Annotated in this window: 106 protein-coding genes (2 of these 106 running past the window's edge); 70 read left to right on the top strand and 36 right to left on the bottom strand. The window is 70.8% G+C overall.

The annotated features are described in order from the left end of the window. The 9 genes from FHS08_RS08605 to surE form a co-directional block, all read left to right on the top strand. Positions 1 to 390 carry the final stretch of an ABC transporter permease gene (locus FHS08_RS08605; RefSeq protein WP_167038020.1) on the top strand. It extends 534 nt beyond the left edge of the window, so the window shows 390 of its 924 coding nt (coding positions 535–924); its start codon lies beyond the left edge, outside the window; its stop codon occupies positions 388 to 390. Then, on the top strand, positions 387 to 1,178 hold the full coding sequence (locus FHS08_RS08610) for an ABC transporter permease (protein ID WP_167038023.1): 792 nt from the start codon (positions 387 to 389) through the stop codon (positions 1,176 to 1,178). The genes FHS08_RS08605 and FHS08_RS08610 overlap by 4 nt, the downstream gene beginning before the upstream one ends. 2 nt (positions 1,179 to 1,180) lie before the next feature. Then, positions 1,181 to 2,308 (top strand): ABC transporter ATP-binding protein, encoded by a 1,128-nt coding sequence (locus FHS08_RS08615; protein ID WP_167038026.1) that lies wholly within the window; start codon positions 1,181 to 1,183, stop codon positions 2,306 to 2,308. 96 nt (positions 2,309 to 2,404) lie between these two features. Then, positions 2,405 to 3,454: an NAD(P)-dependent oxidoreductase gene (locus FHS08_RS08620; protein ID WP_167038029.1), complete on the top strand. Its 1,050-nt coding sequence runs from the start codon at positions 2,405 to 2,407 to the stop codon at positions 3,452 to 3,454. 3 nt (positions 3,455 to 3,457) lie between these two features. Beyond that, on the top strand, positions 3,458 to 4,366 hold the full coding sequence (locus tag FHS08_RS08625; RefSeq protein WP_167038032.1) for an aldo/keto reductase: 909 nt from the start codon (positions 3,458 to 3,460) through the stop codon (positions 4,364 to 4,366). After that, positions 4,363 to 5,634, top strand: a complete 1,272-nt coding sequence (locus FHS08_RS08630; protein ID WP_167038035.1) for an MFS transporter — start codon at positions 4,363 to 4,365, stop codon at positions 5,632 to 5,634. Before FHS08_RS08625 ends, FHS08_RS08630 begins: the two co-directional genes overlap by 4 nt. Continuing rightward, entirely contained in the window at positions 5,631 to 6,206 is a 576-nt protein-coding gene (locus FHS08_RS08635) for a helix-turn-helix domain-containing protein (RefSeq protein WP_167038037.1), read from the top strand. The genes FHS08_RS08630 and FHS08_RS08635 overlap by 4 nt, the downstream gene beginning before the upstream one ends. Positions 6,207 to 6,351: 145 nt before the next feature. Then, a complete protein-coding gene (locus tag FHS08_RS08640) occupies positions 6,352 to 7,359 on the top strand; it encodes a 1-phosphofructokinase family hexose kinase (protein ID WP_167038040.1) in 1,008 nt (335 codons plus the stop codon). Then, positions 7,356 to 8,126, top strand: coding sequence for a 5'/3'-nucleotidase SurE (surE, locus tag FHS08_RS08645; protein ID WP_167038042.1), 771 nt, complete (start codon positions 7,356 to 7,358; stop codon positions 8,124 to 8,126). The genes FHS08_RS08640 and surE overlap by 4 nt, the downstream gene beginning before the upstream one ends. Here the strand turns inward: surE and FHS08_RS17145 are convergent. Then, positions 8,107 to 8,238 (bottom strand): hypothetical protein, encoded by a 132-nt coding sequence (locus tag FHS08_RS17145; protein ID WP_279587803.1) that lies wholly within the window; start codon positions 8,236 to 8,238, stop codon positions 8,107 to 8,109. The two genes, surE and FHS08_RS17145, sit on opposite strands and share 20 nt — an antisense overlap. 410 nt (positions 8,239 to 8,648) lie before the next feature. Here FHS08_RS17145 and FHS08_RS08650 point away from each other — a divergent pair, with 410 nt between their 5' ends. The 3 genes from FHS08_RS08650 to FHS08_RS08660 all read left to right on the top strand — a co-directional run bounded on the left by FHS08_RS08650 (position 8,649) and on the right by FHS08_RS08660 (position 9,659). Beyond that, a complete protein-coding gene (locus FHS08_RS08650) occupies positions 8,649 to 8,882 on the top strand; it encodes a hypothetical protein (RefSeq protein ID WP_167038045.1) in 234 nt (77 codons plus the stop codon). Positions 8,883 to 9,032: 150 nt separating this feature from the next. After that, complete coding sequence (locus tag FHS08_RS08655) at positions 9,033 to 9,182, top strand: hypothetical protein (RefSeq protein ID WP_243847264.1); 150 nt, start codon at positions 9,033 to 9,035, stop codon at positions 9,180 to 9,182. A gap of 87 nt (positions 9,183 to 9,269) precedes the next feature. Beyond that, positions 9,270 to 9,659 carry a hypothetical protein gene (locus FHS08_RS08660; RefSeq protein ID WP_167038048.1) on the top strand — a complete coding sequence of 130 codons (390 nt, stop codon included), beginning with the start codon at positions 9,270 to 9,272 and terminating at the stop codon, positions 9,657 to 9,659. Positions 9,660 to 9,794: 135 nt separating this feature from the next. Here FHS08_RS08660 and FHS08_RS08665 read toward each other — a convergent pair whose 3' ends face one another. After that, complete coding sequence (locus FHS08_RS08665; protein ID WP_167038051.1) at positions 9,795 to 10,304, bottom strand: methyltransferase family protein; 510 nt, start codon at positions 10,302 to 10,304, stop codon at positions 9,795 to 9,797. Positions 10,305 to 10,433: 129 nt separating this feature from the next. On the opposite strand from FHS08_RS08665, the gene FHS08_RS08670 reads away from it, so the two are divergent. After that, positions 10,434 to 11,477 carry a zinc metalloprotease gene (locus FHS08_RS08670; protein WP_167038054.1) on the top strand — a complete coding sequence of 348 codons (1,044 nt, stop codon included), beginning with the start codon at positions 10,434 to 10,436 and terminating at the stop codon, positions 11,475 to 11,477. A gap of 24 nt (positions 11,478 to 11,501) precedes the next feature. Here the strand turns inward: FHS08_RS08670 and FHS08_RS08675 are convergent, their stop codons facing one another. From FHS08_RS08675 to FHS08_RS08685, 3 genes are read right to left on the bottom strand one after another with little or no spacing between them, the layout of a single operon-like run. Further along, positions 11,502 to 13,484 carry a DNA/RNA non-specific endonuclease gene (locus FHS08_RS08675; RefSeq protein WP_167038057.1) on the bottom strand — a complete coding sequence of 661 codons (1,983 nt, stop codon included), beginning with the start codon at positions 13,482 to 13,484 and terminating at the stop codon, positions 11,502 to 11,504. After that, positions 13,481 to 16,582: an AAA family ATPase gene (locus FHS08_RS08680; protein ID WP_167038060.1), complete on the bottom strand. Its 3,102-nt coding sequence runs from the start codon at positions 16,580 to 16,582 to the stop codon at positions 13,481 to 13,483. The genes FHS08_RS08675 and FHS08_RS08680 overlap by 4 nt, the downstream gene beginning before the upstream one ends. After that, on the bottom strand, positions 16,582 to 18,333 hold the full coding sequence (locus FHS08_RS08685; RefSeq protein WP_167038062.1) for a trypsin-like serine peptidase: 1,752 nt from the start codon (positions 18,331 to 18,333) through the stop codon (positions 16,582 to 16,584). Before FHS08_RS08685 ends, FHS08_RS08680 begins: the two co-directional genes overlap by 1 nt. Before the next feature lie 190 nt (positions 18,334 to 18,523). Here FHS08_RS08685 and FHS08_RS08690 point away from each other — a divergent pair, with 190 nt between their 5' ends. The 5 genes from FHS08_RS08690 to FHS08_RS08710 are packed head-to-tail and all read left to right on the top strand — an operon-like array spanning position 18,524 to position 22,403. Then, positions 18,524 to 18,877 (top strand): helix-turn-helix transcriptional regulator, encoded by a 354-nt coding sequence (locus tag FHS08_RS08690; protein ID WP_167038064.1) that lies wholly within the window; start codon positions 18,524 to 18,526, stop codon positions 18,875 to 18,877. A gap of 1 nt (position 18,878) precedes the next feature. Continuing rightward, positions 18,879 to 19,247 carry a DUF1048 domain-containing protein gene (locus FHS08_RS08695; RefSeq protein WP_167038066.1) on the top strand — a complete coding sequence of 123 codons (369 nt, stop codon included), beginning with the start codon at positions 18,879 to 18,881 and terminating at the stop codon, positions 19,245 to 19,247. Then, positions 19,244 to 20,059 (top strand): ABC transporter ATP-binding protein, encoded by an 816-nt coding sequence (locus FHS08_RS08700; protein WP_167038068.1) that lies wholly within the window; start codon positions 19,244 to 19,246, stop codon positions 20,057 to 20,059. Before FHS08_RS08695 ends, FHS08_RS08700 begins: the two co-directional genes overlap by 4 nt. After that, positions 20,056 to 20,820 (top strand): ABC transporter permease, encoded by a 765-nt coding sequence (locus FHS08_RS08705; RefSeq protein WP_167038070.1) that lies wholly within the window; start codon positions 20,056 to 20,058, stop codon positions 20,818 to 20,820. Before FHS08_RS08700 ends, FHS08_RS08705 begins: the two co-directional genes overlap by 4 nt. Before the next feature lie 53 nt (positions 20,821 to 20,873). Then, positions 20,874 to 22,403: an alpha-N-arabinofuranosidase gene (locus FHS08_RS08710; protein WP_167038072.1), complete on the top strand. Its 1,530-nt coding sequence runs from the start codon at positions 20,874 to 20,876 to the stop codon at positions 22,401 to 22,403. 108 nt (positions 22,404 to 22,511) lie between these two features. Here FHS08_RS08710 and FHS08_RS08715 read toward each other — a convergent pair whose 3' ends face one another. After that, positions 22,512 to 23,477, bottom strand: coding sequence for a DNA topoisomerase IB (locus FHS08_RS08715; RefSeq protein ID WP_167038074.1), 966 nt, complete (start codon positions 23,475 to 23,477; stop codon positions 22,512 to 22,514). A 189-nt stretch (positions 23,478 to 23,666) separates the two neighbouring features. Here FHS08_RS08715 and FHS08_RS08720 point away from each other — a divergent pair, with 189 nt between their 5' ends. The 3 genes from FHS08_RS08720 (at position 23,667) to FHS08_RS08730 (ending at position 26,598) form a co-directional block, all read left to right on the top strand. After that, a complete protein-coding gene (locus tag FHS08_RS08720; RefSeq protein WP_167038076.1) occupies positions 23,667 to 25,004 on the top strand; it encodes an NRAMP family divalent metal transporter in 1,338 nt (445 codons plus the stop codon). A gap of 86 nt (positions 25,005 to 25,090) precedes the next feature. Next, positions 25,091 to 25,984, top strand: coding sequence for an SDR family oxidoreductase (locus FHS08_RS08725; RefSeq protein WP_167038079.1), 894 nt, complete (start codon positions 25,091 to 25,093; stop codon positions 25,982 to 25,984). Beyond that, on the top strand, positions 25,981 to 26,598 hold the full coding sequence (locus FHS08_RS08730) for a CinA family protein (RefSeq protein WP_341800368.1): 618 nt from the start codon (positions 25,981 to 25,983) through the stop codon (positions 26,596 to 26,598). The genes FHS08_RS08725 and FHS08_RS08730 overlap by 4 nt, the downstream gene beginning before the upstream one ends. A 44-nt stretch (positions 26,599 to 26,642) precedes the next feature. Here the strand turns inward: FHS08_RS08730 and FHS08_RS08735 are convergent, their stop codons facing one another. After that, positions 26,643 to 28,193 carry an FAD-dependent oxidoreductase gene (locus FHS08_RS08735; RefSeq protein ID WP_167038081.1) on the bottom strand — a complete coding sequence of 517 codons (1,551 nt, stop codon included), beginning with the start codon at positions 28,191 to 28,193 and terminating at the stop codon, positions 26,643 to 26,645. Positions 28,194 to 28,314: 121 nt separating this feature from the next. Between FHS08_RS08735 and FHS08_RS08740 the strand changes: the two genes are divergently transcribed. Continuing rightward, complete coding sequence (locus tag FHS08_RS08740) at positions 28,315 to 28,659, top strand: DUF2200 domain-containing protein (RefSeq protein ID WP_341800369.1); 345 nt, start codon at positions 28,315 to 28,317, stop codon at positions 28,657 to 28,659. A gap of 69 nt (positions 28,660 to 28,728) precedes the next feature. Further along, complete coding sequence (locus FHS08_RS08745) at positions 28,729 to 28,953, top strand: hypothetical protein (RefSeq protein ID WP_167038085.1); 225 nt, start codon at positions 28,729 to 28,731, stop codon at positions 28,951 to 28,953. 18 nt (positions 28,954 to 28,971) lie between these two features. On the opposite strand, the gene FHS08_RS08750 is transcribed toward FHS08_RS08745, so the two are convergent. The 6 genes from FHS08_RS08750 to FHS08_RS08775 all read right to left on the bottom strand — a co-directional run bounded on the left by FHS08_RS08750 (position 28,972) and on the right by FHS08_RS08775 (position 36,771). After that, positions 28,972 to 30,771: an ABC transporter ATP-binding protein gene (locus FHS08_RS08750; protein WP_167038087.1), complete on the bottom strand. Its 1,800-nt coding sequence runs from the start codon at positions 30,769 to 30,771 to the stop codon at positions 28,972 to 28,974. A 96-nt stretch (positions 30,772 to 30,867) separates the two neighbouring features. Beyond that, positions 30,868 to 32,268: a GH1 family beta-glucosidase gene (locus FHS08_RS08755; RefSeq protein ID WP_167038089.1), complete on the bottom strand. Its 1,401-nt coding sequence runs from the start codon at positions 32,266 to 32,268 to the stop codon at positions 30,868 to 30,870. Beyond that, positions 32,265 to 33,089, bottom strand: coding sequence for a carbohydrate ABC transporter permease (locus tag FHS08_RS08760; RefSeq protein WP_167038091.1), 825 nt, complete (start codon positions 33,087 to 33,089; stop codon positions 32,265 to 32,267). The genes FHS08_RS08755 and FHS08_RS08760 overlap by 4 nt, the downstream gene beginning before the upstream one ends. Further along, the gene (locus FHS08_RS08765) at positions 33,086 to 34,066 is read right to left on the bottom strand and encodes a carbohydrate ABC transporter permease (protein WP_167038093.1); all 981 of its coding nucleotides are present in this window, start codon (positions 34,064 to 34,066) and stop codon (positions 33,086 to 33,088) included. Before FHS08_RS08765 ends, FHS08_RS08760 begins: the two co-directional genes overlap by 4 nt. A 59-nt stretch (positions 34,067 to 34,125) precedes the next feature. Beyond that, positions 34,126 to 35,418 (bottom strand): ABC transporter substrate-binding protein, encoded by a 1,293-nt coding sequence (locus FHS08_RS08770; RefSeq protein ID WP_167038095.1) that lies wholly within the window; start codon positions 35,416 to 35,418, stop codon positions 34,126 to 34,128. Positions 35,419 to 35,529: 111 nt separating this feature from the next. After that, entirely contained in the window at positions 35,530 to 36,771 is a 1,242-nt protein-coding gene (locus FHS08_RS08775; RefSeq protein ID WP_170283217.1) for an ROK family protein, read from the bottom strand. Between the two features lie 94 nt (positions 36,772 to 36,865). Between FHS08_RS08775 and FHS08_RS08780 the strand changes: the two genes are divergently transcribed. The 7 genes from FHS08_RS08780 (at position 36,866) to FHS08_RS08810 (ending at position 47,899) form a co-directional block, all read left to right on the top strand. Further along, complete coding sequence (locus FHS08_RS08780) at positions 36,866 to 37,726, top strand: LacI family DNA-binding transcriptional regulator (RefSeq protein WP_208382245.1); 861 nt, start codon at positions 36,866 to 36,868, stop codon at positions 37,724 to 37,726. Between the two features lie 103 nt (positions 37,727 to 37,829). Further along, entirely contained in the window at positions 37,830 to 40,391 is a 2,562-nt protein-coding gene (locus tag FHS08_RS08785) for a glycoside hydrolase family 2 protein (protein ID WP_167038097.1), read from the top strand. Further along, positions 40,388 to 41,287 (top strand): ROK family protein, encoded by a 900-nt coding sequence (locus FHS08_RS08790; protein WP_167038099.1) that lies wholly within the window; start codon positions 40,388 to 40,390, stop codon positions 41,285 to 41,287. The genes FHS08_RS08785 and FHS08_RS08790 overlap by 4 nt, the downstream gene beginning before the upstream one ends. Positions 41,288 to 41,328: 41 nt before the next feature. Then, a complete protein-coding gene (locus FHS08_RS08795) occupies positions 41,329 to 44,856 on the top strand; it encodes a carbohydrate binding domain-containing protein (protein ID WP_167038101.1) in 3,528 nt (1,175 codons plus the stop codon). A gap of 69 nt (positions 44,857 to 44,925) precedes the next feature. Beyond that, positions 44,926 to 45,603, top strand: coding sequence for a ThuA domain-containing protein (locus FHS08_RS08800; protein ID WP_208382246.1), 678 nt, complete (start codon positions 44,926 to 44,928; stop codon positions 45,601 to 45,603). Further along, on the top strand, positions 45,579 to 46,556 hold the full coding sequence (locus FHS08_RS08805) for an aldo/keto reductase (RefSeq protein ID WP_167038103.1): 978 nt from the start codon (positions 45,579 to 45,581) through the stop codon (positions 46,554 to 46,556). Before FHS08_RS08800 ends, FHS08_RS08805 begins: the two co-directional genes overlap by 25 nt. A gap of 11 nt (positions 46,557 to 46,567) precedes the next feature. After that, on the top strand, positions 46,568 to 47,899 hold the full coding sequence (locus FHS08_RS08810) for a glycosyl hydrolase (protein WP_167038105.1): 1,332 nt from the start codon (positions 46,568 to 46,570) through the stop codon (positions 47,897 to 47,899). Between the two features lie 149 nt (positions 47,900 to 48,048). Here FHS08_RS08810 and FHS08_RS08815 read toward each other — a convergent pair whose 3' ends face one another. After that, on the bottom strand, positions 48,049 to 48,246 hold the full coding sequence (locus FHS08_RS08815) for a hypothetical protein (RefSeq protein WP_243847265.1): 198 nt from the start codon (positions 48,244 to 48,246) through the stop codon (positions 48,049 to 48,051). Positions 48,247 to 48,546: 300 nt separating this feature from the next. Between FHS08_RS08815 and FHS08_RS08820 the strand changes: the two genes are divergently transcribed. From FHS08_RS08820 to FHS08_RS08855, 8 genes are all read left to right on the top strand, one after another. Beyond that, positions 48,547 to 49,740, top strand: coding sequence for a glycosyltransferase (locus FHS08_RS08820; RefSeq protein ID WP_167038109.1), 1,194 nt, complete (start codon positions 48,547 to 48,549; stop codon positions 49,738 to 49,740). Between the two features lie 279 nt (positions 49,741 to 50,019). Further along, positions 50,020 to 51,399, top strand: a complete 1,380-nt coding sequence (locus tag FHS08_RS08825; RefSeq protein WP_167038111.1) for an ABC transporter substrate-binding protein — start codon at positions 50,020 to 50,022, stop codon at positions 51,397 to 51,399. 90 nt (positions 51,400 to 51,489) lie between these two features. Beyond that, positions 51,490 to 52,449, top strand: a complete 960-nt coding sequence (locus FHS08_RS08830) for a carbohydrate ABC transporter permease (RefSeq protein WP_167038113.1) — start codon at positions 51,490 to 51,492, stop codon at positions 52,447 to 52,449. Continuing rightward, positions 52,446 to 53,423: a carbohydrate ABC transporter permease gene (locus FHS08_RS08835; RefSeq protein ID WP_167038115.1), complete on the top strand. Its 978-nt coding sequence runs from the start codon at positions 52,446 to 52,448 to the stop codon at positions 53,421 to 53,423. Before FHS08_RS08830 ends, FHS08_RS08835 begins: the two co-directional genes overlap by 4 nt. Positions 53,424 to 53,434: 11 nt before the next feature. Further along, positions 53,435 to 54,310, top strand: coding sequence for an NAD-dependent epimerase/dehydratase family protein (locus tag FHS08_RS08840; RefSeq protein ID WP_243847266.1), 876 nt, complete (start codon positions 53,435 to 53,437; stop codon positions 54,308 to 54,310). Further along, on the top strand, positions 54,307 to 55,581 hold the full coding sequence (locus FHS08_RS08845; protein WP_167038119.1) for an enolase C-terminal domain-like protein: 1,275 nt from the start codon (positions 54,307 to 54,309) through the stop codon (positions 55,579 to 55,581). Before FHS08_RS08840 ends, FHS08_RS08845 begins: the two co-directional genes overlap by 4 nt. Then, a complete protein-coding gene (locus FHS08_RS08850) occupies positions 55,578 to 56,867 on the top strand; it encodes an ROK family protein (RefSeq protein WP_341800370.1) in 1,290 nt (429 codons plus the stop codon). Before FHS08_RS08845 ends, FHS08_RS08850 begins: the two co-directional genes overlap by 4 nt. Before the next feature lie 85 nt (positions 56,868 to 56,952). Next, a complete protein-coding gene (locus tag FHS08_RS08855; RefSeq protein WP_167038121.1) occupies positions 56,953 to 57,816 on the top strand; it encodes a hypothetical protein in 864 nt (287 codons plus the stop codon). Between the two features lie 91 nt (positions 57,817 to 57,907). On the opposite strand, the gene FHS08_RS08860 is transcribed toward FHS08_RS08855, so the two are convergent. Both FHS08_RS08860 and FHS08_RS08865 read right to left on the bottom strand, forming a co-directional pair. After that, complete coding sequence (locus tag FHS08_RS08860; RefSeq protein WP_167038123.1) at positions 57,908 to 59,029, bottom strand: Gfo/Idh/MocA family protein; 1,122 nt, start codon at positions 59,027 to 59,029, stop codon at positions 57,908 to 57,910. After that, positions 59,011 to 59,721, bottom strand: a complete 711-nt coding sequence (locus FHS08_RS08865) for a ThuA domain-containing protein (protein ID WP_167038125.1) — start codon at positions 59,719 to 59,721, stop codon at positions 59,011 to 59,013. The genes FHS08_RS08860 and FHS08_RS08865 overlap by 19 nt, the downstream gene beginning before the upstream one ends. Before the next feature lie 147 nt (positions 59,722 to 59,868). Here FHS08_RS08865 and FHS08_RS08870 point away from each other — a divergent pair, with 147 nt between their 5' ends. Further along, the gene (locus tag FHS08_RS08870) at positions 59,869 to 60,888 is read left to right on the top strand and encodes a LacI family DNA-binding transcriptional regulator (RefSeq protein WP_167038127.1); all 1,020 of its coding nucleotides are present in this window, start codon (positions 59,869 to 59,871) and stop codon (positions 60,886 to 60,888) included. A gap of 164 nt (positions 60,889 to 61,052) precedes the next feature. Here FHS08_RS08870 and helR read toward each other — a convergent pair whose 3' ends face one another. The 3 genes from helR to FHS08_RS08885 all read right to left on the bottom strand — a co-directional run bounded on the left by helR (position 61,053) and on the right by FHS08_RS08885 (position 65,335). Beyond that, on the bottom strand, positions 61,053 to 63,197 hold the full coding sequence (gene helR, locus FHS08_RS08875; RefSeq protein WP_167038129.1) for an RNA polymerase recycling motor ATPase HelR: 2,145 nt from the start codon (positions 63,195 to 63,197) through the stop codon (positions 61,053 to 61,055). 250 nt (positions 63,198 to 63,447) lie between these two features. After that, a complete protein-coding gene (locus tag FHS08_RS08880; RefSeq protein WP_167038131.1) occupies positions 63,448 to 64,194 on the bottom strand; it encodes an ANTAR domain-containing protein in 747 nt (248 codons plus the stop codon). A 40-nt stretch (positions 64,195 to 64,234) separates the two neighbouring features. After that, a complete protein-coding gene (locus FHS08_RS08885; protein ID WP_167038133.1) occupies positions 64,235 to 65,335 on the bottom strand; it encodes a fatty acid desaturase family protein in 1,101 nt (366 codons plus the stop codon). A 494-nt stretch (positions 65,336 to 65,829) separates the two neighbouring features. Between FHS08_RS08885 and FHS08_RS08890 the strand changes: the two genes are divergently transcribed. Continuing rightward, positions 65,830 to 66,033 (top strand): cold-shock protein, encoded by a 204-nt coding sequence (locus FHS08_RS08890; protein ID WP_167038135.1) that lies wholly within the window; start codon positions 65,830 to 65,832, stop codon positions 66,031 to 66,033. Positions 66,034 to 66,231: 198 nt separating this feature from the next. Then, positions 66,232 to 67,341 (top strand): fatty acid desaturase family protein, encoded by a 1,110-nt coding sequence (locus FHS08_RS08895; RefSeq protein WP_167038137.1) that lies wholly within the window; start codon positions 66,232 to 66,234, stop codon positions 67,339 to 67,341. 9 nt (positions 67,342 to 67,350) lie between these two features. Here FHS08_RS08895 and uxuA read toward each other — a convergent pair whose 3' ends face one another. The 4 genes from uxuA to FHS08_RS08915 form a co-directional block, all read right to left on the bottom strand. Continuing rightward, positions 67,351 to 68,559: a mannonate dehydratase gene (gene uxuA / locus FHS08_RS08900; protein WP_167038139.1), complete on the bottom strand. Its 1,209-nt coding sequence runs from the start codon at positions 68,557 to 68,559 to the stop codon at positions 67,351 to 67,353. Positions 68,560 to 68,644: 85 nt separating this feature from the next. Beyond that, positions 68,645 to 69,865, bottom strand: a complete 1,221-nt coding sequence (gene chrA, locus FHS08_RS08905; RefSeq protein ID WP_167038141.1) for a chromate efflux transporter — start codon at positions 69,863 to 69,865, stop codon at positions 68,645 to 68,647. Positions 69,866 to 69,901: 36 nt separating this feature from the next. Further along, the gene (locus FHS08_RS08910; protein ID WP_167038144.1) at positions 69,902 to 70,939 is read right to left on the bottom strand and encodes a hypothetical protein; all 1,038 of its coding nucleotides are present in this window, start codon (positions 70,937 to 70,939) and stop codon (positions 69,902 to 69,904) included. After that, positions 70,932 to 71,441 (bottom strand): sigma-70 family RNA polymerase sigma factor, encoded by a 510-nt coding sequence (locus tag FHS08_RS08915; protein ID WP_167038146.1) that lies wholly within the window; start codon positions 71,439 to 71,441, stop codon positions 70,932 to 70,934. The genes FHS08_RS08910 and FHS08_RS08915 overlap by 8 nt, the downstream gene beginning before the upstream one ends. A gap of 524 nt (positions 71,442 to 71,965) precedes the next feature. Here FHS08_RS08915 and FHS08_RS08920 point away from each other — a divergent pair. The 3 genes from FHS08_RS08920 to FHS08_RS08930 all read left to right on the top strand — a co-directional run bounded on the left by FHS08_RS08920 (position 71,966) and on the right by FHS08_RS08930 (position 76,542). Then, complete coding sequence (locus FHS08_RS08920) at positions 71,966 to 74,674, top strand: helix-turn-helix transcriptional regulator (protein ID WP_341800371.1); 2,709 nt, start codon at positions 71,966 to 71,968, stop codon at positions 74,672 to 74,674. A gap of 129 nt (positions 74,675 to 74,803) precedes the next feature. Beyond that, positions 74,804 to 75,628 (top strand): alpha/beta fold hydrolase, encoded by an 825-nt coding sequence (locus tag FHS08_RS08925; protein WP_167038149.1) that lies wholly within the window; start codon positions 74,804 to 74,806, stop codon positions 75,626 to 75,628. An 89-nt stretch (positions 75,629 to 75,717) separates the two neighbouring features. Then, the gene (locus tag FHS08_RS08930) at positions 75,718 to 76,542 is read left to right on the top strand and encodes an alpha/beta hydrolase (RefSeq protein WP_208382247.1); all 825 of its coding nucleotides are present in this window, start codon (positions 75,718 to 75,720) and stop codon (positions 76,540 to 76,542) included. A gap of 157 nt (positions 76,543 to 76,699) precedes the next feature. Here FHS08_RS08930 and FHS08_RS08935 read toward each other — a convergent pair whose 3' ends face one another. Next, positions 76,700 to 77,452: an IclR family transcriptional regulator domain-containing protein gene (locus FHS08_RS08935; protein WP_167038154.1), complete on the bottom strand. Its 753-nt coding sequence runs from the start codon at positions 77,450 to 77,452 to the stop codon at positions 76,700 to 76,702. A gap of 117 nt (positions 77,453 to 77,569) precedes the next feature. On the opposite strand from FHS08_RS08935, the gene pcaH reads away from it, so the two are divergent. The 18 genes from pcaH (at position 77,570) to FHS08_RS09025 (ending at position 93,631) form a co-directional block, all read left to right on the top strand. Beyond that, on the top strand, positions 77,570 to 78,391 hold the full coding sequence (gene pcaH / locus FHS08_RS08940) for a protocatechuate 3,4-dioxygenase subunit beta (RefSeq protein WP_167038156.1): 822 nt from the start codon (positions 77,570 to 77,572) through the stop codon (positions 78,389 to 78,391). Then, positions 78,391 to 78,951, top strand: a complete 561-nt coding sequence (gene pcaG / locus FHS08_RS08945) for a protocatechuate 3,4-dioxygenase subunit alpha (protein WP_167038158.1) — start codon at positions 78,391 to 78,393, stop codon at positions 78,949 to 78,951. Before pcaH ends, pcaG begins: the two co-directional genes overlap by 1 nt. Next, complete coding sequence (locus tag FHS08_RS08950) at positions 78,941 to 80,311, top strand: lyase family protein (RefSeq protein ID WP_167038160.1); 1,371 nt, start codon at positions 78,941 to 78,943, stop codon at positions 80,309 to 80,311. The genes pcaG and FHS08_RS08950 overlap by 11 nt, the downstream gene beginning before the upstream one ends. Next, positions 80,308 to 81,096: an alpha/beta fold hydrolase gene (locus FHS08_RS08955; RefSeq protein WP_167038163.1), complete on the top strand. Its 789-nt coding sequence runs from the start codon at positions 80,308 to 80,310 to the stop codon at positions 81,094 to 81,096. The genes FHS08_RS08950 and FHS08_RS08955 overlap by 4 nt, the downstream gene beginning before the upstream one ends. Beyond that, positions 81,093 to 81,488 carry a 4-carboxymuconolactone decarboxylase gene (gene pcaC / locus FHS08_RS08960; RefSeq protein ID WP_167038165.1) on the top strand — a complete coding sequence of 132 codons (396 nt, stop codon included), beginning with the start codon at positions 81,093 to 81,095 and terminating at the stop codon, positions 81,486 to 81,488. The genes FHS08_RS08955 and pcaC overlap by 4 nt, the downstream gene beginning before the upstream one ends. Positions 81,489 to 81,776: 288 nt before the next feature. Beyond that, positions 81,777 to 82,187 (top strand): cupin domain-containing protein, encoded by a 411-nt coding sequence (locus FHS08_RS08965; RefSeq protein WP_167038167.1) that lies wholly within the window; start codon positions 81,777 to 81,779, stop codon positions 82,185 to 82,187. Positions 82,188 to 82,406: 219 nt separating this feature from the next. Then, positions 82,407 to 83,588: an MFS transporter gene (locus tag FHS08_RS08970; RefSeq protein WP_167038169.1), complete on the top strand. Its 1,182-nt coding sequence runs from the start codon at positions 82,407 to 82,409 to the stop codon at positions 83,586 to 83,588. Between the two features lie 122 nt (positions 83,589 to 83,710). Continuing rightward, on the top strand, positions 83,711 to 84,940 hold the full coding sequence (locus FHS08_RS16905; RefSeq protein WP_167038171.1) for a CaiB/BaiF CoA transferase family protein: 1,230 nt from the start codon (positions 83,711 to 83,713) through the stop codon (positions 84,938 to 84,940). A 31-nt stretch (positions 84,941 to 84,971) separates the two neighbouring features. Further along, positions 84,972 to 85,694, top strand: coding sequence for an SDR family NAD(P)-dependent oxidoreductase (locus FHS08_RS08980; protein WP_167038173.1), 723 nt, complete (start codon positions 84,972 to 84,974; stop codon positions 85,692 to 85,694). Between the two features lie 45 nt (positions 85,695 to 85,739). Beyond that, on the top strand, positions 85,740 to 86,621 hold the full coding sequence (locus FHS08_RS08985; RefSeq protein WP_167038175.1) for a TIM barrel protein: 882 nt from the start codon (positions 85,740 to 85,742) through the stop codon (positions 86,619 to 86,621). Next, positions 86,596 to 87,426: a thioesterase family protein gene (locus FHS08_RS08990; protein ID WP_167038177.1), complete on the top strand. Its 831-nt coding sequence runs from the start codon at positions 86,596 to 86,598 to the stop codon at positions 87,424 to 87,426. Before FHS08_RS08985 ends, FHS08_RS08990 begins: the two co-directional genes overlap by 26 nt. 116 nt (positions 87,427 to 87,542) lie before the next feature. After that, entirely contained in the window at positions 87,543 to 88,010 is a 468-nt protein-coding gene (locus FHS08_RS08995) for an FAS1-like dehydratase domain-containing protein (RefSeq protein ID WP_167038179.1), read from the top strand. Further along, positions 88,007 to 88,501 carry a MaoC family dehydratase gene (locus tag FHS08_RS09000; protein ID WP_167038181.1) on the top strand — a complete coding sequence of 165 codons (495 nt, stop codon included), beginning with the start codon at positions 88,007 to 88,009 and terminating at the stop codon, positions 88,499 to 88,501. Before FHS08_RS08995 ends, FHS08_RS09000 begins: the two co-directional genes overlap by 4 nt. 87 nt (positions 88,502 to 88,588) lie before the next feature. After that, entirely contained in the window at positions 88,589 to 89,059 is a 471-nt protein-coding gene (locus FHS08_RS09005) for a hotdog family protein (protein ID WP_167038183.1), read from the top strand. After that, entirely contained in the window at positions 89,059 to 89,508 is a 450-nt protein-coding gene (locus tag FHS08_RS09010) for a MaoC family dehydratase (protein ID WP_167038185.1), read from the top strand. Before FHS08_RS09005 ends, FHS08_RS09010 begins: the two co-directional genes overlap by 1 nt. A gap of 41 nt (positions 89,509 to 89,549) precedes the next feature. Further along, complete coding sequence (locus FHS08_RS09015) at positions 89,550 to 90,599, top strand: ABC transporter substrate-binding protein (RefSeq protein WP_167038187.1); 1,050 nt, start codon at positions 89,550 to 89,552, stop codon at positions 90,597 to 90,599. 87 nt (positions 90,600 to 90,686) lie between these two features. Continuing rightward, positions 90,687 to 91,874, top strand: a complete 1,188-nt coding sequence (locus tag FHS08_RS09020; protein ID WP_167038189.1) for an ATP-binding cassette domain-containing protein — start codon at positions 90,687 to 90,689, stop codon at positions 91,872 to 91,874. Beyond that, positions 91,871 to 93,631 carry an ABC transporter permease gene (locus tag FHS08_RS09025; RefSeq protein ID WP_167038191.1) on the top strand — a complete coding sequence of 587 codons (1,761 nt, stop codon included), beginning with the start codon at positions 91,871 to 91,873 and terminating at the stop codon, positions 93,629 to 93,631. The genes FHS08_RS09020 and FHS08_RS09025 overlap by 4 nt, the downstream gene beginning before the upstream one ends. A 20-nt stretch (positions 93,632 to 93,651) precedes the next feature. Here the strand turns inward: FHS08_RS09025 and FHS08_RS09030 are convergent, their stop codons facing one another. Together FHS08_RS09030 and FHS08_RS09035 are read right to left on the bottom strand one after the other, a co-directional pair. After that, positions 93,652 to 94,659: a substrate-binding domain-containing protein gene (locus FHS08_RS09030; RefSeq protein WP_167038194.1), complete on the bottom strand. Its 1,008-nt coding sequence runs from the start codon at positions 94,657 to 94,659 to the stop codon at positions 93,652 to 93,654. Positions 94,660 to 94,738: 79 nt separating this feature from the next. After that, on the bottom strand, positions 94,739 to 95,755 hold the full coding sequence (locus FHS08_RS09035) for a Gfo/Idh/MocA family protein (protein ID WP_167038195.1): 1,017 nt from the start codon (positions 95,753 to 95,755) through the stop codon (positions 94,739 to 94,741). 95 nt (positions 95,756 to 95,850) lie between these two features. Between FHS08_RS09035 and FHS08_RS09040 the strand changes: the two genes are divergently transcribed. The 3 genes from FHS08_RS09040 to FHS08_RS09050 are packed head-to-tail and all read left to right on the top strand — an operon-like array spanning position 95,851 to position 98,862. After that, on the top strand, positions 95,851 to 96,765 hold the full coding sequence (locus FHS08_RS09040; protein WP_243847269.1) for an NAD(P)-dependent oxidoreductase: 915 nt from the start codon (positions 95,851 to 95,853) through the stop codon (positions 96,763 to 96,765). 58 nt (positions 96,766 to 96,823) lie between these two features. After that, positions 96,824 to 98,548 (top strand): dihydroxyacetone kinase family protein, encoded by a 1,725-nt coding sequence (locus FHS08_RS09045; RefSeq protein ID WP_167038199.1) that lies wholly within the window; start codon positions 96,824 to 96,826, stop codon positions 98,546 to 98,548. Then, positions 98,545 to 98,862, top strand: coding sequence for an antibiotic biosynthesis monooxygenase (locus tag FHS08_RS09050; protein WP_167038201.1), 318 nt, complete (start codon positions 98,545 to 98,547; stop codon positions 98,860 to 98,862). Before FHS08_RS09045 ends, FHS08_RS09050 begins: the two co-directional genes overlap by 4 nt. A 16-nt stretch (positions 98,863 to 98,878) precedes the next feature. Here FHS08_RS09050 and lhgO read toward each other — a convergent pair whose 3' ends face one another. From lhgO to FHS08_RS09065, 3 genes are all read right to left on the bottom strand, one after another. Continuing rightward, a complete protein-coding gene (gene lhgO / locus FHS08_RS09055) occupies positions 98,879 to 100,084 on the bottom strand; it encodes an L-2-hydroxyglutarate oxidase (protein WP_167038204.1) in 1,206 nt (401 codons plus the stop codon). Next, positions 100,081 to 101,529: an aldehyde dehydrogenase family protein gene (locus FHS08_RS09060; RefSeq protein WP_167038206.1), complete on the bottom strand. Its 1,449-nt coding sequence runs from the start codon at positions 101,527 to 101,529 to the stop codon at positions 100,081 to 100,083. Before FHS08_RS09060 ends, lhgO begins: the two co-directional genes overlap by 4 nt. 76 nt (positions 101,530 to 101,605) lie before the next feature. Further along, entirely contained in the window at positions 101,606 to 102,259 is a 654-nt protein-coding gene (locus FHS08_RS09065; RefSeq protein ID WP_167038208.1) for a GntR family transcriptional regulator, read from the bottom strand. 152 nt (positions 102,260 to 102,411) lie between these two features. On the opposite strand from FHS08_RS09065, the gene FHS08_RS09070 reads away from it, so the two are divergent. After that, on the top strand, positions 102,412 to 103,386 hold the full coding sequence (locus FHS08_RS09070; RefSeq protein WP_167038210.1) for a sugar-binding transcriptional regulator: 975 nt from the start codon (positions 102,412 to 102,414) through the stop codon (positions 103,384 to 103,386). Positions 103,387 to 103,512: 126 nt separating this feature from the next. On the opposite strand, the gene FHS08_RS09075 is transcribed toward FHS08_RS09070, so the two are convergent. After that, positions 103,513 to 104,310, bottom strand: coding sequence for an IclR family transcriptional regulator domain-containing protein (locus tag FHS08_RS09075; RefSeq protein ID WP_341800372.1), 798 nt, complete (start codon positions 104,308 to 104,310; stop codon positions 103,513 to 103,515). A 97-nt stretch (positions 104,311 to 104,407) separates the two neighbouring features. Here FHS08_RS09075 and FHS08_RS09080 point away from each other — a divergent pair, with 97 nt between their 5' ends. The 3 genes from FHS08_RS09080 to FHS08_RS09090 are packed head-to-tail and all read left to right on the top strand — an operon-like array spanning position 104,408 to position 106,985. Beyond that, positions 104,408 to 105,166, top strand: coding sequence for a 3-oxoacid CoA-transferase subunit A (locus tag FHS08_RS09080; protein ID WP_170283251.1), 759 nt, complete (start codon positions 104,408 to 104,410; stop codon positions 105,164 to 105,166). Next, the gene (locus tag FHS08_RS09085) at positions 105,163 to 105,813 is read left to right on the top strand and encodes a 3-oxoacid CoA-transferase subunit B (protein WP_167038216.1); all 651 of its coding nucleotides are present in this window, start codon (positions 105,163 to 105,165) and stop codon (positions 105,811 to 105,813) included. The genes FHS08_RS09080 and FHS08_RS09085 overlap by 4 nt, the downstream gene beginning before the upstream one ends. A gap of 2 nt (positions 105,814 to 105,815) precedes the next feature. Continuing rightward, entirely contained in the window at positions 105,816 to 106,985 is a 1,170-nt protein-coding gene (locus FHS08_RS09090) for a thiolase family protein (RefSeq protein WP_167038218.1), read from the top strand. Between the two features lie 38 nt (positions 106,986 to 107,023). Here the strand turns inward: FHS08_RS09090 and FHS08_RS09095 are convergent, their stop codons facing one another. From FHS08_RS09095 to FHS08_RS09120, 6 genes are all read right to left on the bottom strand, one after another. Beyond that, the gene (locus tag FHS08_RS09095) at positions 107,024 to 107,824 is read right to left on the bottom strand and encodes an HpcH/HpaI aldolase family protein (RefSeq protein ID WP_167038220.1); all 801 of its coding nucleotides are present in this window, start codon (positions 107,822 to 107,824) and stop codon (positions 107,024 to 107,026) included. Next, positions 107,809 to 108,594, bottom strand: coding sequence for a 2-oxo-hept-4-ene-1,7-dioate hydratase (hpaH, locus tag FHS08_RS09100; RefSeq protein WP_167038222.1), 786 nt, complete (start codon positions 108,592 to 108,594; stop codon positions 107,809 to 107,811). Before hpaH ends, FHS08_RS09095 begins: the two co-directional genes overlap by 16 nt. A gap of 133 nt (positions 108,595 to 108,727) precedes the next feature. Continuing rightward, complete coding sequence (hpaD, locus tag FHS08_RS09105; protein ID WP_167038224.1) at positions 108,728 to 109,873, bottom strand: 3,4-dihydroxyphenylacetate 2,3-dioxygenase; 1,146 nt, start codon at positions 109,871 to 109,873, stop codon at positions 108,728 to 108,730. A gap of 30 nt (positions 109,874 to 109,903) precedes the next feature. Next, entirely contained in the window at positions 109,904 to 111,457 is a 1,554-nt protein-coding gene (gene hpaE, locus FHS08_RS09110; protein WP_167038226.1) for a 5-carboxymethyl-2-hydroxymuconate semialdehyde dehydrogenase, read from the bottom strand. Positions 111,458 to 111,482: 25 nt separating this feature from the next. Next, a complete protein-coding gene (locus FHS08_RS09115; protein ID WP_167038228.1) occupies positions 111,483 to 112,166 on the bottom strand; it encodes a GntR family transcriptional regulator in 684 nt (227 codons plus the stop codon). Next, positions 112,163 to 113,704 carry a fumarylacetoacetate hydrolase family protein gene (locus tag FHS08_RS09120; protein WP_167038230.1) on the bottom strand — a complete coding sequence of 514 codons (1,542 nt, stop codon included), beginning with the start codon at positions 113,702 to 113,704 and terminating at the stop codon, positions 112,163 to 112,165. Before FHS08_RS09120 ends, FHS08_RS09115 begins: the two co-directional genes overlap by 4 nt. 134 nt (positions 113,705 to 113,838) lie before the next feature. On the opposite strand from FHS08_RS09120, the gene FHS08_RS09125 reads away from it, so the two are divergent. Then, positions 113,839 to 114,016: the beginning of an MFS transporter gene (locus FHS08_RS09125; RefSeq protein ID WP_167038232.1), read on the top strand. The gene runs 1,217 nt beyond the window's last position; the window shows 178 of its 1,395 coding nt (coding positions 1–178); it begins with the start codon at positions 113,839 to 113,841; its stop codon lies beyond the right edge, outside the window.

The following is a 114,016-nucleotide window of genomic DNA, read 5'->3' on the forward strand; positions in this document are numbered from 1 at the left end:
GTCCTCGCGCCCTACACGATCCTCACGATCTTCGCGCAGATCAGGGCCATCCCGTCCGAGCTCGAGGAGGCGGCGCAGGTGATGGGCGCGCGCCCGATCACGGTGTTCTGGCGGGTCGTCCTGCCGTTGACCCGGGCGGGTGCCGTCGCCGGAGGCGTGCTCGTGTTCGTGATGGCGCTGGGCTTCTACATCACGCCGCAGATCCTGGGCAACCAGCAGGACGTCTACATCGGAACCGCGATCGTGCAACAGGTCCAGGTGTTCCTCAGAACGGACGTCGGCGCCGCGCAATCGCTCGTGCTCCTGGCGATCGTCCTTCTCGTGCTCGGCGTCGCCGCCCGCTTCCTCGGCCTCTCGCGGGTCCTCGGCCTGGACAAGGCGAGCCGATGATCCGGCCCCGGATCGCGACGACGCTCGTCGCCGTGCTGCTCGCGCTCTTCTTCGTGTTCCCGACGGTCGTCGTGATCGCGAGCTCCTTCGGGAAGGGCCGGATCGTCGAGTTCCCCCCGCGCGGACTGACGTGGGACTGGTACGCGGAGATCTTCACGGATCGCGTCTGGACCGGCGCCTTCGCGAACAGCATGGTGGTCGGCATCCTCGCAGCCGCCATGGCGATGGCCGTCGGCACGGTGCTCGCGATCGCGGCATCGCGCACACGCATCCTTCCGCCGATGCTCGTGACCGGCGCCGCGATGATCCCGGTGATCGTGCCGGGCGTCGTGTTGAGCATCGGGGTGTACGTGATCGCGGTCCGTGTGGGGCTCACGGGCTCCGTCGTGGGGCTGGCGATCGCGCACGCTGCGATCGGCGTGCCCTTCGTGTTCATCAACGTGCTTGCGCGGCTTGCGGCACTCGATCGGCAGATCGAAGAGGCGGCCCAGGTGTGCGGCGCGGGCCAGGTGACGACATTGCGAACCGTCACGATCCCGATCGTGCTGCCCTCCGTCGTCATCGGGGGCGCACTGGCCTTCATCTCCTCGTGGGACGAGTTCATGGTCGCGCTGTTCATGAACTCGCCGACGTTCCGGACGATCCCCGTGGTCGTCTGGGGCGAGGTGCTCTCCGGCGCCGAGCCTTCCACCTCGGCGGCCTCCGCCGTCGTCACGCTGGTGTCGATCGTGATCCTCGGGCTGGCCGTCGGCCTGCCCAGAACTACCGAAAGGAAGCGTCCACAGTGAGCATGCGCCAGGCAGTCGCCGCCCGACCGGACATCCTCGATCTCGCCGTCGGCGGGGCATCCGTCGAACTCGCCGGGATCACCAAGGTCTACGGCGACTTCACCGCCGTCGACGACGTGTCCCTGAGCATCGAGCCCGGAATGTTCGTCACTCTGCTCGGGGCATCCGGATCGGGCAAGACCACGCTGCTGCGCACCATCGCCGGGTTCGTCGAGCCCACAGAGGGGGAGCTGCGGATCGACGGCGTCCCGATGAACCGGGTTCCCGTGCACCGGCGCGGCATCGGCATGGTCTTCCAGAGCTATGCGCTGTTCCCGCACCTCAACGTGTACAAGAACGTCGAGTTCCCCCTTGTGCGCGCCGGGGTGTCCAGACGCGATCGTCGCATCCGCATCGACGAGGCGCTCGCCGCCGTCCGGCTGACGGGATTCGAGCACAGGATGCCGCGTCAGCTCTCGGGAGGTCAGCAGCAGCGCGTCGCACTGGCGCGCGCCATCGTCGCACGCCCGCGACTGCTGCTCATGGACGAACCCCTCGGCGCGCTCGACAGGAACCTCCGCGAGTCGCTCCAGGTCGAGATCCGCCAGCTGAGCCGCAGCCTCGGCGTCACAGTGGTCAACGTCACGCATGACCAGGAGGAGGCCCTCACGATGAGCGATCGGATCGCACTGCTCGACACGGGCAGGCTCGTGCAGTTCGGCACGGCCGAAGACCTGTACCTGCGCCCGACCAGCGAGATCGCGGCCGCGTTCATCGGCGAGTCGAACATCTTCCGCGGCGTCGTGCGCGCCGACGGCAGCGGCACCGACGTGCTCGACGTCCCGGGCGGCGTCGTCTACGCACGCGGGAAGGCCGAGCGCGGCGCCGGCGCGACCGCGATCATCCGTCCCGGAGAGGTCAGCGCGCTGCCTGCGGGCACGGAGATCCCGACGGGCCAGAGCCTCGTGCACGCCACCGTGACCGACGTCATCTTCGCGGGCGAGTCCCGGCGCGTGATGCTGACGGGCCGCGCCGGCGACGAGCTCATCGCCCGCGTTCCCCTGGGCACACCGTTCGACCTCCGCCCCGGCGACGAGGCCGTGCTCACGTGGGACGCCTCGCAGTGCCGGTACCTGCCCGCAGAGCGCTGAGCGGACGGCCGCCGCATCCGCCCCCATCCCCCAGAAGCCCCATTCCCCACCCCGCGCTCGGAGAGTCCGTGCGCGTACCTCGAAGGAAAGAGAACAATGCCGAAGATCTTCGTCTCCCAGCCCGTGCCGGAGCCCGTGCTCGACTTCATGCGCGAGTACGCCGAGGTCGAGGTGTTCCCGTGGAAGCACCGCGAGATGACCGTCGCGGAGGTGGAGTCGGCGGTGCGCAAGGCCGACTACCTCTACTGCATGCACACCATCCCGATCACTCGGTCCGTCGTCGAGGCGAACCCCGACCTCCTCGGCTACGGGGTGGCCTTCCTTCGTGAGGACCTCCACGACATCGAGGCGATCGCGGAGTACGGCATCCCGACCCTGTTCGCCGCCGAGCCCACGCCCCCGGCGGATCCGTCGACGTGGGACGACAACGGCTGGGGCCTCAACCCGCGCGCGACGGCCGATCTCCTCGTGACCCACGTGCTCTCGGCCGCGTACCGCTTCGTCGAGTCCGACCGGTACTGCCGCGAGCGCCGGTTCTTCCAGGAGATGACGATGGACCTCATGGGCCAGGGATGCACCGGCAAGACCGTGGCGCTCTACGGCTTCGGCAAGGTCGCGCGTCAGGCGGCGAAGCGCTTCAAGGCGCTCGACATGCGGGTGATCTACACGAAGCGCACCCGTCTGAGCCCCGAGGAGGAGGCGGCGTACGGCGTGGAGTGGCGAGAGGACCCCGACGACCTGTTCCGCGAGGGCGACTACGTGTGCCTTCTCACGAACGCCGAGCCGGCCAACCTCAAGATGGTCACGGCTCGACACTTCGAGCTGATGAAGCCCACCGCCTACTTCTTCAATGTGTCGCGTGGGCGGCTCATCGACGAGGAGGCGCTGATCGCCGCGCTCCAGGACGGGAAGATCGCCGGGGCCGGGCTCGACGTCTTTCTCTCCGAGCCTCCCAAGGTGATCGAGCCCTACGTCCCGGAGGCGTTCGTCGCGATGCCCAACGTCTCGCTCACGCCCCACAACGGCGGCGCGACCTATCGTTCGCGCACCGCCCAGTGCATGGCCATCGCGAAGGCGATCGTCGACGACATCCAGCTGCGAGCGGCCGACGTGGAGCTCGCAGAGGCATCCTCCGAGCGAGTCTGAATCGTGCGGACTCGCGAGCTCGGCCCCCTCACCGTCAGCGAGATCGGCCTCGGCTGCAACAACTTCGGCCGACGGCTCGATGCGCAGGAGAGCGCTCGGGTGATCTCCGCCGCGCTCGACGTCGGCATCACGCTGTTCGACACGGCGGCGATGTACGGCGGCGGTCTGAGCGAGAGCTATCTCGGACGTGGGCTGGGCCGGGCTCGCGAGCACGTCGTCGTGGCGACCAAGTTCGGTCACGCGGGGCCGGATGCCTCCGCGGCGACCGTCGTCGCCTCATGCGAGGACAGTCTGCGACGGCTCGGGACGGATCGGATCGACCTCTTCCAGATCCACTTCCCCGACCCTGCGACGCCGCTCTCCGAGACGCTGGAGGCGCTCGCCGCTCTCGCGAGCGCGGGCAAGATCGCCCACGTCGGCTGTTCGAACTTCGACGTGGGCCTCCTGCGCGAACTCCACGAGCTGCGGCACATCGTCCCCGTCGTGAGCGTCCAGAACCAGCTGTCGCTGCTCGCGCGCGCCGACGAGGACGAGGTCCTGCCCTGGTGCGCTGCGAACGGGGTCGGCTATCTGCCGTACTTCCCGCTCGCAGGCGGGCTGCTCACCGGCAAGTACAGTCCCCACGGGGATGCGCCGACGGGCGCCCGCTGGACCGTGCAGAGCGGCGCGCGACGCGATGAGCTCATGACGGAGCGCAATCTCGAAGTCGTGGAGCGACTGCGCGGCTACTGCGACGAGAAGGGCCGCTCGCTCGTGGAGCTGTCCTTCTCGTGGCTGCTCTCGCGGACCGGGCTCTCGTCGGTCATCGCCGGGGCCACCTCGAGCGAGCAGGTGCACGCCAACGTGCGCTCGGCGGGCTGGCAGCTGACGGAGGAGGAGCTCGTCGAGATCGACGAGCTCACGGCGCTGTGACTCGGGCGACGACCGCCCGAGGCGGGCCCGCGACCATCGTCTTCATCGTCGCCTGCCAGAGCCTGCAGGCGCTGAGCGTGGGGGCGATCTCGCTCTTCCTGCCTCTCATCCGCAGCGATCTCGACATCACCTTCACCCAGTCCGGCGCGATCGCCGCGGTGTCGCTCGTCGTCTTCGCAGCCATGCAGATCCCTGCAGGGTGGCTCGCCGATCGATTCGGCGCCAAGCTGATGTTCTCATCCGGGCTCCTGGGCGTGCTCGCCATGACCTGCGCTCTCGCGGTCTTCGACTCGTACGGGCTGATTCTCGCCTCGCAGGCGGCGTCGGGCTTCTTCCGATCGCTCGTGTTCATCCCGGGGATGCTGCTCATCACGCACGAGTTCGCCGAGAACCGGCGGGCCACGGCCATGGGGCTCTACGTCGCGGGCGGGTTCTCGTCCAACGTCGTGCTCTCGACCGTGGCCCCGCTCCTCGTCGACACCTGGGGCTGGCGCGCCATCCTGCTCGTGTGCAGTGCGGGCGGCGTCCTGGTCGTGATGGCCTATATCCTCGTCGGCGGTCCCGGACCGCGAGCGAAGGGCGCCGGCTCCCTCCCCCTGCGGTCGCTCGTCGCGATGCTCCGGTCGCCGATCATGTGGGGAGCCGGGTGGCTCCAGATCGTCCGGTTCGGGCTGGCGAACGGGATGATCTTCTGGCTGCCGACGATCCTGGTCGACGATCACGGCATGACGCTGCGGGAGGCCGGTCTCGTCGTGGCGATGGCCGCGCTGCTGACCGCGCCCGCGAACGCCCTCGGCGGCTACGTGTCCGACCGCCTCCGCGCCCCGCTCACGCTCATCGCGGTCTCCCTCGTGGTGCTCGTCTCGTCGACGACCGTCGTCGCCCTGGTCCGGGATCCCGTGGCTCTGTGCGTCGCGATCGCCGTGCAGGCGGTCTTCGTCCAGGTGTACTTCGGTCCGCTCTTCGCGCTGCCGCCGCGCTTCCTCGGCGCAGAGACCGCAGCGCTGACGAACGGCTACTCCAACCTCATGGCCAACATCGGAGGGCTCTGCGCCGTGTGGGCGCTGGGTGCCGTCCGCGATGCCACCGGCTCCTTCACGTGGGGACTGCTCGGCTTGGCCGGGCTGGGCGCATCCGGTGTGGCGGTCGCCATTTCGCTGCGTCGTGGTTACCCTGATCCCCGACATGCAGATCGAGCGGACGCTCGCAGAGAGGGCGTCCGGGCTGTGGACCTTGATCGAAGCGTCGAGATTCGGAGGCCAGAATGAGGCCACTCCCCGTGGAGTCGACGTCGCCGCGCTCGGCGATCGGCGCCCGGCTCAGGGCGCTGCGCCAGTCGCGGCAGATGACGATCGAGCAGGTGGCGGAGAGCGCCGGAATCACGAAGAGCTTCCTCAGCAGAGTCGAGCGAGACATGACGTCGCCGAGCGTCACGTCGCTCGTCGCCATCTGCGACGTCCTCGACGCCGCGATCGGCGACCTCTTCGCGACGAGCGATGCGCAGCTGATCCGGGCAGAGGATGCTCCGCGCATCGACCTGAGCGGGATCGACACGCGCGAGCGTCTCGTCAGCCCTCGTCGCAACAGCCGCTTCCAGGTCATCAGATCGAGCGTCGACCCCGGTGGCAACGGCGGGGAAGACCTCTACACGATCAACGCGGACATCGAGCTGATGCACGTCATCTCGGGCAGCGTCATCGTGTGGTTCAGCGACCAGTCCCACCGGCTGGAGGTCGGGGACTCCATCACCTTCGACGGGCGAGAGCCGCACCAGTGGCGTTCGGAGGAGGGCGCGGAGCTGCTCTGGGTGATCATCCCGGCGGCGTGGGACGAGACCTGAGCGCATCCCCGGAGCTCTGCTCGATGTTCCAGCTGGAGCTGAGCCCGCCAGGGAGAGAGCACGACCGAAGGCCGGCATGTTCGCGGATCCTCGGCCGCGGCGCAAGCCCCGGTCCGCTCGCGGGGGCCCGTCGTATCGTCGAGCCATGAGCGACGTGACCGTCTTCGCGCCGTCACCCACGCTGACCGTGACGGTGGAGGACCACCCCTTCGGCGCAGAGATCCACGTCCACGCGGGCGGCCAAGGCGTGTGGCAGGCCCGCATGCTGCTTCGGCTGGGCCTGTCGGTGACGATGTGCTCGGTCCTGACGGGAGAGACCGGCCGGGTGCTGCGGCACCTCCTTCAGGACGAGGGCATCGCCGTCTCGGCGATCGACCGCGAGGGTCGCGGCTCGGCGTACGTGCACGACCGCCGAGCGGGGGAACGGGTCTCGATCGCCGACGAGGAAGGCGACCCCATCGGTCGGCACGATCTCGACGAGCTCTACGGGATGACGTTGAAGGAGGCGTTGGCCTCGCGCGTGGTGATCCTGAGCGGTCCATCCGGCGAGTCGGCGCTGCCGTCGGACACCTATCGAAGACTCGCCGCCGACCTCCGCGACACCGATGCGGCGGTCGTCGTGGACCTCGCAGGCGAGCGGCTCGCCGCCGCGATCGACGGCGGGGTCGACGTGCTCAAGGTCAGTCACGAGGAGCTGCTGCAGGACGGGCTCATCTCGAACGTGTCGACGCATGAGATCCTGCGGGCGATGAGGGCCCTGCGTGACCGGGGCGCCGCCGTCGTCGTGGTCACGAGGTCGTCGGATCCGCTCATCCTCCTCGACGAGAGCGGATTCCTCGAAGTGCGCCCCCCGCAGCTGCAGGTCGCAGACACGCATGGAGCCGGCGACTCCCTGGTGGCGGGGATGGCGGGGGGCATCGCGCGCGGCGACACGGCACGCGCCGCGGTCGAGCTCGGCGCCGCCGCCGGCGCGCTGAACATCACGCGCCATGGGCTGGGCTCCGGCGACCGCGAGGCGATCATCCGGCTGCGGGAGAAGGTGACGAGCCGACCCATCGCCGACGAGCAGTCCGCCGACATCGAGCAGCCTGTGACCGGTCGGGTCAGCCCCGACGGACTGGCGGCCCTCGCCGATCCGGAGGATGAGCGATGACCCGCGTCCTGGTCACCAACGACGACGGCATCGCCGCGCCCGGGCTGCACGTCCTCGCGCGCGCCGCGAAGGATGCCGGGCACGACGTCACGATCGCGGCCCCGACGGTGCAGTCCAGCGGATCGAGCGCGTCGATCATGGCCGAGGACCACGAAGGGCGCATCGCGGTCGAGCGGCGCGAACTGGACGGGCTGGCGGATGTCGCGGCGTTCGCGGTCCATGGCGGTCCGGGGCTGATCGCCATGATCGCGGCTCGCGGCGCCTTCGGCGATCCCGCCGACGTCGTGCTGTCGGGAGTCAACCACGGTGCGAACGTCGGTCGTGCCATCCTCCATTCCGGCACGGTCGGGGCCGCGCTCACGGGCGGTCTGAACGGAGCGTGGGGCATGGCCGTCTCGCTCGACGTCGGCATGCGCCCCGACCAGTTCCACTGGGATGCGGCGGCGGATGCCGCGATGCGGCTGCTGCCCGGGCTGCTGGCCAGTCCGCGCGCCACCGTCATCAACGTCAACGTCCCGAATGCGGCATCCAATCGCGGCTTCCGCGAGGCGACGCTCGCGCCGTTCGGCATCGTGCAGACGACGCTGACCGAGCGCGCCGAGCATCACATCCGTCTCGCCGTCGAGGACCTGCCCAAGACGCCTGCGCCGGGCACCGATGCCGCGTGCCTGGCGCAGGGGTGGGTCACCGTGACGGGCCTCGACCCCGTCTCGCACGTCCCGCTCGCGTTCCTGGGCCTGACGCGGATCACTGCCGAACAGTCCTGAGGCGCGCGACCCCCCGGCCTTCGAGGCGGCGCGGCACGGCGTTGCCCTCGCCGTCGTTCTTGAGGTAGGCGAGCACGCGATGACCGGAGCCCGCCCACTCGAGCATGGACATGGGTCCAGCTCCACCCGAGGTGGCGACGCGCACTTCCGTCACCGTCGTCGCTCAGCCCCTCTCACCACGCTGCCCGGACGCAGAGAGGACCGGTGGCACTCCGGCCCTCTCTGCGCAGCGGTTCGGCCGACGGTGTCTTCGACATCCTCAGCGAGCTTCTTCGCCGCGGTCTCGCCTGATCCGTCCGTTCGATGTCGCCACGACATCATGAGACCTCGGCGCGAGATGCGGCGGGAGGGGGTTGACTCAGGCGGGCGCGGGTCGTAGGCGGCCGCCGCGTCAGGCCTCGGCCCGTCGATCGCCCGCTGTCAACCCTCTCCAGGTCGCGCCGCCGCCGTGATCCCCTGTCCCCACCGAGAAGAAGCCGAGGGATGCCGTGCAGTCCCTCCACGATCAGAGACAGGTGGATCATGACCGACACATCACGCCCGGAAGACGATGACGCCCGCGCCGCCGCCGACGGCATCCCCGCCCCGGATCTCGGAGCGAGTTTCGACGAAGTGCAGCCGGAGACCCAGGGCGAGAGCCCGATCGACGCGGAGCTGGGAGGGGATGGGCAGGGCGACATCCTGGGCGAAGACGGATCCCGGTCGCCGAAGGACGACGACGCACCCGACGACCTCCGCGTCGAGGACCTCCCCTAGCGTCCGGGCCCGACGGAGGACGGACGACGAGGACGCGGCCGACATGCCGACCGACCGCAGGCGGCAGGATGGAAGGCCCGACGACGTCGTGCAGAGGCGGTGACGTGCATGGCCCTGCCGACTCGGGTCGCCGGTGCGTAGGGTGTGGGGATGCCCGACACCACATGCCACATGTCGATGTCCGTCCTGCTCGGCACCGGCGAGCGGATCTTCGACGGCTTCGAGTCGTTGGGGCTGGAACCCGTCGAGGTGCTGCACTCTCCGCTCGCGACGCACATCCGCTACCGCAGGACGAGCTGAGGTCTGCTCCCGGCGCCGGCTCCCGGTCGAGGCCGTCGAGTCGCGACGGTCGGCGCCCGCCCCGGCGGAAGGGGGGATACTTCACTCATGACACAGGGAACGGCGTACCAGCCCGGGGTGTGCAACATCGGCCCGGCCGAGATCCGCAGGCGTCGGGCATCCGGATACGTGGGACTCGCGGTCTCCGTGCTCTTTCTGGCGCTCGCCTTCGCCCTCGCGTGGCCGGCTCCGTGGCGGTTGCTCGTCGCGCTGCCGGCGTTCCTGTCGGCCCAGGGCTTCCTTCAGGCAGCGTTCCACTTCTGCGTCGGCTTCGCCTCGCGCGGCCTGTTCAACTTCGGCGAGCTCGGCCAGGAGGAGACCGTCCACGAGGCCGAGTTCCGCCGGAAGGACCAGCGCAAGGCGCTCCTGATCACGGCCCTGGCCTTCGCGATCGCCGCCGTCGTCGCGGTCATCGCGTTCCTCATCCCGCTGCCCTGATCCCTCTTCCCGCTGCCCTGAGGCGCGTCTGCTGAGGCAGCTGGAGGCGATTCGGGATGCCGCGTCCCGCCATCCCGGGCACCTTCGGTCTCGAGCCCCGGCTGCGGTGGCAGGAGTCCTGACGGGCCCGACCGCTCAGGCGCCTCGCTCCCAGGCGCGCAGCCGCGGAGTCCAGCGCCGCACGTTCCGTCGGTACTCGCGATACTCGTCGCCGTACTCGAGCTCGAGCGTCGGCTCCTCGTAGAACAGGACGAACAGCAGCACCGCCAGGAACACGAGGGCCGCGTAGAGCACGGTCCACCCGCTCCCGAACAGCAGCGCCTGCCCGAGGATGATGGCGAGCACCGCCTCGTACATCGGATTGCGCACGTGTCGGTACGGGCCGACGACGACGAGGCGGGCTGTCGGCGCCGGCGGCGCGGGCGTGCCGTCGGCGCGGGCGAACCGGACGAACGCGTCGAGCAGCAGGGCGACGCCGGCGAGGACGACGATCGCCGCCGCGATCGCGATCGGCCAGATCCAGCCGTCCGGCCACGGGATCCGCCATCCCGTGATGAGCCAGGGGACCAGCCCGGCCACGACTCCCGGCGCGAGCGCCAGGAAGACGATCGTCCCGGCCCACGCCCGCGCGCGCACGCGATCCATGTGCCGAGCGTAGCCGGAGGGGCGGCGGATGCCGGGTACTCCTCTTGACGAGTGCCCGAAGTGCGCTCACTGTGTACCCAGGGGATCGATATATCGGCAGCCCCGGCATGGGCGGGAAGTGGGTCGGCTGTGCAATCCGACGACGATCGTGAACTGGGCGAGGTCCTCGAGGACCTGCCCGACCCCGTGGTCGCAGCACTGGAAGTGCGCGACGCGTGGCGCAGAAGGCTCGCAGCCGGCACGGCCGGGCTCGAGTTCCTCGTGTCCGACCTGCAGAAGTGGCCGGTCGGCTCCGCGGTGCGGGTCGCGTTCCTCGACGGCGACTCCGCTCTCCACGCGGATGTCGCGGCGGCGACGCAGCAGATCTCCGACGCGATGAACCTCATCCTCGACTTCGGGTATGACGAAGACACGGGTTCCTTCCGGCGCTGGACGCCGAGCGACACGGTTCTGAAGGCCGAGATCCGTGTGAGCTTCGACATGGGCGGCTACTGGTCGCTCGTCGGCACCGACAGCACAGACGTGACGATCGATCCCTCCGGCGGACCCATCGGAGGGCTGCCGGGGCAGCGCAGCCTCAATCTGGGCGGGTACGCGGTCTCGAAGCCGCAGGGGTGGGAGGGGACCGTCCGGCACGAGTTCCTGCATGCGCTCGCATTCCAGCACGAGCACCAGAACTTCCGCGGTCCGTGCGAAGACGACTTCCGGTGGGACGACGACTCCGGATACGTCCCGACGAAGGATCCTCGGGGGGTGTTCGTGAAGGATGCCGCGGGTCGCGCGCCCGGGATCTACACGTATCTCGCCGGGCCGCCGAACAACTGGTCGAAGGCGAAGGTCGACCACAACCTGCGCACGGAGAACGATCCCGGTGCCGTCATGGGACCCTTCGACGCGGCATCCGTCATGCTCTATCGCTTCGCGTCGTTCTTCTACAAGACGAACCCGAGCGCGTGCGCCCCGACCGGACCGGGGCAGGAGCTGTCGGACGGCGACAAGCGCGGCCTGAGCCTCCTGTACCCCGACCTCGGCGACGCTTCCGTGTCTGAGCTGGTCGAACGGTCTGCGCGGGGGCTCGAGATCGTCGGCACGGAGGCGCCGGGAGAGGTCGTGTCGATCTACACGGATCGCCTCGTCGAACTGCTCGAGGCGCATTCCGCCGCCGGCGGGTGACGATCGAGCGGCCCCGCGGCCGGGTCAGAGCACGATCTGCGAGATGGCGTCGAGCGGCACGAAGACGGGCTCTCCCGCGTCGGCTGCTTCACTCGTCGCGAGCGCGGCGAGCGGATCGAACGGGACGTATCGCGAGAAGTCATAGCCCGTGACGGCGGCGAGATCGGCGATGGCGACCTGGAAGGTGCGGTACGCGCCGAGCTCGAACCCCTCGACCGCCTCCGTGCGCCCTCGCTCCTCGAGAAGATCTCGGATCATCTCTCCCTGGCTGAGCACGTAGGCGGTCGCATGGAGCGTCCCCTCGACCGCGCTCTCCATGACCACGAGCTTGAAGAACTCCCGAGGCGCGACGACCCCCGCCGCGATCTCGGGATCGTCGTCGCGCAGCACGGGACCGGTGAAGACGCACGCCGTGAAGCCGTGCGTCTTGGCGCTGTTGAGGATGTAGTCCTCGAGCCCCAGCCATTGCCGGGCGCCGGAGTTCAGGTCGCCGTGCTGCACCGCCGCGTTCGTGTAGTGGAACGTGTCGTCGTTCGCGCGCTGCGCGATCTCGCTCACGCCGGGGCCGCCGGCCGGCAGCGTGTCGTCCCAGTTCGGATCCTGCCTGCGGACCATGTGGCCGCGGTCGATGTCGGGGTGCGCGTAGTCGTTCTTGCCGAGCTGGATGTCGCGGGGGATACGTCCGTCGTGGAACCATCTGTCGCTGCCGCGTTTGATGGCCACGGGATGCCGTCCGTCGATGTTGACTGCCGTCATCCTCGGCTGCTTGCGACTACGCGAGAACTTCACGCCGAAGTGCGTGTAGCGCAGCTCGAAGGGCTGGCTCGCCGACTCGTCGCTCGGACGCGCCAGATCGCCCTCGACGTCGGCGGGCAGTCCCGGCCACGGCGCCGAGAGGTCGCCGCCGCCGAGGAAGGCGGGATCGTAGCCGGCGCGATCCGCGAGCTGGTCGGGGCCGTGCTGGCCGTCGCCCGCGGCCTCTGTCGCCCCCGCCACCGCCGCGATGTCCGCGACAGGGCGGGCGCCGGCCAGGAGCTGGCGCAGGGTCGACGCCCCCACGGCGCTGTTGAACTTCCCGTAGAGCCCCGAGAAGTGCAGGCCGACGACTCTGCCGTCCGACAGCCTGATGAGCGGTGAGCCCGACGCGCCGCCGAGGCTCGTGCAGTCGTGCTGCAGAGTGACACGCGGTCCGAGCGCCTGCGTGATCCTGCCGGGTGCGTACCGCTTCACGTTGTACAGCTGGCGGAAGTACCGCGCCATCGCGTCCTTGTCGTTGCGGTCGTCGTAGGCGGGGTATCCGACGAGGGCGACGACGTCGTCGAACGCGGCGTCGGTGTCGGCCAGCGGCAGTGGTGACGGCAGGTTCTGGCCCGTGATGCGCAGCAGCGCGACATCCGGAGCGGTCGTGTCGGCGAGATACGGGATGTCGACGACGTCGAACGGGGTGGCCTGCGAGGCGATGGCGCCGAACTCCTCGTTGAAGTCGAGCGATGCGCCGAACCGGATCTGCGAGGGGCCGCGCATGAACACGCCGTGCCCGTCGGCGGTGCGCCGGGCGACGAGGCTCGCGACATGGCGGTTGGTCACGACGATGCGATCGGCGCCGTCGGCCGCGATGACCCATCCCGTGCCGCCCCACGCCATCGTGAAGTTCGTGAACTCGACCCTGCCGACGGAGGGGATGAACTTCTCCGTCGCGCGGATGCGGGCATCCGTGCCCGGGGGGAAGTCGTCGAGGCTGTCGATCTCGTCGTCGCCGAACACGACCCTGTCGTTCTGGACCAGCAGCGGCGGACGCCCCACGAGCTGCACGATCGCCTCGAGGGCGCTGCCGCCGGGATCGATGCTCTCGAGCCGGTCGGCGACGTCCGCGTCGGCCCCTTCGCCGGGCGCGGGAACCCGGATGTCGGGGAGTCCCATCCGCTCGAGGAGGCCCCCGTCGATCCGTCTCTGGACGGCCGCCCGCAGCACCTCCGATTCGGCCAGTCGTTCTCGCGCGGTCTTCATGGTCGTACCTTTCCCTCGATGGCGGACAGCACGGCGATGGCCGGGACGAACGCGGCGGCCACGTCGTGGTCGAGCAGCGCCGCCGCAGCCTCCGCAGGAGCCTCTCCGCGCGTCTTGAGGTCGGCGGCGGGGTAGCGGCCGCGCACCTTCCGGACGATCTCCGACGCCTCGTCGTCGCTCGCCGCACCCGACCAGATCCGCACCTCGGCGAGGCAGTCCTCGCGCGAGCCGAGCTGTGCGATCCGGTCCGCGACCGATGCGTCGGGGCGGCGCGTCCACGTCGGCAGACCCGGCACGATCGGATAGGCCCAGTCGCCCGCGCACGTGCGGCGCCACCGCTCGGCACTGCGCGCGATGGCGCGCAGGTCGGGCGCCCGCAGCGCGAACGCGGCAGCGCCCATCCACTCCGAGAGCAGTCCCAGCGCCGCGAGGTTCTCCACGGATCCTTCGGCGGACGTCGCCGCGGCGAGCCTCCAGTCGCCCGCACCGGTCGGGGGCAGGCCGCCCGCGGCGCTGAGGGCCTGGTCGGTCCGAGCGAGATGGTCGCGGATCGCCGAGTCGGACGTGAGACCGAGGCGGGCCTGGATGACGGAGCTGTAGGGCGTCGCGCTCGCCAGCACCCGCGCTGCGCCCGCGGGCGTCGAGAGGTCGGGCAGCCGGGGCGTCGGCTGCGGTTCCTGCCTCTGCGCGGACGCGGGACCGGTGGACACCTGCGTCGAGAACCGGCCGGCCTGCATCGCGAGCGCGTCGAGCACCATCGGCGAGGGGGCACCGCTCTCCCAGGCGTTCGTGGCCGACCACACGCTGACGGCGGCGTCGACGGGGTCGGACATGCTCCACGAATCGCGCTCGCGCGGAGCATCCACGGCGAGGAGCGCGAATCCCAGCGCACCGTTGCCCAGCGTCCCGGTCAGCCCCCGCCGGCGCAGGTCGATCGCCATCTCGGCGAGCTCCGGCCGTGCGATGAACGCTCGCGCGAGCTCGCCGAAGCCGGACTCCGCCCACATCTCGAACTGCGCCAGGGTCGTGGTGGGCGGGCTGTCGCGGAAGCGGCCTGAGAAGTACCGGCGCGGATCGAACCCGTCGAGGGCTTCGGCCCATCGTCCCGCGCGCCAGAGGAACGACCGCGCGATGTCGGCCGCCGCCGATGCCGGATCGGGAGGGCTCTGGCCGAACGAGCGCTGATAGACGTACTCGGCCTCGCGGATGTCGGCGCGCTCGAGGATGGACTCGAGCTCTCTAGCGGCGCTCTCGTGGTCGATCGCGGCGACGGGAGCCTGCTCGCGGAACAGCGACGATCGGTCGCCTCGCGCGATGCGCACGACGTCGCGGGCGACGTCGGGCAGCTCGGCGAGCGTGTCGTCGTCGAACTGGTAGAGGATCTCGCGCGAGAGCGACGGCGGCTGTCCGCCGGAGCGCATCGCCTGGAGGTGATGGTATGCCGCCTCGAACGGAGCGAAGGGCTCTGTGCGATCGGCGAACCACCGCGCGGCCGCCCGGTTGAGGTGAGCCGTCTCGGACGGCCTGCCCGCGTCGTAGATGTTCTCGAGCAGGGTCTTGCGGATGTCCGATCGGTGGCGCACCCAGCCGGGCACGGCGTCGGGCTCGACGAGCCAGTGCTGCGTGGTCAGCGCCGCGAAGGCGGCCACGGCATCCGTCGCTGGCATGCCCTTCATCCCGACCTGCGGCGCCAGGACCTCGGCGATGAGGTCGGCGTTGATCCTGCGGACGATGAGGCCAGGCTGTGCGAGCGACCGGAGCGTGTCGTTGTCGATGCGCGACAGCAGGAAGCGGTACAGGTAGGCGGAGGCCAGCTCGCGACGCCCCGTGATGCCGTCGAGCACGTCGGGGCCCGACTCGCGCACGGCGAGGGCGCCGAGACGGAGGACGAGGGGGATCCCGTCCGACACCCCTCGGATGCGCGGATACACCGCCGGCTCGATGTCGAACCCGCCGAGCAGTCCGTCGGCGCTGTCGTCGTCGAGTCCTCCCAGCTCCACCCGTTCGGCGGTGCGCTCCGGGATGATGTCGAACGGCTCGCCCCGGCCGGCCGCGATGACCGCCAGCGGGCTCAGGCCGCGGTCGCACAGCTCGTCGAGGGTCTCGAACAGGCGGAGCGGGTGCGTCTCGCCCCGGCCCCGCAGCACCTCCACGGTGTCGAGGATGAGCAGGACCCGGCGGCCGGACGACGCGAGCGAATCCCCGAGCACACGCGCGAGCTCATCGGGGATGTGTGCGCGCGCGTCGCCGCCCTTGACGCTCGGGTTCGTTGCGGGCCCGGCACCCGCGGCGAGGAGGCGTGCGGTCCGCAGGGCCGCTGCATCCTCCCCGAGCTCTCGCGTGATCTGCCGCGTGATCTCCATCGTGAGGCCCACGCGATCCTGGATGTCGAGTCCGCCGCGATCGAAGTCGAGCCGCACGATGATCCACGGCGGGGCCTGTTCGGCGGCGCGCCGGGCCACCTCGTCGATGAACGTCGACTTCCCGATCCCCGGGAGGCCGTTGACGAACAGCGCCGTGACGGGGCGACGGGACCGGGGACGGCCGAGCCACGCCTCCGCGCGTGAGAGCTCGTCCTCGCGGCCGAAGAAGCCGCGGCTGAGCATCGCGTTCGCGCGGGCGCCTGCATCGGCGCGAGCGACCGCCGAGCGCACCGCCTCTCGCGAGGCGCTCGCGGGGGCGTGCACCCCCGCGCGGTCGAGCGCGACGGACATCCGGGTGAGGACCTCATGATCGAGCGGGGGCTGGAGCGCCGCGGAGATCCCCTCTTCCGTGAACGGCGCGGTCCCCGTGAGGGCGGCGAGCAGATCGTCCGTGGGCGCACTCCGCTCGTGCGCGCGCCGCCACTCGAGGGCGGTCGCGAGCCGGCCGCTCTCCGCGAGGACGTCGAGCTCGTCGCGGCGCACCGTGCCTCGCATCAGCCATCCGACCGGGTCGCTCGTGTCGCACACGCTGGAGAGGTCGACGGTGACGTCCATGGCCTCGGCGGGACTGAGATCGCCCAGCGCCTCGAGCAGCGCGACGGGATCGAACGGGCCGGAGAGGGCTGCGAACCAGCGGCCGCGATCGGCGAGTGTCACGGTCTCCGGCTCGCTCATCAGACACCCCCTGCGAGCAGTCTCAGGTCCGGCCTGAGGTTCTCGACGACCTGGGGGAGCAGCGCCGGGTCGTAGAGGCCGTTGACGTGCGGAAGGCCGACGAGCGCGCGATCGGCGGACCACCCGAGCGTCACGTCGTCTGCGCCGCCGGTGAGCTCGCGCGATGCCGTGGCGAGCAGATCCAGGATGTCGGCGCGGCGGAACTCGCCGATGAAGTCCACGATGAGACCGGGGGAGCGGTCGCCTTCGGACGCGGGCGGACCGAGGAACTCGGCGCCGGGAACGGACACCGTCTCGAATCCCGCGATCACGAGTCGCAGGTGCGGCTTCGTGAGCGCCGCGCCGACGAAGCTCTCGATCGTGAGGCGGGACTCGTCGCTGAGCAGCACCGAGGGATTGTCGATGAAGAGCCAGGCGGTCGCCCCGACGGTCGCGGCGGCCGCCTCGACGGCCGCGGCGAGGTTCTCGGCTCGGTTCCTGATCGTGGTCTCGGGCGGGGCCTGCCCCGTCGCGACTCCCGCGTCTTCCGTGAGCGGCTCGGGCACGTCGAGACCGATGAGTCGCACGCGGGAGCGGATGTGGGCGCTGAGGTCGTCGACGACGTCGTCGAGCGGGATGCGCGCGAGCCGGTGGTCGGGCCCGCGACGCAGCAAGAGCTGCTCCAGGATGTCGTGGCTGAACGCGAGTCCCGTCGTGGACGAGTCCACGTTGGTGCGCTTGATCCGCACTCCTCGCACCCGTCCGTCCGGATCGGCGGCGGCCGCGACCGCGCGGAAGAAGGAGTTCCGGCCGATGACGAGGGGGCCGGTGGGGGTTGCGTCGAGCGACCAGAGCGTGGGCGGTGCGACATCCCTGCTGACGATCTCGCGGATCGAGTCGACGAAGAGCTCCGCCGGGACGAAGCGCGCGACGTGATCGAACTCCGCCTGATGGATGCCGAGGAACTCCAGATCCTTGTTGAAGCATGCGCCGCCGGAGGACCCGCCCGCCGTCGTCACATCGTGACGCCAGCGCGCCGTGACGTTTCGGATCTTTCCCGTGAACCCGAAGTCGATGACCTGGTGGACGCCTCCCGGGAAGTGGACGAGGATGAGTCGGCTCTTGCTCTTGGGCGGAGCAGGCGCGGCCAGCGAGATGTGGCCGAGATGCGCCGCCGCGGGCTCCATGAGCTCGAGCAGCGCCACGTCGTGCCGGTCGGCGACATCCGTGTCGTGCAGCGGCGCACGGGAGCTGTACTCGGCGTCGCCGCACTCGGACTGGAACACGGCGGGGACCCTGGCGCGGCACTTCATGTCGTCGGCGAGCAGCACCTCGAGCTTCGGCGCAGGCTCCTGCGGCTGGCCGGGCCGGGCAACCGCGATCACGTGCCACGAGGTCAGGACGAGGCTCGGGCCGACGAGCACGCCGCTTCCGACGACGGCGTCGTTCTTCACGATGCGGCACCGGAACGACTCCGCCCTGGCGAGGAACCGCCGAAGCGGCTCCGTCGGGATGACGCTCTCCGGGTCGTCGAGCACGTCGTCGGCGAGCGGCACGCCACGCGCGCGCAGCGCCGCGGCGAACGCCGTGACGAGTCCCCTCTCCTTCAGCTGCTCCAGCCAGAACTCCGCCGGATCGCGGCGCGAGAGGCGCGCGAGCGCGTCGATCCCCGCGGTGGTCAGCGGCTTCTCGTCTGACTGGACGGCGGCGAGGGCCTCCGCGGCGTCCGCGGCGTGATCGCGGATCGCCTGCAGGATCGCATCGTCGTCCATGCTCTCGCCACTCTCCGAGACGTCGCCTCTGATGAGGAGAGGATGTCGCGACACGCGTGATACGCGGCAGCCCGCGCCGCGCGCCCGACCCCGTCGCACGCGGGATCGGTACTCAGCATTGCCGACTACTGGTACTTAGTGATACTGTGTACTGGTAGTCAGCAACACAGAGTAGATGAGGGAGCCGACCGTGGGCAGTCAGATGACCGAGATGCTCAAGGGAACCCTCGAGGGCATCGTCCTCGCGGTGCTCGCGACGCAGCCGGCGTACGGCTATGAGATCACGGCACGCCTGAGGGAGGAGGGATTCTCCGATCTCGTCGAGGGGACCGTGTACGCACTGCTCATCCGGATCGAGCAGCGCGGCTTCGTCGACGTCGAGAAGGTCCCGTCCGAGAAGGGCCCGCCGCGCAAGGTGTACTCGCTCAACGCGCTGGGCCGAGAACAGCTCGAAGAGTTCTGGAGGACGTGGAGCTTCCTCTCGCAACGCATCGGAAGGCTTCAGATCGAACACACCGTCCCTGACGCAGAAGGAGAGGACTGAGATGGTCGCCAAATGGATCGAGACGCTCACCGGATCGCTCGAGCAGAAGAAGCAGTACAAGCACGACAAGGCTCGCATCGAGGCGCTTCCCGAACCGTGGGCGACCGCGGCGAAGGCGATGCACCGATACCTCATGTACTACGGAGGCGTCACAGACGGCGACACGCTCGTCACGATGTTCGGCGATCTCGCCGACCTGTGGGATCGCGCCGCAGCCGATGGGACTCCCGTCCGCGAGATCGTCGGCGACGACCCCGTCGAGTTCGCCGAGACGTTCGTGCAGGCCTACGCCGGCAAGCAATGGATCGACAAGGAGCGCGCGCGCCTGAACAAGGCCATCGAGGACGCCGAGGGGGAGGAGCGGAGATGACCACCCAGACCGCGATCCGGGTGCGCGGCATCCGCAAGTCCTTCAGAGACCTCGAGGTGCTGCGCGGCGTCGACTTCGACGTCGCGCCGGGCAGCATCTTCGCGCTCCTCGGCTCCAACGGCGCGGGCAAGACGACGCTCGTGCGCATCCTCTCGACGCTGCTGAGGGCCGACGCGGGGACGGCGACGGTGCACGGATTCGACGTCGCGGCAGCGCCGGGCGACGTGCGCGAGTCGATCAGCCTCGCGGGGCAGTTCGCCGCCGTCGACGAGGTGCTCACCGGGAGAGAGAACCTCGTGCTCGTCGCGCGGCTGCGCCACCTCAAGGACCCGGGGTCGATCGCCGACGACCTGCTGGCCCGCTTCGCGCTCACGGAGGCGGGCGCTCGCAGGGCGTCGACGTACTCGGGCGGCATGCGCCGCCGGCTCGACATCGCCATGAGCCTCATCGGCGACCCGCCGGTCATCTTCCTCGACGAGCCCACGACGGGTCTCGACCCGCAGGCGCGGATCGAGGTGTGGCAGACCGTCACGAGGCTCGCCGAGAGCGGCACGACCGTCCTCCTGACGACGCAACACCTCGACGAGGCCGAGCAGCTGGCCGACCGGATCGCGATCCTGCACGAGGGCACGATCATCCAGAACGGCACGCTGGCCGAGCTCAAGCGGCTCCTCCCGCCCGCCGAGGTGGAGTACATCCAGAAGCAGCCCTCCCTCGAGGACGTCTTCCTCGCCCTCGTGGGCGGGCCCCGCGCGACACACGAGACCGAGACCGCCGAGAGCGCGCTCCCGGCCGGAAGGGACCCACGATGACCGCCCACGTCCTCGCCGACACCGCCGTCCTCACGGGCCGATCGCTCCGGCACATCCTCCGCAGCCCCGACACGATCATCACGACGGCCGTCACGCCGATCGCGCTGATGCTCCTGTTCACGTACGTGCTCGGCGGCGCGATCGACACCGGATCGCAGGAGTCGTACATCGACTACATGCTTCCCGGCATCCTGCTCATCACGATCGCGTCGGGCGTCGCGTACACGGCGTACCGGCTGTTCCTCGATCTGCAGGGCGGCATCTTCGAGCGGTTCCAGTCGATGCCGATCTCGCGATCGAGCGTGCTGTGGGCGCACGTGGTGACCTCGCTCACGGCGAACCTCGTCTCGATCGCGATCGTCACCGGCGTGGCGCTGATCATGGGGTTCCGCACCGGCGCTCCCCTCGGCGCGTGGATCGCCGCCATCGGCATCCTGATCCTGTTCACGCTCGCGCTGACCTGGATCGCCGTCATCGCGGGACTCTCGGCCAAGACGGTCGACGGTGCCAGCGCGTTCAGCTACCCGCTGATCTTCCTCCCGTTCATCAGCTCCGCCTTCGTGCCCACCACGTCGATGCCGGGTCCGGTCGCGTGGTTCGCCGAGAATCAGCCCGTCACGTCGATCGTCGACACCCTCCGCGCGCTGTTCGCGCAGGAGGCCGTCGGCTCCGACGTCTGGATCGCCCTCGCGTGGCTCGTCGGCATCCTCGTCGCCGCGCACCTCGGCGCGGTGGCGATCTACCGACGCAGGATCAGCTGACTGCGGGCATCGGGCGTGCGGACCATAGGCTGATCGAAAAGCCGAGGAACCACATGACCGAACCCGCTGTGACCGCCGTCATCGATCTCGACCTTCCGGGGCCGCGGATCTCACGCCACGTCTACGGACATTTCGCGGAGCATCTCGGCCGCTGCATCTACGGCGGGTTCTGGGTCGGCGAGGACTCCTCCGTCCCGAACGACGGCGGCATCCGTCTCGATGTCGTCGAGGCCCTCCGGGCGCTGCGGATCCCCAACCTGCGGTGGCCAGGAGGATGCTTCGCCGACGACTACCACTGGCGCGACGGCATCGGCCCGCGCGAGGGCCGACCCCGCATGGTCAACTCGCACTGGGGAGACGTCGTCGAGGACAACGCGTTCGGCACGCACGAGTTCATGCACCTGTGCGAGCTGCTCGGCGCCGCCCCGTACGTGTCCGGGAACGTCGGCTCGGGCACGGTGCGCGAGATGAGCGAGTGGGTCGAGTACCTCACCCGCGACGACGACTCGCCCATGGCGGGCCTGCGGCGCGAGAACGGGCGGGATGCCGCATGGTCCGTGCCGTTCTGGGGCATCGGCAACGAGGCGTGGGGCTGCGGCGGCAACATGACGGCGTCTCACTTCGCGTCTCTCGCGCGCCAGTTCGGCACGTACGTGCGCGATCACGGCGGCAACACCGTCGAGCGGATCGCCGCGGGCGCCAACAGCGACGACTACGCCTGGACCGAGACGCTCATGCGCTCCGTCGCGACGCTCGGATCGGGCCCCGCGCCGGGCAGCCCGTACCAGTCGGTGTCGCTGCATCACTACACGATCAACGGGAGCTGGGAGGACAAGGGTGACGCGACGCGCTTCGGTCTCGACGACTACTACGTCACCCTCCGCCGCGCGCACCGCATCCGCGAGATCGTGCGCGGCCACGCCGCCGTCATGGACGCCTACGATCCCGCGCGGGTCATGGGCCTCGTCGTCGACGAATGGGGGACGTGGTGGAACGTCGAGCCGGGCACGAACCCCGGGTTCCTCTTCCAGCAGAACTCCCTGCGCGATGCGCTCGTGGCCGCCGTCCACTTCGACGTGTTCCACGATCACGCCGAGCGCGTCCGGATGGCGAACATCGCGCAGACCGTCAACGTGCTGCAGGCGGTCGTCCTGATCGACCCCGAGCGCGGGTCGCTCGTGCGCACGCCGACGTATCACGTGTTCGCGATGAACACGGGTCATCACGACGCGAGCGCGCTCGCCGTGCGGCTGCGAGGCGGCGTCCCCACGCGCGAGGTCGAAGGATCCCCCGTGCCGCTGTTCTCCGCATCCGCCTCCACACGCGGTGACACCGCGCTCGTCTCGCTCTCGAACCTCGACGCGGGCGCGCCGCTCACCGTCGCGCTCGACCTGCGCGGCCGCGCCGTGGCCGACGTCGCCGCGACGGTGCTCACGGCGCCGACGATCCAGTCCCACAACACCGGCGACGATCCGGATGCCGTGGCCCCCGCCCCGCTCGACTCCGTGCGCCGGACTCCGCAGAGCGTCGAGGTCGTGCTGCCCCCGCACTCCTACACGACGCTCGCCCTCGCGCTCGCGTGACCGCCGACGGCCCGTCTCCCGCCGCTTCTCCCTTGGCGCGCGCCCGAAGCGGCGACGCCCAGAGCACGGGCCTGGGCCGGAGCCTCATGGCGGGGCCGCGCGCATCGCTCACGGGGGGCCGAGAAGACGCCTGATCGCGGTCTCGGGGGTGACGTCGAGATCGAGCAGGCGCCCGTTCTTGTACCGGCGGAGCACGCGCGGGTCGACATAGCTGCCGCGCGCGACCGCGGCGGTGTTGCCGAGCGCGTCCGCCGCGGCCCGGACGGCGACGACCTCGGCGCGCTTGCGCTCGCGGGGCGAGTCCGCCGTGCCCAGGCGAGCGAGGGTCTCGGCCGCGACGATCGTCCCGCGAAGCGTGCGGAAGTCCTTCGCGGTGAAGGCGGTCCCGGTGAGCGTCCGCACGTACGCGTTGACCTCGGACGCGGTGAGCCGGACGACTCGGCGCCCGCGCGGGTACCACAGGAGCGGGGACCTGGGCCGTCCCGCGCGCAGCAGCGCGATCGTGGACGACAGCTCGTCGTCGTCGATCTCCAGGAGCTGCCGCCTTCCGCTCTTGGCGGGGAACGACAGCGTGACGACGGATGCCTCGACCTTCGCGTCGCGACGCTGGAGCGTCGTCAGCCCACGGCTGCCGTGGCGCTCGAGGTAGCGGGTGGACCCGACCCGCGGAGCCGCCTCGTCGAGCAGGCGGAACGCGACGGCGAGCACGCGCTCGCGGTCGAGCGACTCGCGGCGCAGCGCCGTCGTGACGCGTGCACGCGCCTGGGGCAGAGCCCCGGCCAGCGCGAGCGCCCGTGCGAACTTGCCTCGATCCCGCCGTGCGCGCCACTGCGGGTGGTAGAGGTACTGGCGGCGCTGCGCGTCGTCGGTGCCGACCGCCTGGATGTGCGCGAGCGGATCCGCCGCGATCCACACGTCCTGCCACGCAGGGGGGATGGCGAGGGTCGCGATGCGGGTCCGCTGCTCCTCGGAGACGGCCCCGCCGTGCTCGTCGAGATAGCGGAAGCCCGCGCCCGCTCGCACGCGCCGCAGGCCCGGGTCGACGCCCGGGCGCACCCGCACGAGCCTGGCCATCGTCGTCCTCCGCCCGCAGGTCGCCGGCCGGCGGCCGGAGAACGGATGCTAGGCGTCGGAAGGTGCCGGCGCAACCCCCGGCGGCCGCTCCGCGCTGCGGCGCTACCGTGTCCGTCTGCCGGTGCCGCCGCCGAGTCCGGCGCCGCTCGAGAGCGGACGAGAGCGGACGTGCGACAGCGGAGGACCGACATGACCGAGCGAGCAGTCCGACCGGACGGCGCGGGAACGCACGGGCAGAGACGCGCAAACCCCGTGTCACGGTTCTTCGGCATCCTCGGTCCGGGGCTCGTGACGGGCGCGGCCGACGATGATCCCTCCGGAGTGGCCACCTATGCGCAGGCGGGCGCGACGTACGGCAACGGGATGCTCTGGACCGTTCCCGTGACGCTGCCGCTCATGATGGCGGCGCAGGAGATCTGCGATCGGATGGCGCTGGCGACCGGCGACAGCCTCGGCGCGCTGATCCGCCGTCGCTTCTCGGGCGGGGCGCGGGTCGTGATCGGAATCCTGGTCGCGGCGCTGATCGTCGCCAACACGCTGAACCTCTCGGCCGACCTCATGGCGATCGGGCAGGGGATGCAGCTGCTGCACGCGGGACCCGCGCCCCTCTGGTCGCTCGTCGCGGGCGTCGGGATCGGCATCGCGGTCGTCGCGGGATCCTTCGAGTGGATCGGCCGGATCTTCAAATGGCTCTGCCTCGTCCTGCTCGTGTACGTGGGCGTGCTCTTCGCCGCGAACGTCGACTGGGCGGATGTCGCAGCCGGCCTCTTCGGGGCCCAGCTGACCGCGAGCCCCGCGTACTGGGGTCTCGTCGTGGCCGTGCTCGGCACGACCATCAGCCCGTACATGTTCTTCTGGCAGACGGCGCAGCGCGTCGAGGAGCTCCGCGGCGAGGACCTCGACGGCCCCCTCGCGCCTCCTCTCGACGATCGGACGGATGCCGGAGCCCGCCGTCGCCTCAGGACCGGGCGGGAGGACGTCTTCACCGGCATGGTGTTCTCGGTGCTCATCATGTTCGCGATCATCGCCGCCACCGCCGCGACTCTCGGCGCGCACCACGAGAAGGTCACGAGCGCGGCGCAGGCCGCGAAGGCGCTCGAGCCCATCGCCGGGACGTATGCGGGGGCGCTGTTCGCCGTCGGCTTCATCGGCTCCGGCATCCTCGCGGTTCCCGTGCTGGCGGCGGCGGGAGCCGCAGGGATGGCCGCGCTCCTGAACCGCGACTGGGGGCTCGAGCGATCGCCCCGCAGGGCGCCGATGTTCTACGTCCTCCTCGGCGGCGGGATCGTGGGGGGAACGCTCCTGTCGGTCTTCGCGAGCAACCCCATCCAGCTCCTCGTCCTGTCGGCGCTGGTCAACGGCATCGCGGCGGGGCCGTTCCTCGTGATCATGATGCTGATCTCGCGCGATCGCGCGATCATGGGCCGGTACCGCAACGGCCGGCTCGCGCAGACCATGGGCTGGATCACGACGGTCGTCATGTGCGCAGCGGGCGCCTACGGCGTCTGGTACACGATCTGGGGCTGAACGACCCGCCTATCGGCGCGTGCCGCGAACGCCGCGGCGTGTCAACCCCCTCGGCGGATCCGCCGTGCGCCGGTCGAATTGTCGGCATGACCGACACGGCGAACCAGACGACCGATCCGCGCACGAAGCACACGGACGGGCCGTTCCCGCCTCAGGAGCAGGAGCAGCCCGGAAAGACCGACGAGACCACGCCCGCTCCCGACCACGGCGAGCAGACCTATGTCGGCACGGGCCGTCTGACGGGCCGGCGCGCCCTCATCACGGGAGGCGACTCCGGCATCGGCCGGGCCGTCGCCATCGCGTACGCGCGCGAAGGCGCCGACGTCGCGATCGCGCATCTCCCCGAGGAGGCCGACGACGCGGCGGACACGGAGCGGCTCGTGGTCGAGGCGGGCAGGCGTGCGCTGCTGCTCGCGGGCGATGTCCGAGACGAGTCCTTCGCGACGGGCATCGTCGACCGGGTCGTCGGGGAGTTCGGCGGTCTCGACATCCTCGTCCTCAACGCCGCGTATCAGAAGCAGCGCACGGGGCTCGCCGCGCTCGACACCGCCGCGCTCGACCGCGTCTTCCGGACGAACCTCTACGGGCTCGTGTTCACGGCCCGCGCCGCCGTCCCGCACCTGGGCTCCGGATCGTCGATCATCGTCACGTCGTCGATCCAGGCGTTCCAGCCCTCGCCCGGTCTCATCGACTACGCCATGACCAAGGCCGCCCAGGTCGCGTTCGTCCGCGCGCTCGCGGAGGAGCTCGGGCCGCGCGGCATCCGGGTCAACGCCGTCGCCCCGGGGCCCATCTGGACGCCCCTCATCCCGGCGACGGGATTCGGCGAGGACAAGCTCACCACGTTCGGGTCGGACACGCCGCTCGGGCGCGCGGGCCAGCCCGCCGAGCTCGCGGGAGCGTACGTGTACCTCGCGAGCGAGGATGCGTCGTACACCTCGGGCGGCGTCATCCCGGTCACGGGAGGACGGATGCTGTGACCCGCGCAGCCGGTGCAGGTGTGAGCGGCGCGCAGGGCGGCGGCGGCTCCGCCCTGCGCATCGAGACTGCCGCGAAGGCGATGAGCCCTCCGTCGGCAGCGGTCGACCGGCTCGCCCGGTCGGCGTCGCGCACGGGCACGACGATCGCGGTCGCCGAGTCGCTGACGAGCGGGCTGCTCGCATCGGCCGTGGGGGCGGGGGAGGATGCCGCGACGTGGTTCGCGGGCGCGATCGTCGCGTATCAGTCCGACGTGAAGGAGCGCGTGCTCGGCGTCGAACCGGGCATCGATCCGTGCAGCGCCGAATGCGCCGAGCAGCTGGCGATCGGCGTGCGGCGTGTGCTCGGGGCGGACGTCTCGGTCGCGGCGACCGGGGTGGGCGGACCCGACCCGCAGGATGGCCACCCTCCGGGGACGGTGTTCCTCGGGTGGGCGACGGCGGGGACCGCCGGACACGTGCGACTGGCGCTGCCGGGCGCACCGGAGGAGGTCGTCGCGGAGGTCGTCCGGCAGGCGGTCCGCCTGCTCGACCGGCTGGTCGAGGCCGCGCAGCATCCGCTCGTCTCGACGAGCGACCCGGTGAGCGCCGAGAATCGCACGCCCGCGAGACGGTGAACCCCGTGACCGGCCCCGCGAGACCGTGCGTCCCGGGGTGCCGATCAGTCCCGGCGCGCGAGGGGCCGGACCGCGGGTCCTTCGAGGACGTCGCCGTCCGGTGTGAAGCGCGAGCCGTGCAGCGGGCAGTCCCACGAACGCTCCGCGTCGTTCCATTGCAGGACTCCGCCGAGATGCGTGCAGATCCCCGACACACGGCACGTGACGCCGTCGATCGTCGACTCCGCCGCGGGGTGCACGCCCTCGCGGGTCAGGCGACCCGTTCCCTCGGGGGGCCGGTCGTGGGCTCGCGCGCGGGTCGTCGCGCGCGCCCACCCCGCGACGAACTGCCCCGCGACGCCCGCGTTCACTGCCAGCGTGCGAGCGACCACGCCTCGGGAACGCGCGTGCGTCGTCGCCGGCTCGCCGGTCAGCTCGGCGGTGACGGCGAGCGCCGCGGCGACGGCGTTCGTCATGCCCCACTTGTCGTAGCCGGTCGCGGCGAAGATGCGGCCCGCGCCTCGCGGCATCCGTCCGGCGAACGGACGACCCGAGACCGGGCGGTAGTCCTGCGCGCCCCACCACGAGGTCCGTCGCGCCCCCGGGAACGCCGTCGACGTCCAGGCATCGAGCTCGTCCAGGATCTCGCGCGTCGAGGACGCGCGGCCCGGCGAGAAGGCGGGCGATCCGACGAGCAGCACCTCCTGACCGCGCGGGCCCCGCGCGGTGCGCAGCGAGCGCGAGCGTTCGTCGGCCGACAGGAACATGCCCGTCGGCGGCGGCGTGCCCGGCGGGAGGCCGTACACCCCGACGAGCGACCGCGACGGCTCGAGCTTGGCGAAGAAGAGTCCTCGATCGAGCACGGGCGTGCCCGTCGCGAGCACGAGCGAAGCGCAGCCGATCGCTCCTCGCGTCGTCTGCACCTCCACGCCCCCCTCCGTCGGGCGGGCGCTGACCACGCGGCATCCTTCGACGATCCGACCGCCGCGCGCCCGCACCTGGTCCGCGAGCCTCGTGAGGACGCGGAGCGGATGCAGCTGCCATTGTCCCGCCAGCACGACGGCGCTCGATACGGGGAAGGGCAGCGCGAGCGCGCCGAGCAGATCCCGGTCGGCAGGCTGCGCGGGGATGCCCGCGACCCGCATGGCGTCGAGCTCGCGCTCGATGACGGCATCCCCCTGAGATGTCGTGGCGAACGTGCAGGCGATCCGCTGCTGCGCCGCGTCGGGATCGTCGCCGATCTCCGCCGCGAGCCAGTCCTGGGCCGCGCGGTTCGCGGCGACGTAGGCGCGCAGCCCGTCATCGCCCGACCTCGCGCGGACGCGGCCGAGCGTGCCGCCCTGCAGAAGGCTCAGCTTGCCCGTGGTCCGTCCCGTCGTGACGGCTCCGACGGAGCGCGCCTCCACGACCACGACACGTCGGCCCAGCCGGGTCAGGGCGAGGGCGGCGGCGATCCCCGTCAGCCCGCCGCCGGCGATCACGACGTCCGCGCGCGCCGGCGGGTCGGGGTCGACGGCGACGCCGCCCCACGTCTGCGCCCAGAGGGATCGGGGCCGGTCGGGGACCCATGCGTGCTCGGCGTCGGGACCGGATGCCGGGTCGTGATCGCGGGACATGGCGTCACCTCCATGCAGAAGCGTGCGACGCGGCGACCCCGATGCGCAGGGGGTTGACAGGCGGGCCGGCATGGCGGAGCGCCCGGACCCGCCGAGCGGGTGCAGCGTATGCTTTCCCAGCGTGAGCAGGATCTTCACGACGAGCGTCGCCGCCGTCTATCCCCTCTACGTCGCGAAGGTGGAGAAGAAGGGGCGCACGACCGACGAGCTGGATGAGGCGATCCGCTGGCTGACGGGCTTCGACGAAGACGCGCTCGGCCGTCACCTCGCCGACGGGACGACGTTCGAGGAGTTCTTCGCGGACGCGCGGCTGAACCCGAACGCCGCGCTGATCACGGGGGTCGTGTGCGGCATGCGGGTGCAGGACATCGAGGATCCGCTGATGCAGAAGATCCGCTACCTCGACAAGCTCGTCGACGAGATCGCGAAGGGCAAGCCGATGGAGAAGGTCCTGCGCAGCGCCTGAGCGCGAACGGCGGATGAACGGCCCGCACTCGGACTCCCGCCGGGCGCCCCGCGGTGCGACAATACGAGCATGTCCACCGCTGAGCCGTTCATGCCCGCGCACTGGACCCGACCCGAGGACGCGCCGTCAGAGATCGACGTCGACAAGGACGTCGACGTCCTCGCGCCCGGCCCGGGGGGCGTCGACGACGGCCAGGAGCCCGTGACGTTCCCCCCGAACCCGGTGTTCCGCACGCCGCATCCGGGCGAGGCCCTCACGGAGGAAGAGCTCGAGAGCGATCTCGACGAGCAGTAGGCGCCGGAGCAGGCCCGCTCATGAGTCGCCGGCGGTCGCCAGCTGCGAGTAAGGGCCGTTCCGTCGGATGAGGTCGTCGTGCGCGCCGATCTCGACGATCCGGCCGTCCTCGACCACGGCGATGAGATCGGCCCCGCGCACGGTGGAGAGCCGGTGCGCGACGATGAGGGTCGTCCGCCCGCGCCGTGCCCTCTCGAGGGCCGCCGACACGCGCCGCTCGGAGGCGCCGTCGAGGGCGCTGGTCGCCTCGTCGAGCACGAGGATGCGGGGGTCTCGCACGAGGGCCCGGGCGATCGCGAGACGCTGGCGCTGGCCTCCCGAGAGCCCGGCGCCGCGCTCGCCGACGAGGGTGTCGAGACCCTCGCGCGACCCGTCGACGATGTCGAGGGCGTCCGCCTCGCGCAGCGCCGTCACGATGTCGGCGTCGTCGACGTCGCACGCGCCGTATGCGACGTTGTCGCGCACGGTGCCCGCCATGAGCACGGTCTCCTGGGGGACGATCGAGATCCTCCTACGCAGCGAGCGGAGGTCGACATCGGCGAGACAATGCCCGTCCACCAGCACTTCGCCGGACGATGGGCGCACGAACCCGAGCACGACATTGAGGATGGTGGACTTGCCCGACCCCGACGGCCCGACGAAGGCGACGGTCGACCCGGCGGGGACGTCGAGGGTGACCTCCGCAAGGGCGGGTCGCCCGTCGCCGTCGTCGAATCTCACGTGCACGTCCCGCAGCGAGATGCTGCCCCGGATGTCGTCGAGCCTGCGCCCGCCTCGGCTGTCCTCGACGTCGAGCTCCTCCGCGACATCCGCGATCGAGCGCATCGCGTCCATCCCGCGCGCCAGTGTCGGGGCGACGTTCATGAGCATGACGATCGAGTTCGTCAGCAGGCCGAAGTATGTGCTCAGAAGCACCACCTGGCCAGGCGAGATCGGAAGGACGCGCGTGACGGAGAGCGCCGCGGCGGCGACGAGGCAGACGAGGCCGAGCACCTGGTACGAGATCCAGGACAGCGCCCCGAAGCGTCCGTTGAGGATGTCGAGATCGCGCCCCGCCCGCCGCACGGAGTCCGCGCGCGCCGCAACGCGCTCGGTAGCGACATCCTCGAGTCCGTGCCCCCTCGTGATCGGCAGGAGCGCGGCCATCTCGCTGACCTGGGCGGAGAGACGCTCGACCTCACGGCGGAACGCCGCGTTGCGGTCGGCGGCCCGACGGCGGATGTAGACGATGAGGGATGCCGCCACCGGGATCGCGATCGCGAACACCGCGACGAACCACGGAACGGCGACGGCCGTCACGACGATCGCGCCGACGAGCGTCGCGCAGGCCGACACGATCGTCGGGAACAGCTGGGCGATCATGAGCTCGAGGTTCTCGACGTCTCGCACGATCTTGGTCTGCACGAGCGATGCGCTCTGCCGATTGTGGAAGCCGAGCGACAGCCGCTGCAGCCGCGCCGCGAGCCCCGTCCGGACGGTGTAGGCGAGCGAGCGCGTCGCGGAGCTCGTGAGGCGGACGACGATCATCGTGAACGGATAGTTCAGTGCGAGGCACGCGAGTGCGACGCCCGCCCACGCCCCGATGTGCCAGAGCGGTCCGCCCGCGACGACGATGTCCACGATCGCGGCCGTGACAGGCGGAAGGATCCAGATGGGCGAGTCCTTGACGACGAAGGCGCCGACGGCGACGACCATGCTCGTGCGATGCGGGCGCAGCAGCCGAAGCAGAGAGCGCAGCGGCAGATCGCCGCGGACGCTCGTCGTGAGCTGCGTCTCGCTGTCGGGGAGGGTGTCGCGGGCCCAGGATCGCCTCGTCATGCCTCTCCTCTTGTCAAGCCCCTGCGGGCGGGCGCGCGGATCATGCCGCGACGCGAAGGGCCGCTCCGGATGCCGCGGGCCCGGCATCCGGAGCCCCTACGCCGTGCGGGCCGCGGCGCGTTCGCGCGCCAGCGCAGCGAACCAGCGAGCGCTGTCCTTCGGTGTGCGCTCCTGCGTCGGATAGTCCACATGCACGAGGCCGAAGCGGCGGTCGTAGCCGAACGCCCACTCGAAGTTGTCGAGGAACGACCACATCAGGTAGCCGCGCAGGTCGACCCCGCGGCGGACCGCGCGCGCGGCGGCCTCGAGGTGAGCGCGCAGGAACGCGATCCGCTCGGGGTCGTGGATGCGGCCGTCGTCGACGACGTCGTGGAAGGCCGCACCGTTCTCGGTCACCATGAGCGGGATGCCGAACTCGTCCCACAGCGACGTGAGCAGCTCCTCGAGACCATCGGGGTAGACGACCCAGCCCATCGCGGTCGTGGGACCCTCCGGCTGGATGAACTCGACGTGCTCGCTTCCCGGCCACGGGTTACCCGCGATGCCGTGGGCGCCGGCGTCCTGCACTCCTTCGCCGGGCATCCGTACGACCATCGGAAGGTAGTAGTTGATGCCCAGCACGTCGAGCGGCTGGTGGATCTGCATCTCGTCTCCTGGCAGGACGAACGACCAGTCCGTGAGGTGCGCCGTCTCCTCGAGCAGACGGTGCGGGTACTCGCCGCGGAGCATGGGCCCGAGCCAGACCTGGTTGCCGACGCGGTCGATCCGGTCGACGGCGTCGCGAGCCGCGCCCGGCGCCGGCTTGACGAGGTGGACGTTGAGCGATGCGGACACGTCGGGGCGCGATGCGCTCAGCCGGCGCAGCTCGGGGACGGCGAGACCGTGCCCGAGGTTCATGTGGTGCGCCGCGCGGAGTCCGGCCGCCGGATCGTTGCGGCCGGGCGCGTGCACGTCCGCGGCATACCCGAGGAAGGCGGCGCACCAGGGCTCGTTGAGCGTGATCCAGGTGTGCACACGGTCGCCGAGGACCGGCGCCACAGTCGAGGCGAGGTCTGCGAAGCGCGAGGACGTGTCCCGGTTCAGCCACCCTCCCCCGTCCTCGAGCGCCTGCGGCAGATCCCAGTGGTACAGGGTCACGATCGGCGCGATCCCTCGCTCGACGAGCCCATCGATCAGGCGGTCGTAGAAGTCGAGCCCTTCGCGGTTGACGTCGCCGCGACCCGTCGGGAAGATGCGGGACCACGAGATCGAGAGGCGGTAGGCCTCGACCCCCAGCTCGGCCATGAGATCCAGGTCCGATCGCCACCGGTGATAGTGGTCGCACGCGACGTCTCCCGTGTCGCCGTTGAGGATCCGGCCGGGGGCGTGACTGAAAGTGTCCCAGATCGACGGCCCGCGGCCGCCGTCCGCCGCGGCGCCCTCGATCTGGTAGGCGGCGGTCGCGACGCCCAGCAGCGCGCGGGCCGGCAGGAGCCGCGCGTCGGCTCGGCCCGTCACTTCGTCGCCCCTGCGGTCACGCCGTTGTAGATCCACTTCTGCAGCGCGAGGAACACCACGACCGTCGGGATGATGACGATCATCGTGCCGGCGGCGATGGTCTCCCAGTGCGCGCCGTAGGGTCCCTTGAAGTTGAACAGGGCGGTCGAGATGACCGAGAGGTCGCGGCTCGGTATATAGAGGAACGGCACGTAGAACTCGTTGTAGATGCCGATGCCCTTGATGATGACGACCGTCGCGATCGCCGGCGCGAGCAGCGGAAGGATGATCTTCCGGTAGATCGTGAAGCGGGAGGCGCCGTCCACGAGGGCGGCCTCGTCGAGGCTCTTCGGGATCGACTGCATGAACTGGATGAAGATGTAGATCGAGATGATGTCGGTCCCCATGTAGAGGATGATCGCGGACCACGGCGTGTTGATGAGCCCGAGCCCCTTCACGATCTGGAAGGTCGCGACCTGCGTCGTGACACCCGGGATGAGGGTTGCCGTCAGGAACAGGAAGAAGACGATCCGCTTGCCGCGGAAGTCGAATCGGTCGAGCGCATAGGCGGTCATCGTGCCGATGAGGATCGTGCCGATGATCGAGAAGATCAGGATGAACCCGGTGTTCCAGAATCCGAGCGCCATCCGTCCGCTCGTGAACGCCTCGACGAAGTTGTCGAAGTTGAGCCAGTTCGACGGGGGGACGAGCGGTCCTGTCGTCCCATATTCCTTGCGGGTCTTGAACGACGCGAACACGATGACGCCGATCGGCACCAGCACGACGAGCGATGCGAGGACGAGGGAGCTGTATTTGCCCGTGAGGGCGAGAGAGCGCTTCAAGAGAGGTTCACATCCTCATCGGGGACGAGACGGCGCTGGATCCAGGTGACGGTCAGCACGATGGCGAGTAGGACGACCGCCATCGCGGAGGCGAGGCCGACGCGCTGGAAGTTGAAGGCGGTCTGGATCGTCTGGATGACGAAGGTGCTCGTGCCGTTCGCGCCGTTGGTCATGACGAACGGGATCTCGAAGACCGACAGGCTTCCTGCGATGGCGAGGATGAACGACAGGCTGATGATGCGCTTGATGCCCGGCGCGATGATGTAGATGAACTGCTGCCAGCGGGATGCCCCGTCCAGGTCCGAGGCCTCGTACAGCTCGCCGGGGATCGATTGGATCGCGCCGAGGAAGAGGACGAAGCTCAGGCCCGTGAAGCGCCACACCGAGGTGCCGGCGAGCGAGATGTTCGCGATGTCGGGGTCTCCGAGCCAGTGCGGCGGGTCTTGCACGCCGAACACCGAGAGGACGGTGTCCAGCGTCCCGCCGGGCTGGAACAGGTACAGGAAGATGAAGCCGACCGCGACCCCGTTCAACAGGTACGGGAAGAAGAGGACTCCTTTGAAGAAGTTCCGGAACCGCGTCTTGAACGACAGGATCGTGGCGAAGTACAGCGCGATCGCGATCTGCACGAACGAGGCGACGAAGTAGTACAGGCTGACGAAGAACACCTGCCAGTACCGCGGATCAGTGAAGACCTTGACGTAGTTCGCGAGCCCGACGACGTCGCGGTCGCGGCTGAGCCCGTCCCAGTTCGTGAAGCTGTACGCGATCATGTTCACGGTCGGGACGTACGTGAAGGTGATCAGGAGGATGAGCGCCGCAGCGGCGTAGAGCCACGGCGTGAGGCGATTACGGCCACGGAGGTTGAGCCGGCGGCGGCTGGGCCGGTTGCCCTGCCGCGGCGCCTCCTTCTCCACCTCGAGCAGTGCGACCCCTCCGGGTGCACCACCGAATGCTGTCGTGTGTGTCGTGCTCATTGTGTTCGATCCATTCGGTGGCGCACCACGGCGGAGCTGCTGCTGTGTGGGGGTGGGGGTCAGCCCATGATCTCGGCCTGGGCGGCACCCCAGCGCTCGTTGAGGTCGGCGATGAACGACTCCCAGTCGCCGTCGGCCGCGCCGCGCGCGACGTCGATCAGCTGCTGGCGGTAGATCGTCCCGTCGATCTCGGCGGCCTTGTAGATCGCCGACTCCTTGCCCTTGTTCGTCGTCGCGGGCTTGAGTTCGAGCAGCTCGACGCCCGTGTCGGCGAAGTCCTTGATCGCCTGCGGGAAGGGGCTGTCGATCGCGGGCGGGATCGCGCCCTGGTTCTCGGCGAAGCCGGACTCTGCCACGAACCACTCGAGCCACGCATGGGCGGTCGCCTTGTTCTTCGACGTCGCGGCGACGCCACTCGCGCGGTCACCGGAGATCTTCGAGTGGAACCTGCCGTCCGTCTGGTAGGGGAAGGGCCAGAAGGCGATGTCGTCGGGGTCGGCGCCGACTTCCTCTGCGGCAGTCTTCATCTGCGGGACGGCCCACGAGCCGAGCAGCATCGAGGCGATCTTGCCGGTCGCGATGTCGGGCTTCGACTGCTCCCAGTTGGTCGTCAGCGGGTCCTCCTCGGACAGGCCCTCGTGCACGATGTTGTAGAGCAGGCCGTCGGCGATGTAGGCGTACTTGCCGGGCTCCCAGAGTGCCTCGTCCTCGGGCCAGGTCTCGAGGATGTTCTCGTCACCGAAGATGGCGCGCTCGTTGTCGAAGAACGTGACGGGCCAGCCGTCCTTGTAGTTCGTGTAGTACGGGATGGCGTCGGTCTTGGCCTTGATGGCCTTGAGTCCGTCGAGGAAGTCCTGGGGCGTCTTCGGCGGAGCCGTGATGCCGGCCTCGGCCCAGATGCGCTTGTTGACGACGATGCCCGACGCCACCCCGCCGATCGAGAGGGCGTAGGTCTGACCGTCGTACGCGTACTCGCCCGCGAATCGGTACTTCTCCGACAGATCGTCGGTGCTGCCGAGGGGCTCGAAGAAGTCCTGCACCTGAGCGGACGTGAGGCCGTTCGGCAGTGCGAGCACGTCGCCCGCGGCACCGCCGGCGAGGCGCGTGGTCACATCCTGGTCGTAGTTCGTGATGCCCTCGAACTTGACCGTCGTCCCGGGGTACTTCTTCTCGAACGCCGCGGCGTACTCGTGGAACAGCGTGTCGACGAGATCGGTGCGGTTGGTGAGCACCGTGATCTCGCCCGCGATCTCGCTGCCTCCTCCCGCCGCGTCGCCGCCGGTGGAACAGCCGGCGAGCGTGACGACGAGCGCGGCCGTCGCGCCGATCGCCAACAGATGCTTCTTTGCCATGTCAGGTCTCTCCTCAGATGTCGTCATCGACAGGTGCAGGGATCGGTCGATCCGCCACGAAGAGTGTCGCGGGCGACCGAATGGATGTCAACACTTAGATTACTAATTTATCTAAATGATGGCGTCACCGTCGCCGGCGTGTGCCTCGTGAAGAGCTGGCCCGTGGCCGGGTGTGAGCGAGCTCTGGAGGATGAGGGCGGCGGCGCCGACGGCCGCCGAGTCGCGCGGGTTGCTCGACAGCGCGACGTCGATCCCGTGGGCCCTGCGCGCGAAGGCGCGCTCGGCGAGCACGGCGCCGATCTCGCGGGCATAGATCGACCCCGCGATCGCGAAGCCCCAGCCGGCGAGCGTGATGCTGTCGGGGTCGACGATGTTCGCGAAGTTCACGGTCGCCTCCGCGAGATGCCGCGCCGAGGCGACGATGAGGTCGAGCGCGCGGGGATGCCCCTGGACGGCCGCCCGTGCGATCGCGTCGAAGGCCCGTACGACCTCCGTGTCGAGTTCGAGCTCGTCAGCGAGACGTGCATCCGAGCGCGCCTCGGCGACGACGGCCGATGGAGCCGCATACCGCTCGACGCACCCCCGGTTGCCGCAGAAGCAGTCCCGGCCGTTCAGGTCTATCGAGACGTGCCCGAGCTCGGTGGTGTTGGAGCTCGAGCCGCGATACAGGGCGCCGCTCGAGACGAGGCCGGCGCCGATCCCCCCGCCCATGTAGAGACACGCGTACGTCGACTCCCGCGAGATCTGGCGCGTCCAGAACTCACCGACGGCCGATGCGGCCGAGTCGTTGTCGACGAGGACCGGCGGGCCGACGCGGCGCGCGAAGGCGTCGCGGAGCGGGAAGTCGACCCAGCGTCGCAGCGACGGTGGTCCGACCACGAGCCCGCGCTCGACGTTGATCGGTCCCGGTGCGACGACCGCGACTCCCGCGACGCGGCTCTCGTCCGCGCCGAGGCCGTCGAGGAAGGCGCGGTAGTCGTCGACGAGGCGATCGATGACGACCTGCGGGGCGTCGACTCCCGCCCCCGCGAAGCCCTGCCTACCGAAGATCCCTCCCGTGGAGTCGACCGCGACGAAGACGGAGTCCTCGACGCCCAGCTGGATGCCGATCGCAATGACCGCGCGCGCGTTGATCGTGAGCAGGGTGCGCGGCTTGCCCGCCGTCGGCGTCGTGCTTCCGGTCTCGCGCACGAGGCCGTCCTGGATGAGCTTGCGGACGATGATCGACACGGCGGGCTGCGTCAGGCCCGTCGCCGCTGTGAGCTCGACTCGACTGATCGGCCCCGAGGAACGTATCAGGTCGACGATCAGGGCTCGGCTGCCGGGACCAGCCGAAGTCTCTCGTCGTGCCACAATTCCTCCGGGTCATGGGCGTCCTGCGCGACGCTGCAAGTAGGGTAATGCAGGCTGGCGACGACTCTTCGGACGGCCGCACAGGAGGTGGGCGATGGGTGAGGAGTCTATCCGTCGCGCCCCGATCGGACTCGTCCTCGCCCGGCCGGCCGAGATTCTCGGCGCCGAGGCCTACTACCACGAGCTCGTCGCGGGAGCCGAGCGCGCACTGTCGCAAAGCGGGCGCGGAGTGCTCCTCCAGGTCGTCCCGACGCGTGGGGAAGAGCTCGACTCGTATCGCCGATGGGCCGCGGACGGACGCGTCGACGGCGTGATCCTCGTCGACCTGTCTCCGGACGACCCCCGGACCTCCCTCGTGCAGGAGCTGGGCCTGCCCGCCGTCGCGATCGCCGATCCCTCTTCGAGCGCCGGCCTCGGGACCGTATGGACTCAGGACGACCTCGCGATGGAGATCGCGGTCAGGTACCTCGCGGGCCTCGGCCACGAGCGGCTCGCCCACGTGAGCGGTCCGGAGGCGATGGCCCACACGCGGATCCGCGCGGCCGCGTTCGACGCGACGCTCGCAGAGCTGGGGCTCACCGGGGTGCGGATCGCATCGGATTACGCCCGGGAGGGCGGGCGCGATGCGGTGGTGCGCCTGCTGGAGGCCGAGCCGCCGACCGCGATCGTCTTCGACAACGACCTCATGGCGCTCGGCGGCCTCGAGGCATGTCGCAGCCGGGGGATCGTCGTGCCGTCGCAGCTGTCGCTGCTCGCGTGGGACGACTCGGCGCTCGCGCAGCTGGCGGAGCCGTCGCTGTCGGCGATGAGTCACGATGTCCAGAAGGTCGGCGACCTCGCTGCGAAGGCGGTGCTCGCCGCGATCGCGGGATCCGAGCCCGAGGTGGTGGCGACGCGGCATCCGGAGCTCGTCGTGCGGGGCAGCACGGGTCCTCTCGCGCATTTAGATAAATAATTCATCTAAAGGTTGACATCCGAGTTTCCTCCTCGGCATCCTGATGCAGTCGAACTTCCCCGCCGCGGCCCTGTGGCGTGACGGGGACCTGCCAGGAGCCCGAATGAGCCTTTCCGCGAAGACGCTGACGTCTGCCATCCACCGCCTCGATCTCGGGGGAGCGTGGGATCTGCGCTTCGTCGCGGGTCCCGACGAAGCCCCCGACGCCGTGCGTGCGAGCGCCCTCCCCGCCGTCGTGCCGGGCCAGGTCCACACCGACCTGCTGCGCAGCGGCCTGCTCACCGACCCCGATGTCGGATTCGGCGAGCAGGAGCAGACCTGGATCGGGCACTCGACGTGGAGCTACTCGCGGGAGTTCACGTGGACCCCCCGGCCGGGCCGCGTGCAGCTCGTCGCCGACGGACTCGACACCGTCGCCGAGGTGCGCGTCAACGGCCGCGTCGTCGCGCGCACGAACGACCAGCACATCGGCTTCCGCTGGGACGTCGCGGACGCCCTCGAAGTAGGCGCCAACACGATCGAGGTCGTCTTCGCGTCGGCGTGGGACGCCGCGTACGCCCGCGAGCACTCCCACGGCCCGCTGCCCACGCCGTACGACGAGCCTTACCCGTACCTGCGCAAGAGCGCGTGCAACTTCGGATGGGACTGGGGCCCGCACTACGTGACGGCCGGCATCTGGAAGCCGATCGCGATCGAGGCGTGGACCTCGCGCATCGATCACGTCCGGCCCCTCGTCACGGTCGAGCCGAACGGGCGCGGCGCGGTGGTCGACGTGATCGTGCGGACGGAGCTCGGGGCGTCCGCCGACGTCTCCGTCGCGGCGACCCTCCGCACGGAGCGCGGCGAGGCCGTCGCGCACGCCGACGCACCGGCGCATTCCGGCGACACGTCCCTCGTGCTGGATCTGGTCGATCCCGAGTTGTGGTGGCCCGCCGGCTACGGCGCCCACCCCCTGTACACGCTCGATGTCGCGCTCACCGACGACGACGGCGTCGTGCTCGACAGCTGGACGAAGCGGATCGGCATCCGGGACGTCCGCGTGGATGTCGCGGACGACGCCGCAGGGCAGCAGTGGTCGATCGCCGTCAACGGGCGGCGCGTCCGCGTGCGCGGGTACAACTGGATCCCCGAGGACCCGTTCATCGCCGAGGTGACGTCGGCGCGCCTCGACCAGCGGCTCGATCAGGCGCTCGGCGGCGGCGCCAACCTCCTGCGCGTGTGGGGCGGAGGGTACTTCGCGACAGAGGAGTTCCTCGCGGGCTGCGACGAGCGCGGACTCATGGTGTGGCACGACTTCCTCTTCGCCTGCGCCGCGTACGACGAGAGCGAGGATGTCGCCGAGCTCATCGCGACGGAGGCCTCGCAGGCCGTCGCCCGGCTCAGCTCCCACCCGTCCGTCGTGCTGTGGTGCGGCGGCAACGAGTGCGTGTGGGGCCACCAGGAGTGGGGCTGGGACGACCAGCTCGGCGATCGCGCGTGGGGCAACGGGTACTACACGCGACTGCTGCCCGGCATCCTGGCCGATCTCGACCCGACGCGCCCGTACATTCCGAACAGCCCGTGGTCGACGCTTCCCGGAGCGCTCGTGAGCGACGCGGCATCCGGTCCCACCCACTTGTGGGACGTGTGGAACAACCGCGACTACACGCACTACCGCGACTCTTCGCCCGCGTTCGTGTCGGAGATGGGCTGGTGCGCGCCGCCCGCGATCACGACGCTGCGCAGCGTCGTGACGGAGGGACCGCTGGCGCCGTCGAACCCGCAGGTCGTGCACCACATGCGTGCGTCCGACGGAATGCACAAGCTCGCGCAGGGCCTCAAGCCCTACTTCGCGACGCCGCAGACGGAGCAGGACTGGGTGTTCCGCACACAGCTGGTCCAGGCGCGTGCGGTCCAGACCGGGACCGAGTGGCTGCGCAGCCTCGACCGCTGCGCGGGCGTCGTCATCTGGCAGCTCAACGACTGCTGGCCCGTCCTGAGCTGGTCGGCGGTCGACGCGGCCGGCATCGAGAAGCCCTCGTGGTACGCGCTGCGCCGCGCGTTCGCGCCCCACCTCCTGACGATCCAGCCGGTCATCCCGGGCGGCGCGCAGGATCCGACCGGCCCCGACGGACTCGAGATCGTCGCGGTCAACGACGGACTCGCCCCGTGGACCCTCGACGTCGAGGTGACGCGCCGCGACTCGAGCGGCGCCGTGCTGGCGCGGGAGACGCACGCACTCGTCGCGCCCGCCGACGCGAACGCGCGCGTCGTGATCGACCCGGCGGTCGCGCGCCCCGGTGTCGCGGAGGACGAGTTCCTCGTCGTCCAGGCGGGTGAGCACCGCGCCGTGTGGATGTTCGTGCCCGACCGTCGACGGACGCTGCCGCAGGCCCGATGGACCGTGACGACGGATGCCGCGGCCGACCGCCTCATCGTGATCGTCGAGGCGCACACGGTCGTCGTCGACCTCTGCCTCTGTGCGGATCTCGTCGCCGTCGACCTGGGACTGCCCGCAGCGAGCCTCGTGGTCGACGAGCAGCTCGTGACGCTGCTGCCGGGCGAGCGGCACGCGTTCGAGCTGCGCTCGCGCGACGGCGGCGCGGTGTTCCCGTCCGTCGTCGCGGCTCTCCCGGCCGGCGCCCTGCGCGCCGCGAACGACGCCGACTCGGCGGCGCGGACGTGATCGCGGGGGTCGAGACCGGCGGCACGAAGATCATCGCCGCGATCGCGGCGGACGAGACGCCGGATGCCATCGAAGACCTCATCGAGATCGCGACGACGACCCCCGACGACGCGGCGGCGCGTCTGCGGGGCTTCCTCGACTCGCGGGGGAGCGACGCTCCGCGCCACGTCGGTGTCGCGGCCTTCGGCCCGCTCGACCTCGATCCGCTGTCACCGACGTTCGGCTTCATCACGGCGACCCCCAAGCCGGGATGGAGCGGGACGTCGCTCCCAGACCTGCTCGGACCCGAGCGCTCGCTCTCGTTCGTCTCCGACGTGACGGGAGCGGCCCTCGGCGAGGGTGCGCTCGGCGCGACGGCGGGCGTCCGGGACTCCGCGTACGTGACGGTCGGCACCGGCATCGGGGTCGGTGCGCTCGTGGCGCGGCGCCCGATCTCGGAGATCTCGCACCCCGAGCTCGGGCACATCGCGGTGCGGCGGCATCCCCACGACCGGTTCCGGGGAGTATGCCCCTTCCACGAGGACTGCGCGGAGGGTCTCGCCTCCGGCCCCGCGATCGCTGCCCGGTGGGGTCGCCCCACCCGCGAGCTCGGCGCCGATCTCGAGCGGGCGGCAGAGCTCGAGGCGTTCTACCTCGCACAGCTGCTCGCGGCCGTCACGTACGCCTACCGGCCCGAGCGGATCGTCCTCGGCGGCGGCGCGACGAAGATCCCCGGGGTGCTCGAGGCGACGCGAGGAGCGCTCGTGCCCGAGATCAACGGAGCACTCGGAGACGAGCATCCTTCGCGTGACCCGCGCATCTTCATCGTGCCGCCGCTGCTCGGCGACCTCTCCGGCGTCCACGGCGCCCTCCAGCTCGCCGCCGTGAGCGCGCGATCCGTCGCCCCCGTCCACTGAGCCGAACCACCCTGTCGAGAACCCCTGTCGAAGGAGACACGTTGAGAAACTCGAGGCACATCCGCATGCTCGCCGCCCTCGCGGCGGCGGGCGTCGTCACGGCGCTGCTGACGGCAGCTCCGGCGACGGCGGCCGTCCCCCCACCCGCGTCTTCGCAGGCGCCCACGGCACCCTGGAGCTCTATGAACACAGACTTCGTCGCGCGAGACGCGGCCCGCCTGACCCTCGGCGGCGCGCCGTTCCGGTTCAACGGCGCGAACCTCTATTGGCTCGGGCTCGACGAGAACGTCGGAGGGGTCGCATATCCGACGTTCTTCCGCATCAAGGACGCGCTCGACGCGGCGAGGGAGCTCGGCCTCACGGTCGTGCGCTCCCACATGATGACCTCGACGAGCCAGAACGGCGCGAATCCGCTCGCGATCATGCCGACGCTCGGCGAGTACAACGACGCCGCGTTCGCGACCGTCGACTTCGCGATCGCGTACGCGGGCTCGATCGGCATCCGCCTCGTCCTGCCGCTCACCGACGAATGGTCGTACTACCACGGCGGTCACCGCGACTTCACGGCCCCGCTCGGCCTGCAGCCGACGGACTTCTACTCGGACCCCACCGCGATCGCGGCGTATCAGGACTACGTCGGGCACATCCTCGCCCGCACGAACGCCCTGACGGGCATCCCGTACGTCGACGACCCGACGGTGCTCGCGTGGGAGCTCGGCAATGAGCTCGAGAACATGACGACCGGGTGGATCGCCGACCAGGTCGACTTCATCAAGGCGCGCGCACCGCACCAGCTCGTCGCGGCGGGCCGGCGCTTCGACATCGACGCCGACACGCTCGCGGTGCCCGGCCTCGACATCGTCGACATGCACTACTACCCGCCGACGGCCGAGAAGGTCGCGGCGGACGCGAAGACCGTCGTCGACGCCGGCAAGGTCTACATCGCGGGCGAGTACGGGTCGAACTCGGCATCCTCGGCCCTGTTCGATCCGCTCGCGGCGAACTCCGACGTGACGGGACTCATGCTGTGGTCCCTCTTCCCGCACAACGACCGCGGCGGATTCGTCGCGCACGACGACGGCTTCACGACGCACTACCCCGGGACGACCGACAAGATGCGCGCCCAGACGGCCGCGGTGAAGGCGTACTCCGAGAAGCTCGGCGCGCACGCCGGCGCGATCGCGCTGGACGCCCCGCTCATCACGGAGGTCTCGAACCGCAGCGGCATCAAGTCGGTCGCGTGGCGCGGCAGCGCGGGGGCGACGGCGTACCGCATCGAGCGTTCGAGCGGATCGGGCGGCTGGACCGTCGTCGCGGAGGTGCCGGCAGAGGCGTCGCCCGTGCTCGACCCCGGATCGGCGGGTGACGTCGTCTACCGCGTCGTCGCCGTCGCACCCGGCAAGGCCGATGCGACGTCGGCCGAGGTCCCGGTGGCCGCCGCGGCAGGCGTCGTCGTCGACCCGCTCGAGAGCCTCTCGATCGCGACGGCGGCGCACGACGTCGGCATCGCGGCGAGCCCCGCGGGAGGACGCGCGGTCGCGACCGGCGACGCTGCGTCGATCACGTGGACCGCTCCGGGCGCGCGCAGCGCACGATTCCTGCTCGGCGCCGGATCGGCAGCCGACGTCACGATCGCGTCGAGCGAGGACGGCTCCTCGTGGACCGACGCCGCGACGACCGTGTCGGGCGGCGAGATCCGAGCCGACAGACTGTCCGGCGGCCTCGTCCGCGTCTCGTGGAAACGGGATGCCGGCATCGAGCTCGTCCGTGCGACGCTGACCTCCGTCCCGCCGAAGGCGGCGCTCGTCGACCCGCTCGACAACCTCTCGCTCACGTCGTCGCACACGGGCGCGCTCAGCATCGACACGGGCAACGTGGGTCTCTTCGCGGGAGACGCGGGCCGGCTCAAGCGCGACAGCGCCGACCCCGCGAGCGTCACCTGGTCGGTGGACGACGTCACGGGGGTCGACCTCGTCGCATGGTACTGGCCCGACCGGCCCGTCATCCCGCTCGTCATCCGCGGCTCGGCCGACGGCACGACGTGGACAGACCTGGCTCCCGTCATCACGGGCGGAGCGGGCAACTGGAAGCGCTTCGACTACTCGCTGCGGGGCCTGTCGGGCCTCAACCACATCCAGGTGTCGTGGGACGGCGCGAAGGGCGAGCCGTGGACTCCGCAGATCGGCGGAGCGACGTTGTACTCGTCCGCCGAGGGCGCAGTCGCCGCGCCGGGATCCTTCGGCCTGCTCTCGCCGGCCGACGGTGCGACGGAGGTCAACGGCTCGCCGCGGCTCACGTGGACGAGCGCTCCGGATGCCGCGTACTATCGCGTCGTCGTCGCAACCGACGCCTCCTTCACGAAGGTCGTCGAGGAGTCCGCTGCGGTCACCGGGACGGGCTACACGATCAGCGCGCGCCTCACGCCGGGAACGACCTACCACTGGCGCGTGACGGCCGTCAACGGCGCCGGTCAGACGGTCGCGACGCCGGCGTCGGCATCCTTCCGCACGACTCCGCTGCCGACGCAGGTGCAGACGATCGACGACTTCGAGGGCTACGCCGACGCGGCCGCGCTCGCAGCCGCCTACCCGCGCAATACGGGCGGAGGCACGGTGCAGGCATCGCTGACGTCCAACCCGACGACGGGGTCGAAGGCGGCCGAGTTCGCCTACGACCTGACTGGGCCCGGCTACGCCGGCATCATCCGCACCTTCGCTGAGCCACGCAACTGGTGGGGATACCGCGGCATCCAGTTCGATGCGAAGGCGGCGAGCGGCGAGAAGATCGCGGTGCAGTTCGTCGCGGCGGGCTCGTACTGGGAGGCGGATGTCGACGCCGTCGACGGCTGGCACCACTACGAGATCGACTTCGACCGCTTCGCGCCCCCCTCGTGGGCGGGATCGGCGGAGCTCGACCTGACCCGTGTGTCGCAGCACGCGTTCTACCGCAACGGCACGGGCACGGGCACGCTGACGATCGACGACATCCGCACGACGCTCCCCGTCACGACGCCGCCGGCGCCCACCGCGCCGGTCAACGTCGCAGCACCCTCTGTGACAGGCGACATCCGCGTCGGCGGCACGCTGCGGGCGAACCCGGGAACGTGGCAGGGCGAGCCGAAGCTGACGTTCCAGTGGAAGCGCGGCGGTGCCGACATCGCCGGCGCGACGAAGGCCGAGTACGTCGTCAAGGCCGCCGACGAGGGCGCAGCGCTCACGGTCGTCGTGACGGCCGTCAACGCGGGCGGCACGACGTCGGTCACGGCCCCCGCCGTCACGGTGCCCTACCGCACGGAGCTGCGACTCGACCTGTCGACGCCGCTCGGCCTGTCGATCACGAAGGTGAAGGCGACCGTCGAGCTCAAGACGGCGGCCGATGTCCGCGGGCGCTCGGTCACGGTCACCGTCGCGGGCCAGACCGCGACGGTCGTCCTCGACGCGAAAGGCAAGGGCACCGTCATCCTGCCGAAGCTGCGGACCGGGATCTACGGCGTGCGAGCCGAGTTCGCGGGCGCCGCCTCGATCGCCGCCGCGACGAGCCCGAGCCGCCTTCTGATCATCCTCTTCTAGCGTGTCGGGCGTCGTCTGCGCACCCCCCGGAGCAGGCGACGCCCGGCCCCGTCCATCGAACGGAACACCATGACTGCATCCACCGTGCTCATCCTGTCCGGCTCCGGCCGGTACGCGGATCCGTGGCATCCCTTCGCCGCCACGAGCGCCATCGTCGCAGGGCTGCTGGCCGACCGAGGGCTGGCGGTCGAGGTCTCGGAAGACGTCGAAGAGCGGCTCGCCGACCTCGACGACGTCGATCTGCTCATCGTCAACGCGGGCGACCCGGTCCGGCACGACCCTGCGCCTTCAGACGCGATCCCCGCGGCGCGCGCAGGACTCGTCCGGTTCGCGGGGCGCGGGGGAGGCATCCTCGGCCTCCACGCGGCATCCGCGAGCCTCCGGCACATCCCCGAATGGTCCGAGCTGCTCGGCGGCGCCTGGATCACGGGACGTTCGATGCACCCCGAGATCGGCGAGACCGTCATCGCCGTGACGGACGTGCCGCATCCCGTGACGGCCGGTCTCACCGAGATCGCGACGTTCGACGAGCGGTACAGCCATCTCGACCGTCGCGCCGACGTCGACGTCCTCGCGGTGCACACGCACGACGGCATCGAGCAGCCCGTCGTATGGGCCAAGGGGCACGAGAGCCGAGCGCGAACGGTCTACTCGGCCCTCGGCCACGACGAGCGCGCGTACGTCTCGCCGGCCGTGCAGCGACTCGTCGTCCAGGCGGCGGCGTGGGCGCTGCGGGATCCGTCGTGACGCTCCTGGCCCGGAGGCCCCTCGGATCCACGGGGCTGACGGTCTCGTCGCTCGGAGTCGGGACGGCAGGCTGGCGAGCCGAGTCCCCCGTCCCTCTCGTGGAGCAGCTGCGTCTCGCCGACGCCGTGCTGCGGCATCCCGTCGTCAACGTCATCGATACGTCGAACAACTACGGCGCCGGCCAGAGCGAGCGGCGCGTCGGCCTCGCGCTCGATGAGGCGGGCGGCGTGCCCGAGGGCTTCGTCATCAGCGCGAAGGCCGATCGCGACATGCGCACGGGCGAGTTCACGGCCGAGCGCATGCGCCGCTCGCTCGAGGAGAGTCTCGCGCGGCTCGGGCTCGACCGGTTCCCCCTGTTGTTCCTGCACGATCCCGAGAACATCTCGTGGGCCGACGCGACGGCGCCGCACGGTCCGCTCGCGGCGCTCGTCGAGGCGAGGGAGAGGGGGCTGATCGAGCGCCTCGGCGTCTCGGGAGGCCCGACGCGGATGCTGCGGGAGTTCCTCGAGCTCGGCGAGTTCGTGGCGGTCATGACGCACAACCGCTGGACGCTGGTGGATCGCTCGGCCGACGAGCTGCTCTCGTACGCGCACGAGCGGGGCGTCGGGGTCTTCAACGCGGCCCCGCTCGGCGGAGGTCTCCTCGTCGAGCATCCGCCTCGCACGACCCGCTACGCCTACGGCGAGGCGCACCCGGCGCTGCTCGGCGCGGTCGAGCAGTTCGCGCGGATTGCGAACGACGCGGGCATCGCGCTCGCGGCGCTTGCGCTTCAGTTCTCGATGCGCGATCCACGCATCGACTCGACGATCCTCGGGCTGGCGAGCGTCGAGGAGCTCGACACGGCGACGGCCCGGGTCGCAGATGCCATCCCCGACGACGTGTGGGATGCCGTGGAGGCCGTGACACTCGACGCGAGCACCTTTCAGGACTCCCTGATCCCGTGGCGCCGATGAGAGGCGGGATCGTGTCACACCTCGACCTCGCGGATGCTTCCGCGATCCGATCCGACGGTCACGGCAACCTGATCTCGCTGCTGCAGGCTCACGTGCCGACACGGGCTCGGATCGTCGCGGCATCCTTCACGAGCTCGGACGAGTCCGTCGTGCGGTCGTCGAAGGGACTCGACCCGAAGGGGGAGTTCCTCTCTGAGGGCGCGGTGGAGCTGCGGCTGGATCGCGTCCACTGGTTCGATCGGGGCAGCGGCGTCGAGGAGCTCGACCTGCGCCTCGAGATCGTCGTCGACGACCTCCCGGCCCGCGTCGACGTCGTCGACTTCCTGCGCCGCGAGCCGGGGATCGTCGGCGGCATGCACCACGACATGCCGTACACGGATGCTGCGCAGTGCGACGTCCTGCACCGGCGGGTCGCGTGGGAGCTCGGTGTGTATCCCGCGCTCTACAGCGCCGACTTCCTCACGGGGGAGACGGTCGCGCATCGGCAGAACATGATCGACGAGGTCATCCGCCAGTGGCGCACGGGCAATCTCGTGCAGATCATGTTCCACGTGTCGCCTCCGCAGTACACGGTCGCGCAGGAGCGCGACGGCGGGTGGGGGACGGATGCCGCCGCCGAGGCGCTCGCCTCGCCGAACCGCGTCTACAGCTACCTCGACGAGGCCCGGTGGGCCGAGCTGATGGACGAGGAGTCCGCGCTGGCCGCGAACTGGAACGACCGCGTCGACGAGTACGCGCGATACCTCGTGCAGCTGCAGGACGCGGGTGTGCGCGTCCTGCTGCGACCGTTCCACGAGATGAACCAGCACGTGTTCTGGTGGGGCGGTCGTCCTGGGCCGAGCGGGACGGCGGAGCTCTATCGTCGCTTCCGCGCGCGTCTGGAGACGCGCTGGCGCCTCGACGGGATCGTCTGGGTCTGGAACGTCCAGGACCTGCCCGACGACTACGGGCGCTTCGGCGGCGACGAGAAGTTCGCGCGCTACCGGGGCCTGGAGGGCGGGCTCGACGAGTACGACGCGAACGACTGGAGTGCGTTCAGCCCCGGACCCGATCACTATGACGTGCTCTCGGTGGACTTCTACGACGACGAGGGATTCTCCGCCCGCCGGTACGAGCAGGCCCTGGCCATCGCCGAGCGTGACGGCAAGCCCCTCATCATCGGCGAGACCTTCGTCTTCCCGACGGCGGCCGAGCGCCGTGCGCAGCCTCGGTGGACGCTCGCGATGCCGTGGGGCGTTCGGACGTGGAGGTACAACACTCCTGAGGCGATGGCCGAGTTCTACGACGACGCGATCGGCATCGCGGGGCTCCCGCGCTTCAGGGGCGCGTCGACGCGCCGATGATCCCGCGCGCCGTGGGTGACGGACTCACGCGGAGTGCGCTCACACGGGTGAGCTCACATGGCGCGCACGGCCGGAGTCGGCGGAGTCCTGCGCAGGGACCAGAGCGCTCGACAGAGCCCTGAGCCGAGCCGGGACGGCCCGCGAGCCGCTCAGAAGTCGACGTGCGAGTCCGCCTCGATGTCGAGCACGGTCTCGTCGTCTGCCCAAGCCGCCAGCGCCGAATCCAGCTGCCGGCGAAGCCACTCGGCGGTCAGGGCGTTCGACGCGTCGAGCAGCGCGAGCTGTCTGATCCGCTCGTCGGCGGTTCCGGCGAGATCATCGACCGGAGCGGGCGTCGAGTCGGTCATGAGAGGGTTCCTCCGTTCGCGATCCGGGACGCCGAGGCGATCCGTCGTCGCCATCCGATACCCCGCACGCCCGCGTGTCAAGGTCGGCCGGCCGGCGCGCGATCGGCGACGCCGAGCCGTTCGGGCTCGCGACGCGTTCCGCATCCGTATCCGTTCGTTCTCGCAATCCACACCTCGCGTTCACGTGATCCGGCGTCGCAGACCCGAGCATTGGTGCCATCGGCAGCGTTGCCGCACGTGGTGGGGGAGTGATCTTCGCCATCGCGTCGGCAGTTGTTGGCGAAACCCCCGGAGGTCTGCATGGCCCGTCCGCTCCGAGTGCTCTCCCTCTATGAAGGCTTCTTCGCGGGAGGAGCGCGCATCCTGCACACCGACGTCGTCGCGGGGCTCCATGCCGGCGGGCAACGGCACAGCGTCCTGTCCATCGCGTCGGAGGCGCGCAGGGAGTCGACGGTCCAGCCGATGCAGGACGATCCGCGATACCTCCGGCTCGCTCGCGCGGGAGTGGAGGTCAGGACGCTCGGACGAACGGCCGGCGGCGAGCCGCCGGAGCCGTGGGGCTTCACCGACGACGAGCTGTCGATCGCGCGCGACGCGGTCGAGCGCGCGGATGCCATCCTCTCGCTGAAGGAGCAGCCCCTGGGTATCCTCCTGGCTCTGCGGGAGCGGGGGATGATGCCCGACGTGCCCGTCGCGGCCTGCCTGCACCGCTCCGATCCGACTCACTCCGGACCGGCGCTCGGATGGCTCGCCGCGGCATCCGAGACGGGACTGCTCACTGCGACGATCTCGTGCGCCCAGACCACGAGCGACGCCTACACACGGGCCGCCGGGCTGTCGGTGCAGCGCTGGGTCGTCGCGAACGGCATCGACACCGAGTCGTTCCGGCCGGGCACCGTCGACGAGATCGCGACGACCAAGCGCGAGCTCGGGATCCCCGACTCCGCACCCGTCGTGGTCTTCGCAGCCCGGTTCGACGCGATGAAGAACCCCGGGCTGTTCCTGCGGGCCGTGGCATGCCATTCGAGGCGGCGCCCCGAGACCCGGTATGTGCTGTGCGGAGCGGGCATGACCTGGGAGAACGAGCGGTTCCGCGCGCTCGTCCAGGAGTCGGACGTCCCGCCCGGGACACAGCTGCGCGCCCTCGGCATCCGTCACGACATGCCCTCGATCTATCGGGTCGCCGACATCGTGGCGCTGACGAGCGCCTTCGGCGAGGCCTCGCCGCTGTGCCTGCTCGAGGGCGCCGCCTGCGGGGCGACGCCCGTCACGACGAACGTCGGAGACTCGGCACGCCAGGTCGAGGGCATCGGCGCGGTCACCTCGCACGATCCCGACGAGATCGCGGCGACCTGGGAGCACGTCCTCGCGCACCGCGCCGCCTACAGGGATGCCGCGTTCGCGGCCCGCCCTCGGCTCGGTCGCGATCGCATGATCGACGAGTACCGGGACGCCCTCGACGCCCTCCTGCAGGTCGAGCGCGCCGCCGCGTGAGCCCGCGGGCGCCGGCGAGGCGTGTCGATGTCGGCAGTGCTCGATGCGCCCGGGGCGCATGTCACGCCGGGGTACTCTTCGACGAGCCCGATCGCTCCCCGATCTCGCTCGCCGGCGGAGAGACCTCGGACATTTCGCAAGTCTTTCTCGGGGGAGGAGTGGAATTAATACCACTCTTGGTTTTATATTCATGGGCAGGTCGCAGCGTTGCCCCGGGACAGTCGTGGAGGCTGCTGACTCACTGCAGCACCCCCCATCAGGACAGTCCAAGGAGTTTCAATGACGAAGCAACGACTGCGAGTCGCGCTCGCGACGGGTTCGATCCTCGCGATGACAGCGCTGAGCGCCTGCTCGAGCGGCACGGCGCCTCAGGCGTCGGCCGAGTTCGATCCGGAGGCCGACGTCACGATCACCGTCGGCGACATGCCCAAGGCCGACAAGCCCGAAGAGCTCGCGCGCTTCAAGGAGCGCATCGAGGAGTTCGAGGCGGCGAACCCTCACATCACGGTCGAAGGGTCGACCGAGACCTGGGATGCGCAGACCTTCCAGGCGAAGCTGACGGGCGGCACGCTCCCGACCGTCATGGGCGTCTCGCTCACATACGGCCATGAGCTCATCGCGCGCAAGCAGGTGCCCGACATGACGCCGTACCTCGAAGAGCTCGACATGCTCGACGACCTCAACCCGCTCGCGCTCGCCAACGTCCAGGACGCCGCCGGACTGACCTACGCCGTCCCGACGGGGCTGTTCTCGGTCGGCCTCGCGTACAACCGTGCGATCTTCGAGCAGGCCGGGCTCGACCCTGACGCGCCGCCCACGACGTGGGACCAGGTGCGCGAGTACGCGAAGACGATCTCCGAGAAGGTTCCCGGCGTCGCCGGCTACGCGCAGCTGACGACCAACAACACCGGCGGGTGGATGCTGACGACCATGACGTACAGCATGGGCGGCCGCATCCAGTCCGCCGACGGCACCAAGTCCGAGGTCGGTGAGGCGACCCAGGAGGCGCTCCAGCTCCTGCACGACATGCGCTGGGAGGACGACTCCATGGGCAGCCAGTTCCTCTACGACCAGGACCAGGCTCGCAAGGAGTTCGCCGCCGGCAAGATCGGCATGATCATGCAGGCGCCCGACGCGTACCACCACGCGATCTTCAACTACGGCATGGACCCGGCCGACTACGGAGAGGGCGAGCTCCCGCAGGCCAACGGCGTCAACGGCACCCTCACGGGCGGCACGCTGAAGCTGTTCAACACGAAGGCGACGCCCAACCAGCTGTTCGCGGCGCTCAAGTGGATCAAGTACTACGACTTCGACCAGTACTACAACCAGGAGCTCGCCGTCGCGAACGCGAAGGCCACCGCGGCGTCCAAGAGCCCCGTCGGGATGCCGGGACTCCCGCCCGTCGCCCCCGAGATCGACCAGCGCTACCTGGGCTGGATCGCCGACTCGATCAACGTCCCCCGCGACCAGTTCAGCGGCTACGTCGACTCGACGCTCGACCTCATCCCCGAGCCGGTCAACGCGACGCAGCAGATCTATGCGGCGCTCGACCCGGTCGTGCAGAAGATCCTGACGGACGAGAACGCGGATGTCGCCGCCGCGGTGAAGGATGCGTCGGCCACCGTCGACATGCTCACCGCGCAGGCGTCGCGGTAGAGCGCACGGGGGTGGCGGATGCCGCATCCGCCACCCTCTCCGCGCGATCCTTCGTCCACAGTTCTCACGTCGCACGAAACGGGGGCCGTCATGGTGACCGCCATTCCAGAGATCTCCCTTCCGCCCGCACCGCCCGCACCGCGGGCGCGGCGGCCCTTCGCCCGGCGAGCTAGAAAGTGGCTCCGCTCCGGCGGCCTGACCGCGGTGCTGTTCGCGGTGCCGATCGTGCTGGCCTTCCTCTACTTCTCGTGGGGGCCCATCGTCCAGGGCATCGTCCTCAGCTTCCAGAAGACCAACATGGTCGCGCCCTCCGAGTGGGTCGGCTGGATCAACTTCGAGTACGTCCTGAGCGATCCGGGCCTGCCGCAGGCAGCGCTCAACACGGCGTACTTCGCGCTGCTCGCGCTGATCTTCGGCTTCCCCGTGCCGATCTTCCTCGCCGTCATGATCAACGAGCTGCGTCGCTACGACGGCCTCTACAACGCCCTGGCCTACCTCCCCGCCGTCGTGCCGCCCGTGGCGGCGATCCTGCTCTGGAAGTTCTTCTTCGAGCCGGGGCCCGACGGGATCTTCAACACGATCCTCGGCTGGGTGGGGCTCGGCCCGTTCCCCTGGCTCAACTCCGAGGCGATGGCGATGCCCTCGATCGTGCTCTACGCGACCTGGGCGGGGGCGGGCGCGACGGCGATCATCTATATCGCGGCCCTCAACACGGTGCGCACAGAGCTCTACGAGGCGGCGGAGATCGACGGCGCCGGCATCTGGTCGCGCATCTGGCACATCACGATCCCCCAGCTGCGCGGGGTCATCCTCGTCATGATGCTCCTGCAGTTGATCGGCACGTTCCAGCTGTTCACGGAGCCGTTCCTGTTCACGGGAGGCGGTCCCAACAACGCGACGCAGACGATCCTGCTCAAGATCTACAACTACGCCTTCGTCTACGGCGACTACGGCGCGGCGACGGCGCTGAGCGTCATCCTCGCGGCGTTCCTCGCGGTCCTCTCGCTCGTGTACTACTACGCCACGAAGAAGTGGAGCACCTCGTCATGACCGTGTTCGAACACGCCGAGGCCGCGATCGCCGCACCGACGACCCGGACGATCACGACGCACACCGCGAAGCGGCCGCGCCGCGTGCAGCCGGCGAAGGAGCGGGGCGTCATCTCGGTCGGAGACCGCAAGCGCAGGACCGTGCGCGTGTGGCTGTGGATCATCCAGGCCCTCACCCTCGTCGGGCTCGTCTTCGCGGGGCTCGGCCCGCTCGCATGGTCGGCGAAGGCAGCGATCTCGGACAGCTACGCGATCATCACCGACCCGATGGGCATCTGGTTCACCCCCAACGAGTGGGGCAACCTCATCGCCGCCTGGAACGCGGGCCAGATCGGACCGGCCCTCGGCAACACGGTCGCGCTCGCGGTCGGCTCGACCGTCGTCACGCTCTTCGTCTGCACCACGGGCGCCTACCTGCTCAGCGCGCTGCGGCCGCGCTGGGGCAAGGTGCTCTCGGCCGCGATCCTCGCGACGCTGTTCCTCCCCGGCGTGATCTCGCTCGTCCCGCTGTACCTGACGATCCTGAATCTGCCCGTGCTGAACGTGAGTCTCATCAACACGTATTGGGCGGTGTGGCTCCCCGCAGGCGCGAGCGCCTTCAACGTCCTGATCCTCAAGCAGTTCTTCGACTCGATCCCTCGCGAGCTCGTCGAGGCCGCGCGCATCGACGGAGCAGGCCCCGTGCGGGTCTTCGCGACGATCATCCTGCCGCTGTCGCGGCCCATCCTCGGGGTCGTGGCGCTGCTGACGATCGTCGCGTCGTGGAAGGACTTCCTCTGGCCGATGCTCGTGCTGCCGGACTCGGCGCTGCAGCCCGTGTCGGTCGCGCTGCCGCATCTGGCCAAGGGCTCGACGCCGTTCGCGGTGCAGATGGCCGCCGTGTTCCTGTCGATCATCATCCCCATCGTGCTGTTCCTGGTCTTCCAGAAGCAGTTCCTCCGCGGGGTGGGAACGGCCGGGGGCGTCAAGGGATGAGAGGCCTGCGCATGCAGCGCGTGCTCGTGACGGGCGCGGCGGGACGCATCGGGACGGTCGCCTGCGCGCTCCTCGCGGAGCACGGCGCCCGCGTGACGGCGCTCAGCGACGTCGCGCCACCCGCCGGCTTCCCCGCCGATCGCGTCGTCGTCGGCGACACCCGCAGCGAGGCGGATGTCGCGGCCGCCCTCGAGGGCGCCGACCTCGTCGTCCACCTCGCCGCGCGGCCGCACCGCACCGCCGGCACGCCCTACGAGGTGTACACGACCAACGTCGTCTCGACGTTCAACGTCCTCGCGCAGGCGGCGGGCCGCGGCATCCGGCGCGCCGTCGTCGCGGGGAGCATCAACGCGTACGGACTGCCGCAGAACGACCACGACCTGATCCCCGCGTACTTCCCGATCGACGAGCACATCCCGCGCGACATCAGCGACTGGTACTCGCTCTCCAAGCACAACGACGAGAGCGCCTCCCGCATGGTGTGGCGGCACTGGGGCATGGACGTCGTGACGCTGCGCTTCCCGCACGTCAACAGCGCGGCGGCGCTCGCGCAGGTGGCGCAGACCCATGCGGACGACCCCCGCTCGGGCCTGCGCGAAGCATGGTCCTACCTCGACACGCGGGATGCCGCGCGCGCGATTGCGCTCGGCCTGATCGCATCGACGACGGGCGCGCACGCGCTCTTCCTCGCCGCGCGCACCACGAGCGCGCCGTATCGTACGGAGGACCTGCTCGACGTCTTCGCGCCCGACGCGCCCCGGCTGCGGCGCTTCCCCGGACGCGAAGTGCCCATGGACCTGGTTCCGAGCCAGGTGCTCCTCGGCTTCGAGGCGCACCACGAGCTCGAGCTGCCCACTCTCGACCTGCCTGGAGGACTCGCAGGATGACCGACGACACCGCTCAGCCGCACCCCGCCTTCGCCGCGCCGTGGGCATCCCGCGAGGACGTCCGCATCACCTCGGTGCGGGCGATCGCGACCGCCCCCGATGGGACGGCGCTCGTGGTCGTGCGCATCGACACGAACGTCCCGGGTCTGTACGGACTCGGCTGCGCGACCTTCACGCAGCGGTGGAAGGCCGTCAAGACATTCGTCGAGGAGCACCTGGCGCGCCTGTTGATCGGGCGCTATCCGGGCGACATCAACGACCTCGTGCGGCTCGCCGCGTTCAGCGGCTACTGGCGCGGAGGACCCGTCACGAACAACGCGATCTCCGGCATCGACCAGGCGCTGTGGGACATCGCGGGCAAGCGCGCGGGCCTGCCCGTGTACGAGCTGCTCGGCGGCAAGGTGCGCGCGGCGGCCGACACCTACCTGCACGCTTCCGGGCGCACGCCGAGCGAAGCCATCGATCACGCGCACGAGCTCGTCGCGCAGGGGCTGCGGCACATCCGGCTGCAGATCTCCACGCCGGGCGGCGGAGGCTACGGCGCGCCCGCTGTGCCCACGGAGTATCCCGACGCGCCGTACGGCAACGGCTGGAGCGCGCGCGACTACCTCCGGCGCACGCCCGCCCTGTTCGAGGCGGCGCGCTCCGCGCTCCCCTATCACATCGAGCTCCTGCACGATGTGCACTCGCGTCTCACGCCGAAGGATGCCGTGTGGCTCGCGCGCGCGCTCGAGCCGTACCGGCTGTTCTTCCTGGAGGACGTTCTCCCTCCCGAGCACTGGGACCGACTGCCGGAGGTGCGCGCCGCGAGCCCTGTCCCGATCGCGGTCGGCGAGCTCACGACGTCGCTGACCGACGCCGTCCGCCTCGTGCGCGACGGAGGCGTCGACTTCATCCGCTGCCACGTCTCGGACATCGGCGGGCTGACCCCCGCCCGCAAGATCGCGGATCTCGCCGAGCTGACGGGCGTGAAGACGGCGTGGCACGGTCCCGGCGACACGTCCCCCATCGGCGCGGCGGCGAACGTCGCGCTCGACGTGACGTCCGCGGCCTTCGGCATCCAGGAGGGGCACGTCTACTCCGAGGCCACGCACGAGGTGTTTCCCGGTACGCTCCGCATCATCGACGGCTGGCTGACGCCCAACGACGCCCCCGGCTGGGGGATCGACCTCGACGAGGCGGCGGCCGCTCGGCACCCGGCCGACCTGTCCGGGCACGACGAGTGGGCTGCGGGCGTGCGTCGCCCCGATGGAGCGTTGGAGGCGCCGTGACATACTCGCTGGAACCCGCTCCCGTCGGGTCGGTGCGGGCGCGGTCGGCGCGCGTGCGGACGCCGCTGTCGAGCCCCTCCCAGGTGGGCGCGAACCAGTACGACCTCGGCTCCTTCAACGAGGCGACGATCATCGAGACGATCCGCCGTGCGGGCACGATCAGCCGCACGGAGATCGCGGAGCGTACGGGGCTCACGCAGCAGTCGGTCTCGCGCATCCTCCGGCTGCTGCTGGAACGCGGGCTCCTGGCGGAGGGGGCGTCGGAGCGGACCGAGCGGCTCGGGAAGCCCCGGACGCCCGTGCGCCTGAGACCCGAGGCCGGGCACGCCGTCGGCGTCGTGGTCGACCCCGAGATCGTCTCGTCCGTGCTCGCCGACCTCGACGGCCGGGTCGTCGCCCGCCGGAGCGTGCGCCTCGGGCCGGGGACGTCTCCCGACGACCTCGTCGCGATCATCGCGGACGGTGTCGAGGAGCTCGTCGCCGAGTCGGACGTCGACCCCGCGACGTTCCTCGGCGTCGGCGTCGCCGTGCCGGGCCCCATCACGACAGACGGCACCCTGCTGAACCTTCCGCTGTCGGAGGCCTGGCGCAACGTGCCCCTGCGGGCGCGGCTCGCCGAGCGCCTCGCGTGGCCCGTGCTCGTCGAGAAGGACGGCGTCGCAGCGGCGACGGGCGAGCGCTGGATCGGGCGCGCGAACCGCTCGGACGACTTCGTCTACGTGTACTTCGGCACGGGCATCGGGTCGGGGCTCATCCTCAGCGGCGAGGCCTACCGGGGCACGAGCGCCAACGCCGGCGAGTTCGGCCAGCTGTGCGCCATCCGGATCGGCCGCGTCAGCGAGACAGGCGCGCCTCAGCTGGTGAGGGAGTGCAACCCGACGGCGTCGCTCCCGGAGATCGCCCGCGAGCGCGGGTATGCGGGATCGGCGCAGACGTACCGCGAGTTCTGCGCCGAGATCGGCGCGGGCGACGCCGCAGCCGTCGCCGCGGCGGAGCAGATCGCCGACGTCATCGCACAGGGGGCCGTCGCGCTGATCGACCTGCTCGACCTTCCGCTCGTCGTGATCGGCGGGCCTGTCTTCGAGCCGGAGATCGCACCCATCGTGCTGTCGAGGGTCGAGCATGCCGTCAACGACTTCCCGACGGCGCGCATGGCCCGCACTGTCGTCGTCGAGCGCTCGCTGCTGCAAGCCGAGGCGGCTGCGATCGGAGCGGCGTCGATGATCTTCCACGCCTCCTTCGCGCCGTCCGTCCGCGGCATCCAGAGGCCTGCCAGCCTTGCCTGACGCCGTCGTCGCCCCTCCCGCCCGCTCGGCGACGGCCGCGCGGTCCTCGCTCTGCGCCCTGCGCTCGCCGGGGGAGCGCATCAGCGTGGCAGTCGACTCCCTCGGTGCGCGCATCGCGTCGATCGTGCACGTCGCGAGCGGCCGGGAGTTCCTGCTGCGCACGCCCTGGGCCGACGAGGAGCTCGCGCACGCGACCGCGTCCGCCGACTCGAGCTTCGAGTGGCACCGCCGCTACGCGGGGGGCTGGCATACGCTCATCCCGCACGCGGGCGATGCCGTCCGCATCGACGGCGTGGAGCATCCCTTCCACGGCGAGGCCGCGTGGCGTCGCTGGCGCGTCGTCGAGCAGTCGGCCGCCGAGCTGCGCGTCGAGGTGAGCCTGCGCACGGCGCCGCTGCTGCTCTCGCGCCGCATCCGGGTGACCGACGACGGCGTGCGCGTCCTCCAGCGGGTGCGCAACACGTCTCGCGAGCCCGTCGCGTTCTCCTGGACCGAGCACCCGGCGCTGAGCGAGACCGTCATCGGGCCGCGGGCACGGATGTCGCTCGACGGCGCACCCGTCGACGTGGCGTTCCCGCATGCCGACGCGTCCGGATCCGCGTTCGCGGAGCTGCCGGTCCCGGGACGCGGCGACGTCGCGATCCGCAATCCCGACACGGGCGCCGCCGTGCGTCTGCGATGGGATGCCGCGGCCCTCCCGTTCCTGTACGTGTGGCAGGAGCACCGCACGCCGGGGTTCCCGTGGTGGGGCGCCGTCGACACTATCGGGATCGAGCCGGCCTCACGGCCGTACGACGGCGCGGAGGACGAGCTGGGGCCCCTCGTCGTCGAGGGCAGCGGGGAGCTGTCTCTCGAGTTCGCACTCGACGTCGAGGTCGACGTCGACGTCGGGGCCCAGGACGACGTCGAGGCAGGGACCGAGGCCGAGGTCGCCGAGCCGCCGCGGTAGCGCCGCGCGTCGACGTCCCGGGGGACAGGCCGGGCGACGAGGTCGCGGCGCCCGCCGATCGCAGCGCGGCGACGGCCCGCGGACGCGGACGTCAGCCGCGCAGTCCCCCCGGTGCGTCCCCGAGCGGCACGGGCGCGGGACGGGCAGGTGCGCTGAGGATCGGCAGGGTCGTGCCCGCGTCGGCCGCAGCGTGGAGCGAGGTCATGACCTCGAGCACGTGGAACGCGAGCTCGGCGCTCGCGCGGGGCAGCGCACCCGGCGGGGTCAGGGCGAGGTCGGCGACGCCGAACCCGCGCGCGGCGTCGCGATAGCCGGCACTCGGGGGCAGGGTCTCCCACTCTCCGCCGAGACGATGGATGCGCACGTCGCCGTCGAAGCCGTTCGGGTCGGGCACCGCGAGCGAGCCAGACTCGCCGTGCACCTCGATGCTCGAGGCGCGGGTCGCGACGGCGTCGAAGCTCATCACGAGCGTGGACAGCGCGCCGGACGCATGCCGCAGGACGCCCGTGACATGCGTGTCGACGTCGACGGGGACGACGGATCCCGCGCGAGGGCCGCTGCCGATGACGCGCGTCACGCGGGTGCGGCTCGCCGACGCCATGACGCTCTCGACGGGCCCGAGGAGCGTCACGAGCGCCGTCACATAGTAGGGGCCCATGTCCAGCACGGGTCCGCCGCCGGGCTGGTAGTAGAAGTCGGGGTTCGGGTGCCAGCGCTCGTGCCCGGGCGTCACCATCGTGGCGGTCGCGGCGATGGGCCTCCCGATGAGCCCGTCGTCGATCGCTCTGCGGGACGTCTGGATGCCGGTGCCGAGCACCGTGTCGGGCGCGCAGCCGGCGTGCACCCCGGCATCCGCCGCGGCGTCCAGGAGTCCGCGCGCCTGCGCCATCGTCGCGGTGAGCGGCTTCTCGCCGTAGAGGTGCTTGCCCGCGGCGAGCGCCCGCATCCCGATCTCCGCGTGCGCGGCGGGAATCGTGAGATTGAGGACGAGGTCGACGTCCGGGTCGGTGACGAGATCGTCGACGGACAGTGCGCGGACGCCCTCGTCGCCCGCGACGGCGCGTGCGCGGTCGCGGTCGAGGTCGGCGACCGCGACGAGCCTCACGGCGTCGAGCCTGCGGAAGGTGCGCAGGTAAGCGCCGGAGATCGCGCCGACGCCGACGATGCCGATGCGCAGGCGGTCCGCAGAGTCGTTCACGAGCGGCTGGCCCATAGGATCCCTCGTTCGATGACGGTGCGCACGGGAGGCGAGGCGAGCGTGCGCAGGTCGTGGCCAGGCGTTGCGACGAAGATGCGCCCGCGGCCCCACTGGCGCGTCCACACGGCGGGCGAGACCACGGGGCGCGCCCACGCGTCGAAGTCCCGCGCGGCGATCGTCGTGGTCGCGAGCACGTCGTTGGCGGCATCGCTCACGACCCAGTACTGCTCGGTCGTGAGGGTGAAGTCGTCGATGCCCCGGACGATGGGATGATCGCGCTTGGCGGGGTCGATGCGGACGGTGTAGTCGACGAAGCAGTCCGTGCCGTCGTGCGGCAGCTCTTCGGGACGCGCCTTGGCCGGGTGGTCGACGAACTGCCCTCCGACGAGCTGCAGGTACTCGACACGACCGCGATACGAGTCGGCGATCCCGCCGTGCCAGCCTGCCAGCCCCGTTCCCGCTCGGACGGCGCCGATGAGGCCCGTGAGCTCCTCGTCGGCGATCGTGTTCATCGTGTTGCACTGCACGATCACGTCGACCCCGGCCATGGCATCGGCATCCGCGTACACGGCCGTCGCGTCTTCGACCCGCACGGCGAAGCCGTGATCGCGCAGGAACGCGAGGAAGGAGTCGGTCGCCTCGACGGGGGAGTGGCCGTCCCAGCCGCCGCGCACGACGAGTGCGGTGCGGGAGGTGGTGTCAGTCATCGTCGCTCCTCGGACAGAAGATGTTGCGCAACACTGCGACGGAGCATTCGATCACTGTCCGATTGTTTCAACGGAGTCCGGCGCGCTCAAGGGTCTTTACGACAGGTTATTGCGCAAATCGATGCGTCCGCGCGATAGCATGCCGTCATGTCCGATGACCCGCGTCGGCGACCGACGCTCGCTCAGATCGCCCGGCTCGCCCACACGAGCGTCCCCACCGTCTCGAAGGTGCTCAACGGGCGCAGCGACGTCTCGGGCTCCACCCGCGTGCGGGTCATGAGCGTCGCAGCAGGACTGGGATACCGCGCCCCCGGCATCCGCAAGCACACCGGCGAACCTCTCACGGGCCTCATCGACCTCGTGCTGAGCGGAGTCGAAGGCACGTGGGCCAACCGTGCCCTGAGCGGAGTCGAGCGCGCCGCGTTCGAGGCGGGGCTCGACGTCGTGATCACGCTCGCAGGGTCGGACGGCGACGAGTGGCTCGCGCGGCTGCTCGCACGCGGGTCGCAGGGCGCGGTGCTCGCGCTCGTGCCGGCGACCCCCGATCAGCTCGCGATCCTCGAGGCGGCACGCATCCCGGTCGTGCTGCTCGATCCCGTCATGCAGCCTCCCGCCCACGTCGCAAGCGTCGGGGCGACGAACTGGGCGGGCGGTCGCGCCGCCGCGCAGCACCTCGTCGAGCTGGGGCACACGCGCTTCGCCGTCGTCGGCGGCAGGCACGAGCACCTGTACAGCCAGGCGCGCATCGACGGCTTCCGCTCCACCGTGCGCGCCGCCGGCTTCGACCTCCCCGACGACTTCGTCGTGCACGCGCAATGGCAGCGCGAGGAGGCCGCGCGGGTCGCGGGGCCGCTCTTCGCGGCGGCCGATCGGCCGACGGCGGTCTTCGCGTGCTCCGACGGCATGGCGCTCGGCGTGCTGGACGCCGCGCGGGCGGCCGGTCTCGATGTTCCGCGCGATCTGAGCGTCATCGGATTCGACGACCTCCCGGAGGCCTCGTGGGCGCAGCCGCAGCTCACGACGGTGCGGCAGTCGGTCACGCAGATGGGGGCGGCGGCGCTGCGGATGCTGTTGCGACTGCGCGCGACCGACCATGCGACGGCGCCGCGCGAGGAGCTCGCGACGGAGCTGATCGTCCGGTCGTCGACGGGGGGTCCGCCGGCCTGAGCCGCACCTGGGCGGGCGCTGCGACTCGGCCGCACCTGGGCGGGCGCTGCGACTCGGCCGCACCTGGGCGGGCGCCGCGACGGCCACGCGGCGCCTCGCGAGCGGGGACGACACGGGCCGGGCGGGTGCCCGTGTCCGCCGCCCGCGATGTCTGCGCCCCGGAGTCAGTGCACGGTCAGGACGGCGAGCCGCTGCGTCGCGCGCGTCATCGCGACGTACCGATCGACCGCCCCCTCGATGCCCGCGCCGAACGAGTCGGGATCGACGAGCACGACGAGGTCGAACTCGAGCCCCTTCGCGGTCTCGGGCGTGAGCGACCTCACGCGCGGCCGCTCGGCGAAGCCCGGGTCGCCGATGACGCACGCCGTGCCCTCCCCGTGCTCGGCGAGCCAGTCGTCGAGGATCGCATCGCGGTCGGACACCGGCCCGTGCAGGACAGGGATGCCGCTGCCGCGGATCGACGTCGGCACGTTCGCGTCGGGAAGCGCCGCGCGGATGACGGGCTCCGCCTCGGCCATGACCTCCGTGGGGGTGCGGTAGTTGACGCTCAGCGACGCGATCGCGGCGCGGGGGAGCCCGATGCGCTGGAGCCGCTCCTGCCACGACTCCGTGAACCCGTGCCGCGCCTGTGCCCGGTCTCCCACGATCGTGAAGCTGCGCGACGGGCACCGGCGCAGCAGCATCTGCCACTCGGCATCGGTCAGCTCCTGGGCTTCGTCGACGATGACGTGGGCGAACGGGCCGGCGAGCACGTCGGGGTCGGCGCCCGGCAGCGCCGCGTCGTCGACAAGGCTGTTCTCGGCATCCTGGCCGCGCAGGATCGACATGACGAGCATCTCCGAGTCGTCGGCCGCGATGAGGTGGTCGACGACGCGCGACCGCTCCTCCCGCTCTGCGGCGAGGGCGACGGCGCGGCGCCGCCGCAGCAGTGCCGCCCCCGGGTCGCCGACGCGCTGACGGGCGGCGTCGAGCAGGGGCAGGTCCGAGACGGTCCACGCGTGCGGGTCGTCGCGCTGCAGCATCCGCACGTCGTCGCCGCTCAGCCCGGGGGCGCAGCGCTGCAGGAACGCGGGCGACGTCCACAGCTGCGCGACGAGGGCGGCGGGGTCCAGGAGCGGCCACGCCGCGGCGAACGCGTGCGTCAGCTCCTCGTTCTGCGCGAGCGCCCTGCGGAACAGGGTCGCAGGGACCCCGTCGCGCTGGTCGGCCAGGATGTCGAGCAGCGTCTGCCAGATCTGATCCCGTGCGTCGTTGTGCGCCGCGCCCGGCTCCGGCGAGTCGAACGCCTCCGCCCAGTCGGCGGCCGTGAGACGGATGTCGGACCACGGCGTCTCGACGATCAGATCGCCCGACGGCGGCCGCTCGTAGAGCGCGACGGCTCGTCCGATGGCCGACGTCACCTCGGGCGACGCCTTCAGCCGCCCGGCATCCGGGTTCGTCTCGCTCCTCGCGGACGCGCCCTCGGCGACCAGGTCGCGCAGCGTGCAGATCTGCACGCTCTCCTCCCCGAGCCCCGGGAGGATGTCCTCGACGTACGCGAGATACGCGGGACTCGGCCCGACGAACAGCACCCCGCCTCCGCCGCGCGCGAGCCGCGGCTCGGAGTACAGGAGGTACGCGGCACGGTGCAGCGCGACGACGGTCTTCCCCGTGCCGGGGCCGCCGTCGACCACGAGCGCGCCGCGGGATCCTGCGCGGATGATCGCGTCCTGGTCGGCCTGGATCGTGCCGAGCACGTCGCGCATCTGCGGCGAGCGGCTCGCCCCGAGGCTCGCGATGAAGGCCGACTGGTCGTCGAGGGCGGCGGGGGACCGCATCCCCTCCGCTGTGAAGGCCTCGTCCCAGTAGTCGCTCACGCGGCCGCCGGTCCAGCGATACCTGCGGCGCCTCGCGAGCCCCATCGGATGCGCGAGGGTCGCCGCGAAGAACGGCTCCGCCGCGGGCGCACGCCAGTCGACCAGCAGACGGCGGCCGTCGCGATCGGTGAGGCCGAAGCGGCCGATGTACACGGGGTCGCTCCCGTCGGCGGGCTCGATGCGGCCGAGGCACAGGTCCATGCCGAAGCGGCGCAGCGCGCGCAGGCGTGCCGTCAGCTGATGGATCTCGATGTCGCGGTCCATCGCCGCCTGTCCTTCTCCGCCCTCCCGCATCCGCACCGCGTCGACCCGGTTCGACAGGGCCGCGATCGTGTCTTCGAGGGTCGCGGCGATCGCCGCGAGATGGCGCTCGTCGTCGGCGATCAGCGCGGGGTCGGCCTTCGCGGCGAGGCGGTCCGGGAGGTCGAACACGCGAGTGCTCAAGGGGGTCACGTCGTCAGCTCCGATCTGAGGCTCGTGGCCGTCGGGTTCGCGGCCGACCAGTATGCGCCTCCGAGGGGGCCTTGCGGCAAGGCCCCCTCCCGGCGATATCCTGAAAGTGGAAAGACGCGTCCGAGCAGCGTCCACGTCCGAGCAGCGTCCGCACGGCGGGCACCGGCTCCGTGACGCGCGGACGCAGTGCGCGGGCGTCACGTCCGGCCGCGGCGTGAGGGCGCAGTTCGCAATGCGCGAGCGCGACGTCTCAGTGGCCCGGAGCGCTGGGCCGCCCCTCACCCGTCTCGCCCGACAGCGACCGCGTGATGAGCTCGCGCGCGGCCTCGGAGATCCGTTCGCGGCCGTTGCGCGCCCGCTCGCGCAGCCGGCGGAACGCCTCGTCCATGTCGACGTTCTCGGAGTGCGCGATGATCCCCTTCGCCTGCTCGATGAGCACGCGGCTGTCGAGCGCGCGCTGGAGCTGATCGCGCGAGATCGTCCGGTCCTTGAGCGCGCGTTCATGCAGGATGCTGATCGTCGCGACGTCCGCGAGCCCTTGAGCGGCCTTGCCGTCCTCCTCCGAGGCCGGGCGGTCGTGGTCGTAGAAGAGGTTGAGCGATCCGAGCCGATCGGCTCGCAGGCGCATGGGCACCGCGAGCACAGACTCGTAGCCGAGCTCCCGGACGGACGTCGCGAACTGCGGCCACCGCGCGTAGATCGAGGCCCATCCGTGCGCTGCGACGATCGCGCCCGTGCGGTACGCGTCGACGCACGGCCCTTCGTCCGCCGCGAGCTGCATGAGGCTGATGAGGTGGCTTCGCTCGCTGGATGCCGCGACCACCTCGAGCCGTCCCTCCGCGCCCGCGAGGAGGATGCCGGCATCCGTCGCCGCGAGCAGGTCACGGCTCAGCTCCGAGAGCGTGCTGAGCAGATCGACGACGTCGTAGTCTGCCACGAGCGTGTCGGCCAGATTCACGAACGCGTCGACGAGTCTCCCCTCGCGGCTCGCATCCATGTCGGCGCGATTCTACGGCGCAGCCCGCCTCTGCGACAGGTCACACGGTCTGGCGCTGCTGAAGGAGGGGGCAGTCGAACGGGTCGCGCTCGCCGAGCCCCACCCTGTTGATGTAGCGCGTCACGATCCGGTACGACTCCCACAGCCCCGTCTCGGTGTAGCGGACGCCCTGGTCGGCGCAGTACGCCCTGATGATCCCCGAGGCCCGCCGGAGGTGCGGGCGTGGCATCGAAGGGAACAGGTGGTGCTCGATCTGGTAGTTGAGCCCGCCCATCGCGACGTCCAGCAGTCGGCTTCCGCGGATGTTTCGGCTCATGAGCACCTGGCGCCGGAGGAACTCGACCTTGACCTCGGCGGGGACGAGCGGCATCCCCTTGTGGTTCGGTGCGAATGACAGGCCCATGTACAGCCCGAACAGCCCCAGCTGCACGGCCAGGAAGGTCGCCGCGATCCCCGGCGACAGCACGAGGAACACGAGCGCGAGGTAGCCGCCGAGACGGAACGCGAGCAGGCCGATCTCGACGGCGCGCCTGCGCAGCGGCTCCGGCGACAGCACTCGCCGCACGCTCGACGCATGCAGCGAGAGCCCCTCGAGCAGGAGGATCGGGAAGAACAGCGCACCCTGGTGGGCCATGAGCCACGCCACGGCGCTGCCGTAGCGCGTGACGCGGCGCTGGACCTGCTCGGGGGTGAACGCGATGACGGGCAGCTCGATGTCGGGGTCCGCGCCGATCTTGTTGGGATTCGCGTGATGGCGCGTGTGCTTGTGCTGCCACCAGCCGTAGCTCATCCCGACGAGCAGATCGCCGAGGAGGATCGAGATCCAGTCGTTCCACCGCCCCGACACGAAGATCTCGCGGTGCGCCGCGTCATGACCGAGCATCGCGATCTGCGTGAGGACGACAGCGAGCACCGCCGCCGTGAACAGCTGCCACCAGGTGTCGCCCACCAGGACGAACACCGCGACGACGGCGCCCAGCACGAGGGGCGCGCCGATGAGCTTGGTCCAGTAGTACCCGTAGCGGCGCCGCATGAGGCCGCTCGCCGTGATGATCCTCGACAGCTCCGTGTAACTGTTGGTCGCGCGCCCAGCGCGCACGGCACCCGTCGCGGGTGCGGTCTGTGTGAGATCGCCTGCCATGATCCGCCCCGATCGCTCCCGGTCGCGCGAACACGCGAACCGCGGATGTCGGGGTCTGGGACATCGGCTTCAGCGTATCGCTCGGGCGACGCTGCGGGGCGTGCTTCGCAGGAGCTTCACAGCGCGACGCGCGGCCGTGGAGGGCCCGCGCCGCACGGGAGGATGACGGTCGCCGCAGACGAATCGCACGCGGAGGGCGAGATCGACGGCGAAACACGATAGTCTGTCTGAGGAGTCGGCAATCGCGGGCTCCGGGTCATCGTCACAACCGTAGACTTTCTCCGCTCAATCTGCAGCGTTCCGCGCCATCGCGCTTCGGGCTGGTTGCCCCAGGAATCGAATTCATCTCATCTCTTCCCCGACTGTTCGCGTGAACACCCCGCGTACACTCCCCGCTCGCGCATCCGCGCCTGCGGCCCTCTCTTCCGTGCCGGCGTCGTCGGCCCGGATCCAGGGGCGGCGTTCGCCGTCCCATATCTAGAAAGAAGGAATCCATGGCTTTTGGAACCGTGAAGTGGTTCAACGCGGAGAAGGGGTTCGGTTTCATCGAGCCCGAGGACGGGACGCCCGACGTGTTCGCCCACTTCAGCGCGATCGAGGGGAACGGCTACCGTTCGCTCGAAGAGGCGCAGCGCGTCGAGTTCGACGTCGAGCGCGGACCGAAGGGTCCTCAGGCTTCGCGTATCCGCGCAGTCTGATCGTCACCGCACACAACACGCCGTGGGGCTGCATTCCGGTCCGCCCCACGGCGTTCGCGTGCCCGCAACCTGTGCATCGGCCTCGCATACCGCGCGCGGCATCCGCTCGCGCGTAGAGTCGCGAATGAGGGCGGCCGCCGGCCGCTTCTTCCACCACAGTCTGGCTCTCGGGTCTTTCTGCCGACCCGAGGAGCAGCCATGACCACTCCTGTCGTCGCATCCACACTCGGCCCTGTCCGCCAGACGTATGCCGGGACGGGCGACTTCCCGCCCGTCGCACGCGCGTACACGCAGGTCTCGCAGGTCGTGAGGGAGACGGGGCTGCTCCAGCGCACCCCGTGGTTCTACCTCGCCGTCGGCACGGCGATCGTGCTCGCGCTCGGCGGCGTCGTCACGGGATTCGTCCTGCTCGGCGACAGCTGGTTCCAGCTGCTCATGGCGGGCGCGCTCGGCATCCTGCTCACGCAGGCCGCCTTCCTCTCCCACGAGGCCGCGCACCGTCAGATCCTCTCGACCGGACCCGCCAACGACCGGCTCGCCCGCTTCATCGGGGCCGGCATCGTCGGCATGAGCTACTCGTGGTGGGACTCGAAGCACTCGCGCCACCACGCCAACCCGAACCGCGTCGGGCGCGACCCCGACATCGAGGTCGACACGATCTCGTTCCTCGACGAGGACGCCGCGAAGGCGCGGGGCCTTCGCCGGCTCATCACGCGCAAGCAGGGGTGGCTGTTCTTCCCCCTGCTGACGCTCGAAGGCCTCAACCTGCACTTCCTCGGCATCCGTCACCTGCTCTTCTCGAAGGAGGAGATCAAGGGCCGCTGGCTCGAGCTGTCGCTCGTGATCCTGCGCCTCGCGGTCGTCATCGTGCCGGTCTTCGTGTTCCTGCCGCTCGGCATGGCGTTCGCGTTCCTCGGTGTGCAGCTGGCCGTCTTCGGCGTGTACATGGGCGCGTCCTTCGCCCCGAACCACAAGGGGATGCCGATCATCGCGCACGACGCGAAGCTCGACTTCTTCAGCAAGCAGGTCCGCACGTCGCGCAACGTCCGCGGCGGATGGTGGGCGACGTGGCTCATGGGCGGGCTCAACTACCAGGTCGAGCACCACCTCTTCCCCAGCATGGCCCGGCCGCACCTCTCGAAGGCCCGCGAGATCGTGCGCGACTACTGCGCGACGCTCGACGTCCCCTACACCGAGACGAGCCTCGTGAAGTCGTACGCGATCGTCATCGACTACCTCAACCGCGTGGGCCTCGCCGCCCGCGACCCCTTCGACTGCCCCGTGTCGGCGCAGTACCGGCGCGTCTGAGCCGCGACCCTAGGCTGCGGGCTCCGGCGCCGCCGCGGCATCCATTCCCCACTCGACCGCGAGCTCGACGCCGCGCAGCTGCGCGAGGCCCTTCAGACGGCCGATGAGCGAGTAGCCGGGGTTCGTGCGGCGCTGCAGGTCGTCGAGCAGCGTGTGGCCGTGATCGGGGCGCATCGGGATGACGGCGGCGGCATCGCCGGCGGCCGCGCGTCGGCGCTCTTCGAGCACGAGCTCGCGGACGACCGCGACCATGTCGCTCCGGCCGTCGATGTGGCCGTCCTCGTAGAAGCTCTTGCCGTCGGCCTCGATCGTGACATTGCGCAGGTGTGCGAAGTGGATGCGATCCGCAAAGCGCCGCGTCATCTCGACGACGTCGTTCGTCGGCACGGATCCGTAGGAGCCGATGCACATCGTGAGGCCGTTCGCGGGAGACGGCGCGGCATCCAGAAGCCACTGCGCGTCGTCGGCGTCCGACACGACGCGGGGCAGTCCGAACAGCGGCCGCGGCGGATCGTCGGGGTGGATCGCGAGCCGGACGCCCGCGTCCTCCGCCGCGGGAACGACGTCGCGCAGGAACGCCCCGAGGCTGCCGCGGAGGTCGTCGGCGGTCATCCCGTCGTAGCGTGCGAGCCCCGCGCGCAGCGAGTCGAGGTCGTACGACTCCTCCGATCCCGGAAGACCCCGGATGACGGTGCCGGCGAGCACGGAGAGCGCGTCCGCGTCGAGGCTCTCGTACAGCGCGCGCGCACGCGCGAGCTCGTCGGCCGTGTAGTCGGCCTCCGCGTTCGCGCGGTGCAGGACGAACACGTCGAACGCGGCGTGCTCGATGAAGTCGAACCGCAGCGCATAGCCGCCCGTCGGAAGCGCCCAGCGCAGGTCGGTGCGGGCCCAGTCGATGACGGGCATGAAGTTGTAGCAGACCGTCTGCAGTCCGGCTTCGCCCAGGTTGCGCAGCGATTGCGCGTAGTTCGCGACGGCGCGGTCGCGCTCGGGGCCGCCCCACTTGACGTGCTCGTGCACCGGCACCGACTCGACGACCGACCACGTCAGGCCCGCGGCCTCGATCTCGGCCTTGCGCGCACGGATCTCGTCGATCGGCCAGACCTCGCCGTTCGGGATGTGGTGCAGCGCCGTGACGATGCCCGTCGCGTCGGTCTGACGGATCTCGGCGAGGGTGATGGGGTCGTTCGGCCCGAACCAGCGCCAGGTGTGTTCCACGGTCTGCCTTTCGAGAGGGTGCGGGATGCCGCAGCCGGCCGCCCGTCCTCCACGACGATATGCCCGTACGTGCGGGCAGCGCCCGTCAGAGCGCCCCGAACAGCGTCAGGATGCCGCCGCCGACGGCGCCGACCACGACGACCGCCCACGCGGGGAGGCGGAACGAGACCAGCGACGCGAAGCACACGAGCGCGAGGCAGAAGGCCGCGGGGCTCGTGACCGCCGTCGTGAAGACGGGGTCGTACAGCGCCGCCGCGAGGACGCCGACGACGGCCGCGTTCGCGCCCCGCATGGCGGCTCGTGCCCACGGGCGTGCGCGGAGCGAGTCCCAGAACGGGAGGACGCCGACGAGCAGGAGCAGGCCAGGGAGGAAGATCGCGACGAGAGCGATCGCGGCCCCCGCGATGCCCCCCGGCCCGACGTCCGACAGCGCGCCGAGGTACGCGGCGAAGGTGAAGAGCGGCCCCGGCACGGCCTGCGCGAAGCCGTAGCCGGCGACGAACTCCTGCGCGCCGACCCAGCCGGGCTCGACGACTCCCGACTGCAGGAGGGGCAGCACGACGTGGCCTCCGCCGAAGACGAGCGCCCCCGCGCGGAAGAACGCGTCGAACAGATCGATCGCGCCGGATGCCGTCACCGCGGCGAGCAGCGGGAGACCCACGAGCAGCACGCCGAATGCCGCGAGACACAGGCCTCCGGCCGCGCGCGTGACCCCGAAGCGGAGGACTCCCGCCGTCTCGGCGGCCGATCCGCGGCAGAGCCACAGGCCTCCGACCGCGCCGAGCGCGATCGCGAGGAGCTGGCCCCACGATCCCGCGACGGCGACGACGCACACGGCGGCGACGAGCGCGATGCCGGCGCGGCGGCGGTCGGGCGTCAGGGTCTTCGCCATCCCCCAGACGGCCTGGGCGACGATCGCGACCGCCACGATCCCGAGACCCGCGAGGACTCCGCCGGCGACGTCGCCGCCGAGGAGCGTCGACCCGTACGCGAACGCGACCATGAGCACGGCCGAAGGGAGCGTGAACGCGACGAAGGCCGCGATCGCGCCCCACGCGCCGCCCCGCAGGAGCCCGAGCGCGAACCCGACCTGACTCGACGCGGGTCCGGGGAGGAACTGGCACAGCGCGACGACGTCGGCGTACTCGCGGTCGTCGAGCCAGCGCCGTCGCACGACGAGGTCTTCGCGGAAGTAGCCCAGGTGAGCGATCGGGCCGCCGAACGACGTGACGCCGAGCCGGAGGAACGCGAGGAACACCTCCGACGGGCCGCCCCGTCCCACGCGCGCCGCGGCATCCGTCCTCACACCGACATCCTTGCGCACGGGCGGCGCGGCGCGGCACTAGTCGTCTCGGGGGATCTCCCACAGCTGATAGCTCATGACGGACCCCGACGGGATGGGCACGTCCGGGTCGTCGCCGAGGTACATCGACTCCGACCCGATGATGCGGCCTGTCTCGGTCGACACCAGCAGCACGACGCGCTGATCCCCGCTCGCCCGGAGCGCGCCGAAGGCCATCGCATCGCGGCCCGCCCGATCGCGGGTCGTGCCGAGCAACTCGATGTCGTGGTGCTCGCGGAGGATCTCGAGAAGGCTGCCGTGCTGCTCGTTGGTGAGCGTCCACATCCCGAGGAGATCGTCGATGCCCGTGAGGACGTCGAATCCTGTGACGTCCGCCTGCCCCGTCAGCTCCTGGAAGACGCCGCGGTAGAAGTCGACGCCGCTGCCCTCCCTGGCCGTGGGGAACAGAAGCGGGCCGTCGGGTCCCTCGTAGGTGAGCGCCTCGGCGCCCATGTGGTCGTCGCGCAGGATCGTCCCGGGCGGCGAGAGGTCCTCGCGAGTCGGGATCTCACCCCCGTCGGTGCGGTACGGCTCGCCCGACTCCACGACGATGTGCGCCGTCATGGCGTCGGCATCCCACGTCATCGAGGTCACCTCGGGCGAGATGACGGCGCCCTTGTCGGGGCCGTCCATCATGACGTGCGAATACCAGGCGACCGTCGTCGCCTCCCGCAGGGGAACGGTGATGCCGTGCCCCTCAGCGAGCAGCGTCTGCGCCCGGTCGATCGCCTCGCCGCGGTCGAGGTCGCTCGCCGCGATCGCGAGCGGCCGCAGCCCCATCGCCGCTGCGGGGACCGAGGCCGTGAACGGGTTCGCGACGATGATGACGACGAGCGCGACGAGCGCGCCGGCGACGGCGGGCAGCGACAGCCCCCACGTCCACAGCCGTGAGCGGGCCGGCTCAGGCGCGTGCGCGCTCGTGATGCGGGCGAGGTCGGCTTCGGCCCGCGCCGACAGACCGCGGGGAGCGGGGGGATACGGGTTCGAGAGCGAGAGCAGCCGGTCCAGAGCCTCGTCCGTCGTCGCGGGTTCAGGCATTCGTCATCGCCTCCTTCCACGTCGTCGCGGGTGACGTCGGCCACGCGGCGCGCAGCGCCGCCTTCGCGCGGCTGACCCGCTTCCACACGGCCTGCTCGGAGCAGCCGAGGACGACCCCGACGTCGGCCGCCGAGAGCCCGTCCCAGTAGGTCAGCTGCAGCACCGTGCGGTGCGGGGCGGGGAGCCGCTCGAGCAGGGTGGTCAGCGTCTCCAGCTCCGGGTCGCCCTCTGAGGGCGCGCGGAGCACTTCGGCCTCCCGCGCGGCCCGTCGCTCGCGGTCGCTCCGGCGCATCTCGGCCTTCATGAGGTTCGACGCCGTGCGGAAGAGCCAGCCGACGGGATGCGGATGCGCGGGATCGAGCCGGCGATAGGCGAGCTCGAACGTCGACGCGGCGACGTCGTCGGCGGACGCGGATCCGAGTCGCCGGTCGACGTAGCGCCACACCGCCGCGTAGTGCGCGCGGAAGAACGCGTCGAAGCCGTCGTGCATGCGCTTGTCCACCGAACCCCAGGAGTACGTCCGGTCATGCTCTCACACCCCCGCTCTTCCGCGCGCCGACTGTCCACACCTCGCCCGCGCTCCGTCGTCTGGAGATGCGCGATGCGCATGGATCCTGACACCGCGTGCCGGACATGTCAGGATGCGGGCCCCCGCGACATTGACAGGCAGGAGAGCCGTGTGCACTCGATGGAAGGACGCGACCATGACGGGAGACGACGTCGATGGCCGGTGAGGGGCCGGACGCCGCGGCGGCGTCGCGTCCGCATTCGGCGTCGATCACGCGCCTGCGGGCGCTCGGAGCGTACGACCCCGGGTTCGATGCGGCCTTCGAGGCCCCCCAGCCGCGATGCCGGTCGTGCGGCATCGTGATGCGAGACGTGCCGGGCGGCTGGAGATGCCCCGCCTGCGCGGGCGCGCTCGTCGCCGTCCCCGGCGTCTTCGGGGCGCGGCGGGCCGTGTAGCGCCGGCCCTTCACCCGAACGCTCCGCTCCACTACCGTGGGCCGCATAGCGAGTACCGATCGAGTGCTGGGGCGAGCGGTGGAGCGGGAGACGCTCCGCGCTCTGGTCGCGTCGGCTCGCAACGGCGCGAGCGGTGCCGTGCTCATCGACGGCGACCCCGGAGTGGGGAAGACGACCCTCATGGATGCCGTGCTCGATCGGCTGACGGCGGTGCGGATCCTGCGGATCGTGGGCTATGAGGTCGAGGCGGCTCTCCCGTACGCGGCCCTGCAGCGGCTCTGCCGACCCCTCGCTCCCTACGTGAACGAGCTTGCTCCGATTCAGCGCGAAGCCCTGCGCGTTGCCACGGGCCTGGCAGAAGGCCCCGCTCCGGAACGCGCCCTCGTCGGTCTGGGCATCTTGTCGCTGCTCGCTCGAGCAGGTGACGACGAGCCGCTCGTCTGCGTCGTCGACGATGCGCAGCATCTCGACGGCGAATCGCTCGACGTGCTCGGGTTCGTCGCACGTCGGCTGTCGGCGGAGTCCGTCGCAATGCTGTTCGCCGCCCGCGAGGACGAGGCAGTGGCTCGCTCGCTCGCGGGAGTACCCCGGCTCGAGCTCGCGGGTCTCGACGCGGAGTCGGCTGCGGCCGTGCTGCGCGACGCCGTCGACGGGGAGATCGATCCCGGGGTCGTCGCCGACTTCGTCTCCTTCACCGACGGGAACCCTCTCGCGCTGCGGGAGCTCGGCGCCCAGTGGAGCATCGAGGAGCTGACGGCGGTGTCGATCGCGCACTCTCCCGTCCCCCTCGGTCGCCGCCTCGAGGCCCACTACTCCGCTCGTGTCGCCACGCTTTCGCACGATGCGCGGAGGTGGGTCCTCGTCGCCGCGGCCGAGGCGACGGGAGATGCCGCCGTCGTCCGGGCCGCGGCGGCAAGGCTCGGTCTTCCCCCGACGGCGTCGGGGGAGGTCGAGGCCCTGCACCTCGTCGAGATCCAGGGCACGGTCCGCTTCCGGCATCCGCTCGTGCGCTCCGCCGTGTACAACGGTGCGACGGATGCCGATCGACGCGCCGCGCACGCCGCACTGTGCATCGAGACCTCCGCGCGCGGGCGGCGGGAGTTCGCGGCATGGCATGCCGCCGCGGCGTGCGGTGGTCCGGACGCGGGCGTCGCCGCAGAGCTCGCAGCGGTCGCCGACCTCGCCGGGGCTCGCGGCGGGTTCGCCTCACGAGCTCGGCTGCTCGCGCGGGCAGCCGCGCTGTCGCCGGAACCGACGCTGCGCGCGGAGAGGTTCGTGTCCGCGGCGGAAGCGGCCATCGCAGCGGGTGCCGGCGTCCTGTCGCGGCAGCTGCTCGCGCGCGCAGACCGCGCCGCACTCGATCCCGTCGGCCGAGGGCGCCTGCTCGTCGTGGAGGCGATGTGTGCCGTCTATCTCGCTGACCCCCTGACGGTGCGCGACGGGCTCGCGGCGCTGCTCTGCGCCGCGGATGCGTTCCACGGGCTGGCGCCCGACCGCGAGCAGAAGGCTCTGCTGATCGCACTCAACTCCAGCATGACGGTCGAGGACCGCGCGATCGGCGCAGATCTCGAGCAGCTCGCCATCCGGATGCGGGCCGCCAGCGACGTCGAGAGCCCGTGCGCCGTCGTCCTGCGCGCGACGAGCGCGTTCGCCCTCGAGGAGTACGAGGTCGCCGTGCCGCTGCTGCGCACAGCCGTGGCGATGCTCGACGCCATGGACGACGACGATCTCCTCGAGGTCAGCGCCCTGGCCGTCTCTCCCTGCATCGCGCTGTGGGACTGCGACGCGGCGTCGCGGCTGCTCACCCGCACGGTGCGGGCGGGGACGGAGAGGGGCGCGCTGCGCGAGGTGGACAGCGCCCTGTGGGTGCTCAGCGCCGTCGAGCTGTCGCGCGTCAACCCCCGCAGGGCCGGCGAGCACCTCGCACAGGCGGAGGAGCTGCGACGCGCGCTCGGCTACGCCGACGAGCAGACGGTCAATGCGGCATATCTCGCCTGGCAGGGCGGTCCGCGCGCCGTCGTCGAGCAGATCGTCCACGCCATGTCGGAGAGCGGCTACGGAGGTGTCGTCCGCATGGCGGTGGGCGCACTCGGGATCAGGGAGATCGCGGAAGGCGAATACCACTCCGCCTTCGACCGCCTCGCGGGGCTCATCCGCCGGCCCTATCTCCAGGCGAGTCATCACCACCTCGCAGAGCTCGTCGAGGCGGCGGTCCGCAGCGACAACCGGGCGGCGGCGCGCGCGGCCGCGGCCACCATCGACCGATACGCGGCCGCGAGCGGGACGACCTGGGTGACGGGCCTCGCGGAACGGTGTGCGGCGCTGCTCGCCGACGACGCAGACGCCGAACGGCATTTCCTCGCGTCGATCGAGACCCTCGACACCCACTCCCATCGCGGTGACTGCGCCCGCAGCCGGCTCGTCTACGGCGAGTGGCTGCGGCGCGTGCGCCGTCGCGCAGACGCGCGCGTGCAGCTCGTGGCGGCGCGGGACGTCTTCACGGAGGTCGGGGCCGATGCGTTCGCCGAGCGTGCGCGTCGCGAGCTGACGGCGGCCGGTGCGAAGCCGGACGAGTCCGCCGCGGTGGTCGGACCGCTGACATCGCAGGAGACCGCGGTGGCGCGTCTCGCGGCACAGGGCGCGACGAACGCCGATATCGGGTCTGCGCTGTTCATCAGCTCGAACACCGTCGACTATCACCTCCGAAAGGTCTTCCGCAAGCTCGGCGTCACCTCCCGGCGTCAGCTCGCAGAGCACTTCCCGCGCTCGTAGGACCGTGCCGCGGCATCGTCCCGCGCTCGTGGTGCGACGTGCGACGGCACTCGTGCGGACTACGCGTCGCACGTGATGCGGGCGCCCGTCTCCGTGGGACAGCATGGCGCCGAAGCGAAGGAGGATGCCATGCCCTACGTCACGACCGACGACGGAACGCAGATCTTCTACAAGGACTGGGGCGGCGGCGGATCACCCGTCCTCCTGAGCCACGGCTGGCCGCTCAACTCCGATGCGTGGGAGGCGACGGCGCTGTTCTTCGCGGAGCACGGCCATCGTGCGATCGCACACGATCGCCGCGGTCACGGCAGGTCGACGCAGACGTGGGACGGCAACGAGATGGACACCTACGCCGACGACCTCGCGTGCCTCATCGAGCATCTCCGCCTCACGGGGGTGACGCTCATCGGCCACTCGACGGGCGGAGGCGAGGTCGCGCACTACATCGCGCGCCACGGCTCGGACCGTATCGCGAAGCTCGTCCTCGTGTCGGCTGTTCCGCCGCTCATTCTGCGCACCGACGACAACCCCGGCGGCCTGCCGATCGAGGTCTTCGACGGCATCAGGGCAGGTGAGGCGGCGAATCGGTCGCAGTTGTACCGCGACCTCGCCGATGGGCCGTTCTTCGGCAACAACCGGGCGGGCGACGTCGCGCAGGGCACGCGCGACGCGTTCTGGCTGCAGGGGCTCGCCGCCGGCACACGAAACGCCTACGAGTGCATCGCGGCGTTCTCGGCCACCGACTTCCGACCCGACCTCGCCCAGATCGACGTGCCGACCCTCGTGATCCATGGCGACGACGACCAGATCGTGCCGTTCGAGATCAGCGGCAGGCTCTCGGCGCAGCTCATCGCCGACGCGCGTCTGATCGTGTACGAGGGCGGCGCGCACGGGCTGCCCGACACGGAGCGCGTGCGGCTGCATGCGGACCTGCTCGCGTTCGTCGACGAGTGAACGCCCACGCCGACGTCACAGCGCGGCTCGCCTGAGTCGGGCTGTCGTCCATCCTCACCTCGGGGGAAGACAAACGAAAGGAACTCATGATGACACGACACACCCGCCGGGCGGCGCTCGCCACGGCCGCCGCGACCGCCCTCGCACTCCTCGTCGCGACGGCGGCGCTCCCCGCGTCGGCGGACACGGCATCCCTCGGGCGGCCGCCGGCGCTCAAGCCCACGATCGTCCTCGTCCACGGAGCGTTCGCGGACTCGAGCGGATGGGCCGTCGTCGGCACGGCGCTGCAGGCGGAGGGCTACTCCGTCATCGCGTTCTCGAACCCGCTGCGGGGCCTCACGTACGACAGCGCGTATCTTCGCGACTTCCTCGGGACGATCGCGGGGCCCATCGTGCTCGTCGGACACTCGTACGGCGGAGCCGTCATCACGAACGCCGCGACGGGCAACACCAACGTGAAGTCGCTCGTGTACATCGCCGCCTACGCGCTGGCCGAGGGCGAGTCGGTCGCGGCGGCGAACGAACTCGGCGGCGGGCACGCGTCCGTCACGGAGCACCTCGTCGTCAGGCCCTTCCCGGGGGCTGCGGAGGGGGATGCCGATGCCTACATCGATCCCGCGTTCTTCCCCGACCTGTTCGCGCAGGATCTGCCGAAGATCGTCGCCAGGAACATGGCGGCCACGCAGCGGCCCGGAGCCTTCGCGTCGCTCGTGACCCCGTCGGGCGTGCCCGCGTGGAAGACGATCCCGAGCTGGTACATGGTCGCCTCGCAGGACCGCATCATCCCGCCGGAGGCGGAGCGTGCGATGGCGAAGCGTGCGGGATCGAAGGTCGTCGAGGTCAAGAGCTCGCACGTGCCGATGATGAGCCAGCCGCTCAAGGTGCTCGCGCTCATCAAGCAGGCCGTCAAGTGACCTGACGCGGCGTGGGGCGGACGGCGACGCGCCGTCCGCCCCTCGCCGTCTCGTCGTGCCGATCCCGGAATGGCGGCCGGGGCGGGAGGCGGCGCGTCGTGGAGCAGTGGCGAGTGCGGGTCGGCGGCGACGTGCGGCTCGTCGTCGGCTGCGGCGCTCAGCGCCGGTATCCGAGCTCCCGCTCGATGTCGCGTGCCGCGCGCAGCAGCTGCGCGAGGGCTGCGGGTGTCTGCGCCCCGCGCGGGAGCACGACCGACAGCGCCGCCGCGACGTGCCCCGTCTCGTCGCGGACGGGGACGGCCACGCCGGTCGAGACGTCGTCGAACGATCCCGGCGCCACGGCATGGCCGAGCGTGCGGATCTCGGCGAGCTTGCGGCGCAGCGCCGGGGGGTCGACGATCGTCTCGCGCGTGAGGGCGGCGAGCCGCCCGGCGAGGATCCGATCCTGCAGCTCGCGGTCGGCGAAGGCGAGCAGCACGAGCCCCGACGACGAGGCGTGCAGGGGCAGCCTCCCCGCGATGCGCGTGATGTTCGCGCCCGACTCCGGTCCGCTCAGCCGCTCGACGAGCAGCGCCTCGTCCTGCTCGAGGATCGCGAGGTGCGTGTGCTCGCGGACGTGCGCCTGCACGCGCTCCATGTGCGCGAGCGCCGCGTGGCGCAGCCGCAGCGCTCGGGACGACCGCGTCGCGAGCTCCCACAGCCGCATCCCGATCCGGATGCCGCGCTCGTCGTCGCGCTCGAGCAGGCCTGCATCGACGAGCTCGCCCACGATGCGGTGCGCCGACGAGCGGGGGATCCCGGCGCGGCGGCCGATCTCGGCCGTCGTCTGGACGGTCCGGACGGGCGTGAACGTCTCGAGGATCCGCATGAGCCGGTCGATCGCCGAGTCTCCGGAGGGGGAGTTGGCCACGCGCCCAGTGTCGCAGGCGACGTGCGAATGTTCTCGATGAATGGGAACGGATGGAGTGCGCGGCGTGGCTCGGAGCACGATATCGGAAGGTCGAACCGGCGTCGAAGGAGACACCACATGCCCATCGCCGACAGGGCCCCCGCGGCACCCGAATCGCTGCTCGCGGCGCCCGACCAGGCGTCGCAGGACGTCATCACGCAGGAGATCCGCGCCCTGCACGCCGACTGCGCGCGCCGGGAGGCCGCGGGGGAGAGACTGCCCGCGACGGTGCGCGACTTCCCCCCGTACCGATCGAGCCTGCTGCGGCATCCCACGAAGGATCCCCGCCTCGTCGACCCCGAGACGATCGAGCTGTGGTCGCCGGCGTTCGGCCAGCGCGACGTCGGCGCGATCGAGTCCGACCTCACGCTGCAGCATGCGGGCGAGCCGCTCGGCGAACGGATCACGGTGCGCGGACGCCTCCTGGACTCATGGGGGAGGCCGATCCCGAACCAGCTCATCGAGGTCTGGCAGGCCAACGCGGCGGGCCGCTACATCCATCAGCGCGACCAGCATCCCGCTCCGCTGGATCCGCACTTCACGGGAGCGGGCCGCACGATCACGAACGACGACGGCGAGTACCTGTTCACGACGATCAAGCCCGGCCCGTATCCGTGGAAGAACCACGTGAACGCGTGGCGCCCCGCCCACATCCACTTCTCGGTCTTCGGACGCGGCTTCACGCAGCGCATCGTGACGCAGATGTACTTCCCCGGCGACCCGCTGTTCGCGCTCGACCCGATCTACAACACCATCCGGCGCCAGGAGGATCGCGACCGGCTCGTGTCGGAGTACGACCACGACCTCACGGTGCCCGAGCTCTCGATGGGATACCGGTGGGACATCGTCGTCGGCGGCCCCGACGCGACGTGGACCGAGCCCGGGGAGGGGGAGCTCTGATGCCCGCACACGCCGGTCCGCACACCCCGACGGCGGGGCAGACCGTCGGACCGTTCTTCGCGTTCGGCACCGCCTACCCGAGGATGCACGAGGTCGCATCACCGCACTCCCCGGGCGCGATCGTCCTCGGCGGCACGGTCCTCGACGGCGCGGGCGCGCCGATCCCCGACGCGATGATCGAGATCTGGAGCGCCGACGGCGACGGCACGATCCCGCGCGCACGCGGGTCGCTGCATCGCGACGACCACACCTTCACGGGGTTCGGCCGTGCCTTCACGAACGACGACGGCCGCTACGAGTTCTGGACGCGCGATCCCGGCGCGGAGCCGGGCAAGGCGCCGTTCTTCGCCGTCGTGGTCTACGCGCGGGGGCTCCCAGACAAGCTCCACACGCGCATCTATCTGCCCGACGACGCAGGCCTTCTCGCGGCCGACCCGCTGCTGGCCTCCCTCGACGCCGGCGACCGCGCTACGCTCATCGCGACGCGCACCCCCGACGGGTACCTGCGGCACGACATCCGGCTGCAGGGCGAGAAGGAGACCGTGTTCCTTGAGTTCTGATCGGGCGCCGTGGGAGACGCCGCGCGACGCCGGGCTCCTGTCGCCCGTGACGGCCGGCGCGGGGGATGCGGCATCCGATCGAGCCGTCGTCGAGCACCTCGCGGGCGCCGAGCTCGCGCTCCTGCGGGCGTTCGTCGCGGCGGGGCTCGCGCCCGCGCACGTGCGGGATGCCGCGTACCGCGCCGCCGCGGGGCCGTGGTACGGGATCGATCTCGCCGCGCTCGCGCACGCGTCGGTCGAGGGGGGCAACCCCGTCCTGCCGTTCCTGCCGCTGCTCCGGGAGCGGCTTGCGCGGATCGACCCGGATGCCGCGACCTGGGTGCACCGCGGCGCGACGAGCCAGGACATCCTCGACACGGCGCTCATGTCGCTCGGCACGTCGGTGGCCGGCGCCGTGGGAACGGAGCTGCGCTGGGCCGCCTCGTCGCTCGTCGCGCTCGCCGAGGCCCATCGCGACGACCCCGCCGTCGCCCGGACGCTCACGCAGCACGCCGTCCCGACGACCCTGGGCCTGAAGGCCGCGACCTGGCTGCGCGCGGTCCTGCACGCACGGCGACGGCTGGCCGAGGCATCCGCCCGCCTTCCCGCGCAGCTCGGCGGCGCGGGCGGCACGCTCGCGTCGTTCGTCGCGCTGTTCGGAGCGGACGCGGCGGCGCGACTGCCGGCGCTGTACGCGCACGAGCTCGGGCTGCAGGCTCCGGACGCCCCGTGGCACACCGACCGCTGGCCCGTCACGGAGCTCGGCGACGCGCTCGCGGCCGTCGTCGCGGCCGCGGGCATGGTCGCAAGCGACGTCGCACAGCTCGCCCGCACCGAGGTGGGTGAGGCCGCCGTGGCCGCGGGCGGCGGGTCGAGCGCGATGCCGCAGAAGCAGAATCCCGTGGACGCCGTCCTCGTGCGCTCCGCCGCGCTGCGGGCCCCGGGCCTCGCGGCGCAGCTGCACCTCGCCGCCGGGCTCGCCGTCGACGAGCGCCCGGACGGCGCCTGGCATGCCGAGTGGCCGGCGCTGCAGGAGCTCATGCGGCTCGCCCTCGGGGCGTCGGCCGCGGTCGCGCGCCTCGCGCGGGGGCTGACGCTCGACGCCGACCGCGCGCGCGCGAACCTCGGGCTCACGGGCGGGCTCGTCGTGAGCGAGCGGCTCTCCATCGTGCTCGTCCCCCTCATCGGGAGGGACCGGTTCGACGCGCTCGTCGCGGACGCCGTCGCCGGCGCCGATCTGAGGGACCTCGTCCGGGCGCTGCCGGAGGCGTCGGGGCTCGATCTCGCCGATCTCCTCGACCCGACCGCCTACGCGGGCCTGTCGGGCGTGCTCGTCGAGCAGGCCGTGCGGAGGGCGCGGCAGGACGGCATCCGCCCGTGACCGTCCCCGCCATCGCCGTGACCGAGCCCGTCGGGGCGGCACGCGGGCCGCTCGTGCTGCTCGGCCCGTCGCTGGGCACGTCGACGATCCTGTGGGGGAAGGTCGTGCCGCTCCTCGCCGAGAGGTGCCGCGTGGCGGCATGGGACCTCCCGGGGCACGGGGCGTCGCCGCCGGTGAGCGCTCCGTTCACGGTGGGCGAGCTCGCGGACGCCGTCGCCGCGGCCGCCGCCGGTCTCGGCGCAGACCGCGTCCGCTACGCCGGCGTGTCGCTCGGCGGCGCCACGGGACTCGAGCTCATGCTGCGGCATCCGGCCCTCGTCTCGGCCGCCGCGGTCATCGCGTCGGGGGCGCAGCTCGGCGATCCCGCGTCGTGGGCCGAGCGCGCCGCGAAGGTGCGCGTCGTCAGCACCTCCAGCGTCATCATCGCGTCGGCGCAGCGCTGGTTCGCGCCCGAGTCGATCCAGCGCGAGCCGGAGCTGGCGGGAAGGCTCCTGCACGCGCTGCAGGACGCCGACGACGAGAGCTATGCGCTGTGCTGCGAGGCGCTCGCCGCTTTCGATGTCCGGGACCGGCTCGGCGAGATCGAGCCGCCGACGCTCGCCCTGTGGGGGCAGTACGACGAGGTCGCCCCCGAGGCGAAGTCCGCACAGATCGCGGCGGGCGTCCGGCGCGGCGCCGTCGGGTGCATCGCAGGGGCGTCGCATCTGCCGCCCGCCGAGCAGCCGCAGGCCGTCGCCGACGCGCTGCTCGCGTTCTTCGACTCCAAGGAGAGGACCACACCATGACCACGAACGAAGGCCTGTCCGATGCCGAGCGCTGGGAGCAGGGGATGTCGCTGCGGCGGGTCGTGCTCGGCGGCGAGCACGTCGACAGCTCGATCGCGGAGACGACAGACCTGACCGCGGACTTCCAGGACTTCATCACACGGGTCGCGTGGGGGGACGTCTGGTCCAGGCCCGGGCTCGACAGGAGGTCGCGCTCCATCGCCGTCCTGTCGTCGCTCATCGCACTCGGCCACCACGACGAGCTCGCCATGCATCTGCGCGCCGCGCTGCGCAACGGCCTCTCGGCGGGGGAGATCACGGAGGTCATCCTGCAGTCGGCGGTCTATGCGGGCCTGCCGGCCGCGAACTCGGCGTTCCGCATCGCGAACGAGGTGCTCCGCGAGGACGACTGAGCGCGGCGCGAGCCCCCGCGGCGCGGTGCGCTCGACGCCGGCGGGGCCGAGCGGGAGCTCATGCCGTGGGGGACCTCGCCGAGGGGATCCGGGCGCCGGGAGCCGGCAGCGCACGACCACGCGGATCGGATCGGCCAGGCGTCCGCGCGGTGCCGCGGCGACCGCACATCCGTGCACGACGGTTGCGGCGGGCCGTCCACGGCAGCACGATGATGTGAATCATGATTCAGTCGACCGGCGCGGTCGGCCACCTCGCGGCGATCGCCGCGTCGCTGAGAAGGGACTCACATGCCGACGGTGATCAAGTTCGACGAGATCGAGGTCCTGGACAGAGGCGGAGCGGTCAGGACCTGGCCCCTCATCACGTCGCACTCGACGGGCGGCGCGGCCAAGGTCGCGACGGGGATGAGCGTCTATCCGGTCGGCGCGGGGGCGCCGCTGCACGCGCACAACTGCGACGAGCAGGTGCTGATCCTCGAGGGGGATGGGTTCGTCGAGGTCGAGGGCGAGCGCACGTCGCTGACGCAGTGGGACACCGCGTACGTCGAGGCGGGAACGTTCCACCGCTACCACAACACGGGCGAGGTCCCGATGAAGATCCTCTGGATCTACAACCGTCCCGACGTGACGCGCACGTTCGCCGACACCGGCATCACGGTCGAGCACCTCACGCCCGAGGACCAGATGGGGGGCCGCTGACCGGGGTATCGCGACGAGGAGCCGAGCCGCTATCCTCTGAATACGTATTCGGCGTGAATCGCCCGCGGACGACGAGAGGATGGCGAGGATGCCACACGAGCCGGATCTCAGCCCACGCGCACTCTCCGCGCCGCGGTGCGCCGTCCGCGTGACCGCGGCGCCGCATCACGATGGCGCCGGCGGCGCGCCGGTCGGCTGGCTCGCGCCGGTCGAAGAGAGGTGAACCCGCCCGCGCACCGTCCGGGCGAGTCCGGCTATCGACGACTGGTCGCGGCGCTGTTCTTCGCGGGCTTCGCGACGTTCGCCCAGAACTATGACGCGCAGGCAGTCCTCCCGCAGCTCGTCGAGGAGTACGGCGTCTCTCCGGCGACCGCCGCGCTGACGGTGTCGGCGACGACGCTCGGCATCGCCGTCGCCGTGTTGCCCTGGTCGCACATCGCCGACCGCGTAGGGCGCGTGCGGACGATGAAGGTGTCGATCCTGAGCGCGTCGGTCATCGGCCTGATGACGCCCTTGGCGCCGACCTTCGAGGCCCTCATCGCGTTGCGGTTCGCGCTCGGCTGCGTGCTCGCGGCGCTGCCGGCGATCGCGATGGCCTATCTCGCGGAAGAGATCGACCGGGCCCACATCACGGCGACGGCGAGCACGTTCGTGGCGGGCAACTCCATCGGAGGGCTCATCGGACGCGTTCTCGCGGGGACGATCGGCGAGGCATACGGCTGGCACGCGGGCATCGGCGCCGTCGCCGTCCTCACGCTGATCTCAGGGATCGTCTTCGTCTTCGTCGTCCCCGCGCCGCGTGGGTTCACCCCTGCGCCGCTGACTGTGCGGCAGCTCACGCGCCGCGTGATCGTGAACCTCGCGAACCCCCGGCTGCGCAGCCTGTACGTGCAGGGGCTGCTGTTCATGGGAGCCATCACGTCGATGTACAACTACGTGGGCTTCCGCCTGCAGACGCCGCCGCTGGACGTCTCGCCCCGCGCGACGAACTACGTCTTCGTCGTCTTCGCCCTCGGCGCCGTCGCGACCGCGGTCTCCGGCAGGTTCGCGGCACGCGTCGGCAGGAGGCGCGTCATCCTCATGGGCCATGCGCTCCTGCTCGTGGGAGCGCTCCTCACCCTCTGCGACGGCGTCGCCTGGGTCGTCGTCGGGCTCGCGCTGTTCACGATCGGGACGTTCTCCGGCCACGCGATGGCGTCGGGTCTGGTCGGACAGGTCGCGGAGTCGGGCCGGGCGCAGGCGACGGCGCTCTATCAGCTGCTCTCGCAGACTGGGTCGGCCACGATCGGATGGCTGCTGGGGGTCGTCTTCGGCGCCGTGGGCTGGGGCGGCGTGGTCTTCGCGCTCGCGGCCTGCGCCGTCGCCGCGGCACTGGCCCTTCGCCCGCTGGGTCGCGTCTAGGCTCCCCGGCATCCGAGACCGCTCGTCATCGGAGGTGCGCGGAGGGGTCGGGATCAGGTATCCTGCATACGTATTCGTAAACGGGATGACTCGTTGCAACGGGGCAGAGGAGAGTCGCAGGAATGGCAACCACCGCCAACTCGCAGAACACCGACAGGCCGATCGGCCCACTCGCGGGGATCGTCGTCCTCGACCTGACGCGGGTCTTCTCCGGGCCCTTCGCCGCTCAGCTGCTGGGCGACCTCGGCGCGGACGTGATCAAGGTGGAGCGCCTCGGCCGCGGCGACGAGAGCCGTGACTACGGCGTCGACGAGGGCGAGGTCGGCCCGGGCGCCCCGTTCCTCGCGCACAACCGGAACAAGCGGAGCATCGCCATCGACGCGAAGTCGACGGAAGGCCGCGACGTCATCAGGAGGCTCGCCGCCCGCGCCGACATCCTGCTGCACAACTTCCGTGTCGGCGTCATGGAGCGGCTGGGCCTGTCCTACGAGGAGCTGTCGCGCGAGAACCCCGGACTCATCTATGCCTCGATCTCGGGGTTCGGCTCGAAGGGACGCATGGCGAGGCGCGCCGCGAACGATCTGTCCATCCAGTCGTTCAGCGGACTTCTCGCGATCACGGGTGAGGCCGACGGGGGGCCCGTGCGCAATCCCTCGTCCGTCGCCGATCTCACGGCGGGAATGTACGCGACCGTCGGCGTGCTCGCCGCCCTCCACCATCGCGACGTGACGGGCAGGGGCCAGCAGGTCGCGACATCGATGCTCGGCGGGCAGCTGAACTACATCAACCACTTCCTCACGGACTACTGGCTCACGGGGCGTCTCCCTGGGCGCTGGGGCACCGCGAACCGGCTCGGCCTGCCCAACGAGGCATTCCCGACATCGGACGGCTGGGTGTGCATCACCTCGGCGAACGACGACATGTGGCACCGCTGCGCCGCCGGCCTCGGCATCCCCGAGGCGGGGACGGACCCGCGGTTCGCGACGCTCAAGGATCGCTACGCCAACCGGACGGACCTCGTCGAGCTGCTGAGGTCCACGACCGTCCGGTTCACGTCTGCGGAAGTCCTCGAGCGGATGGAGAAGGCCGGGGTCCCGTGCGTGCCCGTCAACGACATCCCCGACATCGCGAGCGATCCCATCCTCGAGGAGATCGATGCGTATGTGGACATGCCGGCTCCCGGAGGGCGCGTCGCGCGGCTCATCCAGACGCCCCTCGAGTTCTCCGACACGCCCGTCACCGCGCGGCTCGCCCCGCCTGCGCTCGCCGCGCACACGGACGCCGTGCTGGCCGAGGCCGGATACGACGAGCAGGCCGTCCAGGAGCTCCGCGCCGTCGGGGCGATCGCCTGACCCGCAGCGGACCGAACGAAGGGAGAGCGAAGTGCTCAAGGACTATGTCGTCGCGATCACGGGAGCCAGTGCAGGCATCGGTGCCGCCACAGCGAGAGAGCTCGCGGGTCTCGGCGCCCGCGTCGTGCTCGGCGCACGCAGGATCGATCGGCTCGCCGAGCTCGTCGCCGAGCTCGGCGAGGATCGCGCGCTGGCCGTCGAGATGGACGTGCGCAACCCCGCCGACGCCGAGCGACTCGTGCAGGCGGCCGTCGACAGGTTCGGCCGGCTGGACGGCCTCGTCGCGAACGCGGGGATCGGCTACTACGGCAGCATCCTCGACCACGACGACGAGACGCTGGGCGAGATGCTCGAGGTCAACGTCGCCGGGACGGTCTGGCCCGTGCGCGCCGCGGTGCGGCGCCTGCTCCCGCAGGGCTCAGGGGATGTCGTGATCGTCAGCTCCGTCGCGGGAACGACGGCTCGTGGAAACGAGGCCGTGTACGCCGCAACCAAGCACGCGCAGATCGGCCTCGCGCAGGGTCTGGATCGCGAGCTGTTCACGAAGGGCATCCGGGTCACCGCCGTGTGTCCCGGCGGCGTCGTGACGGAGTTCGCGATGCAGCCGGGCGGAGGCCGCACGTCCACCTCGCCGCAGCTCAAGGACATGCTCCAGGCCGACGACGTCGCGCGCGCGATCGGGTTCGTCCTGCAGCAGCCGCGTACGATGCGCACACTCATCCACCGGCTGCGCGGCGCCACCGAAGAGGAGTGACGACGTGCCAGGTCCATCCCGCCGATCGCGTATCCGCGCGGCGGCATGATCGACGTCGGGTGGCCGGCCGAGCGACTCAGCGGCAACATCTCGACGCTGTACCGCGCCCTTCCGCTGCGGGAACGGCCGGACGCCGCAGCGGCGGACGGGTTCGCACACATCGAGACGTGGTGGCCGTTCGCGCCGGACGAGACGCCCTCGTCGGGTGACGTCGAGCGCTTCGGCCTCGCGGTCGAGCGGGCGGGCGTGCAGGTGGCGAGCCTGGGATTCTCCTCGGGCTCGCGTGCGGACGGAGAGCGGGGTCTGCCTGCGCTGTTCTGCGGGCGCGACCGCCTCGGACGGCATGCGCCGATCGCTCTCGACCTCGCCGAGCGTGTGGGGTGCTCGCTCCTGAATCTTCTCTACGGCCGTCGCGACCCACGCGTCGAGCTCGCCGAGCAGCGCAATCAGGCGGACGACGCCGTCGCGTTCGTCGCCGAGAAGGCGGCCGAGCGTGGCATGCGGGTCATGGTGGAGCCGCTGTCGCGCAGCGACGGTCCGGGGTACCTCGTGTCGTCGGTCAGCGAGGCGATCGCCGTGTGCGCGTCGGTCGAAGCCAGGTGCGGAGTTCCGATCGGCATCTGCTTCGACGTGTTCCAGCTGTACCCGCAGGAGGCCGACCTGGCCGTGTCGGCAGCGCGCGCCCTCCCGTGGATACGGCACGTTCAGCTCGCCGACTGGCCAGGCCGGCGCCCGCCGGGGACGGGCGAGATCGACATCCCCGCTGTGCTGGCAGCCCTGGGGACCGGTGGATACCGCGGGCTCGTCGGGCTCGAGTACATCCCCGAGGCGCCGGACCCGTCAGACCCCGCCGCTGCGGCGGCGGACAGAGGCCACATGAACGGCACGAGGAGAAGAGACGATGAAAGAACCCCTGGTGATGGGTGAGTCCGCGCTCGAGCGCGACTCGAGGCTCCGGCAGGTGGACGACGGCGTGCTCGAAGGCGAGGTCTCGCTGGGCTGGTGCATCGGGGACGCCGCGAACGGCGGGTATGCCCTCTCGCTCGGACTGCGAGCGCTCGCAGCAGTCCTCCCCCTCCCCGATCCGCTGTCGTCGACGGCGCACTACGTGCGTCCGCTCGCACACGGCCCCGTGCGTATCGAGGTGGAGACGATGCGGATCGGGCGGACGCTGGCCCGAGGCGTCGCCCGGATGCTTCAGGACGGCGACGAGTGCGTGCGGGTCATCGCGGTCTTTGGGACCCTTCCGCAGGTCCCGGCCGAGCCGCTCTACGCCGAGCCGTGCGACATCCTTCTCGCTCCGATCGCCGACTGCACACCCCTCGTGCTGAACACGCCCGGGGGACTGACGGCGCACGTGCGCGCCCGCTTCGACACGCGGTACGACCCGGGTTCGGTGGGGTGGGCGCGGGGCACTCCGACCGGCAGACCGGTGCTGTCTGCGTGGGTGCGGGCCGAGGACGGCTCCGAGCCCGACAGGTTCCTTCTGCCTGTCGTGGCGGATGCCCTGCCCTGCACGGCATTCGACCTGGCCGTCGAGCAGCGCGTGCTCACGGTCGAGCTGACCGTGCACCAGCGTGCCGTGCCGGCGCCGGGGTGGCTCGCGTGCTCGTACCGCTCGAGGCTCGTCGCCGACGGCTTCATGGAGGAGGACGGCGAGTTCTGGGACTCGACGGGCCGACTCGTGGGGATGTCGCGCCAGCTGGCGATTCTGCCTCGACAGAACCCTTGACATGGCCTGTTGACCCACCTACTGTGGGTACGTAACCACACGGACGGCGATCTCTCGCAAAGTCGCCGAATCAACGAGGATTCGCGGGTCTCGGGCCCGCTGAGGGGGTACTGCCGGTGCTGAACAAGACCATCGCAGATCTGGAACCGGGCGACGTCTTCGAACCTGTGAGATACGTACTCACCTCGTTCATGTGCGCTGTCTATGCCCACGGTGTGGAAGAGACGGCGGAGTGCTACTACTCAGACGCCAACCCGTACGGGCGTCAGCTGCGTCCACCCACGATGGTGCATGTCGACAAGCTGAGGCTGCTCGAGGCGAACTGCGACGAGGAGCGACGCATCGCCGGGATGCGCGCCGAAGCCGCGCGCATCCACTACGAGTACTCCGCCGTCCACCACTCGCCGGCGTTCGTCGGCGAGGAGATCGTCGTGAGCGGACGGATCACCGACAAGTACGTCAAGCGCGGCCGGCGGTTCCTGGCCTACGAGATCCGTATCGAGACGGCGGACGGCCGACTCGTCACGACCTACGACGACATCACCCTGCTGGACTACGCGAAGGTCGAGGAGGCCGCGGCATGACCACTACGATCGACATCCCCCGCTACACCGTCGGCCAGGTGCTGATCGGTCCCGTGCGCACCCTCTCGCTGCAGCGTGTCACGTGGTACAGCACGGGCCAGCTGGGAGCCGCGACCGGTGTGCCTCACGAGTTCCAGGACAACATCCACACGAACCCCGAGTACGCCAAGGAACAAGGCCTGCCGGGCATGATCGCGGACGGGATGCACTCGACGAACTGGATCTCGTCGCTGCTGTGGGACAGCTTCGGATACCACTACATCGAGAACGGCACGCTTCGGACGAAGTTCATCAAGCCTGTGTGGGTGCCCTCGCCGATCACGTGCAAGGCCGAGGTCACCGCGGTCGAGGACGACGGCCCACAGCGCACGCGCTATGTGCTGTCGGTCTGGAACGAGGATGCCGAGGGCACCAAGCTCACGGTCGGCGACGCGAGCGTCGTCGTCGACGAGACGATCGCGGACATCGTGCGGCAACGCGCCGCCTCGTGACCGACTCGGGGCCCGGCCCGTCGGGTCCCGAGCCGATCGGCTCATCGAGAGTTCATCGTTCTGGCGATTCGGAGAAGAGAGAGCACAATGCTGGACGGCTATATCAGCGACCTTGAGGCGGGGGACATCCTGCGTCCGGTCGAGTACGAACTGACGGATCTCATCGCGTCCGAGTACGCGCACGGGGTCGAGGACGCGACGGAGTTCTTCCACTCCCCGCAGAACCCGCTCGGCGGGCAGGTGCGGACCGTCACGGCGGCCCACGTCGACAAGATGCGCGTGCTCGAGGAGAGCTGCACGAAGGAGCGGCGCATCGCGGGCAACAACGCGCCGGACTGGCGCATCCACTACGAGTTCGAGGTCGAGAACTTCAGCCCGGCCTTCGTGGGCGAGCGCCTGCGGGTGACGGGGCGGGTCGTGGACGTGTACGTCAAGCGCGGAAGGCGATTCATCCAGTTCGAGTTCGAGACGAGCACCGTCGACGGCCGGAAGGTGTCGATCCTGCGCGATCGGACCCTGCTGCGCTATCAGCCCGAGACCGAAGGGACGGCAGCCTGATGGGCGATGTGAAGACTCTCGAGGCGGGCGCCGAGATCGCCGGCGCACGCAAGGTGGCGACGGCCCAGCGCATCTTCTGGTACGGCTCCGGGTTCATGACGGCCAACGCCGGCGAGCGCCGGGAGGTCATCACCAACATCCACACGGACGACGAGTTCGCCCGTGAGCAGGGATTCTCGGCGGCGATCGCGGACGGCATGATGTCGGCCAACTGGATCTCGTCGATGCTCATCACGACGTTCGGCGCCGACGCGATCGCCCGCGGGCACCTGCGCACGAAGTTCATCAGGCCGATCTACGTCGACGAGGGGATCACTCCCCGGGCTCGCGTGATCTCCGTCACCCGGCAACCGGACGGCTCCGACAGGTTCGAGCTCGAGGTGTGGGCAGACGACGACGAAGGCGTCAAGCGGACCGTCGGCGACTACGCCGTCACGGTCGACCGCTGACACGGGTGGCGACGGTCGCCCAGACACCAGGAGGAAGAGCAATGAAGCGAATCCACAGAGCAGCCCTTGCGGGCCTCGTCCTGTCCGCCCTGTTCGCCACAGCAGCGTGCTCCGGTGCGCCGACGGCGGGGCCCAGTGACAGCGCCGAGCCGGACGAGGTCACGCCGGGGACCGTCAATGTGTACACGAGCGAGCTGCTGACGTACTCGGAGGCGATCGACGCCGCGTTCATGTCCGCGACGCCGCACCAGGTCATCACAGCGCCCCGCGTGGTCGCGGCCGAGCTGATCCAGCGGATCGAGGCGGAGCAGGCCGCGGGAGGCGTCCAGGCGGACGTCCTCCAGATCGCCGACAAGTCGATCTGGACGGCGCATCCGGACTGGTTCCTCGACCTCGAGGACCTCGGCCTGGAGAACTACGACGCATATCCCGACGACTCGAAGTGGCAGGGCAAGTGCGTCGCGACCGTCATCCAGGCGGGCGGCTTCGTCTACAACACGAGCCTCGTCGACGAGGCACATGCGCCCAAGACCTGGGAGGATCTGCTCGATCCCTACTTCAAGGACAAGCTGGCCCTCACGGATCCCCGCACGTCCGCGCCGTACATGTCGTGGGCGTTGAGGATGATGGATGAGTACGGCGCCGACTACCTGAAGGGGATCGCCGCTCAGAACCCGGTCCTGTTCGACAGTGCATCGCCCGCGGCTCAGGACGTCGCGGCCGGCGCGCACCTCGTGAACGTGCAGGGCTTCGCGAGCAACTCGTCCGAGCTCATCGAGCAGGGCGCGCCGCTGAAATGGGTGCCGGGGTCCGACCCGTCGACCGGCCAGGTCACGTGCACGGGCATCTTCGCCGGGACGAAGAACCTCGATGCCGCGAAGGCGTACCTGGACTTCCTGATGACGGCGGACGCGCAGTCCGTCGGCTGCACCGGGATCGCGGCGGGTTCGCCTCTCGGGAACATCCCGAACTGCATCGAGCTTCCTGAAGGATGGGAGGCGAGCCCGATCGACCCCGAGACGGGACAGTTCGTCGGCGTCGACGATCAGGCCCTTGTCAGCGAAGCCCTCGCGGCACTCGGACTCGAGTAGCGCGTCGTAGAGCAAGCGGCAGCGAGCAGACCGACCGTGCCACCCGTGGCGCGGTCGGTCTGCTCAAGGAGAGTTGTGGAGTCCTCAGTGAACCCCCTAGTCCCAGAATCGGTCACGGATGCCGGAACCGCAGTCGGCGAAGAGTCCGCACAGCGCGTCGTCGTCAGCCTTCGAGGGCTGCAGAAGCGCTTCAAGCGCGCGAGCGGCGAATGGACGGCGGCCGTCGACGGCGTCAGCCTGGACATCCACTCGGGCGAGCTCGTCGTGCTGCTCGGATCGAGCGGCTGCGGCAAGACGACCACGCTGCGGTGCATCGCGGGGCTCGAGCAGCCCACGGGCGGCGAGGTCGTGGCCGGCGGCCGCGTCGTGTCATCGTCGGCCGGCATCGTCGTCCCGCCGGAGAAGCGCAACTTCGGGATGATGTTCCAGTCGTACGCCGTGTGGCCCCACATGTCTGTGTTCGGCAACGTCGCCTATCCGCTCAAGGCCCGCAAGATCTCCAAGGCGCAGATCGAGCAGCGCGTCGGGGCGGTGCTCGATCTCGTCGGCATCGGGCATCTCCGCGACGAGTATCCGTCCCAGCTCAGCGGCGGCCAGCAGCAGCGCGTCGCCCTCGCACGGTGTCTCGTCGCGGACCCGCAGGTGATCCTGTTCGACGAGCCGCTGTCGAACGTCGACGCGAAGGTGCGGGAAGACCTCCGGGCCGAGATCCTCGCGATGAAGACGCGGATCGGCTTCGGCGGCGTGTACGTCACGCACGATCAGGAGGAGGCGCTCGCGATCGCGGATCGGATCGCCATCATGGATGCCGGGCGCATCGTGCAGATCGGCACGCCCCGCGAGATCTACGGGCGGCCGAACTCCCTCTTCGTCGCGAACTTCGTCGGGACGATCAACCGCCTCAAGGGCACCGTGACGATAACGGAGCGTGGACGGGTCGTCGTGTCGACCCTGCTCGGCGACGTCGTCGTGACGGGCGACGGGATCGTGGAGCGCCTCATCGCGGGCCAGGACGTCTGGGTCGTCATCCGTCCTGAGGCCATCCGCCTCGGCGACGAGGCGCTCGCGCTGGAGAACACGTGGCGGGGTCGGATCGATCAGGAGACGTTCACGGGCGCATCGGGTCACGTGCGCGTCGCGGTCGGCGATCAGTCGCTGCGGGTGCGGACGGACGGCGGGCGGCAGTTCGACACGGGAGGCGACCTCGCCGTGGGCGTCGCCGCGGACCGCGTCCGGCTGCTGCTTCCGCACGACTCGGACGGGGCGGTCAGATGAGCGCACCCACGATGCCCCTCTCCCTCCGCCGCAGCCGGAGGGTGCCCGCGCCGCTGGAGATCGTGAGCCTCGTACTGAGCCTGGCGCTGCTCGTCGTCATCCTGTATCCGCTCATCGCGACGCTGGCGAGGTCGTTCATCGTGGACGGCACGCTCGATCTGAGCCCGTTCGCGACCGTGCTCAGCGATCCGCAGTTCCTCGAGGCCGCCAGGAACACGGGCATCCTGTTCGTGACGGCAGGGACCCTCGCGATCATCGTCGGGTCGTTCTTCGCCTGGGTCAACGAGCGCACCGACGCTCGCATGGGTCGCATCGCGACCCTGCTGCCGCTGGTCACCTTCTTCATCCCCACGATCGGAATGGCGATCGGCTGGATGTTCCTCGGCCAGGAGACGGTCGGCTACGTCAACGTCGCGCTGCGCGCGGTGCTCGGGCTCTTCGGTGTGGAAGCGGAGTCCGGTCCGCTCAACATCGCATCGTGGCCGGGCATGATCTTCATGTACACGGTCGAGCTCGTCCCCTATGTGTACCTCATCATGTCCGCGGCGCTGCGCAACGTCGATCCCTCGCTCGAGGAGGCGTCCCGGATGAGCGGAGCCGGGGCCGCGCGCACAGCTCTGCGCGTGTCGCTGCCGTCCGTCGCGCCCGCCCTGGGATCGGCCGCGCTGATGGTCCTTCTCGTCTCGATCTCGCTCCTCTCGATCCCTCTGACGATCGGCACGACCGCGCGGATCCCGGTGCTCTCGGTCTACGTCGTGAGGCTCTCGCACGAGATCCCCGGGCGCATCCCCGAGGTCGTGGCGATCAGCGTGCTCATCGTGATCGTGGTGACGGCCGCCGTCCTGCTGAACTACCGGATGGGGCGAGGGTCACGGCATGCGACGATCGGCGGCAAGTCGGGCGGGGGCGCCGTCGTGAAGCTCGGACCGCTCGGCTGGGTGGCGCGCGGACTGATGATCGCCTATCTCCTGATCGCCGCCGTGCTGCCGATCCTCGCCCTCGTCGTCGTCGCCCTGCAGCCGTACTGGAGCGGAACGATCGACTTCTCGACGCTGAGCTTCCAGCACTTCGGGAACTTCCTGTTCGCGCCCTTCAACCAGGCGCGATCGGCCCTTGTGAACAGCCTCGAACTGGGCCTCATCGCGGCGACGGTGCTCATGCTGTTCGCCACCATCACGGTGACCTACGCGGCGCAGAGCCGCAAGAGCATCGTGTCGGGGGCGATCCGCTTCGGCACCAAGCTCCCCAGCGCCATCTCGCACCTCGTGATCGCGATCTCGCTGTTGATCGCCCTCGGCGGCGCGCCGTTCTTCCTCAAGGGCTCCTACGTCATCCTCGTCATCGCGTACCTCGTCATCTACATCCCGCAGGCGTCCATCTCCGCCGAGTCGGCCAGAGCCCAGGTCGGAGAGGAGCTGCTCGAGGCGTCGACGATGGCAGGCGCAGGCAGCGCCCGGACGATGTCGCGCATCATGACCCCCCTCATGGCGCCCGGCCTGGTCTCCGGGTGGGCGCTCGTGTTCGTGCTCGTGTTCGGCGAGCTCACGGCGGCGGCCATCCTGTCAGGACCGAGCAACCTCGTCGTCGGCGCCGTCATCTTCAACATCTGGGACTCCGGCATCTTCGCCCAGCTCGCCGTGCTCGGCACGGCGATCTGCGTCGTGACGGGCGCCGTCGTGGGCACGGTCATGCTCGTGCGGCCGCGCCGTCGCGGCCGTCGTCGGCCGCTCCCGCAGATCGAGACGCCGATCCACTGACGCAGGCGCCGGTCCGGGGCTCAGGTCTCGATCGGCGCCTGGCCGGTTGATCCGCGCACCATGAGCTCGGGCGAGTAGCGGCGGCTCTCGAAGGGCAGGTCGGGGTCGTCGAGCCTGCGCAGGAGCATCGAGACCGCGACGTCCGCCATCACGCGGAGCGGCTGGCGCACCGTCGTGAGATCGTACGCGGGCCAGCTCGACATGCCGATGTCGTCGTACCCGACGATCGACAGCTGTCCGGGCACGGCGATCCCGAGGTCGCGGGCGGCGTCGATCGCGCCGAAGGCCAGAAGGTCGTTCGCGCAGAGGAGTGCGGTGGGCCTGTCCGGCTCGGACAGCATCGCGGCCGCCTCCGCGTAGGCGGCGTCGTGGGTCGCGTCGCTCGTGACGTCGAACTTCGCGTCGACCGTGATCCCGTGCTGCGCGAGCTCGGCGATGAAGCCGGAGCGGCGCTCCTGGTTCGTGCTCACCTGGGGAATGCCGCCCAGCACACCTACGCGCCGATGACCGAGCTCGACGAGATGTCGCACCGCCGCTTTCGTGCCGCGGGCGTGGTCGCTCGTCAGCTGGTCGCACGCGACGTCGTCGAGCGAACGGTTCACCAGCACGATGGGAGCACGGCGGTCGAGAGCTTCCTTGAGCGCGGTCGAGCCGTAGCTCGCGGTCGTGAAGATCAGGCCGTCGACGAGCTGATCGCGCATGCCGTAGACCGCCTCCTCCTCGAACCCGCCGTGGACGAAGCTCCACAGCAGCATCCTCTTGCCCGCCTTGTGCAGTGCGAGACCGATGGACTCGAGAAGCTCGGGATAGAAGGGATTCGTGATGCGCCCGACGACGACCCCGATGACGTTCGTCTTGGTTCCTCGCATCGCCCGCGCCGCCGGATTGGGCGTGTATCCGGTCTCGTCGAGGACCTTCTGCACGCGCGCGCGCACGGCCCCGCTGACCTCGGGCCTGTTCTGGAGCACGCGCGACACGGTCGACTGCGAGACCCCGGCCAGGCGCGCGATATCGCGGCTCGTCACCACGTCCAGCACCTCCATCGCACGCCGGGGTGAGCGCCGGACCACGAATCACCGCGACGCAACCTTGTCGGCGTCGCGCGCATCACTCTACTCCAGGACGTGGGCTCGCCCACGCGCCGCGCACGGCGTCGAGCGCACGCGCCGTCCGCAGCGACTGGGCGGGAGCCACGAGGGGCGGCGCACCGTCGAGCACGACGTCGGCGAAGTGCTCCACCTGTGCGACGTACTGGCTCTCGAAGGGCCACTCGGTGCGCGTGAGCGTGCCCGACCGATCCGTGACGTCCAGCGTCAGCGGGGCATCCGTCCTCCGTGTCCGGAAGGCGACCGGCAGCCGGATGCGTCCCTTCGTCCCGAAGACCTCCACCTCCGACCCGCCCGCGGTCTCCATCGTCGCGAACAGATGACCCGTCGCGGAGCCGAAGTCGAGCGCCGCCGTCACGGTCGTCTCGACCTCGAGCCCCGGCAGTGCCGTGCGCGAGGCCGTGACGTCCGACGGCTCGCCATCGGCGAAGAGAAGGAGCGCGTCCGTGCAGTAGCAGCCGAGGTCGGCGAGCGCACCGCCGCCGAGCGCGGACGAGAAGCGGAATGTGGATGCTGCGACCTGGGGATCGTCGAGCCCCCGGGAGCGCACCGCATAGGACGCTCGCACATGCCGCACGTCGCCGATCGCATCGTCCGCGAGCAGCTCGAGGATCCGGCGGACCCGCGGGCTGTACCGCCACATGAGCGCCTCGAGCAGGACGCGGCCGTGCGTGCGCGCCGCATCCGTCATCTCCTGCACGTCGGCGGCGCGCAGCCCGAGGGGCTTCTCGCACAGCACGTGCTTGCCGGCCGCGAGAGCGGCGAGCGACCACTCGCGGTGCTCGCTGTTGGGAAGGGCGATGTAGACCGCATCGATGTCGGGGTCCTCGACGAGCGCGCGGTACGAGCCGAGGGCGCGCACGCCGCCGAGCTCGCTCGCGAGCTCGGTCGCCGCATCCTGCCGACGGCTCGCGATGGCTGCGAGGCGCGATCGGGACGAGGCCAGCAGGGTCGGCCCCATCTCCTGTCGTGCGATGGCCCCGGCCCCGAGGATGCCCCACCGTATGTAGTCACTCATCGCTTGGGAGGATAACGCAGGATGGGGTATGGTGAGAATACGTATTCAGAAGATGGGGATGAGCGATGAGGCTCCTGTTGCCTTCCTGGCCGCCGATGGCACCGAACCTTCCGGACGACGTGCAGACCGCCCTGTACGAGGCCGACCAGCGGCTGCCCGAAGAGTTGCGCGACGCCGACGCGGTCGTGCTCTGGGGGAACACCGATGAGCGCCTGCGGGAGCTCGCGGGAGACCTTCCGCGCGTGCGATGGGTCCAGGGGCTCATGTCGGGCATGGATCGCGTCCACAGGGCGGGATTCGCCCCCGACGCGATCATGTCGTCGGGCCAGGGGACGCACGATGGCCCCGTCGCCGAGCACGCGCTGGCGATGATCCTGAGCGCGACGCGCCGGCTCGACCTGGCGAGGGACGACCAGCGTGCGCACGTATGGGGCACACGACTGAGCGGACGCCAGCCGCTCGACAACTCAGACGGGCTGCGGACGCTCCGCGGGGCGTCGGTGCTGATCTGGGGCTTCGGCTCGATCGCCGCTCGCCTCGCCCCCATGCTCACGCTGCTCGGCGCGGAGGTGCGCGGGATCGCGACGACGGCGGGCCCCCGCGGGGGTTACGACGTGTTCACCGCCGAGTCGCTGGAGCGCCTGCTGCCCGAGACCGACATCCTTGTCTCGATCCTCCCGGGAACGGCCGCGACCAGGCACGCGCTCGAGGCGACGCTTCTGAGCCTGCTGCCGCCCCGCGCATGGATCGTGAACGTGGGTCGGGGCGGGACGATCGACGAGGACGCCCTGCTCGACGCGCTCACGGAGGGACGGCTCGCGGGCGCTGCGCTCGACGTCTTCGGCACCGAGCCGTTGCCCCTCGACTCGCCCCTCTGGGACGCACCCAACCTCATCATCACGCCGCATGTCGCGGGGACGCGGCCCCTCGGGGCTGAGCGCCTGATCGAGGAGAACGTGCGGGCGTTCCTGGCCGGGGCGCCGCTTCGCAACGCCGTGGTCCGGCCGTGATCGCCGTCGACGCATGTGACGGACGACCGCTCGCCGACGGTCGGGACAGGAGGTTCGGATGACTCCGCTCGCCAACGTATCCGCCGACTACGCCCTCGACGCGCTTGCAGGGTTCGCGGCCGCCAACGCGGATCGCGTCCTCCCCGTCAGGGGCGGCGTCGTCCGTGCCACGGCCAGCCCGCCGGCGCAGGTGGCGATCGTCACAGGAGGCGGCTCAGGACACTTCCCGGCCTTCGCCGGATGGGTCGGGACGGGGTTCGCGCATGGCGCCGCGTGCGGAAACGTGTTCGCATCGCCCTCGACCGCGCAGATCCTGTCCGTCGCGCGCGCGGCCGACAACGGCGGCGGCGTGCTCTTCGCGCCGATCAACTACGCGGGCGACATCCTGAACTTCGGCGCCGCGGCCGAGCGGCTCCGCGGCGACGACGTCGACGTGCGGCTCGTCCCGATCACGGACGACATCGCCTCGGGGGGCGCGGGCGAGCACGAGACGCGCCGCGGGATCGCGGGGAGCTTCGTCGTGCTGAAGGTCGCGGGCGCCGCCGCTGAGCGCGGCGACACGCTCGCCGAGGTCGCCCGGATCGCCTCGGACGCCAACGCGGCGACCCGCACGCTCGGCGTCGCATTCTCGGGATGCACCCTCCCCGGTGCGCAGTCACCGCTGTTCGACGTCCCTCGGGGCCGCGTCGCGATCGGCCTCGGCATCCATGGCGAGCCCGGGCTGTCGGAGGTGCCCCTCGGCACGGCCGACGACGTGGCGGACCTCGTCGTCGACCGCCTGTTCGCCGAGCGGTCGCCGATCCCAGGCGGCGCCGTCGCGGTCGTCGTCAACGGCCTCGGCTCGACGAAGTACGACGAGCTGTTCATCGTCTTCTCGCGTGTCCGCGTCCGGCTCGAGTCCGAAGGCATGCGGCTCGTCGCACCTGCGGTGGGGGAGTATGTCACGAGCCTCGACATGGCGGGCTTGTCCGTGTCGCTCACGTACCTGGACGACGAGCTCGAGAGCCTCTGGCGCGCACCCGCGGATGCCGCGGCCTTCACCCGGGGCGTGACGCAGGCCCGTCCCGCGCGCGGGCTCGCCGCCTCGACCGCGCCCGCCGCCGTCGACGTCGGCTCCGCCTCGGAGGCGTCGCGCCGCGCCGCCGCGGCGATCGCGGCGATCGCGGAGGAGATCGGCGGGGTGCTCGCCGCAGAGAGCGACCGGCTGGGCGCGATCGACGCCGTCGCGGGAGACGGCGACCACGGCGCGGGCATGACACGCGGCTCGGCGGCCGCCGCGCGTGCGGCGCGGGACGCCGTCACAGCGGGCGCAGGGGCGGGCACGGCGCTGCGCGCCGCAGGCGAAGCCTGGGCCGACGAGAGCGGCGGGACCTCGGGCGCCCTCTGGGGGACCGGGCTCGCGGAGGCCGCCGCCGTCGTCGGCGACGTGGACGAGCCGACGACGGCGACCGTCGTCGCGGCGGCCGAGGCGTTCGCGCGCGGCATTCGAGAGCGGGGCGGAGCGCGACCCGGAGAGAAGACGATGCTCGACGCGATCGTGCCCTTCGTCGACGAGCTCCGCAGTGCCGCCGTGCCGGGCCGGAGCTCGCTCGGTGCGTGGCGGCGTGCCGCGGAGACGGCCGATCGGGCGGCGGCCGCGACGGCCGGCATCGTCTCGAGCCGCGGCCGCTCGCGCATCCACGGCGAGCGGTCGCTGGGCACTCCGGACGCCGGCGCGACCTCGTTCGCGCTCGTCGTATCCCGCATCGGGAACTCAGACCATCTAGGAGAGGAGGGGACGTGAGCGACTCGATCGTGGTCCTCGCTCGGCTGTACCCGGCAGAGGGACGTCAGCAGGATCTGCTCGACGCGATAGCGCCGACGTTCGCGGCGATCCACGCGGAGGAGGGTTGCCAGCTGTTCGCGGCGCACTCCGCGTCCGACGGGACGGTCGTGCTGATCGAGAAATGGGAGTCCAGAGCCGCCCTCGACGCGCACGGACGGGGCGGCGCCGTGCGCGCGCTGAGGTCTGCCCGCGCGGAGTTCGAGGCGCGCCCCGCCCAGGTCGAGCTTCTCACCCCGTCGCCGCCGGGAGCGACCGCCAAGGGTCGGCTCTAGCCGAGGTCTGCGACCGTCACGTGGCGGCGAGGTCGAGATGGTGCTGCAGGACGTGCTCGGCGATCGCGATCGAGCTCGTGGCCGCGGGCGACGGCGCATTGCGCAGGACCGTCACGGGCCCGATCCGATCGACGGCGAAGTCGTCGAGCAGCGAGCCGTCTCGTCCCCACGCCTGTGCGCGCACCCCCGACGCGGTCTTCGCCTCGAGGTCCGCCATCCTGAGCTCGGGCACGAACCGCCGCGCCTTGCCGAAGTAGAGCCGTTTGACGAGGGATGCCGAGATCTCGTCCACTCCCATGCGCCAGTGCCTCTTCGCGAGCGGCCACGCGCCCGGCCACCGCAGCGACTCCCACGTGTCCTTGGGGGAGATCGTGAGCCATCCGTATCCCTCGCGGGCGAGCGCGGGCACGGCGTTGGGCCCGACGTGCACGTCGTCGTAGACGCCGCGCGTGAAGTGCACGCCGAGGAACGGGAAGCGCGGATCCGGTACGGGATAGATCATCCCGCTCACGAGGTCCGTTCGGTCCGGGGACAGAGCCCAGTACTCACCACGGAAGGGGAGGATCTTGGGGGATGGGTCGGCCCCGACGAGCTTCGCGACGATGTCGGACTGCAGCCCCGCGCACACGACCAGGCGCGTGAACTCGTGCTCGGAGGCATCCGTGGCGACGCGGACCGTGTCGCCGTCGACCGTGATCTCCGTGACGCCGTGGCCGAGGAGAATCGTGCCGCCGGCGGCACGCACGTCCTGGGCCATGGCCTCCGTGATGCTCGCGTAGTCGACGACCGCCGTCTCGGGCGAGTGCACCGCCGCGACGCCGGCCACGTGCGGCTCGATGTCGCGCAGGTGCGCGGGATCGTCGATGCGCGCGAGCCGGGGCACCTTGTTGGCGATCGAGCGCCGCTCGATCTCGGCGAGCGCGGGCAGCTCTGTGTCGTCGACGGCGACGACGAGCTTGCCGACCTCGCGATACGGCAGACCCTTCTCCTGGCAGAACTCGCGGATCAGGACCCGTCCCGCCGCGCACAGCTGCGCCTTCAGCGAGCCCGGCGCGTAGTAGAGCCCCGCGTGCACGACGCCCGAGTTGTGACCGGTCTGGTGCGCCGCGAGCCGACGCTCCTTCTCCAGGACGGTGACCTCGCCGACGCCGCGTGCCGTGAGCGCCCGCGCGATGGCGATGCCGACGATCCCGCCGCCGACGATCCCGATGCGCTCGGTCACAGCTGCGTCCTGATCGCGACGGTCTTGACCCGCGTGTAGAAGCGGACGGCCTCGGTCCCCTGCTCCTTGAAGGGCGATCCGGACTCCTTGAACCCGCCGAACGGCTGATGGACGTCCCACCCGCTCGTCGGCTGGTTCACGGCGACCTGCCCCGTCTCGACGCCGTCGATGAATCGGTAGGCCGAGCCGAGGTCGCGTGTGAACACCGAGCTCGCCAGGCCGTAGGACGAGGCGTTGACCTCGGCGATCGCCTCCTCGAGGTCGTCCACCACGAGCATCCCCAGGACCGGTCCGAACACCTCCTCACGCCAGATCGGGTTGTCCGGCGGCGTTCTCAGCAGTGTCGGCTCGACGAACGCGCCGACCTGCGCGGAGGCGCCGAGCTCGGCTCTCGCGAGGACCTCAGCGCCGTTCTCGAGGGCGTCCGCGACGCGAGAGCGGATGTCGTCGCGCGCGGCGGTGCTGACGACCGGTCCGACATCGACGCCGTCGGCGTCACCGGGTCCGACCCGAAGAGCCGCGACCGCGGCACGCAGACGCGCGCTCAGCTCGTCGGCGACTCCGCGCTGGACGATGAGCCGGCTCGTCGCCGTGCAGCGCTGGCCCGCCTGGGCGAAGGCGCCGGCCATGATGACGCTTTCGGCAAGATCGAGGTCGGCGTCGTCGAGCACGACGGCCGCGTTCTTGCCGCCCATCTCGGTCTGCACTCGCACGCCCGTGCCGGCAAGCGTCTTCTGCAGGGCGAGCCCGACCGGCGTCGAACCCGTGAACGAGACCGCTCGAACGCGCGGATCGGAGACCGCCGCATCGCCGATAACCGACCCCCGCCCCGTCAGCGTGTTGAGGGCGCCCGCCGTCAGACCGGCCGAGTCCAGGAGCTCCGCGAGGCGGAGCGCGATCAGCGGGGCTTCGCTCGCGGGCTTGAGCACGACCGCGTTGCCCGCCGCGAGCGCGGGGGCCAGCTTGCGTGCGGGGGTGAGCAGGGGATCGTTCCACGGCGTCACGAGCAGAACGATGCCGAGCGGCTCACGCAGTTGCTGGGCGAAGGTGCCCGGCCGCGCGTCGGGCAGGAGCTCGCCGTACGCGAGCCGGGTGAGGGCGCCGAAGAACTCGAAGAACTCTGCGGACTTCGCCACCTCGCCCGCGGCCTCGGCGCGCGTCTTGCCCATCTCCGACACGATGAGCGAGGTCAGCTCCGCGGCGGCCTCGCGAATGAGCGCCGCACCGCGCAGCAGCACTCTGCCGCGCTCGATGGCGCCCACGGCGCGCCACGCGGCCGCGCCGTTCGCAGCCGCGTCGAACACGGCGGCGACGTGGCGGGCCTTCAGGGCCGGAACGCGGCCCACGACGCGACCGTCCGTCGCCGGGTCGGTCACCTCGATCCACTCCCCGTCGGGTGACTCGATGTACTCGCCCGCGACCAGATTCTTCAACGTGATGGGCACTTAGCACACCCCTTTCGGATACGAAATACGTTACCAGGAGGGCATAAGCGGTCGTCAAGTGCTCAATTGGATACATTCAAGAGGTGAAGAGGTCCGGTCGCGCAGCCAGCGCGAGTCGCGTCCTACGGATGTGGCCCGATACCAGGTCCGCGGCCGACAGGAGGTCGCGCCGCTCGATGGCGTCGACGATCAGCCGATGCTCGGCATCCGTCGTCCAGTCGTGGAGGGGCCGAGTCTTTACCCAGGCTCGCCGGTAATGCTGCGTCGAGTTCCAGAAGCGATCGACGAGGTCGTGGAGGAGCGGCAGGCGCGCGCCGGCGTACGTGAGCAGGTGGAAGGCGCGGTCGGACGCGAGGAACTGCTCGACGTCGCTCGACGTCTCGAGCTCTTCGACGAGTTCGTGCAGCCGCTCGAGCTGAGCGGGCGCGAGGTGCGGGATGCTCTCCTGGATCGCGAGCGGCTCGACCTGCTCGCGCAGGCGGTAGATCTGGTCGAACTCCGTGGCGTCGAGCCGTGCGACCCACGCCCCCGCGTTGGGGCGGATCGAGATGAGCCCCTCGGCCTCGAGGAGCCTGAGGGCCTCTCGCACCGGTATGCGACTCGACCGGAACTCCGCCGCGACGGCGTCCTGGCCGATGCGGGTCCCGGGTGTCAGGCGTCCGTCGAGGATCTGCTCCCGGAGCCGATCGGCGATCAGACGGCCGGTCGCGCCTGCGGGGAGCTGGTCCATGAGGTCAGGGTAGCGGGGCGCGCGGGGCGAGCCGGGCCGCGACGAACGCTCGGGCCTGCGGCGCCTCCTACACTCGAAGAGGGTGGGCATCTGCGGCACATGTCGTGCACGGATGTGCAGGCGAGGATGCCTGGCCGGATCAGGAGGTCGCGATGGCGACGGCGAGCGAGGACGGCCGTATGCAGGCGATGCTGCGCGCGGCCCAGCTGTACTACCTGCAGGACCAGACGATGGAGGCGATCGCGGCAGATCTCGGGCGGTCGCGGTCGTCGGTGTCGCGGCTGCTCGCCCGCGCTCGCGAGACCGGTGTCGTCGAGATCCGGCTCAACTCGCCGCTCGCGAGCCGGACGACGCTCGAGGGAGAGCTCGGTCAGAGGTACGGCGTCGCCGCGCACGTCGTGCCGGTGAGCGGGCCGATCAGCGACGTCGACCGGCTCGACCGCGTCGCGACGATGGCCGCGCGCCTTCTCATCCGGTTCTTCGACTCGAACATGACGATGGGAGTGGCCTGGGGATCCACGACGAGCGCGATCAGCCGCCACCTCGTGCCCCACGAGACCCACAATTCCGTCATCGTGCAGATGAACGGAGCAGGCAACCTCAAGACGACGGGGATCGAGTACGCAGGAGAGATCCTGCAACGCTTCGCGAGCGCGTTCTCGGCTCAGGTCGAGCACTTCCCGGTGCCCGCGTTCTTCGACGACCCGCTCACGAGGGACGCCCTGTGGCGCGAGCGCGGGACGAGGCGCGTCCTCGGCATCCAGACACGCATGGATGTCGCGCTGTTCGGTCTCGGCTCGCCGTACTCGTCGGTGCCGAGCTACGTGTACATCGGCGGCTACCTCGATGAGAAGGACTATCGGAGCCTGCGCCAGCAGCACGTGGCGGGCGACGTCGCAACGGTGTTCTACCGCAGAGACGGCACGCACCGCGACATCACCCTCAACGCGAGGGCGTCGGGCATGGGCCTCGACCGGCTCCAGCACATCGCTCGGAGGATCGCGGTCGTCTCCGGGCTCGCGAAGCGCGACGCCGTCCTCGGCGCGCTCGCCGCCGGGCTCGTCACCGACCTCGTGCTCGACGAGGACCTTGCGCGTGCACTGCTCGTCGTCGGCCGCCACGGATGACGCGGTGCGCCCGCTCGCCGCGGGAGCGGAGCACGACGACGGCGTTCGCGGCGGCGACCCTGGTCGCCTGCGCGCGCCGGCATCGAGGCGGTCGGATCGATGGCCTGAGTCGCGTGCGGACTCTGCTCACCCCACGCGGATGCGGGTGTGCCGGAGGTCGCGCTCGATACCCTCGACGGCCAGCAGCAGTGGCGCGACGAAGTCGGATCCCTCCTCGCCGACGCGATCCCGGCGGGCGGGCGCGGCGACGTTGACAGCCGCAACCACGGCTCCCGTGCTGTCGTGGACGGGTGCAGCGACCGAGCGGAGACCCTCTTCGAGCTCCTGGTCGACGAGTGACCACCCCTGTGCCCCGATGCGCTCGAACTCGGCCCGCAGCGCGGCGCGATCGGTGATGGTGTACGGCGTGAGCGGAGAGAGACTCGCCGTGCGGAGGAACTCGTCGCGCCGAGCGTCCGGCCCGCACGCGAGCATCGCGCGACCCATCGAGGTTGCGAATGCGGGGAGGCGCGTGCCGACGCCGATCGCGGCCGACATGATGCGCCGGACCGCGACGCGGGCGACGTAGACGATCTCCCCGCCGTCGAGGATCGCGACCGACGACGACTCGCCCGTCTCGTCCGAGAGTCGCTGCAGGTGCGGCTGCGCGACGGCGGGCAGTCCCAGGCCCGAGAGATACGCATAGCCGAGCTCGAGCAGCCGGGGGCGCAGGTGGAACTCGCGGCCGTCTGTCCCGACGTAGCCGAGCTCGACGAGCGTGTGCAGGAAGCGGCGCGCCGAGGCCCGGCTCAGTCCGGTCGCGCGGGAGACGTCGCTGAGGGTCAGGCTCGGCCGGTCGGCGTCGAAGGATCGGATGACGGCGAGCCCGCGATCGAGGGACTGGACGAACTCGCCGCCCCTCGCGTCCTGTGCCGCGTCGGCCACGATGCCCTCCCTCCCTGCGCCGCTTGCGCGGGATCGGTCCCCGACGGCTAAGATCGTACTATACGAACAGGTGTTCGCATGGCGAACAGGAGTCATCGTGATCGACAAGATCTTCCGGGATGCCGCCGCCGCGGTCGCGGACATCGTCGACGGCACCACTGTGCTGATCGGGGGATTCGGCCGGGCCGGGCAGCCCGTCGAGCTCATCGACGCCCTCATCGCGCACGGCGCGCGCGACCTGACGATCGTCAACAACAACGCGGGGAACGGCGACACGGGGCTCGCGGCGCTTCTCGCGACGGGCCGCGTGCGCAAGGTGGTCTGCTCCTTTCCGCGGCAACACGACTCGTGGGTCTTCGACGAGCTGTACCGGTCGGGGCGGATCGAGCTCGAGCTCGTCCCTCAGGGCAATCTCGCGGAGCGCATCCGTGCCGCGGGCGCCGGCATCGGCGCGTTCTATTCGCCCACGGGCGTCGGCACGCTGCTGGCCGAGGGCAAGGAGTCGCGGATCATCGACGGCCGGGAGTACGTCCTCGAGTACCCCATCGCCGCCGACTATGCCCTCATCGGAGCACTGCGGGCGGACCGTTGGGGCAACCTCGTGTACCGCAAGACCGCCCGCAACTTCGGCCCCGTCATGGCCGCCGCCGCCGCGACCACGATCGTGCAAGTCGACGAAGTCGTGCCGCTCGGCGGGCTGGATCCGGAGGCGGTCGTGACGCCCGGGATCTTCGTCGACCGCATCGTCGTCACGGGCCCCCGGCCCTGGCTGCGCGACGGCGCGTTCGTGGGTGGCGTCGACCTCGAGGGCACGCCGCTCGACCCTGCGCCCGCCGCGACGGGGGTCGCCTCGTGAGCACCCGCATCCGGCGCGAGGAACTGGCAGCCCGCATCGCCGCCGACATCCCGGACGGCTCCTATGTCAATCTGGGCATCGGTGCGCCGACGCTCGTCGCGAACCACCTTCCGGCCGATCTCGAGATCGTCCTGCACACCGAGAACGGCCTCCTCGGCATGGGCCCGGCGCCCCACGCGACCGAGGTCGATCCCGACCTCATCAACGCGGGGAAGCAGGCCGTGAGCGAGCTCCCGGGCGCCGCGTACTTCCACCACGCGGACTCGTTCGGCATGATGCGCGGCGGCCACCTCGACGTCTGCGTCCTCGGCGCGTTCCAGGTGTCGGAGCGCGGCGATCTCGCCAACTGGTCGACGGGCGCACCGGGGGCCATCCCCGCGGTCGGAGGCGCGATGGACCTCGCGATCGGAGCGAAGTCCGTCTACGTCATGACCGATCTGCTCACGAGGTCGGGCACCCCCAAACTCGTCCGCGCGTGCACGTACCCCCTCACGGGTGTCCGCTGCGTCACGCGCGTCTATACCGACCACGCCGTCTTCGACATCGCGCCCACGGGCTTCGTCGTGCGCGAGGCGTTCGGCGACAACACCGTCGACTCGCTGTCGGCGCTGACCGGGCTGACCCTGTCGTCGGCAGAGAGAGGATGACCATGACCGCGAGCTTCGTCTACGACGCCGTCCGCACACCCTTCGGACGCGCGGGAGGAGCGCTGTCGGGCATCCGCCCCGACGATCTCGCAGCCGTCGTCATGAGGGCGACCGTCGAGCGGTCCGGGCTCGACCCCGCACTCATCGACGACGTCGTCTTCGGCGACGCGAACCAGGCGGGCGAGGACAATCGCGACGTCGCGCGGTTCGGAGCCCTGCTCGCGGGGTTCCCGACGACCGTGCCCGGCGCGACCGTGAACCGGCTGTGCGGCTCGGCCGTCGAAGCCGTGATCCAGGGATCGCGGGCGATCGAGACGGGGGACTGCGCCATCGTCCTCGCGGGCGGCGTCGAGTCGATGAGCCGCGCACCGTTCGTCGTCGAGAAGTCGTCGAAGCCGTGGCCGGCCGTCGGCAACGCCACGATGTGGAACACGTCGATCGGCTGGCGTATGACGAACCCGCGCCTTCCGAAGGAGTGGACGATCTCCAACGGAGAGTCCGCCGAGAAGCTCGCTGCGCTCTATGGAATCTCGCGCGAACAGCAGGACGCCTTCGCCCTGCGCAGCCACCGCCTCGCCGCCGACGCATGGGCGGCCGGCGTCTACGACGACGAGATCGTCCAGGTGCCGGGGGCCGCCCTGACGAGGGACGAGGGGATCCGCGACGACACGACGGCCGCGGCGCTCGCGAAGCTGCGCACGCTCTTCGCGGCCGACGGCAGCGTGACTGCGGGCAACTCGTCGTCGATCAACGACGGCGCCTCCGCCGTGCTCCTCGGGGCAGAGGGGGCGGTGGATGCCGAGCCGCTCGCCCGCATCGCGGGTCGCGGCGTCTTCGGGAACGACCCCGACGTCTTCGGTGTCGCGCCGGTCGAGGCGGCCAACCGTGCCCTCGCGCGTGCAGGACGCACGTGGGCCGACGTCGACGTCGTCGAGCTCAACGAGGCCTTCGCATCACAGTCGCTCGCGTGCCTCGCGCTCTGGCCCGACCTGGATCCCGAGAAGGTCAACGTCCACGGGGGAGCCATCGCGATCGGGCATCCGCTCGGAGCGTCGGGTGGCCGCATCATCGGCCACGCCGCGCACGAGCTGCGCCGCCGTGGAGGGGGCGTCGCGGTCGCCGCGATCTGCATCGGCGTCGGGCAGGGGCTCGCGGTCGTCCTCGAGCGGTAGCCCGTGCGGCCACCGGGCGCTCGTCCGCGTCCGCGCCCTCAGTACGACGCGCGTCCGGCGTCGAGTTCGCCCAGGTAGCGCGCCGCGAGCTGCTCGGTGCCGCGCGCGAGGAGAGAGACGTCCGCGCCGACGAGCAGGAAGGACGCCCCCGCCTCGGCGTACCGATCGGCGGTCGCCGGGTCGAACGCGTTGACGCCCACGGGCCTGCCCGCGGCGCGAACGGCTTCGAAGGTGCGCAGCACGGCGGCCACGACATCCGGGTGCGTCTGCTGACCGAGAAGACCCATCGACGCGGCGAGATCGCTGGGCCCGACGAAGACGCCGTCGACGCCGTCGACGGCGGCGATCTCGGCTGCCGCCTCGACCGCGTGCGTCGTCTCGATCTGCACGAACACCGAGACGTGCTCGGCCGCGCTCGTGAGGTAGTCGTCGATGCGGTTCCACCTGCCCGAGCGGGCGAGCGCGTTGCCGACGCCGCGTCGTCCGCGCGGCGGGTACTGCGTCGCCGCCACGATCTCGCGCGCCTGGTCGGCCGACGACACCATCGGCACGAGGAGGTTCTGCGCCCCGAGGTCGAGCACCTGCTTGATGACGACGGCGTCGCCCACCGGTACGCGCACGACGGGTGTCGCGGGGTACGCGGCGATCGCCTGCAGCTGCGCGAGCGTCGACTCGAGCCCGTTCGGTGCGTGCTCCATGTCGATGAGGATCCAGTCCAGGCCCGCGCCGGCGCAGATCTCGGCGACGAGCGGGCTGCCCGAGCACGCCCACACGCCGAACAGCGGGCGCGATGCCTCGGCGAGGCGGTCGCGGAAGGTCGGGGTCAGACGAAGCGGCATGAGATGGTCCCCAGGGGTCCGTAGTCGGCCAGGACGGTGTCGCCCGCGGCGACCCACACGGGGCGCGTGAACGACCCCGCGAGCACGATCTCGCCGGCCTCGAGCCCGTCGCCGTGCTGCGCGAGCTTGTTCGCGAGCCATGCGACCCCCGTCGCGGGATGGTTCAGGACCCCGGCGGCGACGCCCGTCTCTTCGATCGTCTCGTTGCGGTAGAGGAGGGCGGAGATCCAGCGCAGGTCGACCGCGTCGGGCGCGACCGGGGTGCCGCCGAGGACCAGCCCGCCGTAGGCGGCGTTGTCGGCGATCGTGTCGACGATCGTGCGGCCCTCGAGCTCGATGTGCGAGTTGAGCAGCTCGAGCGCGGGCGTGACGTACTCCGTCGCGCGAAGGACGTCGAACAGCGTGCAGCGCGGTCCCTCGAGAGGCTGTGCGAGGACGAACGCGAGCTCGACCTCGAGCCGCACGTTCGAGAACAGGCTGACCGGGATCTGCGACCCGTTCTCCCACACGGTGTCGTCGAACATGACACCGTAGTCGGGCTCCGTGATGCCCGTCGCCTGCTGCATCGCCTTCGACGTGAGCCCGATCTTCCGCCCGACGAGCCGGTGGCCCGCCGCGAGCCGGCGCTCGCGCCACACGGCCTGGATCGCGTACGAGTCCTCGACCGTCGCGTCCGGGTGCCGGGCCGTGATCCGCGGGATCACGCCGTGCGTGCGATCTGCCGCGGCGAGCTCGTCCGCGATCTGCGCGATCGTCTCCGCATCCAGCATCCGTCTCTCCTTCGTGGTCAGGCTAGCGTTCGTCGACCTGCAGAACTCCACGGATCCGCAGCCGATCCCGCGGGTTGACCGGTCACGCGCGAGGTCGTGCTCGAGTTCCGTGGAGTTCTGCCGAGCCTCCGGATCACAGCTGGTTGCCCAGCTTGTACTCCGGCATCGACGTCTCACTGGCGCGCGTGTAGGAGAAGCCGTCGGCGCCGATCGTGACCGCCATCTCGGAGGAGTCGGTGCGGGCGACGACAGGCTGCGGGTCGCCGTCGAGGTCGAGGACGAGGGACGCCTCGGTGTACCACGACGGCACGACGGGGTTGCCCCACCAGTCGCGGCGCTGGTTGTCGTGCACGTCCCACGTGACGACGGGGTTGTCGGGGTCTCCGGTGTAGTAGTCCTGCGTGTAGATCTCGACGCGGTGCCCGTCGGGGTCGCGCAGATAGAGATAGAACGCGTTCGAGACGCCGTGGCGGCCGGGGCCGCGCTCGATCGCATCGGACCGGCGGAGCGCTCCGAGCTTGTCGCAGATCGCGAGGATGTTGTGCTTCTCGTGCGTCGAGAACGCGACGTGGTGCATGCGGGGGCCGTCGCCGCCCGTCATCGCCGTGTCGTGCACGGTGGGCTTGCGGCGCATCCAGGCGGCGTAGACGGTGCCTTCGTCGTCCTGGATGTCCTCCGTCACGCGGAAGCCCAGGTCCTGCATGAACGCGACGGCCCGCGGCACGTCGGGCGTCACCTGGTTGAAGTGGTCGAGGCGCACGAGGGCGCCGGGCGTGTACAGGTCGTAGCGCCACGCGAGCCGCTCGACGTGCAGGACGTCGTGGAAGAACTCGTACGGGAAGCCGAGCGGGTCGGTCACGCGCACGGAGTCGCCGATGCCCTTGGTGAAGCCCCCGGGGTTGCGGCGCACGTCGCAGCCGAGCTCGGTGTAGAACGCGACGGCCTGATCGAGGTCCTCGGGTGTGCGCACGCGGTACGAGAACGCGGCGACGGCCGCGACGGGGCCCTGCCTCAGCACGAGGTTGTGGTGGATGAACTCCTCCATCGAGCGCAGGTAGACCGTGTTCTCGTCCTCCTCCGTCACGACGAGGTCGAGCACGTCGACGTAGAACTCGCGCGATGCCGCGAGGTCGGTCACGACGAGCTCCATGTACGCGCAGCGCAGGATGTCGGGCGGCGACGCCTGCGGCGTCGGCACCGGGTTGTCGCTGTGGATTGGGGCCTCCTGGCTCACGAAGAAGCCGGAGGAGGTGCGGGTCATGTCGTCGCGTCGGGTCATGTCAGCGTCCTTGCTGTCGTGGAGAGGGAGTCAGTGGGATGCCGCGGCATCCGTCTTGCCGAAGGTGGGGTTGTGGACCTCGCCGAGCGTGATGTGCACGGCCTGCTGGTCGGTGTAGAAGTCGATCGAGCGGTAGCCGCCCTCGTGCCCCAGGCCCGAGGCCTTCACGCCGCCGAAGGGCGTGCGCAGGTCGCGCACGTTGTTGGAGTTGAGCCACACCATCCCGGCCTCGACGGCCTGCGCGAAGTTGTGCGCGCGCTTCAGGTCGTTCGTCCACACGTAGGCGGCGAGGCCGTACTTCGTGTCGTTCGCGAGCGCCAGTGCCTCCTCGTCGGTGTCGAAGGGGGTGATGGCGACGACGGGTCCGAAGATCTCCTCCTGGAAGATGCGGGCGTCGGGCGCGACATCGGCGAACACGGTCGGCGCGACGAAGTTGCCCGTCTCGAAGCCTTCGGGCCGTCCGCCGCCCGCGACGAGCCGGCCCTCGGTCTTTCCGAGCTCGACGTACGACATGACCTTCTCGTAATGCTCTGGGTGCACGAGCGCCCCGACCTCGGTCGCGGGGTCGTGCGGGTACCCCACCACCACGCGCGCGGCCTGCGCGGCGTACCGCGAGACGAACTCGTCGTACACCTCGCGCTGCACGAGGATGCGTGACCCCGCCGTGCAGCGCTCGCCGTTGAGCGAGAAGACGCCGAAGATCGTCGCGTCGATCGCGGCGTCCAGATCCGCGTCGGCGAAGACGATAGCGGGCGACTTGCCACCGAGCTCCATCGAGAGCCCCTTGAGGTACGGCGCGGCGTTGCCGAAGATCAGCCTGCCCGTCGAGCTCTCGCCGGTGAACGAGATGAGCGGCACGTCGGGATGCTTCACGAGGGCGTCTCCGGCATCCTCGCCCAGTCCGTTGACGAGGTTGAAGACGCCCTTCGGCAGCCCCGCCTCCTCGAAGATCCCGGCCCACAGCGAGGCCGACAGCGGCGTGAACTCGGCCGGCTTGAGCACGACGGTGTTTCCCGTCGCGAGGGCGGGGCCGAGCTTCCACGACTCGAGCATGAAGGGCGTGTTCCACGGCGTGATGAGCCCCGCGACGCCGATCGGCTTGCGGTTGACGTAGTTGATCTGGCGTCCGGGCACCTTGTAGGTGTCGTCGGCCTGCGCGACGATCAGGTCGGCGAAGAACCGGAAGTTCTCGGCCGCGCGGCGGGCCTGCCCGAGCGCCTGCGTGATCGGCAGGCCCGAGTCGAACGACTCGAGCTCTGCGAGCCGCGCGTCGCGCGACTCGACGATGTCGGCGATGCGGTGGAGGATCCGCGACCGCTCGCGGGGGAGCATCCGGGGCCACGGGCCCTCGGCGAACGCCGTGCGGGCCGCCGCGACGGCGCGGTCGATGTCGGCCTTCTTGCCGGCAGCGGCCTGCAGGTAGACCTCGTTCGAGACGGGGTCGAGCACGTCGAACGTGTCGCCGTCCGCCGAGTCGACGAACGCGCCGTCGATGTAGTGCTGGATGCGCGTCGGCAGGTCGGCGGGGATGTGCCGCCCTGCGACAGGCTCAGGGACCAGGGCGATCGTCGCGGTGTCGGTCATGGGTAACCTCCGGTGTCGGATGGGGTCAGAAGGCCGGGAGGCCGAGGGTCTCGTCGGGGTGCTCGTGGATCATGTACGCGTCGAGCGTCGCGGAGCGGTGGCGCCGGGCCGCCTTCTCGATCTCGCCGAGCGGGGCGCCCGTCTCGATGAGCCGCACGATGTTCTCGTGCTCGCGCACGGACTCCTGGGCCCGGCCCGGCACGAAGCTGAAGGTCGAGTCGCGGAGGTGCCCGAGCCGCGCCCACTCGCTCTCGACCAGCTCGAGCATGCGGGGATTGGCGCACTTGCCGAACAGCGTCGCGTGGAACTCCTGGTTGAGGCGGGTGAACGCCCGCGGGTCGAAGTCCTCCAGGATGCGGATCATGCGCTCGTTGACGGCGCGTGCACGACGGAGGTCGTCCGCCGTGAGCCTCCGGGCGGCGAGAGCGGTCGCTGCCCCCTCGAGGATCGAGAGCGCCTGCATGCTGTGGCGGTACTGCGAGTCGTCGACCATCGAGACGCGCGCGCCGACGTTGCGCTCGAACGTCACGAGTCCCTCGGCCTCGAGCTGGCGGATCGCCTCCCGCACGGGCACGACGCTCATGTCGAGGTCGCCCGCGAGAGAGCCGAGCACGAGCCGGTATCCCGGCGTGAACTCCTGGTTCGCGATCCGCTCCTTGATCCACTGGTAGGCGCGCTGCGACTTGCTCTGCGTCTGGAGGTCGGTCATGGTGCGTGCTCCTCGTCGTAGCGGGTCCGCCACGGCGCGCTCAGGGGGAAGAGCCCGTCGACGGGATGCCCCTCCGCGACGCGTGCGGCGATCCAGGCATCCTCCTCCTCCTGCGCGAGGGCCGCGTCGGCGACCTCCTCGGCCAGGGCCGGCGGGATGACGACGACCCCGTCGGCATCGCCGACGACGACGTCGCCGGGCTGCACGGTCGTGCCGCCGCATCCGATCGTCACGTCGAGATCCCACGGCACGTGCCTGCGGCCGAGGACGGCGGGATGCGCGCCGGCCGCGTAGACGGGGATGCCGACGGCCGTCACGGCATCGACGTCGCGGACGCCTCCGTCGGTCACGATGCCGGCCGCGCCTCGCGCGTGCGCTCGGATCGCGAGGATGTCGCCGAGCGTGCCCGATCCCGTCTCGCCGCGGGCCTCGATGACGATGACCTCGCCCTCGCCGACGGCGTCGAACGCGCGCTTCTGCGCGTTGTAGCCGCCGCCGTGCGACGCGAAGAGGTCTTCGCGGTTGGGTACGAATCGCAGCGTGCGGGCCGTGCCGACGAGCTTGGCGTCCGGATGCAGCGGCCGCACGCCGTCGATCGTCACGTTGTCCAGCCCGCGCTTGCGCAGCTGCTGCGACAGACCCGCGACGGGCGTCTTCTCGAGCTTCGCGCGCAGGGCGGGGGAGAGGACGGATGACGCGACAGGCTCTTCGACGGGGAGCCCCGCGGCCTCGCGCGAACCCCACGCCTCCGCGCGCTGCACGTCGTTGACGGCGGGCGTGGATCCGAGGGCGGGGTCGTAGGAAGCCTCGCCCTGCGTCACGGTCGTGGTGAGCCGTCCCGATGTCGCGCCGTTCGCGGACGAGACCTCGACCTCGACGACGTCGCCGGGGACGACCACAGACGAACCCGCGGGCGTGCCGGTGAGGATGACGTCTCCCGGCTCGAGCGTGAAGTGCTGCGACAGGTCGGCGACGAGCTGCGCGAGCGGGAAGATGAGACCCGCGGTCGTGTCGTCCTGCACGAGCTCGCCGTTGACCCACGTCCGCAGGCGCAGGGCGCCGGGCTCGACCGCCCGGGCGTCGATGAGGGCGGGGCCGATGGGCGTGAAGCCGTCGCCGCCCTTCGAACGGACGTTGGATCCCTTGTCGTTCGCGCGCAGGTCGTAGAGGCCGAAGTCGTCGGCGGCCGTGACCCACGCCACGTGGCCCCACGCGTCGGCCAGGCGGACGCGGCGCGCGGCGGTCCCGATGACGAGGGCGATCTCGCCCTCGAACGCGAGCAGCTCTGTGCCGAGCGGGCGCTCGATCGTGCCGCCGGATGCCGCGACCGAGCTCGACGGCTTGAAGAAGTACGACGGCGCGGCGGGTCGGCGGCCGCGCTGGTCGGCGCGCGATCCGTAGCTCAGATGCACCGCGACGATCTTGCCGGGGCGGCCGGGCAGTCCCGAGAAGCGCGGGTCGGCCGGGCCCACGCGTCCGGAGGCTCCGCGCGGCGCGGGAGCGCCGGGGGGAGTGGACGTGGGGACATCCGTCTGCATGTCGGGAGCTCCTTCGCTCTTGCGTCGTATCTGAAATCGTATATGATTGGTCGCCATCGGGCAAGCGGCATCCTCCTCGCGGAGAAGCCGCCTGCTCCAGACAGTGACGTCGACCTGACATAGGAGTCAAGGACATGAGCACACCCCAGTCCGCGGGATACGCAGACGGATTCACTCCCACCGGCACGATCGCGACACAAGCCGACCGCCGACGCGTCGTCTTCGCGACCGTCGTCGGGACGACCGTCGAGTGGTACGACTTCTTCATCTACGCGTCGGCGGCGGGACTCGTCTTCGGACAGCTCTTCTTCG

It is taken from the genome of Microbacterium ulmi (assembly GCF_011759705.1).
In the GTDB taxonomy this organism is placed as follows: domain Bacteria; phylum Actinomycetota; class Actinomycetes; order Actinomycetales; family Microbacteriaceae; genus Microbacterium; species Microbacterium ulmi.

Excerpts from the sequence above, each read along its gene's own strand:
- FHS08_RS08735 (WP_167038081.1), bottom strand. The coding sequence starts at position 28,193 with ATGTCCCGCGATCACGACCCGGCATCCGGTCCCGACGCCGAGCACGCA.
- FHS08_RS08910 (WP_167038144.1), bottom strand. The coding sequence starts at position 70,939 with ATGCCTGAACCCGCGACGACGGACGAGGCTCTGGACCGGCTGCTCTCG.
- FHS08_RS08615 (WP_167038026.1), top strand. The coding sequence starts at position 1,181 with ATGCGCCAGGCAGTCGCCGCCCGACCGGACATCCTCGATCTCGCCGTC.
- FHS08_RS08840 (WP_243847266.1), top strand. The coding sequence starts at position 53,435 with ATGCAGCGCGTGCTCGTGACGGGCGCGGCGGGACGCATCGGGACGGTC.
- FHS08_RS09010 (WP_167038185.1), top strand. The coding sequence starts at position 89,059 with ATGGGCGATGTGAAGACTCTCGAGGCGGGCGCCGAGATCGCCGGCGCA.
- FHS08_RS08895 (WP_167038137.1), top strand. The coding sequence starts at position 66,232 with ATGACCACTCCTGTCGTCGCATCCACACTCGGCCCTGTCCGCCAGACG.
- FHS08_RS08680 (WP_167038060.1), bottom strand. The coding sequence starts at position 16,582 with ATGAGCGAGCCGGAGACCGTGACACTCGCCGATCGCGGCCGCTGGTTC.
- FHS08_RS08725 (WP_167038079.1), top strand. The coding sequence starts at position 25,091 with ATGACCGACACGGCGAACCAGACGACCGATCCGCGCACGAAGCACACG.
- FHS08_RS09095 (WP_167038220.1), bottom strand. The coding sequence starts at position 107,824 with ATGCCGCTTCGTCTGACCCCGACCTTCCGCGACCGCCTCGCCGAGGCA.
- FHS08_RS08860 (WP_167038123.1), bottom strand. The coding sequence starts at position 59,029 with ATGGGCCAGCCGCTCGTGAACGACTCTGCGGACCGCCTGCGCATCGGC.
- FHS08_RS08880 (WP_167038131.1), bottom strand. The coding sequence starts at position 64,194 with ATGGATGCGAGCCGCGAGGGGAGACTCGTCGACGCGTTCGTGAATCTG.
- FHS08_RS08765 (WP_167038093.1), bottom strand. The coding sequence starts at position 34,066 with ATGAGCACGACACACACGACAGCATTCGGTGGTGCACCCGGAGGGGTC.
- hpaE (WP_167038226.1), bottom strand. The coding sequence starts at position 111,457 with ATGACCGACACCGCGACGATCGCCCTGGTCCCTGAGCCTGTCGCAGGG.
- FHS08_RS17145 (WP_279587803.1), bottom strand. The coding sequence starts at position 8,238 with ATGTCCATGCTCGAGTGGGCGGGCTCCGGTCATCGCGTGCTCGCCTAC.
- FHS08_RS09000 (WP_167038181.1), top strand. The coding sequence starts at position 88,007 with ATGACCACTACGATCGACATCCCCCGCTACACCGTCGGCCAGGTGCTG.
- FHS08_RS08695 (WP_167038066.1), top strand. The coding sequence starts at position 18,879 with ATGGTCGCCAAATGGATCGAGACGCTCACCGGATCGCTCGAGCAGAAG.
- FHS08_RS09040 (WP_243847269.1), top strand. The coding sequence starts at position 95,851 with ATGGCACCGAACCTTCCGGACGACGTGCAGACCGCCCTGTACGAGGCC.
- FHS08_RS08815 (WP_243847265.1), bottom strand. The coding sequence starts at position 48,246 with ATGACCGACTCGACGCCCGCTCCGGTCGATGATCTCGCCGGAACCGCC.
- FHS08_RS08685 (WP_167038062.1), bottom strand. The coding sequence starts at position 18,333 with ATGGACGACGATGCGATCCTGCAGGCGATCCGCGATCACGCCGCGGAC.
- FHS08_RS08620 (WP_167038029.1), top strand. The coding sequence starts at position 2,405 with ATGCCGAAGATCTTCGTCTCCCAGCCCGTGCCGGAGCCCGTGCTCGAC.
- FHS08_RS09035 (WP_167038195.1), bottom strand. The coding sequence starts at position 95,755 with ATGAGTGACTACATACGGTGGGGCATCCTCGGGGCCGGGGCCATCGCA.
- FHS08_RS08660 (WP_167038048.1), top strand. The coding sequence starts at position 9,270 with ATGACACAGGGAACGGCGTACCAGCCCGGGGTGTGCAACATCGGCCCG.
- hpaH (WP_167038222.1), bottom strand. The coding sequence starts at position 108,594 with ATGCTGGATGCGGAGACGATCGCGCAGATCGCGGACGAGCTCGCCGCG.
- FHS08_RS09025 (WP_167038191.1), top strand. The coding sequence starts at position 91,871 with ATGAGCGCACCCACGATGCCCCTCTCCCTCCGCCGCAGCCGGAGGGTG.
- FHS08_RS08720 (WP_167038076.1), top strand. The coding sequence starts at position 23,667 with ATGACCGAGCGAGCAGTCCGACCGGACGGCGCGGGAACGCACGGGCAG.
- FHS08_RS09065 (WP_167038208.1), bottom strand. The coding sequence starts at position 102,259 with ATGGACCAGCTCCCCGCAGGCGCGACCGGCCGTCTGATCGCCGATCGG.
- FHS08_RS08780 (WP_208382245.1), top strand. The coding sequence starts at position 36,866 with ATGGGTGAGGAGTCTATCCGTCGCGCCCCGATCGGACTCGTCCTCGCC.
- FHS08_RS09005 (WP_167038183.1), top strand. The coding sequence starts at position 88,589 with ATGCTGGACGGCTATATCAGCGACCTTGAGGCGGGGGACATCCTGCGT.
- FHS08_RS09115 (WP_167038228.1), bottom strand. The coding sequence starts at position 112,166 with ATGACCGACCTCCAGACGCAGAGCAAGTCGCAGCGCGCCTACCAGTGG.
- FHS08_RS09070 (WP_167038210.1), top strand. The coding sequence starts at position 102,412 with ATGGCGACGGCGAGCGAGGACGGCCGTATGCAGGCGATGCTGCGCGCG.
- FHS08_RS08750 (WP_167038087.1), bottom strand. The coding sequence starts at position 30,771 with ATGACGAGGCGATCCTGGGCCCGCGACACCCTCCCCGACAGCGAGACG.
- FHS08_RS08640 (WP_167038040.1), top strand. The coding sequence starts at position 6,352 with ATGAGCGACGTGACCGTCTTCGCGCCGTCACCCACGCTGACCGTGACG.
- FHS08_RS08930 (WP_208382247.1), top strand. The coding sequence starts at position 75,718 with ATGACACGACACACCCGCCGGGCGGCGCTCGCCACGGCCGCCGCGACC.
- FHS08_RS08885 (WP_167038133.1), bottom strand. The coding sequence starts at position 65,335 with ATGGCAGGCGATCTCACACAGACCGCACCCGCGACGGGTGCCGTGCGC.
- FHS08_RS08820 (WP_167038109.1), top strand. The coding sequence starts at position 48,547 with ATGGCCCGTCCGCTCCGAGTGCTCTCCCTCTATGAAGGCTTCTTCGCG.
- FHS08_RS16905 (WP_167038171.1), top strand. The coding sequence starts at position 83,711 with ATGGCAACCACCGCCAACTCGCAGAACACCGACAGGCCGATCGGCCCA.
- FHS08_RS08985 (WP_167038175.1), top strand. The coding sequence starts at position 85,740 with ATGATCGACGTCGGGTGGCCGGCCGAGCGACTCAGCGGCAACATCTCG.
- FHS08_RS08710 (WP_167038072.1), top strand. The coding sequence starts at position 20,874 with ATGACCGAACCCGCTGTGACCGCCGTCATCGATCTCGACCTTCCGGGG.
- pcaG (WP_167038158.1), top strand. The coding sequence starts at position 78,391 with ATGCCCGCACACGCCGGTCCGCACACCCCGACGGCGGGGCAGACCGTC.
- FHS08_RS09090 (WP_167038218.1), top strand. The coding sequence starts at position 105,816 with ATGACCGCGAGCTTCGTCTACGACGCCGTCCGCACACCCTTCGGACGC.
- FHS08_RS08830 (WP_167038113.1), top strand. The coding sequence starts at position 51,490 with ATGGTGACCGCCATTCCAGAGATCTCCCTTCCGCCCGCACCGCCCGCA.
- FHS08_RS08770 (WP_167038095.1), bottom strand. The coding sequence starts at position 35,418 with ATGGCAAAGAAGCATCTGTTGGCGATCGGCGCGACGGCCGCGCTCGTC.
- surE (WP_167038042.1), top strand. The coding sequence starts at position 7,356 with ATGACCCGCGTCCTGGTCACCAACGACGACGGCATCGCCGCGCCCGGG.
- FHS08_RS08990 (WP_167038177.1), top strand. The coding sequence starts at position 86,596 with ATGAAAGAACCCCTGGTGATGGGTGAGTCCGCGCTCGAGCGCGACTCG.
- FHS08_RS08870 (WP_167038127.1), top strand. The coding sequence starts at position 59,869 with ATGTCCGATGACCCGCGTCGGCGACCGACGCTCGCTCAGATCGCCCGG.
- FHS08_RS09045 (WP_167038199.1), top strand. The coding sequence starts at position 96,824 with ATGACTCCGCTCGCCAACGTATCCGCCGACTACGCCCTCGACGCGCTT.
- FHS08_RS08665 (WP_167038051.1), bottom strand. The coding sequence starts at position 10,304 with ATGGATCGCGTGCGCGCGCGGGCGTGGGCCGGGACGATCGTCTTCCTG.
- FHS08_RS08700 (WP_167038068.1), top strand. The coding sequence starts at position 19,244 with ATGACCACCCAGACCGCGATCCGGGTGCGCGGCATCCGCAAGTCCTTC.
- FHS08_RS08845 (WP_167038119.1), top strand. The coding sequence starts at position 54,307 with ATGACCGACGACACCGCTCAGCCGCACCCCGCCTTCGCCGCGCCGTGG.
- FHS08_RS09120 (WP_167038230.1), bottom strand. The coding sequence starts at position 113,704 with ATGCAGACGGATGTCCCCACGTCCACTCCCCCCGGCGCTCCCGCGCCG.
- FHS08_RS08835 (WP_167038115.1), top strand. The coding sequence starts at position 52,446 with ATGACCGTGTTCGAACACGCCGAGGCCGCGATCGCCGCACCGACGACC.
- FHS08_RS08635 (WP_167038037.1), top strand. The coding sequence starts at position 5,631 with ATGAGGCCACTCCCCGTGGAGTCGACGTCGCCGCGCTCGGCGATCGGC.
- FHS08_RS08675 (WP_167038057.1), bottom strand. The coding sequence starts at position 13,484 with ATGAAGACCGCGCGAGAACGACTGGCCGAATCGGAGGTGCTGCGGGCG.
- FHS08_RS08965 (WP_167038167.1), top strand. The coding sequence starts at position 81,777 with ATGCCGACGGTGATCAAGTTCGACGAGATCGAGGTCCTGGACAGAGGC.
- FHS08_RS08865 (WP_167038125.1), bottom strand. The coding sequence starts at position 59,721 with ATGACTGACACCACCTCCCGCACCGCACTCGTCGTGCGCGGCGGCTGG.
- FHS08_RS08745 (WP_167038085.1), top strand. The coding sequence starts at position 28,729 with ATGTCCACCGCTGAGCCGTTCATGCCCGCGCACTGGACCCGACCCGAG.
- pcaH (WP_167038156.1), top strand. The coding sequence starts at position 77,570 with ATGCCCATCGCCGACAGGGCCCCCGCGGCACCCGAATCGCTGCTCGCG.
- FHS08_RS08890 (WP_167038135.1), top strand. The coding sequence starts at position 65,830 with ATGGCTTTTGGAACCGTGAAGTGGTTCAACGCGGAGAAGGGGTTCGGT.
- FHS08_RS08925 (WP_167038149.1), top strand. The coding sequence starts at position 74,804 with ATGCCCTACGTCACGACCGACGACGGAACGCAGATCTTCTACAAGGAC.
- hpaD (WP_167038224.1), bottom strand. The coding sequence starts at position 109,873 with ATGACCCGACGCGACGACATGACCCGCACCTCCTCCGGCTTCTTCGTG.
- FHS08_RS08785 (WP_167038097.1), top strand. The coding sequence starts at position 37,830 with ATGAGCCTTTCCGCGAAGACGCTGACGTCTGCCATCCACCGCCTCGAT.
- FHS08_RS08800 (WP_208382246.1), top strand. The coding sequence starts at position 44,926 with ATGACTGCATCCACCGTGCTCATCCTGTCCGGCTCCGGCCGGTACGCG.
- FHS08_RS08610 (WP_167038023.1), top strand. The coding sequence starts at position 387 with ATGATCCGGCCCCGGATCGCGACGACGCTCGTCGCCGTGCTGCTCGCG.
- FHS08_RS09015 (WP_167038187.1), top strand. The coding sequence starts at position 89,550 with ATGAAGCGAATCCACAGAGCAGCCCTTGCGGGCCTCGTCCTGTCCGCC.
- pcaC (WP_167038165.1), top strand. The coding sequence starts at position 81,093 with ATGACCACGAACGAAGGCCTGTCCGATGCCGAGCGCTGGGAGCAGGGG.
- FHS08_RS08715 (WP_167038074.1), bottom strand. The coding sequence starts at position 23,477 with ATGGCCAGGCTCGTGCGGGTGCGCCCGGGCGTCGACCCGGGCCTGCGG.
- FHS08_RS08650 (WP_167038045.1), top strand. The coding sequence starts at position 8,649 with ATGACCGACACATCACGCCCGGAAGACGATGACGCCCGCGCCGCCGCC.
- FHS08_RS08825 (WP_167038111.1), top strand. The coding sequence starts at position 50,020 with ATGACGAAGCAACGACTGCGAGTCGCGCTCGCGACGGGTTCGATCCTC.
- FHS08_RS08705 (WP_167038070.1), top strand. The coding sequence starts at position 20,056 with ATGACCGCCCACGTCCTCGCCGACACCGCCGTCCTCACGGGCCGATCG.
- FHS08_RS08655 (WP_243847264.1), top strand. The coding sequence starts at position 9,033 with ATGCCCGACACCACATGCCACATGTCGATGTCCGTCCTGCTCGGCACC.